The organism is Pseudobutyrivibrio ruminis DSM 9787, assembly GCF_900218035.1.
Lineage (GTDB): Bacteria > Bacillota > Clostridia > Lachnospirales > Lachnospiraceae > Pseudobutyrivibrio > Pseudobutyrivibrio ruminis.
Genome location: NZ_OBMR01000007.1, coordinates 1 through 115,343 on the forward strand (window position 1 = coordinate 1; position 115,343 = coordinate 115,343).

Annotated in this window: 102 protein-coding genes, 3 tRNA genes, 1 rRNA gene and 1 other RNA gene (1 of these 107 running past the window's edge); 5 read left to right on the forward strand and 102 right to left on the reverse strand. The window is 38.0% G+C overall.

The window, feature by feature from the left end; translation table 11 throughout:
• The 11 genes from CRN97_RS07530 to CRN97_RS07580 form a co-directional block, all read right to left on the reverse strand.
• A 16S ribosomal RNA gene (locus CRN97_RS07530) occupies window positions 1–293 on the reverse strand; the annotation flags it as partial.
• Between the two features lie 597 nt (window positions 294–890).
• Window positions 891–2,276 (reverse strand): DNA repair protein RadA, encoded by a 1,386-nt coding sequence (gene radA / locus CRN97_RS07535; RefSeq protein ID WP_097076447.1) that lies wholly within the window; start codon window positions 2,274–2,276, stop codon window positions 891–893.
• A 74-nt stretch (window positions 2,277–2,350) separates the two neighbouring features.
• Entirely contained in the window at window positions 2,351–2,764 is a 414-nt protein-coding gene (locus CRN97_RS07540; RefSeq protein WP_033154424.1) for a hypothetical protein, read from the reverse strand.
• Between the two features lie 96 nt (window positions 2,765–2,860).
• Window positions 2,861–5,302, reverse strand: a complete 2,442-nt coding sequence (locus tag CRN97_RS07545; RefSeq protein WP_044937996.1) for an ATP-dependent Clp protease ATP-binding subunit — start codon at window positions 5,300–5,302, stop codon at window positions 2,861–2,863.
• 13 nt (window positions 5,303–5,315) lie between these two features.
• Window positions 5,316–6,791 carry a hypothetical protein gene (locus tag CRN97_RS07550; protein WP_097076448.1) on the reverse strand — a complete coding sequence of 492 codons (1,476 nt, stop codon included), beginning with the start codon at window positions 6,789–6,791 and terminating at the stop codon, window positions 5,316–5,318.
• A gap of 116 nt (window positions 6,792–6,907) precedes the next feature.
• Complete coding sequence (locus tag CRN97_RS07555) at window positions 6,908–7,102, reverse strand: hypothetical protein (RefSeq protein WP_044938001.1); 195 nt, start codon at window positions 7,100–7,102, stop codon at window positions 6,908–6,910.
• A 68-nt stretch (window positions 7,103–7,170) separates the two neighbouring features.
• Entirely contained in the window at window positions 7,171–8,313 is a 1,143-nt protein-coding gene (locus CRN97_RS07560) for an aldo/keto reductase (protein WP_097076449.1), read from the reverse strand.
• A gap of 145 nt (window positions 8,314–8,458) precedes the next feature.
• Window positions 8,459–9,886: an NCS2 family permease gene (locus CRN97_RS07565; protein ID WP_074791371.1), complete on the reverse strand. Its 1,428-nt coding sequence runs from the start codon at window positions 9,884–9,886 to the stop codon at window positions 8,459–8,461.
• Between the two features lie 34 nt (window positions 9,887–9,920).
• Window positions 9,921–11,513 (reverse strand): CTP synthase, encoded by a 1,593-nt coding sequence (locus CRN97_RS07570; protein ID WP_097076450.1) that lies wholly within the window; start codon window positions 11,511–11,513, stop codon window positions 9,921–9,923.
• Window position 11,514: 1 nt separating this feature from the next.
• The gene (locus tag CRN97_RS07575) at window positions 11,515–12,087 is read right to left on the reverse strand and encodes an ANTAR domain-containing response regulator (protein WP_044938010.1); all 573 of its coding nucleotides are present in this window, start codon (window positions 12,085–12,087) and stop codon (window positions 11,515–11,517) included.
• Window positions 12,088–12,101: 14 nt separating this feature from the next.
• Window positions 12,102–13,349: a glutamine synthetase family protein gene (locus CRN97_RS07580; protein ID WP_097076451.1), complete on the reverse strand. Its 1,248-nt coding sequence runs from the start codon at window positions 13,347–13,349 to the stop codon at window positions 12,102–12,104.
• A 259-nt stretch (window positions 13,350–13,608) separates the two neighbouring features.
• On the opposite strand from CRN97_RS07580, the gene CRN97_RS07585 reads away from it, so the two are divergent.
• Window positions 13,609–17,862, forward strand: a complete 4,254-nt coding sequence (locus tag CRN97_RS07585) for a 2-hydroxyacyl-CoA dehydratase (RefSeq protein WP_097076452.1) — start codon at window positions 13,609–13,611, stop codon at window positions 17,860–17,862.
• A gap of 41 nt (window positions 17,863–17,903) precedes the next feature.
• Here CRN97_RS07585 and CRN97_RS07590 read toward each other — a convergent pair whose 3' ends face one another.
• From CRN97_RS07590 to CRN97_RS07965, 76 genes are all read right to left on the reverse strand, one after another.
• Window positions 17,904–19,538 carry an alpha-glucosidase gene (locus tag CRN97_RS07590; protein WP_097076453.1) on the reverse strand — a complete coding sequence of 545 codons (1,635 nt, stop codon included), beginning with the start codon at window positions 19,536–19,538 and terminating at the stop codon, window positions 17,904–17,906.
• A gap of 190 nt (window positions 19,539–19,728) precedes the next feature.
• A complete protein-coding gene (gene htpG / locus CRN97_RS07595; protein ID WP_097076454.1) occupies window positions 19,729–21,807 on the reverse strand; it encodes a molecular chaperone HtpG in 2,079 nt (692 codons plus the stop codon).
• Window positions 21,808–21,980: 173 nt separating this feature from the next.
• A complete protein-coding gene (gene cobA / locus CRN97_RS07600; protein WP_097076455.1) occupies window positions 21,981–23,516 on the reverse strand; it encodes a uroporphyrinogen-III C-methyltransferase in 1,536 nt (511 codons plus the stop codon).
• A gap of 1 nt (window position 23,517) precedes the next feature.
• Entirely contained in the window at window positions 23,518–24,423 is a 906-nt protein-coding gene (gene hemC, locus CRN97_RS07605) for a hydroxymethylbilane synthase (protein ID WP_097076456.1), read from the reverse strand.
• Between the two features lie 9 nt (window positions 24,424–24,432).
• Window positions 24,433–24,864: a M67 family metallopeptidase gene (locus CRN97_RS07610; protein WP_074791355.1), complete on the reverse strand. Its 432-nt coding sequence runs from the start codon at window positions 24,862–24,864 to the stop codon at window positions 24,433–24,435.
• The gene (gene thiF, locus CRN97_RS07615) at window positions 24,851–25,690 is read right to left on the reverse strand and encodes a thiazole biosynthesis adenylyltransferase ThiF (protein WP_074791353.1); all 840 of its coding nucleotides are present in this window, start codon (window positions 25,688–25,690) and stop codon (window positions 24,851–24,853) included. Before thiF (CRN97_RS07615) ends, CRN97_RS07610 begins: the two co-directional genes overlap by 14 nt.
• Window positions 25,690–25,896, reverse strand: coding sequence for a sulfur carrier protein ThiS (thiS, locus tag CRN97_RS07620; RefSeq protein ID WP_074791351.1), 207 nt, complete (start codon window positions 25,894–25,896; stop codon window positions 25,690–25,692). The genes thiF (CRN97_RS07615) and thiS (CRN97_RS07620) overlap by 1 nt, the downstream gene beginning before the upstream one ends.
• 19 nt (window positions 25,897–25,915) lie before the next feature.
• A complete protein-coding gene (locus tag CRN97_RS07625; RefSeq protein ID WP_074791349.1) occupies window positions 25,916–26,233 on the reverse strand; it encodes a thioredoxin family protein in 318 nt (105 codons plus the stop codon).
• A gap of 2 nt (window positions 26,234–26,235) precedes the next feature.
• On the reverse strand, window positions 26,236–26,484 hold the full coding sequence (locus CRN97_RS07630) for a sulfurtransferase TusA family protein (RefSeq protein WP_074791347.1): 249 nt from the start codon (window positions 26,482–26,484) through the stop codon (window positions 26,236–26,238).
• Between the two features lies 1 nt (window position 26,485).
• Window positions 26,486–27,361, reverse strand: coding sequence for a 4Fe-4S binding protein (locus CRN97_RS07635; protein ID WP_097076457.1), 876 nt, complete (start codon window positions 27,359–27,361; stop codon window positions 26,486–26,488).
• 11 nt (window positions 27,362–27,372) lie between these two features.
• Entirely contained in the window at window positions 27,373–28,590 is a 1,218-nt protein-coding gene (locus CRN97_RS07640) for an O-acetylhomoserine aminocarboxypropyltransferase/cysteine synthase family protein (protein ID WP_097076458.1), read from the reverse strand.
• Between the two features lie 141 nt (window positions 28,591–28,731).
• Complete coding sequence (locus CRN97_RS07645; protein WP_097076459.1) at window positions 28,732–29,571, reverse strand: carbohydrate ABC transporter permease; 840 nt, start codon at window positions 29,569–29,571, stop codon at window positions 28,732–28,734.
• On the reverse strand, window positions 29,572–30,246 hold the full coding sequence (locus CRN97_RS07650; RefSeq protein ID WP_207653201.1) for a carbohydrate ABC transporter permease: 675 nt from the start codon (window positions 30,244–30,246) through the stop codon (window positions 29,572–29,574).
• 216 nt (window positions 30,247–30,462) lie between these two features.
• Window positions 30,463–31,767 carry an ABC transporter substrate-binding protein gene (locus tag CRN97_RS07655; RefSeq protein WP_097076461.1) on the reverse strand — a complete coding sequence of 435 codons (1,305 nt, stop codon included), beginning with the start codon at window positions 31,765–31,767 and terminating at the stop codon, window positions 30,463–30,465.
• A gap of 75 nt (window positions 31,768–31,842) precedes the next feature.
• Window positions 31,843–32,778: a glycyl-radical enzyme activating protein gene (locus tag CRN97_RS07660; protein ID WP_097076462.1), complete on the reverse strand. Its 936-nt coding sequence runs from the start codon at window positions 32,776–32,778 to the stop codon at window positions 31,843–31,845.
• A gap of 2 nt (window positions 32,779–32,780) precedes the next feature.
• Window positions 32,781–35,252 carry a (2S)-3-sulfopropanediol dehydratase gene (gene hpsG, locus CRN97_RS07665; protein ID WP_097076463.1) on the reverse strand — a complete coding sequence of 824 codons (2,472 nt, stop codon included), beginning with the start codon at window positions 35,250–35,252 and terminating at the stop codon, window positions 32,781–32,783.
• Window positions 35,253–35,420: 168 nt separating this feature from the next.
• Window positions 35,421–36,587, reverse strand: coding sequence for an ATP-binding protein (locus CRN97_RS07670; RefSeq protein ID WP_097076464.1), 1,167 nt, complete (start codon window positions 36,585–36,587; stop codon window positions 35,421–35,423).
• A gap of 274 nt (window positions 36,588–36,861) precedes the next feature.
• On the reverse strand, window positions 36,862–38,499 hold the full coding sequence (locus CRN97_RS07675) for a sulfate adenylyltransferase subunit 1 (RefSeq protein ID WP_097076465.1): 1,638 nt from the start codon (window positions 38,497–38,499) through the stop codon (window positions 36,862–36,864).
• Window position 38,500: 1 nt separating this feature from the next.
• On the reverse strand, window positions 38,501–39,406 hold the full coding sequence (gene cysD, locus CRN97_RS07680; RefSeq protein WP_074791327.1) for a sulfate adenylyltransferase subunit CysD: 906 nt from the start codon (window positions 39,404–39,406) through the stop codon (window positions 38,501–38,503).
• A gap of 13 nt (window positions 39,407–39,419) precedes the next feature.
• The gene (locus tag CRN97_RS07685) at window positions 39,420–39,731 is read right to left on the reverse strand and encodes a 4Fe-4S dicluster domain-containing protein (protein WP_097076466.1); all 312 of its coding nucleotides are present in this window, start codon (window positions 39,729–39,731) and stop codon (window positions 39,420–39,422) included.
• Complete coding sequence (locus CRN97_RS07690; RefSeq protein WP_097076467.1) at window positions 39,731–41,458, reverse strand: adenylyl-sulfate reductase subunit alpha; 1,728 nt, start codon at window positions 41,456–41,458, stop codon at window positions 39,731–39,733. Before CRN97_RS07690 ends, CRN97_RS07685 begins: the two co-directional genes overlap by 1 nt.
• Window positions 41,459–41,469: 11 nt before the next feature.
• On the reverse strand, window positions 41,470–42,531 hold the full coding sequence (locus CRN97_RS07695; RefSeq protein ID WP_097076468.1) for an ABC transporter ATP-binding protein: 1,062 nt from the start codon (window positions 42,529–42,531) through the stop codon (window positions 41,470–41,472).
• A gap of 15 nt (window positions 42,532–42,546) precedes the next feature.
• Entirely contained in the window at window positions 42,547–43,377 is an 831-nt protein-coding gene (cysW, locus tag CRN97_RS07700) for a sulfate ABC transporter permease subunit CysW (RefSeq protein WP_097076469.1), read from the reverse strand.
• Between the two features lie 9 nt (window positions 43,378–43,386).
• Window positions 43,387–44,220 (reverse strand): sulfate ABC transporter permease subunit CysT, encoded by an 834-nt coding sequence (gene cysT, locus CRN97_RS07705; protein WP_330400104.1) that lies wholly within the window; start codon window positions 44,218–44,220, stop codon window positions 43,387–43,389.
• A gap of 56 nt (window positions 44,221–44,276) precedes the next feature.
• Window positions 44,277–45,380 (reverse strand): sulfate ABC transporter substrate-binding protein, encoded by a 1,104-nt coding sequence (locus tag CRN97_RS07710; protein WP_097076471.1) that lies wholly within the window; start codon window positions 45,378–45,380, stop codon window positions 44,277–44,279.
• 192 nt (window positions 45,381–45,572) lie between these two features.
• On the reverse strand, window positions 45,573–46,838 hold the full coding sequence (gene hemL, locus CRN97_RS07715; protein ID WP_097076472.1) for a glutamate-1-semialdehyde 2,1-aminomutase: 1,266 nt from the start codon (window positions 46,836–46,838) through the stop codon (window positions 45,573–45,575).
• A gap of 2 nt (window positions 46,839–46,840) precedes the next feature.
• Window positions 46,841–47,812: a porphobilinogen synthase gene (hemB, locus tag CRN97_RS07720; RefSeq protein ID WP_097076473.1), complete on the reverse strand. Its 972-nt coding sequence runs from the start codon at window positions 47,810–47,812 to the stop codon at window positions 46,841–46,843.
• The gene (gene hemA, locus CRN97_RS07725; RefSeq protein WP_097076474.1) at window positions 47,799–48,923 is read right to left on the reverse strand and encodes a glutamyl-tRNA reductase; all 1,125 of its coding nucleotides are present in this window, start codon (window positions 48,921–48,923) and stop codon (window positions 47,799–47,801) included. The genes hemB and hemA overlap by 14 nt, the downstream gene beginning before the upstream one ends.
• A gap of 95 nt (window positions 48,924–49,018) precedes the next feature.
• On the reverse strand, window positions 49,019–49,786 hold the full coding sequence (locus CRN97_RS07730; RefSeq protein ID WP_097076475.1) for an ABC transporter permease: 768 nt from the start codon (window positions 49,784–49,786) through the stop codon (window positions 49,019–49,021).
• 9 nt (window positions 49,787–49,795) lie between these two features.
• The gene (locus CRN97_RS07735) at window positions 49,796–50,866 is read right to left on the reverse strand and encodes a sulfate/molybdate ABC transporter ATP-binding protein (RefSeq protein ID WP_097076476.1); all 1,071 of its coding nucleotides are present in this window, start codon (window positions 50,864–50,866) and stop codon (window positions 49,796–49,798) included.
• Window positions 50,867–50,888: 22 nt separating this feature from the next.
• A complete protein-coding gene (locus CRN97_RS07740) occupies window positions 50,889–51,905 on the reverse strand; it encodes an ABC transporter substrate-binding protein (RefSeq protein ID WP_097076477.1) in 1,017 nt (338 codons plus the stop codon).
• A gap of 12 nt (window positions 51,906–51,917) precedes the next feature.
• Complete coding sequence (locus CRN97_RS07745; RefSeq protein ID WP_097076478.1) at window positions 51,918–53,411, reverse strand: aryl-sulfate sulfotransferase; 1,494 nt, start codon at window positions 53,409–53,411, stop codon at window positions 51,918–51,920.
• 127 nt (window positions 53,412–53,538) lie between these two features.
• Window positions 53,539–54,906, reverse strand: a complete 1,368-nt coding sequence (locus CRN97_RS07750) for an MATE family efflux transporter (protein WP_097076479.1) — start codon at window positions 54,904–54,906, stop codon at window positions 53,539–53,541.
• 7 nt (window positions 54,907–54,913) lie between these two features.
• A complete protein-coding gene (locus CRN97_RS07755; RefSeq protein ID WP_097076480.1) occupies window positions 54,914–55,345 on the reverse strand; it encodes a pyridoxamine 5'-phosphate oxidase family protein in 432 nt (143 codons plus the stop codon).
• A gap of 9 nt (window positions 55,346–55,354) precedes the next feature.
• On the reverse strand, window positions 55,355–56,266 hold the full coding sequence (locus CRN97_RS07760) for an ABC transporter ATP-binding protein (protein WP_097076481.1): 912 nt from the start codon (window positions 56,264–56,266) through the stop codon (window positions 55,355–55,357).
• 10 nt (window positions 56,267–56,276) lie between these two features.
• Window positions 56,277–57,038 (reverse strand): ABC transporter permease, encoded by a 762-nt coding sequence (locus CRN97_RS07765; protein WP_097076482.1) that lies wholly within the window; start codon window positions 57,036–57,038, stop codon window positions 56,277–56,279.
• Between the two features lie 10 nt (window positions 57,039–57,048).
• Window positions 57,049–58,146: an ABC transporter substrate-binding protein gene (locus CRN97_RS07770; RefSeq protein WP_097076483.1), complete on the reverse strand. Its 1,098-nt coding sequence runs from the start codon at window positions 58,144–58,146 to the stop codon at window positions 57,049–57,051.
• Between the two features lie 69 nt (window positions 58,147–58,215).
• A complete protein-coding gene (locus CRN97_RS07775) occupies window positions 58,216–59,484 on the reverse strand; it encodes a radical SAM protein (RefSeq protein WP_097076484.1) in 1,269 nt (422 codons plus the stop codon).
• A complete protein-coding gene (locus CRN97_RS07780) occupies window positions 59,391–60,836 on the reverse strand; it encodes a nitrogenase component 1 (RefSeq protein ID WP_097076485.1) in 1,446 nt (481 codons plus the stop codon). Before CRN97_RS07780 ends, CRN97_RS07775 begins: the two co-directional genes overlap by 94 nt.
• A gap of 2 nt (window positions 60,837–60,838) precedes the next feature.
• The gene (locus CRN97_RS07785) at window positions 60,839–62,236 is read right to left on the reverse strand and encodes a nitrogenase component 1 (protein WP_097076486.1); all 1,398 of its coding nucleotides are present in this window, start codon (window positions 62,234–62,236) and stop codon (window positions 60,839–60,841) included.
• A 23-nt stretch (window positions 62,237–62,259) separates the two neighbouring features.
• Complete coding sequence (locus tag CRN97_RS07790; RefSeq protein ID WP_074791288.1) at window positions 62,260–63,138, reverse strand: nucleotide-binding protein; 879 nt, start codon at window positions 63,136–63,138, stop codon at window positions 62,260–62,262.
• An 18-nt stretch (window positions 63,139–63,156) separates the two neighbouring features.
• Complete coding sequence (gene metK, locus CRN97_RS07795) at window positions 63,157–64,401, reverse strand: methionine adenosyltransferase (protein WP_097076487.1); 1,245 nt, start codon at window positions 64,399–64,401, stop codon at window positions 63,157–63,159.
• Between the two features lie 123 nt (window positions 64,402–64,524).
• Window positions 64,525–64,668 carry a YezD family protein gene (locus tag CRN97_RS07800; RefSeq protein WP_074791284.1) on the reverse strand — a complete coding sequence of 48 codons (144 nt, stop codon included), beginning with the start codon at window positions 64,666–64,668 and terminating at the stop codon, window positions 64,525–64,527.
• A 162-nt stretch (window positions 64,669–64,830) separates the two neighbouring features.
• The gene (locus CRN97_RS07805) at window positions 64,831–65,238 is read right to left on the reverse strand and encodes a PaaI family thioesterase (RefSeq protein WP_044938042.1); all 408 of its coding nucleotides are present in this window, start codon (window positions 65,236–65,238) and stop codon (window positions 64,831–64,833) included.
• 90 nt (window positions 65,239–65,328) lie between these two features.
• Entirely contained in the window at window positions 65,329–66,306 is a 978-nt protein-coding gene (locus tag CRN97_RS07810) for a LacI family DNA-binding transcriptional regulator (RefSeq protein ID WP_097076488.1), read from the reverse strand.
• A 46-nt stretch (window positions 66,307–66,352) separates the two neighbouring features.
• Window positions 66,353–67,207 (reverse strand): carbohydrate ABC transporter permease, encoded by an 855-nt coding sequence (locus CRN97_RS07815; RefSeq protein WP_097076489.1) that lies wholly within the window; start codon window positions 67,205–67,207, stop codon window positions 66,353–66,355.
• Complete coding sequence (locus tag CRN97_RS07820; protein WP_242962034.1) at window positions 67,207–68,070, reverse strand: carbohydrate ABC transporter permease; 864 nt, start codon at window positions 68,068–68,070, stop codon at window positions 67,207–67,209. The genes CRN97_RS07815 and CRN97_RS07820 overlap by 1 nt, the downstream gene beginning before the upstream one ends.
• Before the next feature lie 162 nt (window positions 68,071–68,232).
• The gene (locus CRN97_RS07825) at window positions 68,233–69,525 is read right to left on the reverse strand and encodes an ABC transporter substrate-binding protein (RefSeq protein ID WP_097076490.1); all 1,293 of its coding nucleotides are present in this window, start codon (window positions 69,523–69,525) and stop codon (window positions 68,233–68,235) included.
• 231 nt (window positions 69,526–69,756) lie between these two features.
• Window positions 69,757–70,974 (reverse strand): acyltransferase, encoded by a 1,218-nt coding sequence (locus tag CRN97_RS07830; protein ID WP_179670709.1) that lies wholly within the window; start codon window positions 70,972–70,974, stop codon window positions 69,757–69,759.
• 84 nt (window positions 70,975–71,058) lie between these two features.
• Window positions 71,059–71,505, reverse strand: coding sequence for a DUF6465 family protein (locus CRN97_RS07835; protein WP_097076492.1), 447 nt, complete (start codon window positions 71,503–71,505; stop codon window positions 71,059–71,061).
• Window positions 71,506–71,692: 187 nt separating this feature from the next.
• A complete protein-coding gene (locus tag CRN97_RS07840; protein ID WP_074791278.1) occupies window positions 71,693–72,679 on the reverse strand; it encodes a peptidylprolyl isomerase in 987 nt (328 codons plus the stop codon).
• A gap of 1 nt (window position 72,680) precedes the next feature.
• Window positions 72,681–72,935: a hypothetical protein gene (locus tag CRN97_RS07845; protein ID WP_044938055.1), complete on the reverse strand. Its 255-nt coding sequence runs from the start codon at window positions 72,933–72,935 to the stop codon at window positions 72,681–72,683.
• The gene (gene addA, locus CRN97_RS07850; RefSeq protein ID WP_097076493.1) at window positions 72,920–76,525 is read right to left on the reverse strand and encodes a helicase-exonuclease AddAB subunit AddA; all 3,606 of its coding nucleotides are present in this window, start codon (window positions 76,523–76,525) and stop codon (window positions 72,920–72,922) included. Before addA ends, CRN97_RS07845 begins: the two co-directional genes overlap by 16 nt.
• Window positions 76,512–79,973, reverse strand: coding sequence for a PD-(D/E)XK nuclease family protein (locus tag CRN97_RS07855; RefSeq protein WP_097076494.1), 3,462 nt, complete (start codon window positions 79,971–79,973; stop codon window positions 76,512–76,514). The genes addA and CRN97_RS07855 overlap by 14 nt, the downstream gene beginning before the upstream one ends.
• Window positions 79,974–79,988: 15 nt before the next feature.
• Window positions 79,989–81,536 (reverse strand): amidohydrolase, encoded by a 1,548-nt coding sequence (locus CRN97_RS07860; protein WP_097076495.1) that lies wholly within the window; start codon window positions 81,534–81,536, stop codon window positions 79,989–79,991.
• Window positions 81,537–81,561: 25 nt separating this feature from the next.
• On the reverse strand, window positions 81,562–82,800 hold the full coding sequence (locus CRN97_RS07865; protein WP_044938066.1) for a 6-phosphofructokinase: 1,239 nt from the start codon (window positions 82,798–82,800) through the stop codon (window positions 81,562–81,564).
• A 72-nt stretch (window positions 82,801–82,872) separates the two neighbouring features.
• A complete protein-coding gene (locus tag CRN97_RS07870; protein ID WP_033154449.1) occupies window positions 82,873–83,133 on the reverse strand; it encodes a hypothetical protein in 261 nt (86 codons plus the stop codon).
• Between the two features lie 32 nt (window positions 83,134–83,165).
• Entirely contained in the window at window positions 83,166–83,699 is a 534-nt protein-coding gene (locus tag CRN97_RS07875; protein ID WP_097076496.1) for a phosphatase PAP2 family protein, read from the reverse strand.
• Window positions 83,700–83,702: 3 nt separating this feature from the next.
• The gene (locus tag CRN97_RS07880) at window positions 83,703–84,236 is read right to left on the reverse strand and encodes a CarD family transcriptional regulator (RefSeq protein ID WP_044938072.1); all 534 of its coding nucleotides are present in this window, start codon (window positions 84,234–84,236) and stop codon (window positions 83,703–83,705) included.
• A 205-nt stretch (window positions 84,237–84,441) separates the two neighbouring features.
• Window positions 84,442–84,787: RNase P RNA component class A (gene rnpB, locus CRN97_RS07885), an RNA gene on the reverse strand.
• A 12-nt stretch (window positions 84,788–84,799) separates the two neighbouring features.
• The gene (locus CRN97_RS07890) at window positions 84,800–86,464 is read right to left on the reverse strand and encodes a nucleoside kinase (protein WP_097076497.1); all 1,665 of its coding nucleotides are present in this window, start codon (window positions 86,462–86,464) and stop codon (window positions 84,800–84,802) included.
• Complete coding sequence (locus CRN97_RS07895) at window positions 86,457–87,179, reverse strand: tRNA (adenine(22)-N(1))-methyltransferase (RefSeq protein WP_097076498.1); 723 nt, start codon at window positions 87,177–87,179, stop codon at window positions 86,457–86,459. The genes CRN97_RS07890 and CRN97_RS07895 overlap by 8 nt, the downstream gene beginning before the upstream one ends.
• A gap of 36 nt (window positions 87,180–87,215) precedes the next feature.
• Window positions 87,216–88,610 (reverse strand): RNA polymerase sigma factor RpoD, encoded by a 1,395-nt coding sequence (gene rpoD / locus CRN97_RS07900; protein WP_330388433.1) that lies wholly within the window; start codon window positions 88,608–88,610, stop codon window positions 87,216–87,218.
• Between the two features lie 12 nt (window positions 88,611–88,622).
• On the reverse strand, window positions 88,623–90,395 hold the full coding sequence (gene dnaG, locus CRN97_RS07905) for a DNA primase (RefSeq protein ID WP_097076499.1): 1,773 nt from the start codon (window positions 90,393–90,395) through the stop codon (window positions 88,623–88,625).
• Window positions 90,396–90,417: 22 nt separating this feature from the next.
• Window positions 90,418–91,434: a deoxyguanosinetriphosphate triphosphohydrolase gene (locus CRN97_RS07910; RefSeq protein WP_097076500.1), complete on the reverse strand. Its 1,017-nt coding sequence runs from the start codon at window positions 91,432–91,434 to the stop codon at window positions 90,418–90,420.
• 92 nt (window positions 91,435–91,526) lie between these two features.
• Entirely contained in the window at window positions 91,527–91,910 is a 384-nt protein-coding gene (locus tag CRN97_RS07915; RefSeq protein ID WP_097076501.1) for a VOC family protein, read from the reverse strand.
• 4 nt (window positions 91,911–91,914) lie between these two features.
• Window positions 91,915–92,607 carry a flavodoxin family protein gene (locus CRN97_RS07920; RefSeq protein ID WP_097076502.1) on the reverse strand — a complete coding sequence of 231 codons (693 nt, stop codon included), beginning with the start codon at window positions 92,605–92,607 and terminating at the stop codon, window positions 91,915–91,917.
• 636 nt (window positions 92,608–93,243) lie between these two features.
• Complete coding sequence (locus CRN97_RS07925) at window positions 93,244–94,566, reverse strand: hypothetical protein (protein ID WP_097076503.1); 1,323 nt, start codon at window positions 94,564–94,566, stop codon at window positions 93,244–93,246.
• Window positions 94,567–94,833: 267 nt separating this feature from the next.
• Window positions 94,834–95,088 carry a PF20097 family protein gene (locus tag CRN97_RS07930; protein WP_097076504.1) on the reverse strand — a complete coding sequence of 85 codons (255 nt, stop codon included), beginning with the start codon at window positions 95,086–95,088 and terminating at the stop codon, window positions 94,834–94,836.
• A 134-nt stretch (window positions 95,089–95,222) separates the two neighbouring features.
• Complete coding sequence (locus tag CRN97_RS07935; RefSeq protein WP_143483256.1) at window positions 95,223–95,711, reverse strand: DUF6756 family protein; 489 nt, start codon at window positions 95,709–95,711, stop codon at window positions 95,223–95,225.
• 8 nt (window positions 95,712–95,719) lie between these two features.
• Complete coding sequence (locus CRN97_RS07940; RefSeq protein ID WP_097076506.1) at window positions 95,720–96,115, reverse strand: hypothetical protein; 396 nt, start codon at window positions 96,113–96,115, stop codon at window positions 95,720–95,722.
• A 24-nt stretch (window positions 96,116–96,139) separates the two neighbouring features.
• Entirely contained in the window at window positions 96,140–96,760 is a 621-nt protein-coding gene (locus tag CRN97_RS07945) for a DUF4304 domain-containing protein (protein ID WP_097076507.1), read from the reverse strand.
• A 22-nt stretch (window positions 96,761–96,782) separates the two neighbouring features.
• Window positions 96,783–97,307 carry a GNAT family N-acetyltransferase gene (locus tag CRN97_RS07950; RefSeq protein ID WP_097076508.1) on the reverse strand — a complete coding sequence of 175 codons (525 nt, stop codon included), beginning with the start codon at window positions 97,305–97,307 and terminating at the stop codon, window positions 96,783–96,785.
• 58 nt (window positions 97,308–97,365) lie between these two features.
• Entirely contained in the window at window positions 97,366–98,070 is a 705-nt protein-coding gene (locus CRN97_RS07955; RefSeq protein WP_097076509.1) for a hypothetical protein, read from the reverse strand.
• Window positions 98,071–98,125: 55 nt separating this feature from the next.
• Window positions 98,126–98,548 (reverse strand): hypothetical protein, encoded by a 423-nt coding sequence (locus tag CRN97_RS07960; protein ID WP_097076510.1) that lies wholly within the window; start codon window positions 98,546–98,548, stop codon window positions 98,126–98,128.
• Window positions 98,549–98,938: 390 nt separating this feature from the next.
• Window positions 98,939–99,733: a hypothetical protein gene (locus tag CRN97_RS07965; RefSeq protein ID WP_097076511.1), complete on the reverse strand. Its 795-nt coding sequence runs from the start codon at window positions 99,731–99,733 to the stop codon at window positions 98,939–98,941.
• Window positions 99,734–99,874: 141 nt separating this feature from the next.
• On the opposite strand from CRN97_RS07965, the gene CRN97_RS14135 reads away from it, so the two are divergent.
• Window positions 99,875–100,033, forward strand: coding sequence for a hypothetical protein (locus CRN97_RS14135; protein WP_155952510.1), 159 nt, complete (start codon window positions 99,875–99,877; stop codon window positions 100,031–100,033).
• A 39-nt stretch (window positions 100,034–100,072) separates the two neighbouring features.
• Here the strand turns inward: CRN97_RS14135 and CRN97_RS07970 are convergent.
• The 4 genes from CRN97_RS07970 to CRN97_RS07985 form a co-directional block, all read right to left on the reverse strand.
• Window positions 100,073–100,157, reverse strand: a tRNA-Leu gene (locus tag CRN97_RS07970).
• Between the two features lie 131 nt (window positions 100,158–100,288).
• The gene (locus CRN97_RS07975; RefSeq protein ID WP_097076512.1) at window positions 100,289–101,134 is read right to left on the reverse strand and encodes a GDSL-type esterase/lipase family protein; all 846 of its coding nucleotides are present in this window, start codon (window positions 101,132–101,134) and stop codon (window positions 100,289–100,291) included.
• Window positions 101,135–101,142: 8 nt separating this feature from the next.
• Window positions 101,143–102,327, reverse strand: a complete 1,185-nt coding sequence (locus CRN97_RS07980) for an MBOAT family O-acyltransferase (RefSeq protein ID WP_330400107.1) — start codon at window positions 102,325–102,327, stop codon at window positions 101,143–101,145.
• 246 nt (window positions 102,328–102,573) lie between these two features.
• On the reverse strand, window positions 102,574–104,385 hold the full coding sequence (locus CRN97_RS07985; RefSeq protein ID WP_097076514.1) for a carboxylesterase/lipase family protein: 1,812 nt from the start codon (window positions 104,383–104,385) through the stop codon (window positions 102,574–102,576).
• A 132-nt stretch (window positions 104,386–104,517) separates the two neighbouring features.
• On the opposite strand from CRN97_RS07985, the gene CRN97_RS07990 reads away from it, so the two are divergent.
• A tRNA-Leu gene (locus CRN97_RS07990) sits at window positions 104,518–104,602 on the forward strand.
• A gap of 603 nt (window positions 104,603–105,205) precedes the next feature.
• Here the strand turns inward: CRN97_RS07990 and CRN97_RS07995 are convergent.
• The 4 genes from CRN97_RS07995 to CRN97_RS08010 all read right to left on the reverse strand — a co-directional run bounded on the left by CRN97_RS07995 (window position 105,206) and on the right by CRN97_RS08010 (window position 107,355).
• Window positions 105,206–105,289 (reverse strand) — tRNA-Leu (locus tag CRN97_RS07995).
• 70 nt (window positions 105,290–105,359) lie between these two features.
• Window positions 105,360–105,806, reverse strand: a complete 447-nt coding sequence (gene dtd, locus CRN97_RS08000) for a D-aminoacyl-tRNA deacylase (protein ID WP_044938101.1) — start codon at window positions 105,804–105,806, stop codon at window positions 105,360–105,362.
• An 18-nt stretch (window positions 105,807–105,824) separates the two neighbouring features.
• Window positions 105,825–106,520 (reverse strand): precorrin-2 C(20)-methyltransferase, encoded by a 696-nt coding sequence (cobI, locus tag CRN97_RS08005; RefSeq protein WP_074791234.1) that lies wholly within the window; start codon window positions 106,518–106,520, stop codon window positions 105,825–105,827.
• A gap of 22 nt (window positions 106,521–106,542) precedes the next feature.
• Window positions 106,543–107,355, reverse strand: coding sequence for a TrmH family RNA methyltransferase (locus tag CRN97_RS08010; protein WP_074791232.1), 813 nt, complete (start codon window positions 107,353–107,355; stop codon window positions 106,543–106,545).
• 124 nt (window positions 107,356–107,479) lie between these two features.
• Here CRN97_RS08010 and nudC point away from each other — a divergent pair, with 124 nt between their 5' ends.
• The gene (nudC, locus tag CRN97_RS08015; RefSeq protein ID WP_097076515.1) at window positions 107,480–108,325 is read left to right on the forward strand and encodes an NAD(+) diphosphatase; all 846 of its coding nucleotides are present in this window, start codon (window positions 107,480–107,482) and stop codon (window positions 108,323–108,325) included.
• On the opposite strand, the gene CRN97_RS08020 is transcribed toward nudC, so the two are convergent.
• The gene (locus tag CRN97_RS08020) at window positions 108,322–109,629 is read right to left on the reverse strand and encodes an ATP-binding protein (RefSeq protein WP_097076516.1); all 1,308 of its coding nucleotides are present in this window, start codon (window positions 109,627–109,629) and stop codon (window positions 108,322–108,324) included. The two genes, nudC and CRN97_RS08020, sit on opposite strands and share 4 nt — an antisense overlap.
• Before the next feature lie 70 nt (window positions 109,630–109,699).
• On the opposite strand from CRN97_RS08020, the gene CRN97_RS08025 reads away from it, so the two are divergent.
• The gene (locus CRN97_RS08025; protein WP_179670711.1) at window positions 109,700–110,473 is read left to right on the forward strand and encodes a histidinol-phosphatase; all 774 of its coding nucleotides are present in this window, start codon (window positions 109,700–109,702) and stop codon (window positions 110,471–110,473) included.
• 39 nt (window positions 110,474–110,512) lie between these two features.
• On the opposite strand, the gene thiC is transcribed toward CRN97_RS08025, so the two are convergent.
• The 6 genes in view from thiC to thiD are tightly spaced (at most 20 nt apart) and all read right to left on the reverse strand, a layout consistent with a single transcriptional unit that may run on beyond the window.
• Window positions 110,513–111,820, reverse strand: coding sequence for a phosphomethylpyrimidine synthase ThiC (gene thiC / locus CRN97_RS08030; protein WP_097076518.1), 1,308 nt, complete (start codon window positions 111,818–111,820; stop codon window positions 110,513–110,515).
• A 12-nt stretch (window positions 111,821–111,832) separates the two neighbouring features.
• Window positions 111,833–113,086 carry a 2-iminoacetate synthase ThiH gene (gene thiH, locus CRN97_RS08035; RefSeq protein WP_097076519.1) on the reverse strand — a complete coding sequence of 418 codons (1,254 nt, stop codon included), beginning with the start codon at window positions 113,084–113,086 and terminating at the stop codon, window positions 111,833–111,835.
• Window positions 113,087–113,094: 8 nt separating this feature from the next.
• The gene (locus CRN97_RS08040) at window positions 113,095–113,862 is read right to left on the reverse strand and encodes a thiazole synthase (RefSeq protein ID WP_044938489.1); all 768 of its coding nucleotides are present in this window, start codon (window positions 113,860–113,862) and stop codon (window positions 113,095–113,097) included.
• 20 nt (window positions 113,863–113,882) lie between these two features.
• Window positions 113,883–114,518 (reverse strand): sulfur carrier protein ThiS adenylyltransferase ThiF, encoded by a 636-nt coding sequence (thiF, locus tag CRN97_RS08045; RefSeq protein WP_097076520.1) that lies wholly within the window; start codon window positions 114,516–114,518, stop codon window positions 113,883–113,885.
• On the reverse strand, window positions 114,519–114,713 hold the full coding sequence (gene thiS / locus CRN97_RS08050; protein ID WP_044938118.1) for a sulfur carrier protein ThiS: 195 nt from the start codon (window positions 114,711–114,713) through the stop codon (window positions 114,519–114,521).
• A 16-nt stretch (window positions 114,714–114,729) separates the two neighbouring features.
• Window positions 114,730–115,343, reverse strand: the 3' portion of a protein-coding gene (gene thiD, locus CRN97_RS08055) for a bifunctional hydroxymethylpyrimidine kinase/phosphomethylpyrimidine kinase (RefSeq protein WP_097076521.1). The gene runs 166 nt beyond the window's last position; only the last 614 of its 780 coding nucleotides appear in the window; the start codon falls outside the window, past its right edge; it ends in the stop codon at window positions 114,730–114,732.

Sequence of the window (115,343 nt, forward strand, 5' to 3'; positions counted from 1 at the left end):
TCGCCTTGGTGGGCCGTTACCTCACCAACTAGCTAATCAGACGCGGGTCCATCTTGTACCGAAAAACTTTTCACACTGCTTCATGCGAAGCTGTGCGCTTATGCGGTATTAGCAGTCGTTTCCAACTGTTGTCCCCCTGTACAAGGTAGGTTACCCACGCGTTACTCACCCGTCCGCCACTCAGTCAACAAATCGTCACCCCGAAGGAATCGTGATAAGTTGCTTCGTTCGACTTGCATGTGTTAAGCACGCCGCCAGCGTTCATCCTGAGCCAGGATCAAACTCTCATGTTAAAAAGTTTAATTCCGAATCAGTATAAAACTGACTTGTTTACTGTAAATGTAAGAATCAAAGATTCTTACTAGAATATTAATTTCAAAATCAAGTTTTGAAATTAATATCCCCTTAATAAAGGTTTTTGTTTCGTCTTAGAAACTAAATGAATTTCAAGGATACATGTTTAAGTCACAATTTTCACGAAGTGAAAGTTGTGTAAGTAACAAGCTTGCTTGTTACCAAAAAAACTTGTATTAATTCAAGGTTTGTTTCACTGTTCAGTTATCAATCTTCGCTTTGTCGTTGCCTTCAGCAGCAACTCGTTTATATTATCACGATGTCCTCTACTTGTCAACAACTTTTTTATTTATTTTGTGAACTTTTCAGGAAATCAAAATTGTATATACAATTCTTTCAATTCCTTATTTCGTTCAGCACTTCGTTTCCCTCAGTGCTCGATTATAATATCACCTAAAATAGGGCGTGTCAACAGAATTTCTGTGTTTTTTTAAAGTAAATCTATTTAACTCTAACGCTCGCAATTGTGCGAATTGTACCAATTATTTTATCAATTCTATTTTGACGCCCATATATAGGTCATATAAGCATCTTCATTATCGAGATATAGCATCAACTGCTTCTTTTATATTTGATACGCCAACGACTATAATCCCATCAATATTTTTCACAGAAGGTATATTTGACATAGGCATTATTACCCTCTTAAATCCAAGCTTCTTAGCTTCGTTAACTCGCTGATTTGCCATTGACACAGATCTAACTTCGCCTGACAAACCTATCTCACCAAATACTATCGTTCCTTCGTCAACAGGTATATCCTTTTCACTAGAATATATAGCAAGTGCTATAGCTAAATCGATTGCAGGTTCATTAATTCTAATTCCACCAGCTATATTTACATAAACGTCAGATCTTCCTAAGAATATACCACATGATCTGTTAGCCTTAGCATCTCTCATTCTTTCAAGTACTGCAACCAACAGATTTACTCTATTGTAATCGCATCCTGTGGCCATTCTTCTAGGAATTTCAAAAGCAGTTTTGCTGACTAATGACTGTATTTCCACAAGAATTGGTCTTGTCCCCTCCATTGAGCATGTAACTATAGAACCAGTAGCATTTTCCGGTCTTCCATCTAGCATGACAGCAGAAGGATTCTTTACCTGTTCTAAGCCGGTGTCCCTCATTTCAAAAACGCCTATTTCATTGGTAGACCCAAATCTATTCTTAACTCCACGAAGTATTCTGTAAGATGCGTGTCTATCTCCTTCAAAATACAAAACAGTATCTACCATATGTTCAAGAACTCTAGGTCCTGCAACAGTACCCTCTTTTGTAACATGTCCGACTATGAAGACAGCTATTCCTTTTCCTTTGGCTATCTCCATTAAGACGCTAGTCGATTCTCTAACCTGTGAAACTGAGCCTGGAGCCGAACCCACTGCTTCGTTAAACATTGTTTGAATAGAATCTATGATAAGAACAGTTGGCATCTCTCTTTCCACTACAGCTTTTATAGTATCTAGATTTGTTTCGCATAATAAATCCAGCTTATCGTTAAACTTGCCAATTCTATCTGCCCTTATTTTTATTTGCTGCAATGATTCCTCACCAGAAACATACATGACATTTACACCAGACAAACAGAGCTTTTGACATGTCTGAAGCAAAAGTGTCGACTTTCCAATACCAGGATCGCCTCCAACTAAAACCATAGAACCAGGAACAATTCCACCGCCTAATACGCGGTTAAACTCCTCGATATTTGTAGATATTCTCTGCTCATTAGAGGCAGTAACATCGATAATCTTTGTAGGCTTAACATCCGATACTTTCGCTCTACTTTTAACAGATGTCTTATCTATGACCTCTTCCACTAATGAATTCCACGCACCACATGACGGGCATTTTCCAGCCCACTTTGATGTTTCATTCCCACATTCCTGGCAGAAGAATACTGAAACCTTTTTATTTGCCATAATATATCTCCTTCTATAAATAAAAAAATCTTCCCACATTTATTTGTGGGAAGATAATAGTTTAAATTACGGTATTAAACTCTACTAACCTGAACTGTTACTGCAACTCCTGGATCAAGCTCAACTGAAAGATTAAGCTTGCCGCCAAGATTGGTCTTCATCTGACCTGCACTTGCGCCATTAACAGTAATATCATAGCTAGTCTCTGGTTCAAGCTCTAAAGTAATCATTGCATCTTCTTTGCCCTCAACTGTAAACGAAACAGAATCAGAAGTACAATTGAACTTTTCTACAGCTGTACCAGGTACAGATTCATAAACAAACATCCCATTACGTTCTAACTTAGTGATATCTGAAAATGTCTTAACCTTGTACAAATCTCCGTCGTGCTTGTAGTCTTCGAGCTTCTTCTTATCAGCTAATGTATAATCCCCAAAGCTGATAGTTCCGTCTGCTTCACTGCGAATCAACTCACTAATCACAGCCATTTTTATTCCTCCTGTAGCCACTGCTTACCTGCAGATTGTCTTATTCTGATTATAACAAAGGAATATCATTTTAACAACAAGACCCACAAATTATTATTAGCATTTTTCAAAAACCACTACGTCTTTTTTAACCTTTGCTTTTACTGAATCAGATGGCTTTATTTTGCCTGCTAAAATATCCTCTGCCATTACATCTTCAAGAGCCGTCTGTATCTTTCTACGAATTGGACGAGCGCCATATTTAGGATCAAATGCTTTATCTACAATCCAGGTCTTAACTGACGCTGGAATTGTAACTGTAATATCCATCTGCTCTTTGCATCTAACAATAAATTGTTTAACCTGCAATCCAGCAATTTCTTTCATATCATCCTTTGTAAGGGCTCTAAATACAATCGTTTCATCAATACGATTTAAGAATTCTGGCTTAAAGATTCTCTTTACCTCTTCCATTACGCCATTCTTCATAAACTCGTAGTCTTTGCTAGCGTCCTCTTTTGATGCAAAACCAAGCTTTTTAGGCTCTATAATTGCCTGTGCGCCAGCATTACTTGTCATGATAATAATAGTATTCTTAAAGTCTACCTTTCGTCCCTGAGAATCTGTAACATGGCCATCATCCAAAATCTGTAAAAGAACATTGAATACATCAGGATGTGCCTTTTCAATCTCATCAAAAAGGATTACTGAATACGGATTGCGACGAACCTTTTCTGATAGCTGGCCGCCTTCCTCATAGCCAACATAGCCTGGAGGTGATCCAATCATCTTTGAGACTGAATGCTTCTCCATATATTCACTCATATCAACTCTGATCATAGATGATTCGTTGCCAAATACAGCCTCTGCCAAGGCTTTTGAAATTTCTGTTTTACCAACACCTGTTGGACCAAGGAATAAGAACGAACCAATTGGTCTGCCCTTTTCTTTAAGTCCCACTCTACCTCTACGAACTGCTCTAGCGACAGCAGAAACAGCCTCTTCTTGACCAACGACGCGCTTATGTAAAATGCTTTCGATTTTACGAAGTCGAACTGACTCCTGTTCTGTTAATTTAGAAACAGGAATCTTTGTCCATAATGCCACAACCTTTGCAACATCATTTTCTGTAAGAACAACAGGCTTTGACTTAGAGCGTCTGTTAAGCTTCTTTTGCTCCGCTTCCTTCTTTAAGATAAGCTCATCTTTTTCTTTTTTAATTGAACTAGCAAGAGCAATATCGCCATTAATAATAGCGTTCTCCATGTCTTCAGAAAGCTGTTCAATTTGTTTATCTAAACTGTCATCTTTTGTAATTTTCTTTACGTCATTAAGCTTAATAGCAGCAGCTGCTTCATCCATCAAATCAATTGCTTTATCTGGCAAGAATCTATCTGCTATATAGCGTTCTGAAAGGTGTACGCATGCCTCAACAGCTTCGTCCGGAATTGTAATCCCATGGTGCTCTTCATATAAGTGTCTTACACCTTTAAGAATGTCAATTGTTTCCTCTGTAGAAGGCTCTTCTACCATAACAGGTTGGAAACGTCTTTCTAATGCAGCATCTTTTTCTACGTATTTACGATATTCATTAATAGTAGTAGCTCCAAGAATTTGAATTTCACCACGAGCCATAGCTGGTTTTAAAATATTAGATGCATCAATAGCTCCTTCAGCTCCACCAGCCCCAATTAATGTATGAATCTCGTCTATGAATAAAAGGATATTGCCCTCTTCAATAACTTCCGCAATAACCTTTTTTATTCTTTCTTCGAATTCGCCACGGTATTTTGAACCAGCAACCATTCCTGACAAATCAAGGGAAAGTACCCTTAAATCCTTTACAGAATCAGGAACGTTACCGTCAACAATTCTTTCTGCCAAGCCCTCAACAATGGCAGTTTTACCAACGCCAGGCTCACCAATAAGACAAGGATTATTCTTTCCTCGCCTAGATAATATTTGAATTACACGTTGAATCTCTGAATCTCTACCGACAATAGGATCCAGTTCTCCTTCTTCAGCAAGCTCTGTTAAATCTCTAGAAAACTGATCTAAATAAGATGCTTCATTTTTGCGAGAACGGCCACTGTTAATAGCCTGCATCTCCTCCTTGTAAACAACTCCCTCTGCGCCCATACCAGCAACTAATTCAGAGAATAGTTTGTGTGGGTTGATATCCAGTGAATTGAGCAGACGTGCGCCAGAGCAATCTTGCATACGAATCATCGCTAATAAGAGATGCTCTGTTCCTATAGTCTTAGAGTTGCATTTAGCTGCTTCTTCACTAGCATGCTCTAATAATTGTTCCATTTTAGGTGTGTAACCATCTCTTTCCTGAATAGCTATCTCACCACCTGGAGAAATAAGCTCCTCCACAAGCTTAAGTAACGCAGCTTTATCTACACCATTAGAATTCAAAACCTTGGCAGCAAGTGAGTTCTCCTGCTCAATAATAGAAATAAGGAGATGCTCAGTACCAACATAGCTATGCTGCAATGACTTTGAAAGCTTTGATGCCCCTGTAATTGCACGTTTTGCTTGTCTTGAATATTCCATATTTTTGCTCCTTTTATAGGTCGTTTAAATCCATCATATTAAGACTAGATGCTCTTCGAGCTTCATATGATTCTGACTCGAATCTAGATTTAGAGAAATCTCTGTCATCATCCTCATCGTCTTCATCAAAATCATCGTACTCTTCGTCATCGTCGTCATAGTACTCTTCGTCGTCATCGTACTCATCATCATCATCTTCTTCGTCATCGCCATCGTCTTCGCCACGGTCTTTTCCGCCAAAAACTATAGAACGAGGCAATCTACGAGAAGATTTTGTAGGTGCCTTGGCAAATACATCACCGTTGAAATCATCGTCATCACCATGACCTCTAATAGCTTTGTTAATAATAATAAATAACAGTACAACGCAAAGAACTATAAGTCCCATAATGATTTTGCGATATAAGTTAAGTTTTTCTACATATAAATTATTGTCGGTAGATGTCTCTGTTTCCACTACCTCTTCTGTAGTATCTGTAGTAGATGATGCAGAAAGTGCTGATTCATCTACTCGCGAAACAGTCTTATAAGTGCTGTCGTATACAAACCAACCAGAAGCACCATCCTGGTTTGTACCGTAAACATAGAAAAACTCTGCTCCATCTATTGTATATGCAGTAGCTGTACCACCATTTACATCAAGTGTAGTAGCAGTAAATGCAGATGTAGGAGCTGAACCATTGTCGCTAACAATAACATAGCTATCTGCTGTTCCAAGCATTAAGAAAGGTGAAACAGTGCCTGCTTCTGCATTATAAAGATAGAAAACACCTGAACCTGAAGTGTTATCAGCTGGCTTTAAATAAAGTAATGTAAGGCTACCATTTGTTGGCTCGCTATATGTGCTTGAACCGATTGTGACAGTAGTTTTTGAAAAGCCTGCTGGCATATCAGAGTCAGAGAAACGTTCTGAAAGCACATAAGATACACCGTCAATATCAAAACCACCATCTGCGTTCAAAGTACCAACACCGCTGGCAGCTGTAGTTGTAGCCGGAGCTTCCTCTGTTGTTTCTTCTGCAGTATCAGCATTATCAGCAGTCTCTTCTACTGTCTCTTCCGGTGTAGCTGTTTCTTCTGTTTTGGTTTCAGTAGAAGCGCTAGCAGAAGAACTTGAAGAACCACCGATAGTAAGTGTTGTACTGCTACCTGAATTAGCTGATGAAGAAACTATGATAGAAGCTGTTCCTTCTGCGGCCGCTGAAAAAACAATATCTCCTTGCTTTCCAGAGAAAGAAACTGCATTGCCCTCTGATGTGTAACCTGAAACACTGCAACTAGAAAGAGAAAGCATGCTAGCTGTGTACTTAACAGTGATTGTGCCGCTTTCTGTGGCGGTTATAGAAACTGTAATAGAATCGCCAACTGATGCAGAACTTTTAGAAACATTAATAGTGGTAGTTCCCTGTGCCATTGCAACAATATTAAACGCAAAAACCATTACAGCTATAGCTGCAAAGCTAACTGCTCTTTTAAACAATTTATTCATAATCAATTACCTTCCTTAAAATCCCAGTGTACATCATATCGGTGAAAAAGCCTTTTTCGCTAATATAAATACACTATATATAGATACTTTAATTATAGGTAACCCCCAATACATAGTCAACAATTTCTGCAAAGTAAAAAGAGCCATATTGAGCTAGAAAGCCCTGAGAATGAGCCTATTACTCCACCTGCATTACTACTAGAAATGTGGATATCAAATATAAATAATAAGAAGAAAATAATGCCAACTGCAACAATAAACGAAATAGCTGCCAGTGATACAATTAATTCTTTATCAAGTTTCTTTTTCATAAAAAATACCTCCTGAATCATCTTATGTATAAGATAATATCAGAAGGTATGTACATATTTATGGACTTCTAATTTTCAAACATTTCAGCTACTAGTTCTAGATTCTTTCTTATAGGAAGATGCTGTGGGCAAATATGCTCACATTTACCACATTTGATGCAATCGCTAGCCTTACCAAAGTTGGCAGTAAGACGCTCATAGTATTCGCGTTGGATGGTGAAACCTTTATCCTTTGATTCCTGTTTTTCAGCATTATACAATGAGAAATACTTAGGAATAGGGATATTCATAGGGCAACCATCTACGCAATAGGCACAAGCTGTACATGGAATTGCAATAGCACCGTTAATAATATCTCTTGCCATAGCAACAAGCTTTTGTTCTTCCTCTGATAGAGGTTTGAAATCAGCCATATAGCCTGTGTTATCAAGAAGCATCTGCTCACTTCCCATTCCAGAAAGAACCATCTTTACATTTGGAAGAGACGCTGCAAAACGAATAGCCCATGATGGAATTGAAGCATTTGCATCGTAATTCTTAAACAAATCCGTTACTGCATCAGGTACATTTGCCAAAGTACCGCCTTTGACCGGCTCCATAACAACTACTGGCTTATTATGCTTTACACAAACCTCGTAGCATTTTCTTGATTGAATAGCTTCGCTTTCCCAATCAAGGTAGTTTATCTGAAGCTGGACAAATTCAACCTCTGGATGCTCTGTGAGAATTCTGTCCAAAAGCTCAGCTCTGTCATGATAAGAGAATCCCATATGCTTAACGAGGCCTGCTTCTTTTTTCTTAGCTAGCCATTCAAAACTGCCAAGCTCTGTGTATTTTTTATAATGTCCCTCTCCTACATCGTGGATAAGGTAATAATCAAAATATGAAACACCAGTCTTTTCCAATTGCTTGTTGAAAATTTCATCCATCTCTTCTGCCTTATTGAAGAATCCAGCATGAAGTTTGTCAGCAAGAGTAAATTTATCTCTAGGATATCTATCTACCAATGCTTCTTTTGTGGCATTTTCAGACTTAAATCCGCAATACATCCAAGCAGTATCAAAATATGTAAATCCTCTTTCAATAAAGGTATCAACCATCTTTTTAAGAGTCTCTACATCAATTGAATCCTCTTTATTTGGATCTAATCTTGGTAAACGCATTAAACCAAAACCGAGTTTCTTAGTATTATCCCCAAATATATTTGCCATTAGTCCTCTCCTTTCAATTGTGCAAAATCTATTTACATAATACTCCACACTCCCTATAGTTAGTCAATAGAAACTCAGATATTCACTTTCAATAAAAAAAGCTAGCTCTGTAATTAGAGCTAGCTTTTGAATGTCTATATTATTCTTATACTGCTAAGAAGAACTTGATAAGGAAAAGTACTGAGATTACATATGTAAGAGCAGATACTTCCTTTGCCTTGCCTGTGAATACCTTGATTACTGTGTAAGAAATCATTGCAAGACCAATGCCATGTCCAATTGAACCTGAAATAGGCATAGCAATAAGCATAATAGTAACTGGTACACATACTGAAAGGTCATCAAAGTTTACCTTCTTAAGACCTGTCATCATAAGAACACCAACATAGATGAGTGCTGCTGATGTTGCAGCTGCTGGAATGATTGCTGCGATTGGTGCAAGGAAAATGCAAAGAAGGAAAGCAATACCGCATGTAAGTGCTGTAAGACCTGTACGTCCTCCTGCCTCAACACCTGAAGCTGACTCGATAAATGTTGTAACTGTTGATGTACCTGTGCAAGCACCGAAAAGTGTTCCGATAGAATCTGAAAGAAGAGCTTCCTTCATGTTTGGCATATTGCCTTCTCTATCAACCATACCTGCACGAGAAGCTGTACCTACTAATGTTCCAATTGTATCGAACATATCAATGATACAGAATGTGATAACAAGTGTTACTGCTGTAAACCACCCCATCTGAGTTAGACCAGCAAAATTAAACTTAAAGAGTGTTGTTGTAGCCATATCACCAAATGCAGGAACAAATGATGCTGTTGCAAGTGATGCAAAAGGATTCTGGCCAAGTACGAAGAAATCGCCAATCCAGTAAATTACTGATGCAGCAAGCATACCAATAATAACTGAAGCCTTAACGCCCTTTGATGCAAGAACTACAATAATAAACAAACCAACAAACATTGTAATAACAGAAAGAACCATTACTGGATAAGCATCTGTCATTGTCTGCTTAGCGTATGAAGCTGTAAGAGCTCCGAAGAAATCTTTCATTGCAAAATACTGATTGAAGTTTGAATCTGCAATGTAAACATTTGAACCAAAACCAATGTTAAGAAGCATAAGTCCAATAGCTGGTGAAATACCAAGACGAATGCCAAGTGGAATTGCATCTACAATCTTTTCACGAATATTGAGAAGTGAAAGGATAAAGAATACAATACCTTCGATAAGAATGATGCAAAGCATTGCCTGGAATGACTCTACATATCCCATACCAGTCATAGCAACAAGGTTGCCGATTACAATAGCCATGAATGAGTTAAGTCCCATACCTGGAGCAAGACAGAAAGGCTTATTTGCAAGGAAAGCCATAACAAACATTGCAACAGCTGATGAAATACATGTGGCAAGGAATACACCATTCCAAAGTGCCTGACCGCCTTCACCGTAACCAGTAAGAAGGTTTGGATTCAAGGCAATGATATAAGCCATTGTCATGAATGTGGTGAGACCAGCGATGATTTCTGTCCTTACAGAAGTGTTGTTCTCTTTGAGTTTAAATCTTTTCTCTAACATTTTTTTCTCCTTTATATAAAAAATTTATAGGGAACTACTTCAAGCTTGCTTTTATAAACGCAGCAAACAATGGATGTGGCTTATTTGGACGGCTCTTAAACTCAGGATGGAATTGTACACCTACATGGAATTTGTTTGCTGAAACTTCAATTGCTTCAACAACTTCATCATTAGGTGAAGTACCTGAAATTGTGAGACCTTTTTCTATCATAAGCTCACGGTATTGATTATTAAACTCGAATCTATGTCTATGGCGCTCAGAAATATTTTCTGAACCATATGCTTCATATAATTTAGTATTTTTTTGAACTGCACAAGGATATGCTCCAAGGCGCATTGTTCCGCCCTTTCTAAGAACAGCCATCTGCTCTTCCATAAGGTCGATTACGCAATTCTTTCCTGTGCTATTAAACTCACGAGAATTGGCATCCTCAAGACCGCAAACATTTCTTGCAAACTCAATTGCAGCAACCTGCATACCTAAGCAAATGCCAAGATAAGGAATATCATTTTCACGTGCGAACTGGCAAGCAGCTATCTTTCCTTCTACTCCTCTATCGCCAAATCCTCCTGGTACAAGAATTCCATCAACACCACCTAAAACATCTTTTACATTGTCTTTTGTGATTGTTTCAGAATCAACCCATTCGATTTCAACGTGAGCACTGTTTGCATATCCGCCGTGGTATAATGCTTCGCGAACTGATAAATAAGCATCATGAAGTGCAACGTACTTACCAACAATAGCAATTTTTGTCACCTTCTTCAAGCCTTTTATATTATCTACCATTTTTTCCCATTCTTCAATCTCTGGAGAAGGATTTTCTAAACCAAGTTCACGACATACCACATCATCAAGGCCATACTTGTGCATCATAAGTGGTGCTTCATATAAGCAATCAAGGGTATCATTCTCAATTACACAGTCCTTCTTTACATTGCAGAATAGAGAAATCTTATCCTTAATAGACTGCTCAAGTGGATGATCAACACGGCAAACAATAATATTTGGCGAAATACCAAGAGACTGTAGTTCCTTAACTGAATGCTGTGTTGGCTTTGATTTATGTTCTTCTGAGCCTGAAAGCCATGGAACTAAAGTTACATGAATAAATAAGCAGTTTTCACGTCCTTTTTCAAGAGATACCTGGCGGATAGCCTCAAGGAAAGGCTGTGACTCTATATCGCCTGTTGTTCCACCGATTTCTGTAATCAAAACATCACAATCAGATGTTTCTGCACCCATGTAGATAAATCTCTTAATTTCCTCAGTAATGTGTGGAATAACCTGAACAGTCTGGCCTAAATACTCGCCTTTACGCTCGCGATTAAGGACATTCCAATATACTTTTCCTGAAGTAAGATTTGAATATTTGTTAAGGCTTTCATCAATAAAGCGCTCATAATGTCCAAGATCAAGATCTGTCTCCGCTCCATCATCTGTAACGAAAACCTCACCATGCTGATATGGGCTCATTGTGCCTGGATCAACATTCATATAAGGATCAAGTTTTTGTGAAGCAACCTTATAGCCTCTCATTTTTAATAAACGTCCTAATGACGCTGCTGTAATACCTTTTCCTAAACCTGATACTACACCACCTGTAACAAATACATGCTTTGTCATCTTAAACTCCTTCGTATTTCTTTATAATATCTTTAGCAATTTCGACACGAGATTTTCTCATGTCCATTGCCTGTTTCTCTATAATTTTATGGGCTTCCTCTTCAGAAACGTCACTATTAACAATCAGAAGCAGCTTTGCCCTAGATATGATTTTCATATCCTCTAACTTTTGTTCCAGTTTTGCACTTTCCTTATGAGCCATGCTAATACGTCTCTGCGCAACTCTGGCAAGTTTCAATGCCTGCCAAAATAATTGCTTATTTATAGGCTTTGAAACTGTTATAATTCCATAATCTTCAACGTGTTCTGCAACTTCGTCAATAAATTCTGCTTTAACAAACAATATAACCTGGCAATTATTTTTTTCAGCAATATCAATTGCTAAGTCTTCCCCAGAACTATTATCTATAGGACCATTGATAATACATATATCAAAATCGTAGTCCAAAATAGCCCTTTTTGCCCGAGGTCCATTGTCAGTTGCAACCACATCTACAATTCCATTCTCTTTAAGAAAGGATTTGTAAAACAGAGTTCCTTTTTCGTTGTTGCAGACAATCAATGCCCTTTCCATAAAACCTCTCCAAATTAAATATAAGATTTTATGATGTCAATATATCGCTGAGCGACATCGCTGAAAGATGACTTAGTGATAAACTCACTATTTTCAGCACACTCAATAGCTTCCTCAATGGAAAGTGGTAGCATTTCCAAATATGCGGATCTATCTTCTGTTAAAAATCTAGAATTGACTTCTAATGCAGGTGGAAGCTTTTCCTTATTTTTGATTCCTGCAAGACCGGCCTGTAAAATAATTGCACTTGCTAAATATGGATTGATACAAGAATCTGGAGAACGAAGTATAAAATGATCTCTCTTGCCATTAATTTCAGGAACTCTGAATAATCTAGAGTTGTTTTGCGAAGACCATGTAATATACTTAGGCGCCTCAGCCATTCCAAATCTGTTATAAGAATCTCTTCTACAATTAAGGAATAAAGTAATATCTCTCATTCTATTGAGAATTCCTGCCATAAAGCCTTCGGAGAAATCCTCATCAGCTGTTTGAAGATTTACATTACCTTTGTAGTTGGCCATTTTAATGTGAAGTCCATTTCCAGGAGCATCCGCTAGTGGAAGTGGATCAAATGATGCATAAACACCATTTCTGGCAGCTATGTTTTCAACTACATTTTTATAAGTCACAAGATTGTCAGCTGTTGTAAGCACATCAGCAGACATGAAATCTATCTCATTTTGACCTGGTCCTCTCTCGTGATGAGAAGTCTGTGGAATGATTCCCATTTCCTCAAGAGTAAGACATATTTCTCTACGAATGTTTTCACCTTTATCGCTTGGTGCAACATCAAGATATCCACCATTATCAAACGGTTCATTTGTAGGATTTCCATCTTCATCTGTCTTGAACAGGTAAAACTCGGATTTAAGGCCCATGCGTGTGCTAAAGCCTTCCTTCTCACATTCATTTAGGGTTTCTTTTAAGAAATTGCGATAATCGTAAGTAAATGGTGTGCCATCTGCAAGCACAACATCACAATACATTCGAACAACGCGTCCTGACTGTGGACGCCAAGGTAAGATATGAAGTGTATCAGGATCTGGTTTAAGGAATAAATCCTGACTATCTCCATCATGATAGCCTAAAATAAGAAAGGAGTCGAAATTCACGCCTTCTTCAAAGGCGTGTCTCAACTCCTGTGGCATTATTGATATGTTTTTTTGTGTACCGTATAGGTCACAAAAGGCTAGACGTATAAATTTTACGTCGTTTTCTTCAACGAAATCGATGATATCTTCTACTGATAGATTTGACATGCTCCCTCCAAAATAAAAAAAGCGTTTTTTTTTTGGAAAAAACTTTCCTAAAAAAAATACGCTCAATTACTCTGAAATATTACAACAGCATTATTCATTTGTAAAGAAAAATTTTTATAAATTTTTGATTGTATAAAATATAATTGTCTTTTAATCAAATAACATTTTTAAGATTTTGTTTATTGTATATTTGCTTATCTACATTTATAATACGTAATGTTGCAAAAATATTATATTAATAAGAAAGAATTATTATTATATGGAAAACAAATTATTCAAATTAGGCATCGATATAGGTTCCACAACAGTTAAAATTGCGGTGCTTGACGATGATAACAATCTTTTATTTTCTGATTATCAGAGACACTTTGCTAACATTCAGCAAACTCTCACTGATTTATTAACTCAAGCCAAGTCTAAGCTTGGTCAGATTCAAGTTCGTCCAATGATTACTGGCTCAGGCGGACTTACTCTTGCTAAGCACCTTGGTGTTGAATTTGTACAGGAAGTTATAGCTGTTTCTACTTCCCTCACTCACTATGCTCCACAGACAGATGTAGCAATCGAGCTTGGTGGCGAGGATGCTAAAATCATTTATTTTGAAAATGGTAATGTTGAGCAACGTATGAATGGTATCTGTGCTGGTGGTACAGGTTCTTTCATCGATCAGATGGCTTCTTTGCTTCAGACAGATGCTACAGGCCTTAATACATATGCTAAGGACTACAAAGCTATCTATCCAATCGCTGCACGTTGCGGCGTTTTTGCAAAAACAGATATTCAGCCACTTATTAATGAAGGTGCTTCAAAGGAAGACTTATCTGCTTCTATTTTCCAGGCAGTAGTTAATCAGACTATCTCAGGTCTTGCATGTGGTAAGCCAATTCGTGGTCACGTTGCATTCCTTGGTGGTCCTCTTCACTTCTTGGATCAACTTAGGGAAGCATTTATTCGTACACTTAAATTAGATGATGAGCATGCCATATTGCTTGATAACTCACATCTTTTTGCTGCTATTGGTTCTGCACTTAACTCAAAGGAAGATCAGAACGTACCTATGGACGAGCTTATCGATAAGCTTTCACAGGGAATAAAGATGGACTTTGAGGTTGCCAGACTAGAGCCTTTATTTGAGGGCGAGGACGATTTCAGAGCCTTCAAGGACAGACACGCTAAGGCTGAGGTTAAGAAGGGCGATTTAGCTAACTACCACGGAAATGTTTACCTTGGTATTGATGCTGGTTCAACAACTACAAAGCTTGCTGTTGTAGGTGATGACGGCACACTTCTTTACTCATTCTACTCAAGCAATAACGGTAGCCCACTTGCTACTTCACTTAAAGCCTTAAAAGAGATTTACTCTATCATGCCTGAGGATACACATATCGTACACTCATGCTCTACAGGTTATGGTGAAGCATTACTCAAGGCTGCTTTACAGCTTGATGATGGCGAAGTAGAGACAATTGCCCACTACTATGCTGCTGCCTTCTTCAATCCAGAGGTAGACTGCATCCTTGATATTGGTGGACAGGATATGAAATGCATCCGTATCAAGAATGGCGTAGTTGATAGCGTACAGCTTAACGAGGCATGTTCTTCTGGTTGTGGTTCTTTCATCGAGACTTTTGCAAAGTCACTTGATTTCACAGTTCAGGATTTTGCAGAGGAAGCTCTCTTTGCTCTCAACCCAATCGACCTTGGTACACGTTGTACCGTATTTATGAATTCAAAGGTAAAGCAGGCACAGAAGGAAGGAGCTTCGGTTGCAGATATTTCTTCAGGTCTTGCTTACTCAGTTATAAAGAACGCGCTCTTCAAGGTTATCAAGCTTTCTGATGCTTCAGAACTTGGTAAGAACATCGTTGTTCAGGGTGGTACATTCTACAATGATGCTGTTCTTCGTTCCCTTGAAAAGGTTGCAGGTGTAAATGTAGTTCGTCCTGATATTGCAGGTATCATGGGTGCCTTTGGTTGTGCCCTTATCGCCAAGGAACGTTACGAAGAAAATCCTACTACAACTACACTTGGCATTGATGAGATTAACAATCTTACATTTGATACAAAGCTTACTCGTTGCCAGGGTTGTGTGAACCACTGCTTACTTACAATCAATAGATTCTCAGGCGGACGTTCATTCATCACAGGTAACAGATGTGAAAAGGGTGCAGGCGGTGTTAAGAATAAAGAGAACATCCCTAACCTTTACGAATATAAATACAACAGATTATTTGATTACGAGCCACTTTCAGAGGAAGAGGCAACTCGAGGTACAGTTGGTATTCCACGTGTCCTTAACCTATATGAGAATTACCCATTCTGGGCTACATTCTTCAAGGCTCTGAAGTTCAGAGTAGTTCTCTCTCCTCGTTCAAACCGTAAGGTTTACGAAATGGGTATCGAGTCAATCCCATCAGAGTCAGAGTGCTACCCAGCAAAGATGGCACACGGTCATGTTCAATGGCTTATCAACGAAGGCAATGTGGACTTCATTTACTATCCTTGTATTCCATACGAGAGAAATGAGTTCCCTGATTCTAACAACCACTACAACTGCCCTATCGTTACATCTTATGCTGAAAATATTAAGAACAACGTGGATGAAATCACAACCGGAAAGGTTCGTTTCTTAAATCCATTTATGGCATTCTCTTCAGAAGAGATTCTTACAACTCAGCTTGAAAAGGTATTCAAGGAAGAGTTTGATATCTCAGCTAGCGAAGTAAAGGCCGCTGCACATGCTGCATGGCTTGAGCAGGAGCATTTCAGAAATGATATGTATGCAAAGGGACAGGAAGTTCTTAAGTATCTAGAAGAGACAGGAAAGCATGGTATCGTTCTTGCAGGACGTCCATACCACGTAGACCCAGAGATTAACCACGGTATTCCAGAGCTTATCAACAGCTATGGCATTGCAGTACTTACTGAGGATTCTATTTCAAACCTTGGTGAGGTTGAGCGTCCTCTTATCGTTATGGACCAGTGGATGTTCCACTCACGTATGTACTCAGCTGCGAACTTTGTAAAGAAGCATGATAATCTTGATTTAATCCAGCTCAACTCATTTGGTTGTGGTCTTGATGCCGTTACAACTGATCAGGTAGCTGATATTCTTACTCAGTCTGGCAAGATTTACACTTGCCTTAAGATTGATGAGGTTAACAACCTTGGTGCCGCACGTATCAGAGTTCGTTCTCTTCTCGCTGCACTTCGTGTAAAGAAAAAGAAAAAACAGGAACGTGAAATCGTACCTGCAAACTATAACCGTATCGTATTTACGGAGGAAATGAAGAAGAATTACACAATCCTCTGCCCACAGATGTCGCCAATCCATTTTGATTTGATTGAGCCTGCATTCAATGCAGCTGGATATAATCTTGTAATTCCAAACATCCCAACACGTACATGTGTTGATGTAGGTCTTAAATACGTAAACAACGATGCTTGCTATCCTTCACTTATGGTAATCGGTCAGCTTATGGCTGCTATTGATACAGGTGAGTTTGATATGAGCCGTACAGCTCTTCTCATCTCTCAGACAGGTGGTGGATGTCGTGCATCAAACTACATCGGATTTATCCGTAGAGCTCTTGCAAAGGCAGGATATCCTGATGTACCAGTTATTTCATTAAACCTTAACGGATTCGAGCCAAACCCTGGATTCAAGCTTACACCAAGCCTTATCCAGCACGGACTTTACGCTCTTACTTTTGGCGATATCCTACTTCGTTGTGTTTATAGAGTACGTCCTTATGAAGCAGTTCCTGGCTCAACAAACGAGCTTCACGATAAGTGGAGAAAGAAGGTTGTAGAGTTTGTATCTAACACAAAGATACTCTCTCATGGCAAGTTTAAGAGAATGTGTCGCGAAATGATTCGTGATTTCGATAATCTTCCTATCATCGAAGGTCTTAAGAAGCCACGTGTTGGTATCGTAGGAGAAATCCTTGTTAAGTTCCTTCCAGCAGCTAACAATCAGCTTGCTGAATTACTTGAGCAGGAAGGTGCCGAAGCTGTTGTTCCAGATCTTACAGACTTCCTTCTTTACAGTTTCTACAATGCAAACTTTAAGGAAGAAAACCTTGGTGCAAGCCGCAAGACTAAGTTCTATTGCAACATGGGAATCAAGTTCTTTGAGTGGCTCAGAAGTGCTGCCAGAGATGAATTTAACAAGTCTAAGAGATTTACTGCTCCAGCATACATTACTGATACTGCAGCAAACGCAAAGGAAATCGTATCAATCGGTAACCAGACTGGTGAAGGATGGTTCCTTACAGGTGAAATGCTTGAGCTTATTGAAACAGGCGCAAGCAACATCGTTTGTATCCAGCCTTTCGGATGCTTGCCAAACCACGTAGTTGGTAAGGGTGTAATTAAACGTATTCGTCACGAGCACCCAGAAGCAAATATCGTTGCTATCGACTACGATCCAGGTGCATCTGAGGTTAACCAGCTCAACCGTATTAAGCTTATGCTTTCTACAGCAAATAAAAACTTGGCTAAGGCTGAGTAATATAGCAAAAGCCAGCTCATATGAGCTGGCTTTTATTAATCTTATATATTCGAAACTACTACTCTAAATTCATATGGCTTTAAGAAGAAGTTTTCTCTCTCTGATTCTTCATAATTACTAAATGCTATATTATCCCCATAGAATTCTACAGCCTTGTTAAAGTTGGTAAGGTTGCAATAAATGTATAATCTTTCATGTGTAGATTCTCTAGTAAAAATGTACACATCACTTGGAGATGCTACTCTTCTATAATTCCCATCCTGGAGCGCTTCTGAATTCTTTCGGAATTCAATCATACTCTTATAGAAGTTTAAGATGCTATTATCATCTCTAAGCTCTGTCTCAACATTAATAAATGATTTATTAGCATTTATTTTTAGCCAAGGTGTGCCTGTGGTAAAGCCTGCATTATCGCTGGCATCCCACTGCACTGGTGTTCTAGCATTATCCCTAGTGGTTTGAAGAATCAATTTGCGGCGGATAGAATGCACCAACAACATCTTTTTCAATGACTGATTTATGTTGTAGGATTCTATATCTTTAAGCTCTCTGAGGCCTTTAAAATCACCATTTGTCATGCCGATTTCCTCACCCTCGTATATAAAAGGAACACCCCGCAAGCTAAGATTTAAACCACATAATAGTTTCGCACTTTTTTCCCAGTATTTACCCACGTTACCAAAATGATTAACAGAACGAATCTGATCATGGTTTTCCAAATAATTGGCTGGGACCTCCAATGCAGTCTGCCACTTATCCAAGATTTTAATAAGTCTGCTTGGTTTAAATCCCTTTTTAAACCATTTTATTCCGTAATTATCAACATCCATGTGTTCAAAGAAGAACACTGCATCAAGCTCTTTACGATTTTCATCACTTAAAAGCTTGGCATCATCAGGTGTTACAAAAACCGTTTCTCCTACGATAAAGGTCTTATATTTACTCCACACCTCATCGTTGAAACGCTTTAACAATTCATGGCATCCATCAGTGTTTAGATAGTGTTCCTTACCTGTTAAAGCAAAACGTTTTTTGCCATTCTCCAAAGATTCTTTATATATAATATTTATTACATCACATCTAAATCCAGCTACCCCTTTGTCTAGCCAAAAGCGCATAATATCTGTGATTTCATCAAATACTTCAGGATTTTGCCAATTCAAATCAGGTTGTTTTTTGCTAAAAAGATGTAAGTAATAATCACCCTTTTCAGTTTTTGACCATGCTCGACCACCAAAGAAAGAGCCCCAGTTGTTTGGATAGCCGCTTCCTACGCCCTCTCTAAAATAATAGTAGTTTCTATATTTATCATCTCCTGCCAAAGCCTTTTGAAACCATTCGTGCTCATCAGAAGTATGATTGATAACCAAATCCATTATTATCTTAATCCCTAGTCTCTTGGCGCGACTAATGAGCCTTTCCATATCTTCCATTGTGCCAAATTCGGGATTGATGTCCTTGTAATCTGAAATGTCATAACCATTGTCATAGCCTGGACTGCGATAAACTGGGCTAAGCCAAATGGCGTCTATACCCAATTCTTTTAGATAATGTAATTTAGAAATAATGCCCGGAATATCCCCAATACCATCGCCATTACTGTCACAAAATGAGCGTGGATATATCTGATAAACTATAGCATTTTTCCACCATTTTTTTGTACTAGTTGAAGCCATAACTATCCCCCATAGCATTGTGTGTGTTAGATTAATAATAACTAAGTTGACACATTTTTTCAATGATTTATTCACAATTTACACACAAATGCGGATAAGTTGCGTGATAATTTTAAATATATTTTACAATATTTAAAAAACGGCAGGCTTATACGCCTACCGTTATAAATCTATGCAAGTTTTGCATCTACTATTTTGTTAATAACATCATGATCTTATTGGATCTTGCAACAAACTCTGTCATAGCTTCTGGTGAAAGTGGTGCATTTGCAATCTTTGCTAAATCATAAAGCTGAGCTGCAAATGTAGGAACATTCTCAGAATCCTTGTTATTAAGAATGTACTTAACTAAATCATTGTTTGCATTAAGTACAAGTGTCTCAGAAGCTGAACCAAACATGCTCATATCCATGCCGCCCATAGCGTACATTTTCATCATATCCTGCATACGACGGCTCTCTTCTGATACTGTAATCATAGAAGAAAGATTCTTGTTCTTGAACTTTTCAACCTTTACTTCAAGGCCTTCGTTGCCTAAAGCTTTTCTAAATACATCTGTAAGTGTCTCTGTTTCAGACTTAAGCTCGTCCTCAGATGTTTCCTCAACCATAGAATCTGTAACATCAGCATCGATTCTGCAGAACTTGTAGTTCTCATTTCTCTGCTCAAGCTGAGTAATAAATGAAGTATCTATTGCATGATCAAGGATTACAGCATTCATACCCTGCTCTTTGAACATATTGATATACTGGCCCTGCTGTGCAACATCTGTTACATAGTAAACAGTCTTTCTTGTATCCTCTGGCTCTTTATTATCATCAGCATCCTTTGTTTCATCAACAACTTCTGCTTCTACCTTTTCGCCATTTTCATCAGTGGCTTTTTCCTCTTCCTTAACAAGTAGCTCTGGAAGAGTGATGTATTTATCATTGATATCCTTGAAGAGGATGTAGTCGTTCATCTTATCGCAGAACTTGTTGTCCTTTAAGCAGCCAAACTTGATGAATGGAGCAATATCATCCCAATATTTCTCATAAGATTCTTTTTCTGTTTTGCACATACCAGTAAGCTTGTCAGCAACCTTTTTAGTAATGTACTCAGAAATCTTTGTAACGAATCCATCATTCTGAAGTGCAGAACGTGATACGTTAAGTGGAAGGTCTGGACAATCAATAACACCCTTTAAAAGCATTAAGAACTCAGGAATAACTTCTTTGATGTTATCAGCGATGAATACCTGATTGTTGTAGAGCTTGATTGTACCTTCGATTGAATCATACTCAGTGTTAATCTTAGGGAAGTATAAAATACCCTTAAGGTTAAATGGATAATCCATGTTGAGGTGAATCCAGAAAAGTGGCTCCTTGTAGTCGTGGAATACATCACGATAGAATGCCTTATACTCTTCTTCTGTGCACTCTGATGGAGACTTGGTCCAAAGTGGCTGAGTCTCATTTAATGCTACTGGACGCTTAACAATCTTAAGCTTGTCCTTAGCAGGAGAAACCTCTACCTGCTCCTTGGTGCCGTCTTCCTTTTCCTTCTCTTCGAATTTAGCATCCTCATGGATTTCTTCAATAACTTTATCTGTATCGAGCTTGTCAGCTGCATCGATTGTCTCATACTCTTCTGGAGCATCCTTCTTTGAAAGGAAAATCTCTGTAGGCATGAATGAACAGTACTTTTCGATGACTTCACGAGCTCTGTATTCATTAGCAAACTCGAGGCAATCTTCGTTTAAGAATAATGTGATTTTAGTACCTACCTGGTCCCAATCACCATCGCCCATTTCGAATTCTGTGCCGCCATCGCATTCCCAATGAACTGCTGTAGCACCATCCTTGTATGAAAGTGTATCGATGTGTACTTCATCTGCTACCATAAATGCAGAATAGAATCCAAGACCAAAGTGACCAATAATCTGATCTGAATCAGCCTTGTCCTTATATTTCTCAAGGAAATCTGTAGCGCCAGAGAAAGCAATTTGATTGATATACTCATCTACTTCATCAGCTGTCATACCAAGACCATTATCAATGAATGTAAGTGTCTTGTCCTCAGGGCTTACGATAACCTGAATCTTTGCCTTATAATCAAGAGGAAGTGAGTACTCCCCCATCATATCAAGCTTTTTAAGCTTTGTGATAGCATCACATCCGTTTGAAATAAGCTCTCTATAAAAAATGTCGTGATCTGAGTATAGCCACTTTTTGATCACTGGAAAAATATTTTCACTTGTAATTGATAAACTACCTTTTTTGTTACCCATTTTAATCACTCCTTTGTTAACCTACGTGCAGTTACACTAACAAGCATAATGATTTCTACGCTCAGCAGAAGAATGCTTCGCTTAAGAAATATTATAGCTTGTTAGTTACTGCACTTATTCACTAATGAGTATGATAATACCACGAAAAATCAAAGTCAATAAAAAATTAGCACTCATATACAATGAGTGCTAATAGTATAATTTTTTATCAAATCAAGTAGTCCTTCATAGGAAGAAATCTCTGCTGCCGAGATGTTGTCATACCTGTCTGATATTGCTCTTTTACAAGCATTTCCGATGGCAAAAATCTGCGATGGCATTTTATCTCCTAAAATCTCAGCTCCAAACAATGCATTACTTGCACTTGTAAACACTGCACCATCATAGGATGATATTTCTTCTAAGTCGCTATCAGTAATAGAGACTTCAAGCTTTTCGTTTTTATATACAGGAATCTTGTTTAATGGAATTTTATTATCAAGATTTGTCTCGAAATCCTCTGACATGTTTGAAGCGCACAGCCAGTATACTTTGCCACCACTTACAATCTTTTCGCTAATTTTCAGAGCCAAATCTTTGCCATTTTGTGCTTCTGATATCACATCTACTCTCACCCCAAAAGATTCTAGAGCCGACGCAGTTTTTGCTCCTATGGCAGCTATCTTAACAGGACCAATACTTCTGATGTCTTTTTTGCAAACCTCATATAAATTATAAAAGAAAGCCTTTACACCATTTGCACTGGTAAACACAATGTAATCATTTGGCCGAGTTAATTCTAAGAAACCAAGATCAATTTCTAATGGGACAATCTTTCCACTATCAACAGTGTAAACTTCAGCGCCTAATTGTATCAGCTGCTCTTCCAACTTGTTAGTTTTCTCATACGAAAACTTCTCACCGAAACCGTAATTAAATCCTATAATCTTTGGGAGAAAATACCTTTTGCCAAATAATGGGCGCTTTTCAAATAAAGACAGTCTATCTGACATAGCAACCACATCTCCCACCACAATTATAGATGGGGAAACAAGATTAGCCTTTTCAACCAAATCCGATATATCAGCTAGCGTTCCAACACATTTCTTTTGCTTATTAGTGGTAGCATTAGAAATAACTGCCGCTGGAGTCTTTGGAGAACGGCCGGCTTTGATAAGCCCTCTTGCAATCTCTCCCACATGGGACAATCCCATTAGAAACACAAGGGTAACATCCTCCTCAAGGAGTTGACTGTAATCAATATCCGCAGCCTCATCTTTTCTACTGTGAGCCGTTATAACCTGAAAGCCTTTTGCCAATCCTCTATGTGTAATTGGAATGCCTGCTGCAGAAAGAGCTGCTATAGGTGACGTTACACCAGAAACCACCTCAACATCTACACCTCTCTCTAAAAGGTATAAAGCTTCTTCTCCTCCTCTTCCAAAAACATAACTGTCACCACCTTTTAGGCGAACAACAAGGTTATACTCTTTAGATTTCTCATATAAAAGCTCATTTATATTCTCCTGCTTCATTGTGTGATTATGATTTTCTTTTCCAACAAAAATCTTCTCACATCCATCAGGCGTCATTTCTAGGAACTTTTTATTTAAAAGTCTGTCGTAAATAACACAGTCTGCTCTTTTTAAGTATTCTGCTCCTTTTAAAGTGAGCAGGCCCCACTCACCTGGACCTGCTCCAACTAAAACTACTTTGTTTAGTTCTGACATTCTATTCCTCCAGCTGTCTTTTTATATCTCTTACAGCCTTATCAATCAATTCTTCTGTGGCTTTTTCTCCTGACACAAGTGTCGTTGCCATTTTGCTTCCATCCTCTGTTCCAAACAAAGCCCTAAGCTCATAGCCTGTGTCTGTAACACTAGCATATGCTCCAATTGGTAAATGGCAATCGCCACCTATTTTCTTTAGAAATCCTCGCTCCAAATATGTGATATTTCGTATTACTTCATCCGAGAAAGAGTTAACCATCTTTAAAAGCTCTTCATTATCTGCTTTTAGCTCAATAGCTAATGTGCCTTGTGCCGGAGCCGGAATCATATCTGAAATATTAATGTACTGAGATATTTCCGATTCCAAACCTAAACGTTTTAATCCTGCTGCCGCAAGCACAATTCCATCAAGCTTTGTTCCGTCAGGAAGTCCCTCTCTGAGCTTTCTAATTCTAGTGTCTATATTTCCTCTTATTGGGAAAATATTGATATCCGGCCTAAGTGCAAGAAGCTGATACGAGCGTCGCTTGCTACCTGTTGCAATATTGGCTCCTTTTGGTAGGTCCTCCAATGATTCTGCGTCATTGAGAACCAACACATCTCTAGCATCCTCCCTGTCCCAAGGGTCTGCAAAGATAAGACCATCCTTTAACGTATCTGGCATATCCTTCATAGAATGAACCGCAAGCTGAATCTCTCCAGATAAAAGTGCCTTTTCAATCTCATCAGTAAAAATTCCCTTGGAGCCCAATGCATCCAAGGGTCTATTTTGATCCAAATCTCCTGTTGTTTGGATTACTACTAATTCATAGTCATTTTCAGGAAATCTTTCTTTTAACTTTTCTAATACGTAATTCGCCTGGGCTAAAGCTAGCTTTGAGCCACGAGTTCCAATTCTAATTTTCATCAATTAATCCTAGTAATAGTATTCCTCTGAATAGATTCGCAAATCCTCTTTACTTACTTGCCCATCCTCAATATGAAAACTGTTCAAAACAGGATTGTTTGCCATTAAAGAAAGAATCATATAGCTAGCCTTTGAATCGTAGGCCAACTTTATATCTTCCAAAGAAGGTCTAGATGGCGATTCTGGATGAGAATGCCAATTGCCTAGAGGCTTTAATCCAAGTGTTCTCATATCCTTGATTGCAGTCATTTGATCCTTAGGATCAAGTGTAAAATGATCATTTGCGTGGTCAATGTTCTCTAAGTAGTATACCTTTTCTATAGTAAATCCGCCATCTGTTTCTTTACCTGCAATCAAACCACAAGCTTCCTCTGGCAAATGATTTTTTGCATATTCTACCAACTCATCGTAAATACGATAATTCAGTCTAATTATTTTCATTTTTAACCTCAAATCTACCAGCTGTTTCTTCGCATACTTCCTGCTCGTAATCAATAAGCTCTGTAATTGTTGGATTAGCACCACAAACAGGACATTTGCTTGTATCATGTGGAAGCTTAATCTTTCTGAAGTCCTGGTTTACAGCATCGTATGTTAGAAGCTTTCCTGTTAATAAATCACCAACGCCAACAATATATTTGATTGCTTCCATTGCCTGAAGCGAGCCAATCACGCCGCCCATTGCACCAATAACTCCTGCCTGTTTGCAGGTTGGTACTGCATCCTTTGGAGGTGGATTTTTAAAGACACATCTGTAGCAAGGACCTTCCCCTGGAACATAGGTCATAAGCTGCCCCTTAAAGCGAATGATGCCTGCATGACTAAATGGTTTCTTTTCCATGACACATGCATCATTTATAAGAAACTTTGCAGGGAAATTGTCTGTGCCATCAATAACAAAATCGTATTCACGAATTAGTTCTCGAATATTTGTTGAATCCACAAACTTATGATAAGTCTTCACTTCAACATCAGGATTCATAGCATTCATTGTTTCTTTTGCAGATTTTACCTTTGGCTTACCAATATCTGCAGTACTATGGATAATCTGACGCTGAAGATTTGATAAATCAACTTCATCCGCATCTACGATACCAATTTTACCTACACCTGCTGCTGCAAGATACATTGCTGCTGGTGCACCCAGACCACCTGCCCCGATAATTAGAACACTGGCATTTAAAAGTTTTTTCTGTCCCTTTGCACCTACTTCTTTAAGAATAATATGGCGGCTGTAGCGTTCAATCTGTTCATCTGTCATTGCCATTAACAGCCACCTCCCATGAAGTAAAGAAACTCAACTGAATCACCTTCTTTAAGAATAGTAGACTCTTTCTCTTCTGTTGGAACAAACTCATCATTGATTGAGACTGTAACATACTGTGGAGTTTCCACATCCTCAATTTCAATAAGCTCTGGTAATGTCAAACCATCCTTATATTCTTTCTTTTCGCCTGCAACTGTGATTGTCATTTCATTATCCTCCAATAAATTAAATATAGTCTTCTAACCATTCAACTAGCTCATCATACTCTCTTGGGCCTATCTGTTTTCCAACAGCCTTTCCCTCTTTAAAAAGAATAAGTGTAGGATTCGCCTTAATTTCATACTCTTCAACAAGCTTTGTATCATAGTTAGTATTGACCTTAAATACATTAAGCTTGCCCTCGTACTCCTCTTCAATATCACAAAGAGTTGGAGCCAACTTTTTGCATGTAATGCATGAATCAGAATAAAAATCCACTACAACTGGCACGTCACTTTCAAGTACCTTTGATTCAAAATCATCTGTATAAATTCTTGTAGCCATACTTACTCCTCCACTTTTCTTACAAACAATGTATATGTTCCATCCTCATTGTCATTAAGCTTTAAAATCTGATGACCATCCTCTTTAAATGAACGAGGTACGTTTTGTACTGGCTCGCCATCATTCATGCGGACAGCCAAAACCTGACCGTCATCAAGCTCTTCTATTGCTACCTTGGCAGTAACAAAAGTCAACGGACAAACCTTATCTGTGATATCTACCGCCTCATCATATTCTAATAATTCACTCATACTAAACCTCCTTACCATAATAAGCTTTATCCAACACCTCGCGTAAGCCTTCGTCGCCGAGGCGAGTGAGGGTTGCGCGGAAACGTTCTGATGGTTTTGCGTTAGCTTCGAAGTAGTCGATTGCAGCATCTGTTACACGGAAAAGTGTTTCCTTATCACGGATGATTGGAACCAACTCCTCTGCCTTATAAATCTTGTTACCAAATGTTCCACCGAAGGAAACAATATATCCAGGTGTGCCTACCCATGCATCTGTAGGACAACTCTTTACGCAACGCGCGCAGTGATTACACTTTGCATTGTCGATTTCAACCTTGCCGTCCTTCATAGTAAGTGCACCTTCTCGGCAAGCCTTTACGCAAACGCCACAGGAAATACAAGCATCTTCCTTGTATTCTACGGTCATGCCGCCCTTTACACCTACATCATTTTCCTCTGCCTTAAGACAGTTGTTTTGACATCCTGTAACACCAAACTTAAACTTGTGAGGTAACTCTCTACCAAAATATCTATCATTAAGCTCCTGGGCCAATGTATATGTATCTATACATCCACTTGGACAGATTTCAGAGCCCTGACACGCTGTGATAGTACGTACTCTCGGGCCACATACACCTGTGTATACACCGCCCTCTTGTAATTCTTCCTTTACTTTTTCCAAATCATTGACATGAATAAATGGAATCTCAATACCTTGACGACTTGTCATATGTACATATCCATGTCCATATTTTTCAGCTACTTCCGCAACTGTTTTGATTGCACTTGCATCAAGATTTCCACCAACAACAGCAAGTCTTAAAGAACCATATCCTTTTTGTTTTTGACTCATGAAGCCGCCAGCCTTCAAAGCCTTGTAATCAATTTTTTCTGCCATCTCTACTCCTTTTATATTGCATTTCTGAAGTCTTCAATAAGATCTTCAACATCCTCTATACCTACGCTTATACGAATTAAATCATCATATACACCAGCATCTTCCAATTCTTTTTCAGTGCTATGCAGTGAAATAGTTGATGCAGGATGAACAACCAGTGTTTTGGTATCTCCTATGTTTGACAATATATAAGGGATTGTCAGGTTGTTCATGATTTCAAAGGCTCTTTCCTTGCTGCCAACTCTAATAGTAAGAATTGCGCCGTAACCTTTATCTAATATCGTATTTGCGATATCGTTCCATTTACTAGATTTAAGCCCCGGATAATTAACAATCACATCTGGATATGTTTCTTCTATCCACTTTGCAAGTAAAAATGCATTGCTGCACTGCTTTTCCATTCTAAGCCCTAATGTCTCAAGACCGATTACATTTAAATATGCATTAAATGGAGAAAGACAGGTTCCTATATTTCTATATAGTCCGTTTCTTAATTTAGCAATATATGCCATTGGTCCGAATTTTAAATACTCTCCTAAAATAGAATATTTTTCCTTGTCCCATTTAAAATGTCCGCTATCTGTAAGCACACCGCTTATAGAATTGCTGCTTCCGTTTATGTATTTTGAAGATGAATTAACAACAATATCAGCCCCATGTTCTATCGCTCGAATCAAATATGGTGTTGCAGTAGTATTATCTACTATTAACGGTACTCCATGGGCATGTGCTATTTCAGCAAGTCTATCAATATTAGTTACGTCCAAACAGGGATTCCCGATGGTCTCTGCAAATACCACCTTGGTGCGGTCGCTAAAAGCCGCCTCTATTTCATCCCAATTATTGTTTTTAACATATTTGGTGTTGATACCAAATGCTTCTATATCTCTAAATAAATCTATTGTGCCTCCGTATAAGCTGGCACTGGATATCACTTCATCTCCTGATCTAAGGATATTAAGAAGTGCCATAGAAAGTGCCGCCATTCCTGAAGCACATGCAACAGAAGCCATTCCGCCTTCCAGCTTTGTTATTCGTTCCTCAAAAGCTGTGATTGTAGGATTTGCCACTCGAGTGTAACAATATCCCATCTTTTTGTTTTCAAAAATCCCTGCTAAATCCTCTGCTGATTCCTGTGCGAAAGCACTACTTTGAAATATAGGAGGAAATGTTGCTCCATTAGGCTGTTTTTTCACTCCCTCATGGAGAAGTCTAGTATTAAAATTCATGTAATCCCCCCTCTCATTATCTTATTACCTACTAGGTTGATAGGATAATAACAGATGCTGACATTCACTTCAATATAGCTAGTTCCTAAATAAAATTAGAACTAGCTATAAATGAAATTTATATCAATGCAAAATTGTGTATTATCCCTTTATTGCTCCTGATGTAAGACCCGAAATAATCCTCTTTTGGCATATAAGAACCACAATAATAATTGGAATTGTTGCAACGATTGATGCTGCTGACATATCCCCCCAAGGAACTGAGTATTCTCCTGGGAACATTGAGATTGCGATTGGAACAGTTCTCATTTCGTCTTTTGTAACAAGTACAAGTGCAAACATAAACTCATTCCAAGCAGATATAAATGCAATGATTGCTGTAGTAAATAATCCAGGAAATGATAGTGGCAATACTACTTTCAAGATTACATCTCTTCTTCTTGCTCCATCTATTTTGGCTGCTTCCTCAAGCTCAAATGGCAAAGTCTTTATAAAAGCTATTAAAGTCCATATTGCCATTGGCAATGTAAGTATTACGCTTGGAAGTATTAATCCAAGATATGTATTTAATAAATGTAACTGCCTAAAGATAATGAACATAGGCGTTACTATTGCTATCAAAGGAAACATATTTGCAAGAAGTATTATGTTTTGCCAGAATTTCTTAAATTTAAACTTGAATCTGACAAACGCATAAGCTGCCGGAAATGCAACAACAACTGTTAGAAGCATAGCTCCAACTGCTACTATAATGCTGTTTAGCAAGTACACCTGAAGATGATGATTTACAAAAACACTTTTATATAAATCTAATGAAAATCTACTTGGCCATAGCTCTGTAGGCATCTTAGTTATATCTGCAGGGTCCTTTATGGATGTTATTACCTGCCAGTAAAACGGAAATACGATAATTGCCATGAAAACCAGTAAACCAACTATATAAAATATTCTCTTTCCATATACTACCGATTTTGATTTCATCTAGTCCTCCGTTTTAAGTGTTCTAATATATACAAAGCTAAGTATCATTATCAATAATGTGATAATGGTAGACATTGCTGAACCAAGTCCAAAATTCATATCTCCGAAAATATACTTGTATGCCTTGTATAATAAAGTTGCTGTAGAATTTGCAGGTCCACCACCTGTAATTCCATAGATAATATCAAAGATTCTGATAGCTCCCATTGTTCTAAATAAAAGAACTATAAGAATAATCCCTTTCAAGTTTGGCAATGTTATTTTGAAAAATTGCTGTATTGTTCCAGCTCCATCCACACTTGCAGATTCGTATAGCTCCTTAGGGATAGTTTGAAGTCCCGCTAAAAGCATTAGCGCTATGTATGGGAACTGTTTCCATGTATCAGCAACTACAACTACAAACATTGCCCAATGCTTGTTTGCAAGAAATGTAATAGGATTGTCTATCAAGCCAAGACCTTCTAGAATTACATTTATTACACTAAGCTGATCATTAAACATAAATGAAAACATATAAGCAATGATAATTCCTGGAATCGCCCAAGGTATCAATATAATAGTTCTTATTATCCCCACATATCGTTTTGCACTATTCATAAATAATGCTGCTGTAAGACCAACGAACAATTCCACTGTCATAGATAAAATTGCAAACACTGCAGTGTTCTTAAACACCTCCCAGAAGGAGGGATCCGTCAAAAGCTTTATATAATTATCTAGTCCTACATAATGTATATTTAACGGATCCGTTAGAACCCTATATTGAAAACTGTATGTAAATGTAATCAGTATTGGTATAATTCCAACTCCTCCTATTAATAGAATTGCTGGGGCTATACTCAAATATCCAATTAAGTTTTCTTTTATAGTCTTAGTCATAAATCTATTTCCTTATTGCATTTCTGCTAATGCCTCATTTAGTTTTGTATCCAATGTTTCAAGCGCCTCTTCGTTGCTAAGCTCTCCTGTAAGTGCTTTGTGAATATACTCAGCAAAGAGAGTTGATACTGTAGAGTAATCTCTTACCTGTGGTCTTGGTTCAGCTGCATCTGCCGCATCCTTTACAGCTGCAATATATGGCTGCTCACTAAGAACCTCTTCGTCATCATAAACATCTGCAACTACTGGGAAAGTTCCTCTCTTGAGAGCTGAAATCTTCTGTGCCTCATAGCTAGACATGTATTCTGCAAATGCCTTTGCAGCCTCTGTCTGCTCTGAATATGCATTAACTGCAAATGCCCATCCACCAAGAGTTCCTGATGATGAAGAACCATTTGGTCCTGTAGGAAGTGCAGCTACACCTACCTTGCCAACTACCTGGCTGCCTTCCTCTGTCTGAGTAAGTGCATAAGCACTTGTCCAGTTACGCATGAATAATGCATTTCCTTCTTCAAAAATTGCTCTTGAATCTGCAGGCTTGTGAGTAAGAACACCTTCTGGTGAAACTCCTGAAGAGATAAGCTCTTCTACAAATTCAAGTGACTCTACTGAATTTGAGCTATTAAGCTTGAACTCTCCATTTACCAAGTCCTGTCCACCATTTTGTTTGATGAACTCAAGCATGTTGCAGCTTGTAGGCTCGCCCTGGAACATTTGGAATAAATATCCATATTCAATTCCGTCTTTGCCAACGTATTCGTTTGAAAGCTCCACCAACTCGTCCCATGTTGTTGGAGGTGTATCGATAATATCTGATCTGTAATAAAGCAATCCAACATCTGTGTAATCTGGATATGCATATGCTCGGTCGTTGTAGTAAACAGTTGAAAGTGGTCCACCTAAATACTGATCCGCAATTGGCTCAATATCTTCTGTCACATCTGCAATCCATCCAGCTGCTGCAAACTGTGAAACCCATATGATGTCACACTCAAATACATCTGGGCTTGAATCCCCGGCTGCAAGAGATGTCATAAGACTCTCTTTAATATCATCACTTGCTCCTGGAAGACTTTCATGATTTACAACAACGTTTGGATATACTTTATTAAATGATTCAATCATCTCATCTAAAGCACCTGTTTGGTCATTGGCACTTACAAAAGTGATTTCACCTGAGATATCCTCTGGGTTAGCAGCTTCATCTGTAGCAGATGCTGCGCTTGCACTTGTAGATGATGATTCATTGCCACAGCCTGCAAAGCTGGCTGCCACCACCGATGTTGCTAGTAAAAGTCCTAATAATTTTTTCTTCATATTCCTCACCTTTTCCCTTTCATTCTAGAATTGATTAAATTATTTAATTAAATAGGCCGAAAAAAAAGCAACCTATTAAATTCCAAGCCCTTTTTGCCATCCCTCATCCTCTAACTGTGAGCTTATATTGTTGAACTCAAACTGCTTCAATCTCCTAAATGTATCTTCAGACAGTTCTACATCTCCCATAGGATACATTCTATGTAAGGAAGCATACTTGCTCTCTCCTAGACGATGATATTTTAAAAGCTCATACCTGACGTTGTTCTTGCAACGGATAAAATCTGCAATACTTCCAATAGCCTCTTCTGTATCATTTACTCCCGGAATAACTGGTGTTCTAACCTGAATAGGCAAATCTGGATATGCTCTTGATATGGTATTAAAGTTATCCAGGATTACTTCGTTGCTAACACCTGTAACCTTTCTGTGCATATTGTCATCAAGCGTCTTAATATCCATCAATAAATAATCCAGTTTCCCTGCTATTTTTATGAAATCTGCAGTTGTCCCAAAACCAGTAGTTTCAATTGCTGTGTTAATTCCATTTTTCTTTGCTTCTCTAAGAAGCTGATATGTAAACTTAGGCTGCATCAAAGGTTCTCCGCCGCTGATTGTTAAACCGCCTTCCTCGTCACCATAAAAGATAGAATCACGATCAATCTGCTTTATCACCTCAGAAACAGTTGTCTCATAACCTATGACATGTAGCGCCTTCGATGGGCAGACTTTATCTATAGCAGCTGCATCCTCATCATCTAAATTATCCCAATATAGTTCATCCTCTGAAAAATATGGACTGCACTTTAAATTTGATCTACTGCACTCTCCACATCCTATGCACTTGTTTTTTGTCCATGCTAATTGAGGTGATGGAATTTGCGATTCAGGATTAGCACACCATTTACACCTTAAAGGACATCCCTTTTCAAAAACGACGGTCCTTATTCCTGGGCCGTCGTGAACTGAAAACCTTTGAATATTAAATATTAATCCCTTTGTTTCATTCATAACTATGCTATCTCATCATGTGCAGTTCTATTAACAACATCGTCCTGTAGATTTGGCGACAATTCAACAAAGTATGCGCTATAGCCTGCCACTCTAACCAGCAAGCTTCGATAGTTCTCTGGATGTGCCTTTGCGTCAAGCAATGTCTCTTTATTAATAATATTGAACTGTAAATGCCAAAGCTTTAAATCTCTCCAGCTCTTTATAAACTGAACGAGTTTCTTGGTTCCAATATCTCCTGCCACACTTGCTGGTGTCAGCTTAATATTTAGCAATCTGGCAGCTCGATTATTATAATTAGTGTTCTTTGTGCGATAGTTGGACAATAATACAGCTGTTGGTCCATGCTCATCTGCACCCTGGGAAGCTGACGAACCATCAGATAATGCAGTTCCAGCAAATCTACCATTTGGAGTTGCTCCAACAACAGTACCAAATGGTACATTAACTGACTGAGATACATATCTTAAGTCCATATAGATTCCTATATTTTTTGCATATTGATTTACAAAGCTTACCGCCTCTTTATCAATTCTTTTTGCAATGGAATCGACATATTTGTCATCGTTGCCATACTTAGGTGCATTCAATAAACGCTGTCTTATAGGCTCTGCCCCTTCAAAGTTGTCCTTGAGGGCCTGAAGTAAATCACTCCAGCTAATAGTTTCATCTTCGTAAACACACTTTTTTATAGCAGCCAATGAATCAGCAACGGTTCCAAATCCTATAAAATCAAAGAAGCCTGCATCAAATCCGCCATCGATCTTTTCACTATGCAAATCCTTGCCTGCTTTCATACAAAGCTTGTGAAGTGAAGATCCAAGTGGAGAAGCAAAATGCTTTGGACGTGTTCTGTTTGCCACAAATTGCTGTCTGAGAGCCTGCTTTAAAAGATATCTCTCCTGGGCAACAAATGCATTTTCCAAATCCTCATATGACTTAAATGTGGTTACATCACCTGTCTCTATTGTTAACAGCTCATCTCCATACTTTGCCATTCTTCCGTTGTACAATGTCAGCTCTAAAATAGCTGCCAAGTTGATGAATGGACATGGTGTTGTAAATGTATCAAGATTTGGCATTCTCACTTCTGTACAACCTGATACTGCATAATCGTTAGCTGATGCAAAATCCGCTCCCTTAGATACAAGGATAGGAATGATTTCCTCATCGTTAATAAGCTTTGGAAAACCTGAACCATCCTTTATGGTAATTGCGATTTCCTTAAGAAATCTCTCAGGTGAACCAGCATGCACACGAGCTGCTAAATCCGGGTAGTTTAATGGGAACTCTCTCTTATCCTCCAGTAAAAGATATGACAAATCATTTGTTGCATCATATCCATCTTCATCCACACCACCGATTGTCACTGCTTCCCAGTGGGCATATCCTTCATGGAATTTAACACCTGCAGGACTCACAAACAAATCCTGATACTGAGCCATAGCAAGCCATACGCATCTGAATAATTCCTTGGCTTTTTCAGGTGTAATTCTGCCTTCCTTTAAATCCTTTTCATAGTATGGATAGAGGTACTGGTCCATACGTCCATTGGAAATTGTTGCTCCTGTCTTTTGTTCAAGACGAGAGAACATCTGAATAAACCACTGTGCCTGCAATGCCTCATGGAATGTTTCTGCAGGTTTTGCTGGCACCTTGTAACAGATTCTTGCAATTTCCAAAAGCTCCTGCTTTCTTTTCTGACTTGATTCGATTTCAGCAAGTCTTTTAGCTTCATCACCATGTCGCTTTGCCCACAGAATAATGGCATCACTTACGATGATGATGCTTTCATAAAACTCAGCTTTATCAACTGTATCCTTTGGATCAAACTCATCTAAGTTCTCAAGTGCTGTCTTGGCTTCTGACTTAATGGCTTCAAATCCTAAGTCAATTCCTTTTTTATAATCGTGAACCCACTGTAATGCTGAACGCATTGACGAAGATTCATTTAAGATAAATCTTGAAGAGAACAAATCCTTTGGATCATATGTAATCTTAAGTACATCCTTTGGCATTGCATGTGCAAAATCCTCATAATAAGTTTTGCCTTCCCAATAAGGTGCAATTTCATTTTCAATTACTTTTATATCTTCTTCATCAATTTCGAATGGAGACTCCACTCTGCTACTTGCCTGCTTTACAAACTGTCTAAGGAAACAACCATCAAGCTCAGGATATATTATTCCGTATTTACCTGCTTTACCGCCTCGTCCTACTATTAGTTGATCGTCATCTATTACTACATCAATCTTTTCTGCTATGTTGTATAAAGCCTTGGCCCATCTTAAAGATAACGCCTGGCCTTCTGTTTCTTTAAAAGACTCTGTAAAATATTTAGCTCTTTGAACATCTACAACAGACTTTGAATTTTGAAAGCTATCGTATATACGTTGTTCACGACCAAATAATTTTACTTTCCCCTTATTTTTTCCAATCCTCTCCTCCTGAGGAGATAATAATACATTAGACATTTTATACATCCTCCTACATCTACCTACTCACTTAGTAGGTTGATAGGATAATAACAGATGCTGGATTCTACTTCAATATAGCTAGTTCCTAAATAAAATTAGAGCTAGCTATAAATCGTATTTATAGCTAGCTCTTTACTCTTAATACTACTGTATTTACGTACTATTTTATTTATCATAGTCATCTAGGAAGTGATGCTTTACTCCATCCTGCTTGTAAGCTATTACAGTAGCAAGATTTACATTCTCAACACTTCTGAAGATATTTGACTCTACGTAAGGATTAACCTTCTTTAGCTCTGCAATAAGATTTCTTGTTTCAAGACGTTTTGAAGCGCTTGTACCATCTACTGAACAGCTGTCACATGTCTCTGTGAAATGACATGCACACTGAAGGAAATGCAATCCATTGTATCTTTGCCATGCAATAATATCATCCTGTCTAACAAGATAAAGCGGGCGAATCAATTCCATGCCTTCAAAGTTTGTGGAATGAAGCTTTGGCATCATTGTCTGAATCTGAGCTCCGTAAAGCATTCCCATAAGGATTGTTTCGATAACATCGTCGTAGTGATGACCAAGGGCGATTTTGTTGCACCCTAATTCCTTTGCCTTTGAATATAAGTGACCTCGTCGCATTCTAGCACACAAGTAACATGGGTTCTTTTCAACAGTGTCTACCGCATCAAAAATATCGCTTTCGTAGATAACGATTGGTATTCCCATAAGCTTTGCGTTGCTCTCAATGAGGCGACGATTTACCTCACTGTATCCAGGATCCATAACAAGGAAGGTAAGCTCAAAATTAACCTTTTGATGCCTTTGAATTTCTTGGAAAAGCTTTGCCATCAGCATGGAATCCTTACCACCTGAAATACAAACAGCGATATGGTCTCCTTCTTTTATAAGCTCATACTCCTTGCAAGCTCTGGCAAATGGGGAGAATAAGCTCTTGTGGAACTTCTTTCTAATGCTTTTTTCGATTTCTGCTCTCTGCTCATTAAGCTCGTCGTCTGCCTCAGAGTTTTGCTTATCCATCATGTATGAAAGGTAGCTGTTATATCCACCCTTAAGGCTGACAGCATCAAAGCCCTGCTCCGCTAAAACTTCTGCATCCTCTATAGAAATCTGACCTCTTGTGCAATATAAAACAATCTGCTTTGATTTATCTAGCTTGGACATTACGCTATCTAAATCAACTTCAAATAATTCATGGGTGATACTGATAGCATCAGGAATCATACCATACTTAAGGCTTCCTTCATTTCTGGTATCAATCAGCATGTATTTATCTTTATCAAGCTTTGTAAGCTGTTCAAATGTGATTTCCTTCATAAAATACCTCATTAAACAACACAAAAGCAGATGTTATAACATCTGCTTTGAAGTTCTCCTATCAAATTGATAGGCTATACTATACTATTTTCTTTTCTTATATTTGTCAAATCGTATCAAAATATTTCATTGTGCGCAATACTATTTCAATCATCCTTTTTAGATTTATGATTATGTGATGCATAAATATTAGAGACAACAGCAATAATTACTATTATCAAAAATATAATCCAACTTTTGAAATCATCTATATTTCCCATAACATACCTCAATTTTAAATATAATCTCCGCCTACAGCTATATCACCATGAATTCCAGATGCTTTGTATATGAAATCAGACGCCTCTGAAATTGTAATATGATCTGCTTCAATCCAATCGCTATAATAGCCTCTGGTTTCTCTAAAAACGGTAGTGTCAATGTTTGAATTGGCTGCAAATAAAACTATGATACCAGCATCATTTAGGTGCTTAACTATACCTTTCGAACCATGTGTGTTGCTTGGAGCAAAAAGATATGTGTGTCTTCCTCTATTGCTTAGCTCTCGTTCTACTTTCTTTACAAAGTCCAAAGTGATACCAGCTTTACCAATTGGGAATTCAACGGTGATTGCACGCTGTCCCTTCCAATTACTTCTCGCTTCTCTATCGATTTCTGTACCTGCTTCAAATCCATCCTCTTTATAGATTTGAGTTACAACACCGCAGGCAGAAGTCATGTTTGTTACACGGTCAATAAGTATAAGCTCACCTAAAGTTTTATGATTCTCAAAGGTAGACAATACTATGTTATCTGCAAGCTTAAGCTCACATACGGCAATCTCGTTTTTCTTTAATGTGCTGGCTTCATGCTTTTCACCAGTGTTTACATCAATTGTATTTCTAATACTTTTAACAACACCTGGAATAAGCTTTGTACCAAGCTTTACAAAGAAGTTTTTGCCCTGCTCTAAGTTTTCATCATCCATCCAAAGAAGTGTTGCTTCCAGTGATGAGGATGTATTTAGCTCTATATCTTTGGCCAAGACGCAGCCTCTAGAAACATCAACCTCTCTATCTAGTTGAACTGTAACAGCCTGGCCAGCATTGATTTCATCCACTTCTCTATCTAAAACATGAAGGCTTTTAACCTTTGCCTTCTCATTGCTTGGCAGGATATTGATTTCTTCCCCCACCGCAAGCTTTCCTGATTCCACCTGTCCCTGGAAACCTCTGAAAGTATGATTTGGACGGCAGACTCTTTGAACAGGCAAATAGAAACCTTCTTCTTCATGCTCGCCCACATCTACCTGTTCAAGGTATTCTAAGAGTACTAGTCCTGTATACCAATCAATGTTTTCAGATTTGGTTGTAACATTATCTCCCTCTGTAGCTGACACAGGAATGATTACAACGTTTTCCAAATTTAATTCTGCTGCTAATTCATAAATCTGGTTTGTGATTTCATTGAAACGTTTTTCACTATAGGCAACCAAATCCATTTTATTTACCGCAAATACGAAGTAATTGATTCCCATTAAGGAACAGATTCTTGCGTGCCTTTTTGTCTGAACCAAAACCCCTTGTTTTGCATCAATAAGAATAATAGCCAAATCTGCAAATGATGCTCCTACAGCCATATTTCTAGTGTATTCCTCATGCCCCGGAGTATCAGCTACAATAAAGCTTCGATTGTCTGTAGTAAAATAACGGTATGCAACATCGATTGTGATTCCCTGCTCACGCTCCGCCATAAGACCATCTAATAATAAGGAATAATCAATAGCGCCACCTCGGCTACCGACTTTTGAATCCAGTTCCAGGGCCTTTTCCTGATCTGCATATAAAAGCTTTGCATCGTATAATATATGACCTATTAAGGTAGATTTTCCATCATCAACACTTCCACAAGTTATAAATTTAAGTAATTGCATATTAGAAGTACCCCTCTCTTTTACGTCTTTCCATTGAACCAGCAGCTTCATTATCGATAACACGGGTAGTGCGTTCGCTGGAAACAGCACTAAGTGTTTCTTCGATTATTTCGTCTAAAGTATCTGCATCTGACTCGACTCCACCTGTAAGCGGATAGCATCCAAGTGTTCTAAAACGCACTTTTTTGTTTACTATTTCTTCTCCTGGTAATAGACGATTTTTCAGTCTATCATCGTCCACCATGATGATATTTCCGTCTCGATAAATAACAGGTCTTTCCTTTGCAAAATATAGTGAAGGAATCTCAATATTTTCTCTTTTGATATACTGCCAAATATCTTTTTCAGTCCAGTTTGACAGAGGGAACACTCTTACCTCCTCACCTTTGAACAACTTTGTGTTGAATAGCTTCCACATCTCTGGACGTTGGTTCTTTGGATCCCATGCATGAGCTGAATTTCTAAATGAGAAGATACGCTCCTTAGCCCTGGATTTTTCCTCATCTCTTCTTCCACCACCGAAGGCTGCGGTAAATCCATATTTATCTAAGGCCTGCTTTAAAGCCTGTGTTTTCATGATATCTGTATAGGCGCTTCCATGGTCAAATGGATTGATTCCCTGGGCAACCCCATCCTCATTAATATATTCAAGCATTTCAAGGCCATACTTTTTAGCCACATTATCACGAAACTCTATCATCTCTCTAAATTTCCATGTGGTGTTTACATGTAAAAAAGGAAATGGTGGTTTTTCCGGATAAAAGGCTTTTAGGGCCAAATGTAACATTACAGAACTATCTTTACCAATGGAGTACAACATAACAGGCTTTTCACATTCTGCTGCAACTTCTCTGATAATGTATATTGCCTCTGCTTCTAGCTCATCAAGATGTGTAAACTTACTCATTATTCAACCTCGCTTAATATTTGTTTGATTCCTTCGTATTTACGGTAATAGTTTTTTTATTTCCATCAGGGCCAATTACAATCCATTCTCTTATATCCCCTTTTTCTGTCACTGATAGTGTTGAACCTTTCCCTCCAATATCTGCTCCTAAAAAGAAATCTATTGCTCCAACTTTGCACTCCTTAAGGCAGGAAGTGCACCCCCAACAGTCCTTTTCTCTTTTTATAACTGCTTTATTGTCCACTATCTTTATCAGATTCCCTGGGCAAGCTTCAACGCATCGTTTGCATCCCACGCAGGAAATAGAGTTTATTCTAATGCTCATTAAGCTTCACCTCCTGCATAAGATATACTGCCATCCTTCTGAAAATCGAAGATAAGATTTTTATAATCATCAACAACCAATGGCCTTTTGATTATTTTGATTTCACCATTTCTTTTTACTGAATTGATATAGGCCTCATAGCTTTTGTCCACTTCAGGATGGGTCATGTTTTCCCCAAAGCTGTGCCATCTAGTTTCTTTTCTGGCCTTCAAATGCTCTATAAGAGAAAGACAAACTGTTAGCCTTTCCTTAATCTCATATATGAGAAGAAGATCATCTGAATCATTAGCCCTTAGTGTTTCCAGAACCTCCTGCAAGCCTAATATCTTGTCTTTGGCAAGGGCTAAGCCAGTGTCGTTATACTTGTATCCTTTAGATATTCCACCAGCATATTCATCCATTATTTTTTGCATGGCCTCTTCAAGCTGAGAAATAGAAATATTAGTTTCGTTGTTATTTAGAAATGATTCATACTCATTAATGATCTCCTGCCAGCCATCTTCAGCAGAGTTAAAATCATTATTAGACAAATAATCTATTATTCCGGCAGCAGCTATCTTTCCTTCTGCTAATGCTCCGGTAACATATTTTTGAGGTGCTCCACCAGCCACATCACCGGCTGCATAAAGCCCCTGCACTGTTGTGGCTCTATTATTGTCTACCCAGTATCCGCTGGCTGTATGTCCTCCCACAATGTAAGGTTCAGTGCCTTCGATTTCTACATTCTGCTTTGATGGTCCCTGGCCTCCCTCCAGCCATTTAAGAGTCTGAGATGGTGCCATGTTTAGATATGCTTTATAAAGCTCTTCTTCTTGCTCATCTGTTATTTCATCTGTTTTTAAATAGCAAGGGCCTCTTCCCTGGCTATTTTCTTCTGTAGTTCCGTATACTCTCTCACAGGTGGCAACGCCATATTTCATCTCATATATTTCTCCCAGGCCATTCATTTGCTTTGCTCTTACACCCTGAGCAATTGTTCCTGTGGGAGCGATTGTATCCTTGCATCTAAGGGCAATAAATCGCATCTCAAATGTGGTCATTTCTGCACCTGCATTTATCCCCATTGCATATCCTGCCCCTGTATTAAATGGGGGATACCACATTTTATGTCTGGAAAAGCCTGGGTTGTTTGGCCTATAAAGACCAGCAGCTCCTCCTGTGGCCACCAGCACTGCCTTTGCAAAAAATACATAGGCCTTATCTTCATTAACATCAAATCCAACGGCTCCGTATATACGATTATTCTCCACCAGCAAATCTGTAATATTTACATGATTTATAATTGAAACTCCCTCTGATTCAGAGGCCATCTTTGCAAGAATTGGCTTGATATTCTCCCCATTGATTTTGATATTTCTATTTCCTCTAGTAACGTATTTACCATTCTCATCTTTTAAAATTACCAGGCCGTTTTCTTCTAATACCTGGGTAACCTCATTAAGATTTTCAGAAATAGATAAAAGTAAATCCTCCCTAACTATGCCTTTTGCATCTTGCTTACAATAATCGACATAATCCTGAGGTACTCTGCCCTCTGTAATATAAGCATTAATTGCATTAACGCCTGCAGCCAGGCATCCACTACGTTTTATATTGGCTTTTTCAACAACTACTATGTTGTACTGCCCATTCTGTCCCAAGGTATAAGCTCCATAGCATCCAGCAGTCCCCCCTCCAATAATCAAAATATCTGTATAAACTTTTTCTACCGCTATTTCTTTTTTCATAATATATTCCTTTAGATAACAACATCCTCGTCTGTAATAGAATCGTTGGTTGCAAGCACCACATTCTCTCCATCCACTACGTATAAACGATAGATAAAGACATCAACTAATTCCCCAACACGAATCTCAGGCTCATTAATACTACGTATAGCCGATATAAGATTGCCATGAATCCTTACTCTGATTTCGATGTTGCTACCTCTGAAAATTGTATCTTCCACTATTGCTTCTTCTGCTGAGTTTGCAAACTGTACGCTTTCTCCTTTTTTGAAGATACTTACAAACTCAGGTCTAAGATAAGCAATAGAATTTTCACCTTGCTTGTTAAAATGCTTGAATTTTTCATAGTTTCTAACTTCCACGGAATGGCCGATAAACTGAGCTACAAAAGGCGTTGCAGGATTTTTATATAGCTCCTGAGGAGTTCCTGACTGTTCTACCTTTCCAAGATTAGTAACAATGATTTCATCAGCCACCTCGATTGCCTCATCCTGATCGTGAGTTACAAAAATACTGGTAATATTTAGCTTTGTTATCATTTCTCTAAGCCATGTTCTAAGCTCCAGACGGACCTTTGCATCAATAGCAGCAAAAGGCTCATCCAAAAGCAAGATCTGTGGATTAGGAGCAAGTGCTCTAGCAAAGGCTACACGCTGTCTCTGACCACCTGAAAGCTGACTTGGGAATCGCTTTTCAAGGCCCTCACAATTGATTAATTCCAAAAGCTCCCTAACTCGGTCCCTTATCTCTTCCTCAGGAATCTTCTTGACTCTAAGGCCAAATGCAATGTTGTCATACACTGTCATGTATCTAAACAAGGCATAATTCTGAAATACAAAGCCTATCCCTCTTTCACTACCTGGAGTGTTATTTACAACCTTTCCATCAATCAAGATTTCTCCTGAATCTGGCTGTTCCAAACCCGCTATCATTCTAAGGATTGTGGTCTTTCCACTACCTGATGGTCCGAGAAGTGCCACCAGTTTTCCTTTTTCTATAGAGATATTAATATCCTTAGAAGCATGAAATTTCTTGAAATGTTTATTTATATCATGAAGTTCTACGTATCCCATAACAAAATGCCCTTTCTATTTATTTAAGTCCAAATCCTTTTGACCTCGTTTTTCTATAACAAGCCTTAGTATCAATACAACAATTGCCAGTACAACAAGAATTGATGATGCTGCGAAGGCTCCTGTAAAATCATATCCCTGATATAAAAGCTCTATATAAAGTGGAAGTGTATTTGTCTTTCCTCGTAAATGGCCAGACAAAACAGAAACTGCTCCAAACTCTCCCATTGCGCGGGCAGTACAAAGAACTATTCCATAAAGCAAGGCCCATTTTATATGTGGGAATGTAACCTTTTTGAAAATTGTAAAAGTACCTGCCCCCATAATTGCTGCCGCCTCTTCCTCGTCTGTTCCCTGAGCCGTCAGAACTGGTATTAACTCTCTTGAAATAAATGGGAATGTTACAAAAATTGTGGCAAGAACTATTCCTGGCACAGCAAATATGATTTGTATCCCATGGGAATCTAGAAATGGATAAATGCTACTTTGTCTACCGAATGTGAGAACATAAATAAGACCTGCAATAATAGGCGAAACCGTAACTGGTAAATCTATAAATGTTGATAGGATTTTCTTACCTTTGAAGGCATATTTAGTGATAAGCCAAGCTGCAGATATTCCAAAGATTGTGTTAATAATCACAGCCCAAACAGTAGCCTGGATTGTAAGAATAGCAGCTTTTATGGCGTACTCATCTGATACCGCATTTACGTATCCAGAAATGCCGTCTCTGAGAGCGGTAACGATTATATAAATCAGTGGCAATATCAAAAATATTCCCAAGAAGATAAAACTAATAGATATTAATATAATTTTCAGTACTTTGTTTTCTTTTCTTAATCCCATAGCTGCCTCCTATGCCAATCCATTAACTCTTTTAGAAACTCTGGCCTGAACGATTGCATTAACTGAAAGAATAACCACGGAAATGCCAAGCATTACAAGTGCTATTGATGTGGCCGCTGAATAATCATATTCCTGTAATTCTGACATAATAAGCAGTGGAGCGATTTCCGTTTCATAAGGAGTATTTCCGGCAATAAATACAACGCTTCCATATTCTCCTATGCTTCTTGCAAAAGCTAATGTGAAGCCTGATATTATAGCTGGCAGGATTTCTGGAAAGATAACCTTTCTAAATGTAGTTTTTGCATCGGCCCCAAGAATAAATGCTGCTTCCTCGTATTGTATGTCTATCTTTTCCAAAACCGGCTGTACAGAACGTACTACAAATGGAATGCCAATGAATATGAGAGCTACAGTGATTCCGATTCTTGTATAAGCAATCTGTATGCCAAACAGGTTATAGAAAATCTGACCCACCCAGCCGTTTGTTGTTGTCAGGTGTGTCAAAGAAATACCAGCAACAGCAGTTGGAAGAGCAAAAGGCAATTCAATAATTCCATCAATAAATCTTTTGCCTTTAAAATCGTATCTTACAAGTATCCATGCAAGTATGAGGCCCATTATCACATTTACGATTGATGCAATAAATGCCGTTGATATAGAAACAAAATATCCAGAAAGTACTCTTGGCCTTGTTACCGTATATACAAATTCTGAAAAACTCAGCTTGGCAGAAAAGACAACTAAAGAACAAAGCGGGATTAACACAACAATACTAAGTATTGTTATAGTTATTCCCATTGATATTCCAAATCCAGGTATTATACTTCTGCGTCTATTCATATCCATAATCCTCTCTGCAAAACTTTGGAATGGGTTGCCCCATTCCAAAATAGTTTTTATTGTTCGTAAATACTGTCAAAGTTTGCTCCATCTGCAAAATGAGTTGCACGAGCTTCAGCCCAACCGCCAAAGTGATTGATATCTGTAAGTGTGATATTGTCATTAATCCACTTACCATCTGCTGGAATCTCTGTAATAGTGTTTGAATCAGTTGATGTTACATACTTGTCATAAATTGACTTTGTGCTTGGACGATAGAAATTCTGAGCTTCAATCTCCTGAGCTTCGTCAGAATATAAGTAGCTTAAGTACTCTGTTGCAACATCTGTTGTGCCATGCTTCTCTGCAACTTCATCTACTACAGCAACTGTTGGCTGGCAAAGAATTGAAACTGAAGGAACTACGATTTCATACTCTCCTGGATATTCCTGAAGTGAAAGGAAGGCTTCATTTTCCCAAGCAATAAGAACGTCACCCTGTTTGTTTTCAACGAATGATGTTGTTGCACCTCTTGCACCAGAATCAAGTACTACTACATTGCTATAAAGCTGTCTGATTGACTCAAGGATTTCATCATCGCTCTGTCCTTGCTGCTCAAAGAAGTACCATGCTGCAAGATAGTTCCACATTGCACCACCTGATGTTTTAGGATTTGGTGTAATAACTCCTACATCCTCTCTAATCAAATCATCCCAATCAACAATGTTCTTTGGATTTCCAGAACGTACAAGAAATACAATTGTTGATGTGTATGGTGAGCTATCTACATCAAATTCTGATGTAAAGCCATCATCAATAAGTCCTGCGTCAGCAACTACCTGAACATCTCCTTCAAGTGCAAGTGTAACAACATCTGCCTCAAGACCATTTGCAACTTCAAGAGCCTGCTTACCAGAACCACCATGGGACTGAGTAACCTCAACTGTCTGTCCAAACTCTTCTTGATAGTGCTTTGCAAACAACTCATTGTATGCAGCGTATAACTCCCTTGTTGGATCGTAAGAAACATTTGTAAGCTCGATTGTCTCTCCTGCGCTTGCTGCATTTATCTCAACAGATCCCTCTTCCAAGGATGAGTTATCTGCACTACCGCCACAACCAATTAAAGACGCTCCAAGTGCTGCTACAACAACTAGTGATAATAATTGATTCTTTTTCATAGTTTTCCTCCTCTTTGTCTTTTAACTATTAAACTACTAGGTTGATAGGATATTAGCAGAACAGGTAGGTAATATTCAATACAAAACTCCCATTTGAGTATTAACAAAAAACTATGGCTGGTTATAGATAATTACTATAACCAGCCATAGTTTTATATTTCTTATTCAATTATTATTATTACTAAAAGTCTCTTAATTCTTTGAGATACTATTATTTATAGCATTAATAGTCTTTTCCAAATCCTCTGAAGTATGAGCATCTGAAATAAACATTGCTTCAAATTGGCTTGGTGCTACATATATTCCATTTGATAGCATATTTCTAAAATACTTTGCAAATTTATCTGTATCACATTTCAAAACATCATCATAGCTACTTACCTCTCCAGTGGTGAAAAATGGAGAAAGTAAAGAGCCTACTCTGTTTACTGGAACACCATTGTTTTTATAAGCATCCTCAAGCTTCTTTGCATAATCGTCTATACGTTTATAAATGTCCTTGTCTGCCTTTAATGCCTTGAGCTGCTCAATGCCTGCTGTAACAGCAATAGGATTGCCAGATAAAGTTCCAGCCTGATATACACTTCCAACTGGAGCAACCACATCCATTATTTCCTTTATACCTACATAGGCAGCCAGTGGCATTCCACCACCTACAATTTTGCCAAAGGTAATCATATCCGGCTCAATACCGAAGTACTCTGAGGCTCCGCCATAAGACAGTCTAAAACCAGTGATAACTTCATCAAATATAAGCAAAGCATCATTGACTTTTGTAATATCACGTAAAAACTCAAGGAACCCTTCCTTTGGAGGTACAACACCCATATTGGCACTAACAGGCTCCACTATGACTGCTGCAATCTCCCCTTTATTGGCATTGAATAAGGCTTCCACTGAATCCTTATCATTGTAATCAGCTAAAAGAGTTGTTGCTGTGTAGCCCTTTGGAACGCCTGCTGAATCTGGATTTGATTCTGTAAGAAGACCAGAGCCTGCTGTTACTAAAAGGCCATCGCTATGACCATGATAGTTACCTCTAAATTTGATTATTTTATCTTTACCTGTGTAGCCTCTTGCCACTCTAATGGCACTCATTACTGCTTCAGTACCGGAATTTACAAGACGAACCTTGTCCATAAATGGAACAGCTTCAAGAATAAGCTTTGCCAATACTGTTTCATTTTCAGTTGGCGCTCCATAAGAAAGGCCATTATCGCAAGCCTTCTTTACTGCCTCAATGACCGGTGCATATGCATGACCTAAAATCATTGGTCCCCAGGAGCATACATAATCTACGTATTCATTTCCATCTACATCAAATATATGACTTCCCTTTGCATTTCGAATAAAAAGGGGATCTCTGTTTACTGCTCTGAACGCTCTTACTGGTGAATTGACTCCGCCAGGTATTACCTCCCTGGCATCATTAAATAATCCTTCTGATTTTGTGCTCATGATTATGCGTCCTCTTCTTCTAAAAACTTAGCAACATCCAGTGCGTGATATGTGATAATTCTATCTGCTCCTGCTCTTTTCATGGCAATCATGTTTTCAAGAACAATCCTCTTTTCATCAATCCAACCATTTGCTGCAGCTGCTTTTACCATTGAGTATTCGCCGCTGACGTTGTAGGTGATAAATGGAACATCAAAGCACTCTCGTGCTTCCTTCATGATATCCAGGTAAGCCAAGGCAGGCTTTACGATAATCATATCTGCCCCTTCTTCTAAATCATCCTCTATTTCACGCATAGCCTCTCTGCCATTGGCAGGGTCCATCTGATATGATTTTCTATCTCCAAAATGTGGTGCTGATCCTGCAGCATCTCTAAATGGTCCATAGTATCCTGATGCAAACTTTGCACTATAGCTAAGAATCGGTGTATCGATAAAGCCTTCTTCATCAAGGGCCTCTCTAATAGCAGCGACCCTGCCATCCATCATGTCTGATGGGGCCACAATATCTGCTCCTGCTTTTGCCATAGAAACAGCCATTTTTGAAAGTAAAGGTAAAGTCTCGTCGTTTAAAATATGACCTTCACATACTAATCCACAGTGACCATGGGAAGTGTATTCACAAAGGCAAACATCCGCAATTACGATAATTGAAGGATATTTATCTTTGATATGTCTGATGCATCTTTGTGTGATGCCATTATCATCATATGCACCTGAACCTTTTTCATCCTTGTGCTCTGGAATTCCGAACAATAAAACTGCTGGTATTTTTGCAGCCTTTACTCTGTCCAATTCCTCATCAATTCTATCCAAAGAGTACTGATAAATGCCTGGCATTGAAGGAACCTCATTTTTAATATTATCTCCTTCTATTACAAACATTGGATATATTAAATCCTTCACACTTACTTCGTGCTCCCTAACGAAGCTTCTCATTTCTTTTGTCTGTCTTAATCTTCTAAATCGTCTCATTTTCCACTTCCTGCATCTTATTTAAAACATTTATAAAACTCTCAAATTCCTCTGATGTAGCCAAGTCCTTAAACTTGTATACAAAGTGCTCAAAGTCTTCTTTGCGAGATTTTTTCATATCTTCAAAGGCTTCTCTATTATCATGGAATGTAAGCTCCTTTATTAAGGAATCCATTTCATCCTCGATAATAGATTCTCCACTTTCCTTTTCCTTGGATTTGAGTTTATTATTTTCTTTTGCAATAGCTGTAAAATCATCTATGGTAATAAGCTTAGTACCTTTGATATTTACAATATCTTCATCCATATCCCTAGGAACTGCTAAATCTACAAACAAGCGCTCCTTATCATCAAGCTGAATATTTTTTAGCTGACCATAAGTAATTGTGTAATGTGGGCCTCTTGTTGCAGAAACAATTACATCCATATCCTTAATGTAATCATACCTGTCACTGTAAGGAATAGACATTGCATTTGGATTGCTAATATGATGAATATGTTTTGTAGCATAAATCTGGCAATCGCCGTAAGATAAAAGATTAAGCATTACTTTATTACCAGTGTCCCCTGTTGCCCCCATAATCATTACTTTTTTCATACCTGGCTTGTAGTGATGAATCTTGGTAGCTGCCAGAGATGCTATAGATACTGATGTCTTAGATAGTCTAGTTTTTGTCTTTATCTTTTTGGCACATTTAATAGCTGCTTGAAAAATGGTGTTTAATTGATAATCCGTATATCCGTTATCCTTAGAATATTTATAAGCAGTTTTTATTTGACGTAAGATTTCATCTTCTCCAAGAACCATAGAATCGAAACCTGCAGCTACATGAAACAAGTGTGATACCGCACCATTTCCATCAAAAAATAATAGCTGCTCTTTCAATTCATCAATATCTACGCCAGCCATTTCTGCTAGGACCGCTATAACCTTCGATGCTTTTCCCACCCCATATACTTCGCAACGATTACAGGTGCTTAAGTAAATGCACTCTTCAAATCCTATCTCTTTTAATTTTTTTAAAAAGACTAGCTTTTTTTCCTCATCAAAGGAAAGCTTTTCACGAAACTGAGCATTAGCTTTCTTATGATTTAGTGAAACTACAAACATAACATTACCCTCATACAAAAAAGCAAACTCTACCCTAGGATAAAGTTTGCTTTTACTATAATTATAATTGCCTATCTGGTCAATAGGACTTTTATCTATCTTACCCCAAATCTGTAAAGAAACTTCTTACCTAAAAATCTTAGTAATTTATCAGCAAGAAATCCAATCAAACCCAGTGTGAAAATGCCTGCAAATATCCAATCTGTTCTATAATAAAGTCTTGATGTATATATCAAATATCCTAGTCCCTCTGATGCAGCAAGCATTTCCGCTGCTACAATACAGATAATAGCACCACTAAGTCCAAGTCTTGCGCCAGTGAAAATGTTAGGAACTGCTGATGGCACTACGACAGTAAAAAATGTTCTTCTTTTACTTGCTCCCATGGATTCAGCTGCTTCTACCAATGAATAATCCACACTTCTTACTCCTGCTATCGTATTAACCATAACAGGGAATATTACTGCATAGAAAATCAATGCAACCTTTGATGTTTCACCTACTCCAAACCATAGAAGGAAAAGTGTAATAAAACCTATGGCTGGAACAAATCTGAAGAAATTTAAAAATGGTTCAAATACGTAGCTGATTACTTTAAAATTTCCAACGCACAAGCCAACTGGAATAGCAAATAAAAGTCCTAAACTCCATCCTTTTAATACTCTTCCCATACTAACAACAATATCTGTCCACAAGGTGCCACTTGTTATAAGAGTCTTTGCACCATCCAATGTAACAAGCGGGTTTGGAAGAAAATCATCTGTATAAAATAGCGCACCTACACCCCAAATAAATAAGAGGAGTACCCATGTAATTAATCCACTTTTCAGTATTCTGTTTATTATGCTATTACTTTTTTCCATGATATCCTCCTAAATATAGTACATCTCTGGATTGTCCTTAAGTATGTCGTTGATTAACGTATATGCGTTATCATCATCAAAGGCATATAGTCTTGTAACCTTGAAATATACCTCATCACCTTTTTTCACAGTGAAATCTTCTATTTGATGGGATGCTTTGATTTCTAAATTATCATAGGCAATTGTAAGTTCAACATTGCTTCCTCTAAATGCCGTATCTACAACTTTCCCCTTCATATTTGCTGTGGATTTTTCTGTATTGTTATCAAGTGGTAGGACTTGAACAAACTCTGGTCGAATGGCAGCTTTAGGCGCATTATCCCGTTTTGTAAACCCATTAAGTTTTTCATATTCATAGTTTTCCAGAATAACAGATTCACCTATAAATTGCGCCACGAAAGCTGTCTTCGGATTTCTATATATATCCACTGGGGTTCCAATCTGCTCAACCTTTCCTTGGTTGGTAATGATAAGCTCGTCAGCAACCTCCACAGCCTCATCCTGGTCATGGGTTACAAAAATACTGGTTATTCCAAGCTTATCAATTGTATCCTTCAGCCACCTTCTAAGTTCTTTTCTGACCTTCGCATCAATGGCAGCAAATGGCTCATCTAATAGCAATACCTGTGGCTCTGTGGCCAACGCTCTGGCAAAAGCTACTCGTTGTCTTTGTCCTCCAGATAATTGATCCGGATATCTTTTACCAAGCCCTTCAAGGCCAACTAGTTTAAGCAATTCATCTACTTTATTGCTTATTTCTTCTTTACTATTTTTTCGTACTTTCATGCCATAGGCTATATTATCGAAAACAGTAAGATAAGGAAACAGTGCATAGCTTTGAAACACAAATCCAATACCTCTGTCCTGAACTGAAATTCCATTAACTAGCTTTCCATCGATGTATATATCTCCATCATCCTGATGTTCAAGACCTGCAATCATTCGCAAGATTGTTGTTTTACCACTACCACTAGGTCCTAGCAATGCTATTAGCTTGCCTTTTTCGATTTCGAAGCTTACATTATCTGATGCTTTATAATTACCAAATGTTTTATTTACATTATCAAGTTTAATATACATAGCCTATGTCATCCTTCTCGATTTATTTAACAGTTACTGAATATGGATATACTACTTCAAGTGCAGATAAATCTGTATAGTCTAAAATGTTGTAATCCTCAAATCTTCCGCCTTCTACTGCCCAATCCTTGATTCCATTAAGATGTTCAAGGGTTTCTTCTGTGAAATCAGTAACCAGTTTTGTAGCTTCTAAATCAGAAAGGAACTGTTCTTTGCTTTCTCCAGTAACAGCTTCGAAATCCTCTGCTGCCTTATCTGGATTAGCTGTAATCCACTCTGCAATTTCTTCCTGAGCCTCAATCCATTTCTTTGCAACCTCTGGATTTGCTTCTAAATAATCAGATGTAGAAATATAATATGCATCTGTGTATAAACCTAAATCATCAAGTGTAAGGATTGTACTAAAGCCAGCTTCTTCAAGCTTTGTTCCATTTGTTCCTGATGCCCACTGAGCTTTGACTTCTCCTGTTGACTGAAGAGCAACTGCTGATGCACCACTATCGACCTCCACAACGTTTTGCTGGTCTTCTGGAATATTTGCATACTCATATGTTTTAGCAAGCCAATAATCCCAAACTGTTCCAGGCTGAGTTGCAAAAGGCTGGCCAGCCAAATCCTCAACAGATTTAATATCATCACTTACATATAATCCGCCATTACTAGAGCCCTCAGATGTGCTGAGTCTATCTACAATAACAAGATTTGTATCATCCTTTGTGTTACCGATTCTATTTACTGCAGCGTAGTCAGCAAGATTTCCAAAATCAGCTTGTCCTGTTACTACAGCATCCACAGTATTAATACCTGCTGCAAATTCAGATATTTCAACTTTTATACCATGCTTCTCAAATATACCTTCTTTATCACCTATTACTGCATACCAATGAGATGAGCCATTTGTCATAATAGCTACACGCACTGTTGTAAGCTCAGAATTATCATCGTTTGTTTTTGCAGAAGCTGATGAGCCCGATGCGCCGCATGCAACTGTTTGAAGTCCTAATGCCGCTACAACTAATAATGTAAATATCTTTTTCATAATAAAATCCTCCTAGTTAATGTTCTCTAAATCACTTTTCTTTACTGATGCCACGCAGAAGTTAATATCCTCATCCTCATCATCCTTATCCTCAAAGGTTCTTGGATTGTGATTTGGATCTATTCCCTCTACTACTGTTGTTTTGCCCTTGTCTTTTCCAATAGGTGAGCCTGGTACTCTAAAGGTTTCAACATCTATTGGCTCAATTGACTCTTCATTAGGTACTTCCAACTGTGGTACCCACTCATAAGGAACTCTGTAAGCTCTGTAAATCATATTGTTATAGAAGTTACCAGCTACATTTGAAAAATATGGATTGATATACTCCCAAACAATTTCATGCTCTGGTGTTACCTCTATCAAGTGTCCATCTGAGCCTTCAGTAATTAACGTATTTCCATTAGGTAAACGCTGTGCCGAGCTAATGTATGAGCTGTAAAACTTTGAAGCATCTGTAAATAGTAAGAAACCTGCCTCAAGTGGAGTGTACTGCCATACAATCTCAAGTGTTACCGGATTAAACTCCAGAACACGGCTGTAATCTCTCAGCGCGTTGTTGTTTCCTGTTGGCGATCCTGGATTTACTGCTCCATATCCACCATATCCTCCGTTATCAAATACCAGTAGATTTCCTTCACCAGGAAGTCCCTTTGGAATCATATGAAGATGATGTTGTCCAATGATCCACCCAAGCTTTCTAGTAGCTTCGCTTTCATTGAAATCAGGACCTAATCTCCATACAAGATTTCCTGTTTTCTTATCTATAATTCCAAGTATATTTGCGTTTCTTGCATCAAAGATAATGTTGTCTGGGTGGAATCTTTCATCTCCTTCATCGTACCAATGATTTGGCCCGAGAGTAGACATGCTGTTGATATGCATCCAGTCACCACCTGCTTCACCATGTACAGATGGATTTCTATATAAAACATTTTTTGCAGTCTCATCAAATCCTAATTCATCAAAATGATCTGATGCTCTCCAACTCCAAAGAATATTTCCTGCCCAATCTACTTCAATGATTTTGTCATCGATTAGAAGTTTATCTGTAATATCTCTATTTCTAACATTTTCATGTACAAGCAATAACGTATTTCCGTTATCTACTTTTGGCTCAGCCCCTGGTGCATAGTAACCTACACTTGAGCCCTCACGCTGATAATCATGATGCTGTCTTGCCTGCCATGTCTTTGTACGTCCGTCATCACAAATCTCTTCAGTGTGATCAAACTTCCATACGATGTTGCCATCCCAATCTACCTGGATTAAATCCAATTGATCCTGATATGCATACTTGCTTTTTCTTCTTCCAGAATTGCCAAGTACATATCCCCCTGGAAGGAGCTTGTTTGGGAATCCATCAAGTCCTGCCCATCTCTGTACCTCGTTGCCATTCATGTCAATAAGAAGAGCTCCTCTAGCAGAAGGAAAAAGAGTATAACCACTCCAGGCCTTCTCATTGTCATACTTTAATGTTCCTGTTGCGAAAATTGTTGGATAACCCATAACAATATCCTCCTTAATTTTTAATTGACTAGTTATCTAGTAGGTTGATAGGCATTATATGTTACAAGTCCTGTAAATTCAATACTTCTGGCTCCTAAAGAAAATGAGAGCCCGTTATAAATCTGTTTTATAACGAGCTCTCATTTCTAAAAGTATATAATGTTTCTTTTTGTAATACCTGTGATATCTTTTGATATCTATATGCTGTCATTATAGTTATAGCTCCTACAAGTACGCTAAGAGGATTTGCAATATAAACGGCCCATTTGCCTAGCGTAGGAAATGTTGCATATGCAAATGAAACTCTACTAATAATATTTAGGGTAAATGCTAAAAGTACAAATCGCATCTCCTTTTTTCCTGTAACTACTCCTATATAGCATCTAAAAAATATCATGAATACCAACATTACTAGTAGGGATATCATGTAATTCATTCCTTCATCTACAATGGCTTTATCATATTCACTCATGAAAAGCCCGATTACTGAACGTCCCTTAAAATATATGAAAAGCGATAATGCTACTACCATTAAACCACATAATCTGAGTGCTGCTTTCAAGCCTATCTCTACTCTTTCAGGCTTTCCTGCTCCGATGTTTTGCGCTGTAAATACAGCCAGTGCTTCTGCTATTGTGATTATAGGAAGAGATATTATTCCATCTATTTTTCCACCAATAGCTACTCCTGCAATCATTGCTGTTCCACATTGATTAATAAGTGCTGAAATCAAAACTATTCCCATTGATAAAATCCCCTGCTGTAAGATTGATGGTAGGGATACTCTAAGGATATCCTTAGCTTTTATTTCAGCAAGCTCGAAGCTAATACCAATTCTATTTCGTGGTACTTTCGTTATAAGATTCGTAAATACAATAATCATTGAAAGTGCCTGTGATATAACAGTTGCTATTGCTGCACCATTTACTCCTAATTTGAAATTACAAATTAATAGTAAATCAAGAATTATATTACTAATTGTACTAGTCAGTAATGCAATAAATGTGATGTTTGAATTGCCCCTTGATTGTGTAATGGCTATGGCATAATTAAAAAGAAAAACAAATGGATAGCCCATCAGAATAATCCTGAAATATACATATGCATCTTGAAATATCACATCAGGAACCTTTATAAAGGCCATTATATTTTTTGCTTCGGTAATGCCCAAAATGGTACATACCAATCCTGCCGTAACTATCAGTACAAAGCCTACTGTTCTGCTGGCATTAAAATCCTTTTCATCTTTACTGCCGTAACTTTCTGAACAGATTACTGAAACACCTGCTTTCAAACCCAGTACCACAGCATTTAAAATAAATATAAGGTTACTTACAGAACCAACAGCTGACAACGCTAGACTACCTACATATCTGCCTACTATATAGGTATCTACCAGATTGTACAGCTGTTGTAAAATATTGCCAAGAGTAAGTGGAACAATAAAATATAATAACGACACCACCACATTCCCAGTTGTCATATCTCGTTTCATATGAACACTACACCAACTGATTTGCTGATACTACAACCTGTTTTTCTTCTGCTGTAAAATCTAAAATCTTAACTGATTCTGTTTCCACCTTGAAGATAACATTTACCTGTGGATCATAGTTAAGCTGAGGTCTGCGCTCTTTGATAAGAGTCGCAGCCTTTTCAGCTTCACTAGCATCAAGCTTGTGTGCTCTACCGTAAACTGTAATATTCTTAGGAGCAGTTTGTCCCTCATGCTGAAACAGAAGTGCCACATTGTTGTTGTGAGCAATTTCTTTGGTTTTATCTGTGTTAATTGTTGTTTGAAAAACTATATCTTTTCCATCAACATTGTATCCTCCAATATGTCTGAGCTGAGGATTACCAGCCTCATCTACCGTCGATAAAACCAAGCTTTTATTGTCATATATATACTTTTTAATTTCCTTTAATTCTGCCATTGTCTCCTCCTATACCGCTACAGTATCGTAGTTTTCTTCTGAATCCAAAATCTTGCCTTCATCTGCTTCATTCACCTGCTCATGTGCAGCCTTTGAAGCACTGATTGCGTTTTCCAACTTCTCAGTTGTGTATTTTATAAACTCCCCGATTCTCTTATCATTTACATCCCTTGGATATAAATATGGGACATTAATGGTATCCACTATAGATGCATTTGGTGCCACAGAAAAAATGCTTATATTTTCTCCTAAATAGACTGCTTCTGAAATATCGTGGGTAACAAACAAGATGGTCTTGCCGGTCTTCTTCCAGATTCTAATTAATTCATCCTGAAGAGTTCGTCTTGTTTGAGCATCCAAAGCACCGAATGGCTCATCCATAATAAGAACCTCTGGATTAGCTGCAATGCTTCGTGCAATCTGGACTCTCTGCTTCATTCCTCCTGATAACTCATCAGGGTATTTATGTTCATGGCCTTTTAAACCAACAAGTTCAAGTGCATCGAGAGCGGTCTTTCTTCTTTCCTCTTTTTTTACCCCTCTCATCTTTAGACCGTACTCTACATTCTTTTGAACTGTGAGCCATGGAAAGATTGCTAAATCTGCATTCTGAAAAACTACTCCTCTTTCTGAGCTTGGACCAACTATTTCTTTATCATCAAGACTTATTGAACCTTCAGTCTTATTCAAAAAGCCTGCAACGATATTTAGCAAAGTTGTCTTGCCACATCCACTGGCTCCAAGAAAAATATGAAATTCTCCTTCATGAATCTCCAGATTTACATCCTTCAGAACATAATCAGATTCATGGCCTACAAAATTATCATGTGCACTGTTTCCCTTTGTGAAAAGAAGTGCTTTGTTTTCCACATCATATTTTTTTCCAATGTGATCAATTTTAATTTTTACATTATCTGACATATGCACCTCCTTATTCTGTAACTCCATAATGCTTTAATGATTTCTTTGCAACATACCTTAAAGACTTATCTGCAAAAAATCCAAGTATTCCAAGGGTTACAATACCGACAAAAATGTAGTCAGTTCGATAATAAAGTCTGGATGTATAAACTAAATATCCCAGTCCGCTGTTTGCTGCAAGCATTTCTGCACCAACAATTGATATGATTGCTGTACTGAGACCAAGACGAGCACCTGTTAAAATACTTGGCACTGAACCAGGAATAGTAACTGTAATAAATGACTGCAACCTATTGGCCCCAAGTGATTCAGCAGCCTGATACTTCACAGGATTGATAGTATTTACGCCTGCGATTGTGTTGATGATTATTGGAAAAATAGACGCATACGTTATCAGAATCAGCTTTGATTCTTCACCTACACCAAACCACATCAAAAACAGGGTTAGAAATCCTATTGCCGGAACAAATCTGAAGAAATTAATAAATGGTTCAATAAACCAATTTACAATTCTAAATCGACCAATTAATAGGCCTACAGGAATTCCTATCAAAAGTGCTCTACTCCAACCTAAGAGAACCCTCTGTACACTGATGCTAATATCCTCCCAAAGCTTTCCATTTAGGACTATTTCCTTGAAACCAACAAATGTTTCAAATGGACTTGGGAAAAAAGCTTCTGTGTAAAACAAAGAAATAACTCCCCATATAACAAACAACACTGCCCAGGAAATGATTCCACTTTTTATTATTCTTCTAGTTACGTTCTTCATAGGCCCCTCCTTACCTTGACCAGGTAACCGAATCTGGCTTATAAAGTGCCAAGGCATCTGTATTAATATAATCTGCAGGATCATATGCTGTAGGGAAATTTCCATTATTGAAGCACCACTCTTCAACCTTTACCAAATCTTCATATGCATCCTGGTCAAAACCATAATCGTGAGTTTTTTCATTCCATCCAGAGATTACCAAATCCTTCTTTAGTCCTAAATCTTCTTCTACCCAACCGGCAAATTCATCTAAGTTCTCTGTTATATATGCAAATCCTTCTTCACTTACAGCAAGGTATTTTGCTACTTCTGCCTGATGTTCCTCTAGATAAGAATTGTTTGCAACAAGGAAGCAGTACATAGGAGCATCAACCTCTGCTACAGTTACAAGTGGAACCCAACCAGCCTCTTCAAACTTTGGTTGAATTTGCGCGCCTGCCCAGTAAGCATCACCTGAGCCTGTAGTAGCAAGTGCCAGAGCTTCCTGTGCGCTTGACACATTTGTAAGCTCTATCTTTTCAGGATCAAGATTATATTTTTCTACAAGCTTTCCGTATTCATATTCAAATACAACACCTGCCTGGGACAGCAATATTGCCCCTTCTAAATCTTCCGGAGAACTAATATGCTCTGGATTAACATAAAGTGTTGTAGATGTATTAATCCATGTCTGTGTAAGGGCTCTAAGCTCAGTATCAGCTAAGGTATTTCCAATTCTATTAATACCTGCATAATCAGCAAAATTTCCAATATCAAGCTGATCAATAGTAATGGCATCGATTGTATTGATACCAGCTGCAAATTCTGTTGTTTCCAGATTAATTCCTCTATCCTTCAGGAAATTAGTATGGTCATCTAAAATCTTTAGATACTGGTTATCATCACCTGAGCATACACCTACTCTAATGGTGAATTCTCCTACATCATCGATATTAAAATCCTCAGCTGTAAGAGCAACATTTTCAACTCCATTATCCTCTACAGAGGCATTCGATTTTGTGCCATTTTCGTCATTGCCAGATGTAGTACCGCATGCCACTGCAGAAAATACTAAAGTAGCTGCTAAAGATAAAGTAATAAGTTTCTTATTGATATTTTTATTATGCATTTTTCTTCCTCCCGTAATATAAAAGAAGGCTCCCCAAATAGAATGGGAAGCCTCCAGTTTTCTGGTCAGCTAAGCTGTTTTTTCTACTACGTCAATCTTGCTATCATCTACAACACTATCTTCACCTACAAAGTGAACTCTGTCTGCTTCGTGCTTAGCAATATTAAGATGATCTCCATCCAAATCATAGAAATAATCAAAGATAGAATTTTCAACATTTGCCGATTTATAAAGATCCAAATGTGTAAGTCCATTTTTCTTCAAAAGTGTATATGTCTTGTGATATAAATCCATATACCATTCTGGTGTTGGAGCGCGATGCCCTTCCAGCTCTGAGCCAGGATTTGGTGTCCAGTGAAGTGGAATTGCAACAACACCAAGTTCAGTAAGATATTCGATACCTTCAAGCAATGTAGATTTAGGTTCAATACCAGCTACAAAGAAGGAACGAACATTGCCCTTACCAAATACTTCCACTTCTCGCTTAAGGGCGTTAATCCAATTCTGGCGGCCACCACAAATCTGATCTTTACCTGGACAAATTGTTTTGAAAATATTCTCATCCCAGATTTCAAGGTTAGTAGAAATTGCTCTGTAGCCTGCTTCCTTGTACTTTTCAATTACAGATAAATCTGCTGGAGCACCTACACAGGCAGTGCCTCCAAAATCTGCAAGTCCTGTTACATCCTGAATGGCTTCTGCAACATCAATGTAATATTCAACCTCTCGACGTTCTGGTACAAAACCTCCTGTAATAGTAATTGACTCATAGCCTTCTTCTCTGGCCTTTGCATAGGTTTCAGCTATCTGTCTTGGAGTCTTCCAGGCAATTCCCTGTAAATCTGCGAAACGGCTTTTTGTAGCATTAATATTACAGAATTTGCAGTCAAGTCCCTTGTCTTTCAGAGCGCATTCATTACTGTATGCTACAGACACTTTTGTCTTTCCGATTTCATTCGCGATAGTTTTCATGCTTATTCCATCTGATGTTTTCTCATTGTAAAAAGCAGGCTTTTCGACAAAAGAAACTTCGCTAATAAGATTCTTTCCCTCAAGCAAATAATACTTTCCATTTTCATGCTCTACAGAAAAAGGAGCATCATGCTTATATGTAAATCTCAATCTGTAGTTACTATCAAGTCTAAGTGCTGTTGGAAGCTTAGTCTTGGTATAAGTCTCATGATTCATATCAAAACAGGTACGCATCTGCTCTTGTACTTTATTATCAAAATCAAGTGTTTCTGCTACCTCTGGGCTGATATATACTCCCTCGTTGGTAATTCTGTTATCAAGTTCGATTGTCTTAAAAAGCTCTTCTTTTGTGATAGCTCGCGCCATGATTCTCCTCCTTTTACTTCTTTTAAAATAGATGATGCAAGTTCTTTTTTTCTTTCATCATATTGCTTTACAACTGTAATATAGTTTTCCAAAAGACTAATTGCGCCATTAACCCCCGCATCAGCCTTATTTAGAATTAACTTATCTGCAATTGGATATGAAATTTCAACAAGTGGTAGATTTAATTTCTCTGCTATTCTTTTTTCAAGAGAACTTCCGAAAATAACCTCCGCATTACTAGAACTAACTATTTCATCAATCTCTTTTTGATCAATTCCCTTATAAATGTTTTCAGATATAGTTCTAAGTTCTTCTTCATTATTTGTTTCATGTGCTTCATCCTTTTTCAAGGAATCAATTAGCACTACCGAAGAAATAACAACTCCAAGTCGATCTTTTAAAAAACCTCCAAGTCTAATTACCTGTTCTTCATCTCCTATAATTACAGCATTTTTAGATAGTCCAAGTTCAAAAATTTCATCCCTGACTCTCAGAAAAAGACTCTTTTCAGTATGCTCTTCTTTTTCCAAGAAATCTTTTACCAGTGATTCATCTAAGCTAATCACTTTATTAATAGCTTCCGCTAAATCCTGGACTTTATCTGTGCCAATTGGCAGTGATGATCTGTATATTACAGGGATATCAAACTTTTCCTTTAAGATTTTTGCTGGCAGTTCTCCCCACTGGGAAAATACGATAGATGCCGATGCATTTTTCGCATTTACGAAATCAGCAACACCACCTTCTGTTCCAAAAAACACATTGGATTTTATTCCTAAACCTGTAAGGATTCTTTGCAACTCATTTAGATTTCCCTGCCAATAAGGATCCTTTTGTGGAACAATTCCAAAAATGTTTACAAGATTTGATTCTCTTTTTAAACCACTTTTTTTGACTTCATAAATGGATTTGAAAATATCTCCCAAAACCTGCTCGTATCCATAGTGAGGCCCACCATTGAATCCAGCTACCAGTGTGTCAACAACTGGTTCTCCTTGCTCAACAATTTCTCTTGTCATTGCATCTACATCATCGCCCACCATTGCAGATTCACAGCTATTGAGAATTACATATAAATCTCCTTTTTGAACCTTAATAGTGTTTTTGATTTGCTCGCGAAGCCTCGATGCGCCTCCAAAAATTACATGTCTTTCTTGTGCTGCTGTACCTGGAATAGAAAAGCCTGAATAAGATGAGGCTCCTCCAGAAAACCTTTGATTAGCTAGATAATTAACTACACCACAACCAGCATTTGAATGTACAACCGGTACCGCTCCGTTAATCTCTTGAACTGTCTGCAAAGCTCCATGAAGTGCACATCCATTTCTAGGATTTTTGATTACATTCGACATAACTAGCTTACCTCCTGCTTCACATACCAGTTGCCACTTTTGCTTTTCCAACTAATCTTGTAGTTGCCTTTATCTAAACCATGCAACTTTCCCGAGAGTCGTATTGCTTTGACAAATGAGTCATACAATACATATACTCCATCAAATCCATATATAGATTTATTTCTGGTGGATACAACTGTAGCACCTTCATCAGAAGCAAATGAGCTTCCCTGAAATTCGCTAACGTATATATCAACTTCTCCCTTTGCTATTGCATTTGCCTTCTCAAAATACTGACCATTACCAATCACCGCTGTTATTCCTTTTGAAAGAAAACGTAATTTAGATAACTGATTTCTATTCTCTAAATCAACAAAAGGTGCTCCAAATCCAACCACTTCTCCACCAAGATTTGTAAACAATCTTGCGTATGCAGGAATTCTACTTAGTGATGCATCAATAAATATCTTTTTGCCATCTAAAAGATGCTTTGAAATGCTTCTTGTTAATTCCGCTTCTACTTCATCAACATATTTACTTGCTTTATCCTCAACCTTTAGATACGCAGCCAACTTTAGCAAAAATGCTTTTGTACCTCTAAATCCAACTGGTGCTTCAGTAACTATGTAAGGAACATCGTATACTTCCTCCAATTCTCTGGCTAAATATCCACCTTCTTCTGGATTTAGCACAACAGTTGCTTTAGCTTTAGATGCTCCTTTGATTTCATCTATGCTAGAAAACCTTGGCAAGACCTGATATTTAATATCCAATGCCTTAAGGCTTTTTGCTATTGCAGCAATATCTTCAATGCTCTCTGAAAATGAGATGACGTTAATGAATGGTTCCGTTTCCTCTGGATTTTTATCAATCAAATACTTTAATAAGCTATGTGTCACAATGTCGTAACCGGTTACTGGAGTTTTTGATTTAAATCCATCTGTATAGATGCTTATAATAGGAATCCCTATTTCATCTTCCAGCTCTAAAATAATGGAATTCACATCGTCATTATTAATAGCAACCACAGGTGTTCCTATAATAAAAACAGCTTTAGGATGTTGTTCCTCATAGGCTCTGATAACTGCTTCTCTAAGCTTATCTTCACCTCCTAAGATGGTGTCCCTTTCCACCAAATTTGTACTGTACCACCCAAAAGCTTCGTCAATCTGAGTAAGTCCAATATTTCCGCAGCCAATTGCACCATTCACAATTATTGCAGCATCCTCAATCTTAGATAACACATCAAATGCATATATAGTTTCATCCACATGGATTTGAGAATAAGTCCTTACTCGTTGTTTGATTTCAGTACCTGAGGTTTCATCAATAAGACCTTCAAGTGTTCCGTGAAAATGACTTAATGCACTTAATCTTTTTTCTCTGGTAAGGGCTTTTCTATCTTCCAAAAAACTCATAAAATCTCCTCCTTACCTAAATGCTAAATAGCCTCAGCCACTCCATTTACAACACCATTTTCAATATCGTATATACGGTCTCCCCAGGACCTAGCCCAATCTCTAAGCTCTGCTGAACCAAGAGGATTTGGTACTACCAGATCTTCATTTTCAGCAATATACTTTGCAAGATTTCTATAAATATCTGCCTGGGCACTGTTTGGTTTTGCCTCGATTACTGTCTTTCCATAAAGCTCAGATTGCTGAACATCAAGTGAACGATTTACATAGCCGGCAATGCTTGTGCCAGTCTTTGCCACAAAGTCATCAACTATCTCTCTGTGATAGCCTGGCTTCATGCTGTTTGCAATAACTCCACCAAGCTTTGCGCCACCTGTAGGAGCATATTTATTAATTGCCTTGAAAAGGTTATTTGCTGCATACAATGCCATAAAATCAGAAGAAGAAACAACATATGCTCTGTCAGTAATTCCATCTCTGATAGGAACTGCAAAACCACCGCAAACAACATCACCTAATACGTCGTATAAAACATAATCAGGCTTAAATTCCTCAAATAGATTTAGCTCCTGCAATAAATTTACAGCCGCATTGATACCACGCCCTGCGCAACCTACTCCTGGAACTGGTCCGCCTGATTCAATACAAAGCACTCCACCAAATCCTTTAACAGAAATATCATCAAGATGAATCTTATTTCCTTCTCTTAGACTATCCAGTACTGTTGGAAGATAGTTATTTCCTCTAAGTGTATTTGTAGAATCACTTTTCGGATCACATCCAATTTGGATTACTCTATAACCAGCTTCTGCAAGAGCTGCACTTATATTAGATGTAGTTGTTGATTTGCCAATTCCGCCTTTGCCATATATAGCTATATGCTTTCCTATTTTTCCAGCCATTATTTCATCTACCTTTCCTTAAATTGTTACAGCTTCCCTTGCTTCAGAAATATACTGAACAGCCAAGTCAACCTTTACGTCCTCTAAATACTGTCTAATCTCCTCCACTTTATCTAAATGCTCCCATGGAAGGTCCACATCGGTCCTGCCGAAATGTCCATAAGCAGCAGTCTGTTTGTAGATTGGCCTACGAAGATTAAGGGAGTCGATGATAGCTGCTGGTCTAAGATCGAAAACATTTTCAATAATTTCTGCAATTTTTTCATCACTGATTACCCCCGTATTAAAACTATCAACTGAAACTGATACAGGCTTTGCTACGCCAATAGCATAAGCAAGCTCAACCTCTACCTGCTTTGCAACACCTGCTGCCACAAGGTTTTTAGCCACCCATCTAGCTGCATATGCTGCGGAGCGGTCGACCTTAGTAGGATCTTTTCCTGAGAAAGCACCGCCACCATGTCGACCGGTGCCGCCGTATGTGTCAACAATAATCTTTCTGCCTGTAAGTCCTGCATCTCCCTGTGGTCCGCCGATTACAAATCGTCCTGTAGGATTTACATAATAAATTGTGTTCTCATCCAAAAGCTCCTCTGGAATAACTGGCTTAATAACATATTTAATTACATCTTCTCTAATCTTTTCTAAAGTTACATTTGCCGCGTGTTGAGTTGAAATTACAATAGTATGAATTCGTTTAACTGTTTTATTGTCATCATCGAATTCTACTGTCACCTGAGATTTTCCATCTGGTCTAAGGTATGGAAGTGTTCCATTCTTTCGAACCTTCGTAAGCTGACGTGTAAGGCGATGAGCAAACGAAATAGCAGGTGGTAAATATTCAGGTGTCTCATCTGTTGCGTATCCAAAAATGATTCCTTGATCTCCAGCTCCTGTTCCAAAATCTTCCTTTACTCCTTCCTGTTTTGATTCAAATGCCTTATCTACACCGAGTGCGATATCAGCTGACTGCTCATCGATTGATGTAAGAACTGCAATTGAATCTGCGTTGTACCCATCCACATTGTTTACATATCCGATTTCCCTGATTGTATCCTTTGCAATTTTTGCAATGTCCACATAAGCTTTTGTTGTAATCTCGCCTACAACAAGTGCCAGTCCTGTAGCAACTGTTGTTTCAGCGGCTACTCTTGAATATGGATCCTGAGCAAGTAGCCCGTCAAGGATTGCATCAGAAATTTGATCTGCAATTTTGTCTGGATGTCCTTCTGTTACTGATTCTGATGTGAATAACTTTCCCATATTTGTTTGTCTCCTTTTCTTAAAATATTTTTTTATATGAAAAAACAACTAGAGGCCAAAGCACAGCTAATGGAACCATGCTCTAAACCTCTAGTTGTCTAGTCAGTTTATTTAATATCTATATTAAATTCTTATTTTTTCACTTTTATCAATCTGTACTATTTTTCCATCCTGGATAATTATACTAACAGAACCAAATTTTATTGTTTCTATGAATTCTTTAATCTTTGCCAGTTCATCATTAGAAACACTCCTTACATTTGCCATATGCTTCTCTCCCTTTACAATTGCCTTCTGTTAAGTTGTTAGGAATTATATTAGAGAATCGTTGTAAATTCAATACTTCTAGCTCCTAAAGAAAATGAGAGCCCGTTATAAATCTGTTTTATAACGAGCTCTCATTTGGTATTTTTAGTACATATAAACCCATTACTGGTGATCTGCAACACAGTAATAATCGAAGGTTCCTTTGCTAACTAATTCTCCATTGTCATCTGTTACTTCTACATCAATAATGCAGAACTTGCGAGTACGCTTTACAACCTTTCCTTTGGCTGTAATACGTCCAGATTTGGCGCCTTTAAGGAAATAGTAGTTGGACTGCTGTGTAACGTACTGACGTCCATCTGCTCTTGCAGTGTAGCCAGCGCAGGTGTCTGCCAAAGTGAAATGTGCTCCGCCATGGGCAATTCCAAGAACATTAAGTGTTTCTGGAACAATATCAATATGTGCTGTAGCACCTGTTAACTCAATATCGTCCATAACGATATGATTATATTTTACAAATTCATTAGCATTAAGAGATTCTGCTAACATCTCCATTAATTCTTCACTCATAATATAACTTCCTTTCAATTAACTAGAGATATTATAGAATATTTAGAATAAAAAAACAGCCCACATCAAACCCTGATGTGAGCTGAAATATTATGTACTTTCTCTCTTTACAAGCGTAACTGGAAGTAATGTTCTCTTAGGAACTGTCTTGCCTTCAGACGCTGTAATTACCATATCAACAGCCGCCTCAGCCATTTCTTTTATAGGCTGATGAATGGTAGAGATTGGTGGATTTGTGATTTGTGAAATCATTACATCATCAAATCCAACTATTTTGATATCCTCTGGTACACGCTTGCCAAGCTTGGAACATACCTGCAAAATCTGAGAAGCAATCAAATCTGAACTGGCAAAGACTCCATCGATTTCTTCGTCGTATTCCAATGCACCTTCCAGCATATCATGATAATCAAGGCTGTTATATTGCCCCATATTAGTAGCAACAACCTTATAATATACTCCGTTCTTTTCACAGACTTCTATGAACCCTAGGGCTCTGTCATCAGCTGGCATGGAATTATTCAAAATACCACTGACGTGTAGAAGTCTCTTGCAACCACAGTCAATTAAGTGCTGTGCTGCAAGCTCTCCCCCTTGTTTATTGTCGCACTCTACAGCTGCTGTTCCATTTTCAACAAAACGCTCAACTGTAACAAGTGCTATATTGCTGTCAGTAAATTCCTGTACTGCCACACTTCCAGAGAAAAGAATGATTCCTGCAACCCTATTGCTCGTGCACATATCCAAATACTCTTTTTCCTTATTGTTTCTCCCCTTGGAGTTGCACAAAATAATCTTGTAACCATGCTTACTAGCAGCATTTTCGATGTTACTTATCATCTCTGCAAAGTATGGATGTCTAATATGAGGAACAATGACTCCGATAGTATTAGTTGTTTTTTTTGATAGAGATCTTGCTACCTCATTCGGTCTATAGTTAAGCTTAGCCATAGCTTCATAAACCTTTTTACGAGTTTCTTCGCTGATATAGCCTCTGTTATTTAATACTCTCGATACCGTGGTGACAGTCAGTCCGCATTCTGCTGCCACATCTTTTAATGTTGCCATTGTAACCCCCTTATACTTCTACAGGAAGACGTAGCATTATAATTGCCTATTTAACAGCCCCCGCTGTTATTCCCTCAACAATATATCTCTGTAAGAAAATATAAAGAATGAGGATAGGTAACATAGCAAGCAAAAGTGCTGCCATAATTAATCCTGTGTCTGTAGAAAACTGCCCATAGAATACCTTCGTAGCGATAGGAATAGTATATAATTCCTTTCTACCAAGTACAAGTGATGGAAGCAAATAATCGTTCCAAAATGCCATAGCATCAATGATTGCTACTGTAGCGATTGTTGGTTTTAATATCGGAAATACGATTTGTGAGAAAATCTGCCATTTGTTACATCCATCAATTGTAGCTGCTTCTTCCAACGAAATAGGTACATTGGTGTGAATACTTCCGTGGAACATAAATGTTGCCATAGAAAGTGAAAAACCAATATGCATAAATATTAATGTAACTCTATGATTTAAAATACCAAAAATTCCACCATATAGGGAAACAAGAGGTACCATGAGCACCTGGAAAGGAATAACCATTGATGCAATCATAAGTACAAATAAAATCTTGTTAGCATTCCAATTATTTCTAACAATAAGATAAGCAGTCATAGATGAAAGAATGATGGTTCCTATTGTAGAAAGAATTGTTACGAACAATGAGTTTCCAAATACTGTAAAGAAATTCATTTTCTTGATAGCATTTGGGAAGTTTTCAAGTGTAAATCCATGCTTACCTATAAGAGCAAGTGGACTTGCTGTAATATCAGCCTTAACCTTGAAAACGTTCAAGATAACCATTATGAAAGGGAATACGAATGCAATAAATAATAACGTAAGTACGATAATCATAATGGCATGTTTAATTTTTTTATTACGAGCTGCTACTTCATTTTCCATTATGCCTGCACCTCCCCTTTCTTACCAACGTATACTTGAATTCCACCGATTACTGCGCAAATAACAAACAAGATCAAAGCCTCAGCCTGGCCTGTACCATAGTTTTTGTTAACGAATGCCTGATTGTATACGTGCATAGCCGCAAGAGCTGAGCTACCGTATGGATCACCGTTTGTCAATGAAAGGTTTACATCATAAACCATGAAACATCTGGTGATTGTAAGGAACAGACACTGTACAAATGACGCTGTCATAAGTGGAATAGATATGTGAATGATTGACTGTGTTCCTGTACAGCCATCAATTTTAGCCGCCTCAATAACATCTTCTGAAACACTCATAAAACCTGCAACATAGATAAGCATCATATAGCCTGCATATTGCCATACAGAAACTATAATAAGTGCTGCTATCGCCCCATTTTCTGTTGCAAGGAGTGACTTAGCATTGCCTGATGAAATAAAGCTTCCCAATGCTACAAAAGCTTTATTGAAAACAAATTTCCAAACGTAACCAAGTACGATACCACCAATCAAGTTTGGTACGAAGAAACCTGCTCTGAAAAAATTCTGCCCTTTAATTCCGCTTGTTACCATATAGGCAATGATAAAAGCTACAGCATTTACAAGAATAACTGCAATTGCTGAATAAATAAATGTGCGTCCTAATGAAACCCAATAACCTGAATCCGCAAATGCGTTAACGTAATTTTGAATACCCACAAATGGTTTGTTACGAGAAACACCATCCCAGCTGGTAAGTGTTAAGTATAAACCATAAATGAAAGGTATGATTACCACGCAGGCAAATATAACTGTTGATATACCTGCAAAAAGCAAATACTGCTTTATTTTATAGCTCATTGTATTTGTTTTCATAATTCTATCCCTTTCAAAAGACATGGGGCCCGCTATAATGCTGGCCCCCTTTTAATAACTAGGAAGCTCGTCCATTTTTGATTGACTTCGTCAATAGGACTCGCTGTCATATGTTTTTCCTTCGCAAGCTAGGAAAAAAATATGATTTTAGTGTTCGATTGGTGTTGCTGTCTTGAAGTACTCTTCTACTGCTGTAACCAATTCGTCTCTTGTCATAGCCTCATCCAAATACTTCTGCATGATTTCCTGACCAACTACTGTCATGTGATCATCTGGTAAGTAGTTGTAGTTAGGAATAAGCTTTCCTGCATCTGCATAAGACTTAACTGATAATGAAAGTGGGTCAAGTGCTGAAGCATCGATGTTGTCGAATGCTGGAACAAGTGCACACTGCTCTGTAAGGAATGCATTTCCTTCAGGATCACTTACTAACCAGTTAAGGAAGTCAAGTGCTGCCTGTCTCTGCTCATCGCTTGTAGCATCTGAGCTATCTACGAAGAAGTACTTAGAACCGCCACCAACAAGCTTTGTGTTTGTGTCATCAGATGTGTTCTCAGGTACTGGCATGATTCCCATATTCTCTGTGTAATCGTACTGGTTGATTACTGACCAATCCCAGTTACCACCAAACATGAATGCGATGTCGCCCTGTGCAAGCATCATAGATGACTCTTCGCGGTCAGCGTTTGCTGCTGAACCCTTAGCATAGTTGTAAGCGATTAATGTATCGAATGTATCCATAAGCTCGTTGAACTTTTCGTTGCTTCCAAGATCAGCTTCGCCAGCTAATAATGAGTTAACGAATGCATCTGGATCTTCCTGCTGCTCATATACTTCTGCGAAGTAATGTGCACCAAGTGACCAGTACTCAGAAAGGACACCAACTGGAGTCTCCATTCCGCCAGCCTTAAGCTCATCTAAAAGAGCCTGGAAATCATCAAGTGTTGCAACTGATGATGGATCAAATGTCTCGCCTGTGATTGCCTCAATTGCATCTGCGTTGTAAATAACGCCTCTTGCCTCTACACAAACTGGAAAACCAGCAAGCTTGTCGTTTACTGTGATACCAAGTGTTGTGTGACTAGCCCAATCTTCATTTGAAAGATCATATGCATAATCATCAGCAAGTGAATAAATATCTTTTGCATCAACCATTGTAAGTGTGTATGGATCGTTTGATGCATACTTTGTTGCTACCTGAGATGCAACTGTTGTATCAGTATCAGCGTTGTATACCTCTACGTGTACGCCAGTAGCTTCCTCATAAGCTTCAGCCATTTCTTCGAACTGTGTCTGAATCTCAGTCTTTGAATTAAGTACTGTGATTGATACGCCTGAGCCTGAAGCACCATCAGATGAACCACCCTCTGAGCTACCACAAGCAACTAGTGAAGCTGACATTGCAGCTACCACCATAAGTGATAATAACCTCTTCTTCATTACAATTAACCCTCCTTCAAATAGGTTCGTGTGTTGTTTACAAATTGGATATTAGCATTCAACATATACTATGTCAATCGGTTGACATACGATTTAAGCCCTAAAGTGTTCATTTTGTAAAAATAGGTCAAATTATTAGAATTATTTTTGTGCACTATTCACTTAAATTAGGCATAAAAAAAGCTTTAACATATGTCAAACGTGTGATATATGTCAAAGCCATTATGTTAACTATTTTCTCTTTTTAATATCAAAAATTGCTGATATAGGTTTAACCGTAATGTTGTCTATGAAATAGGCAATTATAACAGAACCTATTAATGTAGCCAGCGAAAGGAACAAGAAGCCCATGCCCTTATGCATTAGTGAGCTTGTAAATGCATAACAATATTTTCTCACTGCAAAAACCAGCACCAACATGTGCCCTAAAATAATGCCATAGCTATACTGGCTAATCAATCTTATCAGATATACATTTTTTAGCTTATCCCCCAGTTTAAAGAAGATAGCCATTATACCAACAGATGCAACTATCATATATGGATAATGAGCCGCTAAATCATCTGACATTGGTGGGTTCAAATGAATCGCCACTTCAAATAATATAAGTGCAACCACACCAGCAATCATTGCAATGCTATCGTATTTACGTGACTCATCCAAGCTATACCAATACCCTATCAAGAAGATCAAAAGCCAGAATGTAAAATTCATAGGCATGGCATTTTCATTGATAATAACTTTTGTAAGAACAAAATATATGTATAAAACCATTATCAATGCTGTCAATTTTTTGTATGGCATCTCTTTAAGCATGTATCGTAAAAACGGTACCAACACATACAGCGAGATGATTACATATATAAGCCAAAAATGATGTACATTTGCCTTTGAATAATCAGCTGTTAAGATTTTATAAATGGCCGTTGTAAATGATGTATATCTCTGTGCATTGTATTCCCACAAATAATAAAAGTAATAAATTACAAGTGGCACTATTATCTTGGTAAATCTCCTTCCATAAAATGTAAGAAGATTTTCATCCTTAAACCTTAAAAGTAATGCACCTGATATCATTAAAAATAGGCAGTTGCCTCCTACCCCGGAAATACATCTAATTAGATTTAAAACCTCATATAAAGGTGTTCCTGCCATGCCTGATGCATATGGCCAATCCATAGCCAGCACATGAACAAACATAATAAATAAAACCGCAAGAGCACGAATGTAATCATACACCGGTTTATGATTGTTTTCTGGCAGTGCAAGGGTCTGTTTTATATAGCCTGTATCTTTAATAGATTTTACAATGCTAAAAACACTGCATAGCCCCACAATTAAAATGGCGATAAACCAATTAATAGGATGTGTAGTAAACACTCCTATAATGGCCAGAAAAAGGATATCTATTAATACCCAATAGGCCACTGCGAATAAACTTTTTTTCATCATTCCTCCACGTAGCATGACCATAAAAAAGCTGCATCGTATATACGATACAGCTTTGTGCTACGACATAAAAAATATTAAGGATTAAAGATCTACTGAACCAACGCGATCCTTGTTTGCTACATAATAAATCTTGCGCTCCTCTGGCTTGATGTAAATGTTGAGCTCTTCAAGAGTCTCTTTCTTGTAATCCTTCTTGAACTGAGCCTGTGCTTTCTTGATGCACTCAGCTTCTGTAAATTCACGATCCTGATACTGAACAACAGCTGTTGTTACTACTGCCTTCTTAGACTTAGCAGCTGCTTTCTTAACAGTCTTTGTAGCTGTCTTCTTAACTGCTGTAGCTTTCTTTGTTGCTGTTGCCTTAGCTTTTGTAGCTGTCTTCTTAGCTGCTGTAGCTTCCTTTTTAACTTCTGCAACTGCTTTCTTAGTTGCTTCACTAGCGCTTGCTGCTGCAGTCTTTACAGTTGTAGCAGCAGATGCAGCTGACTTCTTTACATCGTCAACTGTAACCTTTGCATTTGTTACCATTTTTTCACCCTCCTATATGAGCAAACAATTATTATTTTTTATATGCCCTATATTATAGTCATTTACTCACGCAATTGCTAGTACATTCAATTAATTTTCTACCAAATTACTAATAAAATATAAATTATCAATTCTTTTTAGTACAATTTGCAATTATATATAGAAAGTTGTTTATATTTTGAATTATCTAAAAATGGTCATTTAATGTTTTAAAAAAACTATCACTTGTTAATTCCGAAGAATCTTCTGGAAAATCTATAGACTCCCAAAGCTTTGTATTCATGTCAGAGAAATATCTATCTTCTAAATCAGAAACGATGTCTTCAAGCACTTGCTTACGGCGGTTCTCGATGATTACAGTTTTGTTTTCTTCTGATAACTCTTCGTTATACTTGTCCAAACACTGGAAGAAATAGTAACCACCATCAGCAGCAATTGCTGAAGAAACTTCATCTGTATCAAGATTGAAAACTACATCATCAACTTCCTCAGGATACTCTCCTCTTGCGAAGGTAACCTGATAAGAATCAAGCTCTGTGTATGTTGATGCAAGTCTCTCAAATGTGTAACCGTAATCTATCATTCCCTGGATAGTCTCTGCTGTAGATTCATCTGAAACATACAGTACAAAAGCTTCCATAACTCGGGCCTCATCTTCGGATACTTCCTCATCAACAGAGTTCATTAATTCTTCGTATACTTTAGAAGCTAAAGCATATCGCATATACATTTTTTCGATATCTTTTTTCTTTGCTTTTGTAAAACTTTTTTCTGTTGAATTTAATGATTTGTAGTACTCTTCTGCTGCGTCAGAGCAAGCCTTCTTTTCTGATTCTGTAAGCTCAATTTCCTGCTCACTTGCATATACATTTAGAATGTATACCCTTGTTAAATGCTCCATTGTTAAATCTTTTATTGAGCTTGTCATTGTATCAGTATCATAATCCTCTGACCAAAGATTTACCCCATCTACAGATCCGTAAATGTTTTTCTCGTTTAATAGATAAACAAGAGCTTCTTTTTTGGAGCATTTAAAATCTCCGATTTTAAATACAGTGTTGTATCCACTAGATGTGTCGAAATAAACTACTTTGTCTCCTACGGTACAACCAGTAAAATTAACCGCTAGACATATCGCAAAAGCGATAGGTAATAACTTCTTATAAAACTTCATATTAACCCTCTACAACAAGATATCTACCATCAGAAATAGAAAATACTTCTTCGGCTGATAAGATTTCTTCTTCACTCATGCCTGTGATATCCATTTCGTCTTCAAGATATTCAAGTACCTCTTTTTTATTCTTGCAGACTGTGGCACATACGTCCTCTAAAAACTCTACTGCCTCATCGTAAGACTCAGCTACCTTTTCAGGAAACAACTGTAACTGTTTCTCCAAAAATGTTTCAACTACTAATTTGTCGTACATATATTAATACTCCTTTCAAGTGCAAATGAATAAATGAGCACTTCCTTAACAGGAACATCGTAAGCATGCTCTATTGCATCTTTGTATAGCTTTAATTGCTTTTCATATCTTAGCACTAAGTCCTTGTCTTCGTCCACCTTATCAGTCTTATAGTCCATAAGAATTATTCCATCATCCTCTTCAAAGAAGACATCAATAATTCCCTGTACTAAAATCATCTCATCTGTAACATCTTCATCATCAAACAATTCTTTTGCATCGCTTCCAAAAACAAAAGGCTTTTCTTTGTAAAGCTTTCCATTCATAGCTGCCTTTGACATACGATTAGACAAGTCGTCGTTTAAGAATACCTGAAGCTTTCTATGATTGATTCTTGCAAATTCATCATCTGATAAGCTCTTAGTGGCCTCCATATATTTCAGTTGCTCATCAAAGCTTGACTGGTAATCATCTCTGGCAAAATCAAAGCATTCCATAAATCTATGCATGGCAGTTCCATATAAAGCGCCTGAAGGAACCTTGCTTTCTTTGTCATTTCCTTCCGTAGCCGTACGCATGAACTGAGGTATGTAGCTTTCCTCTTCATTTTGAATAAATGCAGGTGCTGCATCTTCATTGAACTTGAACGTATTTTCCATTGCCTGATGTTTGATTTCAGAAACAGAATACTTGCTTTTATATTTGCTATCTGCAAGGCCATTGTATTTAAATGATAACGTATTTGCGATAGTGTTATCCGCAGTACTACCTGACTGGACAATGCTTTCAATAGCTTTCTTTACCTGTTCCTTTACAATTCCCTTTTCAACCTGATCAATGAACAATTCCTGACAATCTATAATACGTCTGTTGTAATCTCTTCCCGATGCATTCAAAGCACGAATAATCAGTTCTATACTTGTGGATGCTCCTATCTTAGTAGGGAAGCTGAGCTTACTTCCATCCCCACTAAACTCTTCTAACTTATCAACAACGCTTTTATCTTTTGATGGTTTTATTGCACCAGTAATAATCAGTTTATCAACAGCTCTAGTAAGTGCTACGTAGAGAATTCGTAAGTATTCTCCTCTTTCCTCAGCTGCAGCTTTTGCATGAATCAGATTAAAAAATGGTGTCTTGTAGGTAATCCTTGTTTCAGGATTTCGATAATTCAATGCCACACCAAGTGTTGCATCATATGAATAATTGCTTGTGTCACTTCTAAATCCACGGCCACATCCACAAACAAATACTACAGGGAATTCCAAACCCTTACTTTTGTGAATAGTCATTATTTTGACAGCCTCATCATTTTCACCAACTGTCTTAGCAAGTCCTAAATCCTCATCATATGTTCTAAGGCTTTCAATATAGCTTACAAATCGAGACAATCCTTTGAAGCTAGTACTCTCAAAATTGACAGCCTCATCCACTAGTTTATCCAGGTTTGCAGAAGCCATCTTGCCGTTAGGAAGTGCCTTGCAGTACATTCCATATTTGGTATATTCCAGGATGTTTTCTATTATTTCATGTATAGGTGTATCTATAGCCTGCTCTCTGAAATAGTTTAATGTATCAAGGAACTCAGAAACATCCTTTGTGGACTTTGTCTTGTTCCACTCAAGGAGGCATCCATATAAAGATTCCTCAGTGTTAATTGTTCTAATTTGGGCAAGTCTTTCAGAAGAAAAACCAAACATCTGAGAATGTAATACTGCCGCAAGGGGAATATCGTTAAAAGGATTATCAATAATAGTAAGCATTGATAATACTGTCTCAATTTCCTCTCTATCAAAAAATCCAGTCTCCTCAGCAACATATGCTGGTATGCCATAATCTTTTAATGTGGAAATGTATTTGTCAGCATGGCCTTTTGTACCTCTCATGAGAATAACAACATCTGATAAACGCATATCTCTAAGATATCGTCCATCATCGTTTTTCCCACTGACCTGAAAGCCTGATGCCATCAACTCTTTAATGCGCTTTGCTACAACAAGTGCCTCAAGCTCATCTCCATTTTCGATATTGAGCTCTTGCATTGAATCAGAATTCTGAGTTGCAATTATAATCTCTGATTCATAATCCTTTCCTTCACCAGGAAAGCTTTTATCTCCAAGCTTTAAAGCCGCCTTCTCATCATAGGCAACCCCGCCAACGTCCATCTGCATAAGAGGCTCAAATACCTGATTACAAAAATCAAGAACTTGCCATCTACTTCTAAAGTTGTTATCCAAATCAATTCGGATATCATTGCCCGTATCATCAGTTGGATAAGTGTAAAGCTTATCAATAAACAACTGTGGGCTAGCTTGTCTAAAAGCATAGATAGACTGCTTAACATCACCTACTGTGAAATAGTTGCTTCCATTGCTGATAGCAGTAAGAATCTGTTCCTGTAACTCATTGGAATCCTGATACTCATCTACCATGACCTCTTTGAAATGCTGTGACAGCTCAACTGCTACAGGTCTTTTTTCATGTTCTTTAGAGTCCTTATTTCTAAGGATTTCAAGAGCCATGTGTTCAATATCATTAAAGTCGTATATATTTTTCTTTGCTTTTATTTTGTTTAAGCTTTTCGTGTATTCTTTTGTAAATCTGATTAATGCTGATGCCTGTTTTTTCACATACATCAAATCCGAAAACATATCTTCCAAGCTGGATGAATAGTATGATTCCTTTAATTTGCCTACCACATCTTTGTATTTTGCTCTAAGCGCTTTCGCTCTAGCTAAATCATCCTCATTTAAAGATGTGCCTTTGCTTCCAAATCTTTCTGAAAAATCAGCACCCATAACAGCACTATATTTGTCTTTGAAAGTGGAAGCTTCAGCTATACCTCTAAGCTGAGCCAACTCATTTGAAAAGATGTGTTTATCCTTAGAATCACAATCGGAATCATATAAATCCAGAAGCTTTGCAACTGAATCTATTAGTCCACTTACATACAAATCCGTATATGCGATAATCTGTTGTACCAACTGGGAATTTTCTAATTCTTCTACGCTACCAATATTGTAAAGATTTAACGCATTGTCGTACCATTCGTCTATCCAGGCAAAACTAGTAGCTTTATCATGTATTGCAAAGACCATTTCCTTTAGAGTGTCTGTTCTTCTGCCCGAAATATAAGCATCTGCCAAAAGTTTAAAATCTTCATCATCCGCTTCCAAATACTTTGACAAAAGATCACTGAACACCTCATCGCAAAGCATTTTGAGCTCTCCCGATGTTCCTATTCTAAAGGCTGGATCCATATCGATTTCATAGAAATAGTTTTTTACAACCCAGCTACAGAAGCTGTCTATGGTTCTAATATGGGCGTTATGTATAAGAGTGGCCTGTGCCCTGATTCTAGTATCCGCCCCATTATCTGCAATGGCTTTATCAATGGCACGTCGGATTCTATCTTTCATTTCCGCAGCAGCTGCAGTAGTGAATGTAACAACCAGAATTTCATCCACATCTATTCCATTTTTTTCATCAAGAATTTCAGATATTATTCGTTCAACTAATACGAAGGTTTTTCCACTACCTGCGGCAGCGCTAACAAGCATGTTCTTGCCTCTCGTATCCTTCACTAATAGCTGTTCTTTAGTTAGTGCCACTATCCTTGTCTCCTAATTCTTCCTTCATTAACTCCAATACATCAGACTTGCTTTTTCGCTTTTCCAAATTTCTAGCCTGATATCCTGGCTCGTTTTCATCAAAATGACAAACACTCTTGAAGCCACAGTATCTACAAGCATCTATCTGTGTTCCAAGCTTTGCAGGTGATGGTTCAAACTGGCCATTGATTATACCCTCAGCAGTCTTTGCTGCCGATAAAGCTGCATAATCTATAACTGTTTTCATATCATCTCGGCTGATTGCATTAGCAGAAGCTAAAAGCTCACCGTCCTTTTTTACGCCGAATGGAACAATAGATGATTCTTTTGTCTGCCAATCCTCTATTCCAACTGTGCTATCATTTGCAGCCAAATCCTCTGGCTCGGATGAAAGGATGCCTTCCATTCTGCTAAGCTTTAACTGTTTTTCCTTAAAGTTTTCTCCACTACTGCTAAGCTCCAGGAATTTATTAGCCATTTCATAATAGAGCATAGCTGATGGATGCATAGTAGAATTTGGATATTTGTCCTTAAGCTTATCTAAAACAACTCCCATATAAATAGGCAGCTGCATTGATAGGCCATAATAGCACTCATCCAAATCAAGCTTATGACCGCTTGATTTATAATCGATAATTCTTACCGCTCTGTCGTCACCATCCGTCATATCGATTCTGTCGACCTTACCATTTAAGTTTGCAACAACTTCGCCACTGACAGGATTGATTATTTCAGATTGAATCTTTTCCTCGAAAAGCTCAGGCTCAAATTCTCCTCTTGATACCTGTGTTGTAATTATCTCTACCACGTGTCTTAGAGTCGCTTTCATGGATTCTACTATGTATCTTTGAGTAGAATCCTCCAGAGTTGCAACCTTTGCCATAGACTGGAAGGTTTGTGAGATAGCTGTCTCAATATATGCTTCTCGCTCTTCCTCTGTTACTCCCTTAAAGGTTTTATTATCTGCCTTTAAGCTATCAGAATATCTTTGAATCGCTTCATGATAAAAGTTCCCCATATCGATGCTGGATAATTCAAACTTCTCTCTCTCCTGAAGCTTCATAATGTATGTCAGGAAATATTTATAACTGCATTCATTGTATAACTCAAATCTGGATACTGAACCTTTAATGGTCTCATCTGCATTTAAAGCCTCATTAACAGCTAGCATAATATCATCGGAAAAGTCTTCTCGCTTATGCTGGAAAAAGGCTCCGTTTAAGAGAATTTCCAGATCATCTGAACTATCTTCCTTTGCCCAGTTTAAAAGCTCTTCTAATACAGCTTTTTCCTGATTAGACAGCACCTCTAAACCAAAGGTAGCAGCTTTATTTACAAGCTCAATCATGTACTCCAATGAGCTTTTCTTTGACAACAGTCTATCCTCTATGTCAAAGCTCTCTATCTCCTTTAAGGACAAATCTTCGAACATATTTCTTAATAAATCCATTAGATAAGATGGATTTACAGCTTTACCAGCAGAATCTACTCTTGGCATTGTAATATAAAGCTTCTCATTTGGCTTTGTAAGCATCAGATATAGATAGAATCGCTGTCTAAAGGACTTTTGCCTATCTGATGGAGCCAGCTCAAAACCTTGGGCTAGAAGCTGTTCTCTTTCCAGCTGAGAAAGAATACCTCCATTCTCCACCTTCTTTGGAATAGCATCATCAGATGCTCCAATACAAAACAACACCTTGATATTTGACAAACGTGTACGCTCAATATCTCCTAAAATCACGCTATCATTGGCAGGAGGGATTACACCAATTGAGGCTGCCGATAGACCCGCTTCAAAAATATCATGGAATTCTTCCAAATCCATTTCTTCATCCCCAAGAATTCCCACCAACTTATCAAGGATATCCATTATAACCGGATAAATCTGGCTATACTCTTTCGCCTTAACTGGCTGATTGCCATCTTCGTATAATTTTTCTCTTGTTTTAATTTGTCCTTCAAAATCGAAGTAGCAAATAATCTCATATAAAGCAGTAGCAATTGTTCTTACTGAACATTTTTTGGAAATTTGATTATCAAATGCCTTGAAAGGGGCAATAAACTTTTCTCTAATTTCATTTACCCTAAGTAAATCCTCATCCTTGGAATATGAATTAGAACGAATTGCAAAAGGATGAAAATACTTTTTCTTGCCACGGATTCCTGTAGAAATAAGATAGTTCTCCAGGTAATCCATTTCCTCGAATGTTAAGTCTGTAAGATTGGTTCTTAAGAATCTAAATACATCTTCTCTTCTGAAGTCATTATCGAAAATATCAAACAAAGCATCTATTGCTTCTGTCATCGGATGGAATAAGATTTCTGTTTTGGCATCAACAAAGTAAGGGATATCATAATCGTTCCATATCCCCGAAACTAAATATCTATATTCCTCCAGGTTAGGTGCAACAACGGCAATATCCTTGTAATGCATTCCCTCTCTGATTAGTTTATTAATTTCTATAGCAACATACTGTAGTTCATCACGCTGACTTCTGAGACTAGTCAGTACTATATTACTGTTTGGCTGTTCCTTACCTGCGTATTTCTGTGGCTTCGCCCTGAAAATATTCTTTTCAAGATGGCTGAGTATCTCATTGCCTGAAAGCCAGCCATTTTTCCTGGAAATATAGGTAGGTTTATTTATTGTTACGCCAGCTCTCTTGGCGATTTTGTTCATTCTTATTGCAAATTCAGATGACATTGAAAACAACTCATCATCTGCAAGGTTTTCTAAAAGAGGTGTATCTTCGTCTGCTGTAATTGTAACTGCTACCTCATCGCATATTGCAAGCATATGTTCCACAAGCTGATACTGGATCGGGGTGAAGCCCGTAAATCCATCTAATACAACTGTTGAACCGTTTACTATTTCTGAGCTATCCAACATATCATTTAACGTAGATAAAATAGACTCAGTGGTAACGTATTTACCATTTATAAAATCTAAAAAAGCCTCGTACAATACTAACAAATCCGAGGCTTTTCTTTTGAAGCTTTCTGACATTGCAGGTGTATCAATCATCTCCTTAAGCTTATCTGGAGTGATATTGTACTGAGTAAGCTCTGAAATCAAAGACTTTACCTGAGTAATATAGCTAATTCTTGTTATATTATTCCTTAAAGTCTTTATGTCATTGATATTTGAGTTTATCAGCTTGCGAATTACAAGAGATTTTCCTGTATCATCCAAAACAGCGTTTACGCCAGCCCCTAGCTCTTCAAACACTCTGTATGCCAATCGATTAAAGGATAAAACATCGATGTTCATAATGCACTTGTTAGGGTGCATAGAAACAAGAAGTCTTTGGGTGGACATAGTATACTGCTCTGGAACTATAACAAGAAAATTCTTGTCTTTATTTGCCATAGCTTCTTTTATTATTCTTTTATAAAGGGTAGTGGATTTACCACTACCCGAGTTACCAATTATTAATGATAATGACATTATTACTCCTAGTGATTATTGAGGGAACATACCACGTAGCATGGTTGCCATAGATCCCATTCTAGATCTCTGGTATGGCTTTCCCTTCAAATATAATTCTGCAACACTAATATTCTTTAATTCTTCCACTGGAACCTCGTATGGATTTGAATCAAGAATAACTATATCACAGCTTTTGCCCATCTCCAATGACCCTCTCTCTTTCTCGTCAAATAAAGAGTAGGCTCCATTATATGTAGCCATTCTAAGGGCATCAAAAACAGACACAGACTCTTCTGGATTTCTGTTGTTACAAGCATCGTGAATCCACATAATTGGATTTGGATCAGATGCTGGTGCGTCTGAATTGAAGCACACCTTTATTCCCAAATCATTGATTGTCTTAAGCGGATTAATTCTTGAAAATCTCTCATCCGACAGCATCTCTTTAACAAATTCATCAACTCCAGAGATATGCGACAACATAGAAGGCCTAGCTGAAATCATAATGTTGTATCTCTTGCAGGTCTTTAGGGCGCGCTCTGTTGGAAGTGAACCATGTAAAATGATGTGTCTGTGGTCGTATCGTGGATAATCCTCCAGTGCCAATGCAATGGCATTTACCGCCTGCTCAAAGGCAGCATCACCAACTGCATGTAAAGCTATTTGGTAGCCTGCTCTGTTGGCATTAATACAGAATTTTTGAACATCCACATCGTCATAATATGAAACGCCTTTATTTTTTACAGTAGCATAGTCATCAATTAAGGCTGCATCTAGATTAGCGAAAGTACCATCCAAATCTGCAAATACTACACGATTCACATCTTTTTTAGTAATCTTATCCACATTTGAACACTGATGTGCAACGCGCAATTGCATACCATTATCAAGGCCCTTTGCTACTGAACGCTCCATATCAAAATCATAGTCACGAATAAATCCTAATCCACTAGCTGAGCAAATCAATCCAACGCCTCTGCTTGCAAGGAAATCTGCTGTCTCCATCATAGAATCAATGACTTTTTTGGTAGATAGGCCATGAGTTATAAATTCGCAGGCGGCAGCAAAAGCTTCCTGTTTCAATTCTCCTGTAACAGGATTGAATCCTCTAAGATTTTCTGCCTTAGATCTAACAGCCTCAATAAAAAGACTATTAGCAACGCCTGAATGAGCATCATGTTTAATTATAAACGCTGCCTTTTCAGGACAAGCTGTATCCATCTGTTCTCTAAGAATTAAATATCCTTCTGAAACAGAAAACTCTGTTGCACCAAAACCTACGATAATACTTTCTCTTGATTCTTTTGCATATTTCTCCAACTGCTCCAATATCTTCGCATTGGAATCAGTATCGTTTATTGGAAACATCTTATGCAATACAGAAAAGCCGGAATAATGTGTATGGGTATCCACAAATGCAGGCAAAGCAACATTTTTGCCTAACTCGATAGGAGGAACCACCTCATACTGAGTTGGTAATGTATTGCCAATATATGCAATACGTCCTTCCCTTTCAACCAAGTAATTAGCAATTGTATTGTTTTCATCACAAGTGATTATAGTTCCATGAAATACCTGCATTTTTCTCCTCCATACCCCTCATTAACTATTTTTTAACCGGTCTGTAAATATGTCTTGGAATACCATCTACCATGATAGGTGATACATCCCCTTGTATCAGTGGTCTAACATATGTAATAAAGGCTTCTGTTACATATGTGCCATCATGTGTAATCCAATTTCTAGGTACAAGCTTTTCGTCATTAGCAATCTTGTGAACATCCTTAACCTCTGTACCACACTGATAAGGATCATCTGAATGACGTGTAAGTGTAACCATCTTGCCTGTGTCCCCCTCATCTGCAGCAAGAACGGCAGCACCACCAACCTGATATGCTTCAAGAATATCTACACGTGAAGCTAAATGTGAGCCAGCTCTCTGAAGTGTAGAAAGCTCAATAGCTCTAGTCTTGCAGCCAAGCTCCCTTCCAATAAAATTGCAAAGATAAGCAGCTGTTCCTGTAAGCTGTTTGTGATTAAATGCATCTACGAATTCAACATTATCACCTAGCTCACATACATATTTTCCTTCTTTTGTATGAATACCTTCTGAAATACATACAACAACTGATGACTGTGTTTTAAGAAGTTTTACAACTCTTTCTTTAAACTTATTAAGGTCAAAAGGTACTTCTGGTAAATAAATTAAATCTGGTCCCTCGCAATCCTCTCCTTTTGCAAGAATAGATGCGCCTGTAAGCCAACCAGCATTACGTCCCATGATTTCCACGATTGTAACAAGACCCTTGTCATATTCAAGGCAGTGGCCATCGCGGATAATCTCTTTAACTGATGTACCAATATATTTAGCAGCACTACCAAATCCAGGTGTATGGTCTGTAAGTGCTAAATCATTATCGATAGTCTTAGGACATCCTATAAATCTAATTTCGGAACCTGTAAGAATGGCGTAATCAGAGAGCTTCTTGATGGTATCCATAGAATCATTACCACCAATGTAAATTAACGCCTCAATTTCGAGCTTGTTAAGAATTGAAAATATTTTTTCATAGGTTGCCATGTCTTTGTGAATTTCAGGAAGTTTGAAGCGACATGAACCAAGATACGCAGCTGGAGTTCGCTTTAAAAGCTCAACATCCAAGTCGTTTTTGATGAAATCAGAAAGATCGATATAATCCTCTTCCATCAGACCTTTGATTCCGTGGAGCATGCCGTATACTTTGCCAGCACCACGGTCTTTTGCTGTTCTGAACACTCCTGCTAATGAAGAGTTGATTGCGGCGGTCGGTCCGCCTGATTGTCCCACAATTACGTTTCCAGTCATTACATTTTACCCCCAATCATTTAAGTTTCATGATTTATTATCAACAGCTAGCGCTGCAATAATCCCCAAAAATCAATCATCTCTAGGATCGTCCCTAAAATGCCCTGCAATAATATCACATACACACCAAATACCTCCTCCAATGGTGGATGCAATAAATATCTTGATAACGTTTATTATTAAATTGCCGGCTGTAAGGGTACCACCAGTAAAACCTGTAACTAGCCAATAAACTGGCCGAACAAATAGCCAATAGCCTCCAATATATAAGCCGAGGACTGTGCCAAGAACGCTAAATAGCACAGCTAAGGCTTTCTTTGCACTTTTTTTCATATAATATAATTGCTCCTACAATATAATCCTAATTAAAATGGTAGCATAATGAGGCCAAAAACGCCACATAAAATACCATAACAACTAACTGCAATTATGAGAGCAATCGCAAAACCTGCAATTACATCCTTGATGAAATGCACACCGCCAATAACTCTTATTACAGCAAGCGCTCCCCCAAGGATAATCACAAACACTGCTAATGCCACCGATGACTGCATGATTGTAAAAGCTACCATAAAAATAGAGAATACATGTCTACTTGGAAAGCTCTTTCCCTTTGTGTCTTTATTTAAGGCTGGGACAAAATCATATACTTCATATGGTCTTGGGGCACTAATGATTTTTCTAAAGAGAGAAACGATAACAAAAGAAACCCCAGGAATTAGAATACTTCTGTACAAAATATTGTAATCTCCTGAAGGTTCAAAGAACGCCCCGTAAACAAGATATCCTGCATACAGCAAGACTGTAATATAAGTAATGGCCTTGTCCAGCACATTAAGAGCTGTAACAAGACCATTATTATTTTTAATATGTTCTGTAATTGCTTTGTAAGCTATCATATATTATGCACCTATTAATACAGAATTTGCGGTGTGTGTTTTGACAGCTTCCTCAAAAAGATTCTGAGCAAATGTAATATCCTTGCCCATTGAAAAAGCCATTTCCTCGTAGAGCTTGCGACCTGCGACTGAAAGTGTCTTTTCATCAAGGGCCATTACCTTTTTGCCAGCAGCAATTCTCTGCCACTTTCTGATAAGTACTGTCTTTACAACCTGAGCCAAAGACTCTGGTGTAAACTCACCCATTACTTCTTTAAATTTTTCCTGAAGAGCTCTTTCGTTTGGCTCCTCAATGCACTCAATGTTGTCAATGTTTTCAAGAATTCTAGTAAAAGTCTCCTGCTTTGCTACTGGACGTAACCTAACTGTTGAGCCACTAATTGGAGTAAATACCTTTGCCCCTGCCTTAAATACAGGCGACATGCAGTAATAAGTTTTGCGAGAACCTTTGCCCATAAGTTCCATGTCATCAATATCTTCAATCTGACAAACACCACTGCCCTCATGAACTAAATAATCGCCTACTTGATATTCCATTTTACACCATCCTTCTAAACCATTACAACAAGTACCTCCATAACTCCTATTCCCCTAAGATATAGTTTCGATAGGTTTATTATAGCACGATTTGCCTTGTCTAGACACAAAAAATTCACATTCGTTAATTATTCCCACGAATATTTAAAATTGAAAGATGGATTTTGTAAAAAATGACAACATTCTGACAAATTAAAAGAAAAAAGAAAAGGGTTAGACTGTGAGCCGGGTTATGTCTTTTAAAGTAGTCATCTATCTAGGATTACTGTCGCCAATAACCTCAAGCGTTCAACCTAGTGCTGGCGGGCCGCGTACGCACTTTTTAGAACTTGCTTCGGATGGGGTTTACATGGCTTTCGTTGTTACCAACGAAACGGTGGTCTCTTACACCGCCTTTCCACCCTTACCCATAATAATATGGGCGGTTTATTTCTGTTGCACTATCCTTGGAGTTACCTCCACCAGCCGTTAGCTGGCATCCTTGCCCTGTGAAGCCCGGACTTTCCTCTCTCCTATCATTACAATAGAACAGCGACTACTCATCTAGCCCTTTATAAACATTATTAAAGAATACAACTTCCTCCAATAAACTCGCGAACCAGTGAATTGTTAGGAATAACATCTGGTGCCATTGGAAGGAAATAATCTAAAAGCTTTATGAGGCGCTTTGCCTCTGGATACATTGGATGGTCTGCCGGAATTGCGTATAGCTGTGGATCAACGTATAGCTTAAGCACTGCCATCTCGTATATTAAAGCTGTATTGAAAACATGATCTGCCTGCTCCTGGAATGGGAAAATGTATTTTTCCTCTCCTCTTCGAACAGAATCCCACATTGCTATGGTCTCTGCAGCAGATGTAGCTCTCGTTCTTGAATCTCGCACAATTCTGCGAATCAATCTACCATCAGCAGTAGAAAGTGGATTGTGTTCATCAATAGAAAGCTGAGTTAATGCAGAAAGATAAATCTTGTATTTGCTTTCAGCAGGAAGTGATGAACTCATTCGATCGTTAAGTCCATGAATTCCTTCGATAACAAGTATATCATTTTTTCCTAACTGCATATAGTGATCATTATACTCTCTTTTTCCAATTTTGAAATTAAAATTTGGAAGAAGAACTCTTTCGCCCTTCAAGAGCTTAACCATGCACTCGTTAAAATATGGGATATCAAGGCCTTCTATTGACTCAAAGTCCTTTTCTCCATATTCATCTATAGGCATTTGATCACGGTTTAAATAGAAATCGTCAAGTGGTACTGGATGAGGCACGCAGCCTAAAGCTCTAAGCTGTGCAGAAAGCTTGTGTGAAAATGTGGTCTTTCCTGATGATGAAGGACCAGCCATCATAACAAACTTAACATCATTATTTGAAGCAATTGTACGAGCAAGCTCGCCAATATTACGTTCCATGATAGCCTCTTGAGATAAGACAATATCTTTTATTCTGCCACTTGCTATAGCATCATTTAATGCACCAACAGTAGGAACTCCCATTGTTCGTCCAAACTCAGATGATGCCTGCTGAACTGAAAATAGCTTTATTGGACTAGTAAACTCTGCAACAGTCCTTGAGTCTCCCTTAAGCTTGTTTGCATTAGGGAATAATAACATAAAGCCATGCTCAAATTTCATCAAATCAAAATACTGCAGATACTTGGTAGATGGTACCATGTATCCGTAGAAATAATCAATACATCCATCCAAATCATACACATTTATATTGGAACTTGTACGATATTTAAGCAACTGCTCCTTATCCTTCATATTGAAGCTATGGAACAATTCCTTTGCCTGGCTAGTTTTAATTGAATATTTCTTAAGAGGAATATCCTGCTGAACTAAATCCAGCATAACTTTTTTAAGCTCTTCAAGCTTTTCCTCTGTAATTTCGCCAACACCATCAATAGTGCAGAAATCTCCCTGTCCCAGGGAATGCTCCACCCTAAGGTATGGATTTGCTGGCAATGGATATACATCCATAAGAGCGCGCTGAAGTAAAAATACTACACTTCTACGGTATGCTCTACGGCCGTCCTTATCTGCTGTAGTTAAGAATTCTAGCTCTGCGACACCAGATACAGCCATGTGTAGCTCGGTAAGACTGCCTTTGTACTTAGCAAGAACAATATCGTCCTTATAATCAGCCTGATGAGCTTCTGCAATGTCTAATAACTTTGTACCGTCTTCGTAAGTCTCTTCCTTACCGTTAATAATTACTTTAGCCATGACTCTTCCTCCGTTTCAGCTCTACTTGCTTTATAAGCTCAAGCTCATTTAGCAGTATCGCTTTTCTATGTTGTATTGGGTCAGTGACTTCTTCACCTTGAAGTGATTCAAGCTTATTGAGGATTGATGTATACTCCCTTTTATTCTTTTCTAAAAGAGTCTGTAGCAAATCCGGAGATTTTTCAATAATGATAGGACCATATTCAAGCTCAGCATCTGAAAGCTCAGTGTGCTCACCAGAAAATGCGACTTTCATTATTGGATAAATCTTACCTTCTTCTGTACATAAACTTTCATCGAGAAATTGAAAGCCGTTATCCACAAGATACTCACGAAGAGCTTTGTATTCCGACTGTGGTTCCAAAATAAGTGCCTTGGCACTTTTTGCAACCATGAGCCTAGCATCCAAAATCCTCTTTATTAAAGCACCACCCATACCACAAATACATATGACATCTGCCTCGGCCTCATCAAGCTTGGCCAATCCATCTGACAATCTGAATGAGACCTGGCCTAAAAGATTAGCCTGCCCAACATTAACCTTCGCTGATTCAAGTGGCCCTTTATTAACGTCCATAGCTATTGCTTTGTTTACGATATTATTCTCTAGAAGAGAAATTGTAAGATAGCCATGGTCACAACCAACATCGGCAACAGTTCCACAATTAGGCACCATGTCATATATAATTTGTAATCTTGGAGATAATTTTATCATTTATTTATGTATAAACCTTGTAATTAAATCATGATTTTACTGATCAAGGTAATCCTTAAGCTTTCTGCTTCGGCTTGGGTGACGAAGCTTTCTAAGGGCCTTTGCCTCAATCTGTCTAATACGCTCACGAGTAACGTTGAATTCCTTACCTACTTCCTCAAGTGTGCGAGCCTTTCCATCCTCAAGACCAAATCTAAGGATAAGAACTCTCTGCTCACGCTCTGTAAGCGTATCAAGAACTTCGTGAAGCTGTTCCTTTAAAAGAGTGAATGTTGCAGCCTCAGCAGGTACCGGAACATTTTCATCTGGAAGGAAATCACCAAGGTGGCTATCTTCCTCCTCACCGATAGGAGTCTCAAGTGAAACTGGCTCCTGAGAAATCTTTAAGATTTCGTGTACTCTATCTACTGTAATGCCCATTGCTGCTGCAATTTCCTCTGGAGTTGGTTCGCGGCCGTACTCCTGAAGTAACTGTCTAGAAACTCTGATGAGTTTGTTGATTGTTTCAACCATATGTACAGGGATACGGATTGTACGAGCCTGGTCTGCAATAGCACGAGTGATAGCCTGTCTAATCCACCATGTAGCATATGTAGAGAACTTGTAACCCTTGTGATAATCGAACTTTTCAACAGCCTTCATAAGACCAAGGTTACCCTCCTGAATAAGATCAAGGAAAAGCATTCCACGACCTACGTAACGCTTTGCAATAGAAACAACAAGACGAAGGTTTGCCTCAGCAAGCTTGTTCTTTGCTTCCTGATCTCCATCTTCCATTCTCTGAGCAAGCTCAACCTCTTCCTCTGCAGAAAGAAGTGGTACCTTACCGATTTCCTTAAGGTACATACGAACTGGATCTTCGATGCTTACTGAATCAGGAACAGACATATCGATATCTTCGATATCCTCATCATCACTAGCAAGAAGAAGTGCATCAGATGGACCTGAAGAGAAGTTTACATCGATACCTCTCTTATCAAGGTATGTAAGGATACGCTCCATCTGCTTTGCATCGATTTTGTAATCCTTTAAGAACTCTGAAATTTCATAGTCCTCGATAATGCTCTTCTGAGACTTTGCAATCTTTACAAGCTCAGTAACCTTTGCATCTAATTCATCGCTTCCGAATGAATCAAGATCATCATCGTCGTCATCATCGTCATCATCTCTATCAACTGATGTCTTTGCTCCTACAGATGCAAGGAACTCATCAACGTCCTCATCATCAGCTGTCTCGTCAATGTTGTCGAAATCATGCTCGTTAAATTCAAGATCCTCTGCTGAAATCTCTTCTAAGTCTGCGAAGTTTACATCTTTGTCATCAGACTCTGACTCTTCTGTTTCAGCTTCGTCTGCTTCTGCTAAAAATGCATCTGCAGCTGCTTCTAAATCCTGGTTTTCGATTAGTTCTTCAACTTTCTTTTTTGCCATTTTTATTCCTTTCTATAGTGAGAATTCTAAACGCTCAAGTCGTTGTAGCTTCTTCTTTCCTTCCACCAAGCTCTTTAAATCTGCTCCATTTTTCTGCGCAAGCTCCAGTGAATGCTTTTTTATTCTAAGCAAAGTTTCTTTTAGTGCTTTGCTAAGATCCATATTGTCTGTAAGTTCTCCAACAGTTGTATTGAAGAGAGCGGCAACTACTCGCCTGTCCTCGTCTTCCATAAATAAATCAACTATTCGAGCGGTATCAACAGCGCTTCCATCTGAAAGATATTTGAATACCTCTGTTGCTACCTGTTTGTATACACCTTCCTCGAAATCGTCAGGTGTTACATACTCCTGTATCTTTCCATAAATGCTTGTATCTTCTACAAGCCAGGTAAGAAGCAGGCGCTGGGACATCTTCATGCCGTCATCCTTTGGCTTTGGAGTGCTACGGCGTTCGGAATCACGGTTTTGATTTTGATTCTTTGATGTAATTCCAGATTGTCCAAGCTCGATAATATATTTGCCAAGAGCTTCGCGAGGTATGTTAAAACGAGCCGCCACTGATTCAGTGTAGTTCTCTCTTTCAAGCTGAGTCGGAAACTCTGTAACAATCATTCTTGCAACTTCTTTTTGGAAGTCGGACTTTTTCTCAGGATCGGTCAGATCGTAATTCTTTTCAAGCATTCTCACCTGATACATAAAGCTATTTTCCGCATTCTGAATACGTTTTTCGTATTCCTCTGCTCCTAAGGCTTTAATGAATTCATCAGGATCCTTGTAAGGTGACATATTTATGACCCTACATGAAATGCCTGCATTTTTGAGAATTGGGATTGCTCGAAGTGCAGCCTTCTGACCTGCCCCATCAGAATCATAGCTGAGATAAACGTCTTTGACGTATCGCTTCAGCATGCCGGCATGGCCTTCTGTAAGAGCCGTACCAAGTGAGGCAACTGCATTATCGAATCCTGCCTGATGCAAAGATATAACATCCATATAGCCTTCACACAGAATAAACTGCTGGCGCCTTGTCTTTCTGGCAAAATATAAACCAAACAAGGTCTTGGACTTATTGAATATCTCTGTCTCAGGAGAGTTAAGATATTTTGGCTCGCCGTCTCCCATAACTCGTCCACCAAAGGCAACAACCTTGCCGTTGGCATCGAAAATAGGAAACATAGCACGATTCCAAAATTTATCGTGACCACCGCGTTTTTCATCGATGGTTATAAGACCACAATCCTTTAAAATCTCATCCTCGTATCCCTTACCTCTAAGGTATTTATATAAGGAATCTGAATACTTGCTGGTGCACCCTAAACCAAATTTGTGAAGTGTATCAGCTGTAAGCTCTCTCTTGGTGAAGTAGGCCATGGCCTGCTCGCCTTCTTTGGAGCGAAGCATCTTGTAGTAATAGCCAGCAGCTTCTTTATTTATTTCAAATAAACGGCTGCGTCTATCCGCTCTCTGCCTCTCCTGGTATGTCATTTCCCTCTGCGGAAGGGTAACGCCACACTTAGGAGCAAGTTCTTCGATAGCTTCTTTGAAGGTCATATTTTCGTAATTCATAAGGAAGCTGAAAACATTTCCTCCGGCTCCACATCCAAAGCAATAATACATCTGCTTTTGTGGGCTTACCGAGAATGAGCCTGTTTTTTCATTATGAAAGGGACAAAGCCCAAAATACTGGCTGCCCTTTTTTTGAAGGTTGACATATTGAGAAATAACATCGACTATGTCAGTTCTGGTTCTGACTTCCTCGACGACTTCATCTGAATAATAAGGCATGTATTCTCCCTAAAATATAGTATTAGAATCCGTCAACGACCCATGCTTTTGGCATGAAGTATTCATTAAACTTTGTAATGCAATACTGATCGGTCATTCCGGAGATATAATCGCAAATAATTCTTTCCTGGCTTTCACCCTCATCCTCCATGGCGCGATAGCGAGTAGGCAATTCTTCGAAATGCTCTGTGTAATACTCATACAACTCACGAATCATTCGCTTTGCCTTAACTTCTTCTGTCTTTGCCACAGAATCCTTGTAAACATTTGCAAACATGAATTTACGAAGCTCTGCCATAGCCTGCTCGATTTCAGGAGACATCTTTATAACAGGACTGTCAGTGCTTTCGATAATAACGTCGTGAATAAGAGTATCCAATCTGACTGCTGAAGTCATACCAAGAGTCTTGCGAATCTCCATTGGAATACTTTCTTCTGTGAGGATATGTGCACGAATGGCATCATCTATATCGCTGTTTACATATGCAATCTTGTCTGAAAGGCGAACGATTTGGCCTTCAGGTGTAGCTGGATGTCCGCTGGTCTGATGATTGCGGATTCCGTCTCTGACTTCCCAGGTAAGGTTAAGTCCCTGACCGCCTTTTTCAAGCTTTTCAACAATGCGCACGCTCTGCTCTGAGTGCACAAAACCAGTAGAACACATTTCATTTAGCTGAGCCTCGCCAGCATGTCCAAATGGTGTGTGTCCTAAATCATGCCCTAACGCAATAGCTTCAACCAAATCCTCATTGAGACGTAAAGCCTTTGCAATAGTTCTGGCATTCTGTGAAACTTCTAGAGTGTGAGATAATCTTGTTCTGTAGTGATCACCCTGAGGAGTAAGAAAGACCTGTGTCTTATTCTTCAAACGGCGAAATGCCTTGCTGTGAAGAATTCGGTCTCTATCCCTCTGAAACAGAGGTCTGATATCACACTGTGGCTCGTCTTTTTCTCGGCCACGTGAATTTTCATTGAGTGTGGCATAAGGGCTAAGAGTTTCCCTCTCCATCTGCTCAATCATCTCTCGAATTGTGCCCATTTTGTCCCCCTTTTTATGCATAAAACGACACCTCTAAAATACATATTACACGCAAAAAAAGGATATCCTTTTTTTATTTTTACAAAATGGGATTATATCGTTATTTCTATCTGATTTCCTTCTATAGCAATAATGCAGCTTTCATAATAGCCATCTCCAGTTGTTCTTGGTCCGCTTACAACCTCATATCCATCAGCACTAAGGCTATGTGTCAGTTCATCAACTCGTTCTTTACTTCCCACAGAGAAGGCTATATGGATAAGTCCTGTACGATTCAGAGCTTTCTCGTCATCGACCATATCCGGTTTGTTCATTATTTCCAATCTTGCCCCATCATCGAAAGAAATAAAGTAAGAACGGAAATCCGTTTTTACATTGTGATAGCCATCATTAGATTTTCCATCAAGATATTTAACAAAGAAATCTCTGGCCTTCTCCATATCATTAACATATATTGCTACATGTTCAATTTTCATACATTTACCCCTTCCAAGGACGATTGCCTTCTGTCCAACCCTTTTGTTTCCAATAATCCATATCCTTAGGATTGTATCCATTCTTTTGAATCATTCGGCACAACATAAACCAGCCTTTTAATTTTATTCCTGGTTTCACTTTGCCATGATTGCTTTTTATATCTTCTGCAAGCCTATCCATATCCTTATGAATCTTGGCCAATTTCTTTTCAGAAATCTCAGCCCAACTTGTAGCAGCTACAGCCATCCCATATTTATATATCTTTGGAATTCCCCAATTGAAAAGACTGTCTGCCATATCCTTGTTGGTAGACTTCATCCCTGCTCCTGCTGCAGTACTTATGCAAATACCTTGCTTTTTAAACATCTTTTCCTCTGGTCTATGTACCATCCAGCGATAACCAAGGTGATCCAAGAAAGCTTTCATAGCCCCGGTTGTATGCATAACGTACACAGGACTTGTGAGAATGACAACATCAGCCTCATCAAGAGCCTCCACGATAGGCTTTAGCTTTTCATAATGCAAACAGTTCTCTTCGCCTTTCACAAAGCAATTTGTACATCCTAGGCAAAATTCCCCAAAATCTCTAGGCAGAAAAAACTCCTTTGTTTCACCGCCAATTTTGTCTGCCAACTCTTTGCCAATATGGTACGTCGAACCAAGATGATTCTGACCATTAATTATTAAAATTTTCATATCTCATACCTCCCAATCCTCTTTCTTGACTCGTCTTAATAATAAACGCTTTGTCTTAATCATTTGTTGCACCTATGAGCTAGAATATATCGATTTCTCCTCAGTAATTAGCCAAACATGCATCCCCAATAATATAACATCAGCATAAGGATGCAGCCCGTTTTCTATAAAAACTTAAATATATATAGGTATGCAGCCCATAGGATAAATAACAATATTCGGGATGCATGGCACGAAATACTTTTTCATCCCAAATACCAAAATCTTACCTACGGGATGCATTACTTTGAGATTGACTCAAAACCTATACATCCCAAAATCTCAAAAATCACCTATTGGATGCATCTCCGTATAATCTTCTCTAAAGCTATGCATCCCAAAATCAAAAAAAATAAGCTTGAGTTGCATAGGTTCAATATAGCCTTCATTAGCATTCGTCCTATATCTTTAAAATTCCTATCTAGGATGCATTTTTAGGAGTTCGAATGTTATTTGGAGTTTTCCAGAGTTCAACAGAATATAGGTTACTACAAAGCATACTATATTATCCCCAATATTCCAAATATGACTTGTATTTTTCAAGTCAAAAAATAGCAGCAGGACACATTAAGTGTCACTGCTGCAATCACCTGCAATTTATAACAGCTCTGCCTCTTTTTCTAATTCTGCTTTAGCTCGCTCTTCCTTAGCCGCCTCGGTTTCCTCTTTGACGCGTTCTACCATATCATCAATATCAGCATCAACTCTCGCCAAGAGTTTTTCCCATTCTTCATCAGTCATTTTGCGCCAGTCGCCATCTTCATCATCCTTCTCATGGATTTTCTTATAGCTCTCCATGAGCATTTCCAAAATATCTTTTGAACCAAGGATTTCCCCTGTTGATTCACGCTTATAATAGATATCCGATTCCGAAATTGCTTCAACCCAATTGAATTTTTTCGTAGCTGCCTGCTCAACAGAATCAAACTCAAACACTCCGCTTGGGTCCATATATCTATTCACTGTGTTCCAGCTTGGGAAATTACTCTTTGCTATGCCTTTTCCAATAGAATCTGCGTACTGGCAATATGCAAACATTTCAATAGCCGTTGCATTTCTTGGATCTACTTCTGAGATATTAACATCAAAAGTCTCGCCTCCACTTGCTTCCGACATCTTTACTCTAACAATAACATCATCTGAATCTGGATTAATTATTTGAGTTGCAGTCATGCCAAAAGCAGACCCTGGTGACAATACAAAGCCAAATCCTAAATCCTTTGTCTGAAGCTCAGCTGGTTCGTCCTCAATAGTTTCAAGACTTACGTTGAACTTCTCCATGGTTACGCCCATAAGTGTTTCCATCAACTTATTTATATGCGGCATGAAGTTTTCTAAGGAAAGATTTCCCATTCCAGCTTTTTCATACTTTCCCATTTCACTAGAGAAAACAGTAAGATAATCCATACTCTCGAAAATATCATTTACCTCAAAATCTCCCACAAACTTCATTGTCTCATCAGCAAGATTCTCAGTTTCACAAATATATGAGCATAAGGCTGCAAATTCAGTAAAATCTGCATCTGTTGGGTCAACATTATAAGGATCTATCTCTTTTTCAAATGGTTTTCCATCCTTATCTGTACCGATGGCTGTGTACTTTCTATCATCACCATTAACATCTATTCTGATTTCAAACTGTTGCATCACGCCCTGGTAAGAAAATGCTGTAATGCCACCTTCACCTGTAGTTGTTCGCAACTCACTATTCATCACTGTTGCAGATACAATGCGAGTGTAGCTATTTCCCTTATTTTTTCCTCCATCTGTTAGTTCCTGGGTATTCAATTGTTCATCTGACGTTGTTTTCAAAGCATTTTCGAAGCTTGTATCTTTATTTGCAAAATTAGAAAAATAAAGATAACTACTTGAAATGCTACTCTGAAATAGATAATTGTTTTCTGCTAAATATTCTGCCATAAAACTCCTTTCTGCAGCTCATCTGTCAGTCAAAGCTGCTCCGCTCTCCAGAAAGGTCCGAGCGGGTTGTAGATAACTAAAAAAAAGCGCCTATCTCAACTTCATTCCGTTGAAACAAGCGCTTCCCTAGCCTAGTAAAAATTCTTACACTTAGATATCGAGACTAATATCTTAATTATTAATGGACATATTTAACAAATATGTAGGATATTTATTCAATATAATGCTATAAATGTCTTGATTTCTAAGTTGTCTTTATTATTAATTCTAATACTCCTTATCAAATATCTTGTAAAATAAACGATCAAAATTTCCGTATTCTTTTTTCTGAAAACTTGCAAACGCAGTCATACACTCATCACAATAGTAACCTTCCGCCTGTAAAGAAAGAGCTACTGGTTCCTCATTAATAATCGATTTATTTTTATAATTCTCAGGATACCAAAAAACTTTATTATCTCGTAGTGGATTTGCCTTGACAATTCCCGGTCTCATTTCTTTACCACAATTAGGACAATTCATAACAATTCTTCCTCCGCTCTTTTATTTTGGAATACTCAGTAAACAGATTTTTAATAACTAAAAATCATCTGAACATTTTACTTCTAACATTACCATCACCAATAAACTAGATTTTTATAGAGGTTTGAAACAATCTAATTATAAAGTACATACCCACGTGCATCACTAGAATAAACATATAAATAATCAAAATCATATGTAAAAATATAGAAGGCTTCTATAAATCCATCTATTTCACGCAGAACATTATTTACTTCTTCTATGTATCCCTCATAAAGCCAGCCATCTTCTAATAACAAGAAGCATTTTGCATCACAGCGCAATGCTAAGCTTCTTCTCATTGTATCGAGCATATCGTACCACCCAATATCTTCTGATATAAAATCTGCCTTACTAAGGCTATGTCTTATATTATTCCATGCACCTTGAACTTTCACAGTAGAAGTAGAATTATAATTTACGAATGCATAATAGAAACGATTGATTATTGCTTGATACTCCGTTTTTGAATATTCTGCAAATCTAGCTCTATCTATGTGGTTTTCCTTTATTATTTCTTCAATTTCGACTCTACTCCAGGTTCGAGTCGGTCTTTTCTTAAGATTTTTTCTCCAGTCTTCCATATGCATCCTCAAAAAGCGGAATTTGTAAACTCCTCCAGATCCTTGCTGAATAAGTCGAAATCAAATTGTCCTTTTCCTTTTATCTTTTTTACAGATTTAAGAATCATATCTATATACATTAATTGTCTTTCAATAACATCAGCTTTTAGGTATTGCTCCAAATTCATTCTGATAAAAATAGTGGCAATGCTATTCGCTGAAATATAGGAAACTTGTTCTTTATATTCTCCATTTTTATATGACTCTTCTGGAGCTAGAATTGGAATGATTCCAATTGTTTTCAAAAGATTACTGTATTCTTTTGGCTTAAAGTATTGATATACATCTTGACAAAAACTATAGATGTCATCATCAATCCCATACTGATCTTTATAGTAAACTGGTGAATTAATATTTAAATCCAAAATGTCTCCTCTATAAACTGTGATTTATCTAATTAATTTCTTTGGTAGCTTAAAAGTATCTATATTGGCTGCAACTAGTTCATTATTCCAAGTATTATTTTCGATTATATTTAGCCAATATGTTTGACTATCAGACAATCGGCCACCATAATTCTCACGCTTTTTCTTTTCAGAAAGCAGCATTTCTTTAATAGCGTCTGCGTTGTCTTTTTCAGCGAACCAAGGTAATAAAAAACTATCTATAGCTTCGATGATATTATTGAAACTCTCTTCAGCAGCTAGTTCATTAGAGTAATCCCACCATATATCTTTACCACAAATAAGATTTCCTAATCTTTCACTTATATCAAAAGAGAAAAACGAGTGCGGTACATATAAAGATGTCAGAGCATAATTTACGGTAAAAGTTTTGGAACCATATCGTTCCTTTTGTATGTCAATATATTCTAGAACCTCTAGTTGATTTCTTCGTAAAAAAGAATTAGATTTAAACTTAACAAATCCTTTTTGTTTTAAGAACTCTGCAAAAGCCTTTATTTGAACTTTGAATGCGGTATCTGCAATATCTTTATCAATTAGGGCGAGTTCTTCATCTGAACGGATAGCGCTAGCCACGTTTCCTTTTAAGGTAAATTCTTTTGTCATAACAATCCATACAAACTCCGATTTATAGTTTTCTTCCCATTTCTATTCTCATATCATGATTTTCCGGATCATGGTTAGAATAAGCATATCGATCAAATCCGATTATCTCAAATCCATGTTTCTTATAAAATGTAATCGCTTTAGAATTGTAGCTTTGAGTCTCCAACACTACCATTCTAGCTCTACTTTTTATTGCCTCATCAATAATTACATCTAAAAGCTTACCGCCAATACCTTTTTCCCTCGCATCTAAGTCGAAAACGCAGATGTTAGTAATGCGATATCGATTATTCCATTTTTCTAAAAAGCCCTCAACAAAACCAATGAGTTTGCCATTTGAATCAAAAGCTCCATATGCCACTGGATTATCCAGCCATTCCGATAACATATCATCTTCTAACTCTTTAACAAGAGGTTCTTTTACCTTTATCCATTTAATGTCAAAGCTGTCGCCTTCAGGCTCTATAGTCAAATACTCATTAGATAGTATCTTGGCTTTGTACTTCTTGCCCTTACAATCATTGTATTCTAGTTGCTTTATTATCATCGATTCACCCCTAAATTTGAAGTTGTGCGATTAACTTCAGATAGAACTGACTATCGCATCATCCCAACAAACTTGAATTATCAACATGTTTTCTTATTATTTCTGTAATCTCCTTGGATAGCATAATTGTCTCTTCCTCAACGTCCTCTTTTACCGGAATAAAGTAATTACTATCTGGAATAACAAAATCAAATGCCTCCAAGAAATCTTCAGATGGAAGCTTGCCAGTAATTGTCTTTGTAAGGACAATTGAAACAAGGTAGTCGCCAACAGCTGAAGCATGTTCTCCGTCTCTAAAGTACAGATCTGATTCAAGGCATGCAAGGTCCTTCATAGTTTCACTCCACACTTCTCCGATTGGAGCAAGCAACACGTCCTGACTTTTTGCAAGATTCTGATATCTGCGGTTCATTTCAACTTGATTCTCTGGTTTTTTCTTCTCTGCCCAAGTTTCGAAGATGACTGGTTTAGTGCGTGCAATTTTACACAATTCTATGATCTTACTGGCGTTTGTTATAGTATCCTGCTCATCTCCCATTGGATGAGCCTGTTCCTGAATTACGCAATAGTCGTAACCGCCATGCAGTATATTAAATCGCTCAGAGAAGTACTCTTCTTCCATATGCCATTTTAGGGATCTCCCAGAATACGCCAACATAGTGACCAGGCAAGGCTGACCAGTGGCACTCTCAATCATCCGTCTTGTGAGCTCCGGCATGTCATTCATATATGTGTGGCTGTTTCCGATAAAAAGTACCTTCATTGTCTCCTCCAGTAAATTATTCTGTAATATTATTTGCATCTATAAATTTGAATTGTTAGACTCGATATATCATATCACCCGTATTCCATATTCTCATAATTCCAAATAATGGATTATTTTCTCCCTGCCATATCCACCCCTGAAATACCGTATCATATCCACTATATCCTTCTGTAACAATTTCGAACTCAGCATTCGGATATTGTGCACTAAACTCTTCAATAGACAATGATTTTCCAGAAAAAGATTTCTCTCCATCGTATCCATAAGGAGTGTTAAACACCATTATGTCACACTCATCTATAGCAACTCTTGTAAATTCAATTATTCCTTGATACCATTTTTCTTCATCTTCAGCATATTGATATATTCGATCTAACTTCAAAGACAAATTGTCTTTGCTTATTTCCATATTTAATATCCTGCAATCATGCAAACTAAGTGCAACATTACTTTTTCTGTCTCTAACATACTCCATGTTCGAACCCCACAAACTGCCGATTTGTTAATTTCACTGCCTTTAATTATACAGAATCCTTAGTCTTCACGAAATGTCAAATCTATATTAGTCCCGCAATTCTCTGTTTCAAACCCCAGGCCAAATCTTCCTTATCTTTATCACCCAACTGATCAAAGAGACGATATAACGAAATATACCTATTAAATAGAATCTGTTCTCCAGACTGCTCTACGTATTCAACCGGAAGAAATCCTCCGGTTTTGAAAAAATCGCCTTAATATTCATGTCCTATTTTTTTAAAAATAAAAGCCCTACTTCCTCTCGCATTTTATTACTGTAAAACTGTTCAAATCAAAACCCGCTTAAAATACGTAACGTAATTTATGGTTAGAGATAAAAGTGTATACCTCATCTGTATAATTGATTTACTCTAAAAAGATTACAATATTCCATCTGCCAATCATAAAACTCATGCTTTTCGTCAATAGGCCATTGTGCTTTTACTTCGTCATTTATCGTTTCATCTGCTTGTATTAATTCAGGATATGTTTCTGCATAAAATAGCGCTCGTTGTTCCCAAACATCACAAATGGAAGAAGGATATTTGAAATCATTACCGTTACCCTTAAAAAGTTTAGAAACATTAGATATACTCTCTTTTTTGAACCCTTCATTGAGCAAACGATTCATCTGTGGATATAAATGGCCAAATCCACAGACAACCAAGACTTTTTTATTATTGTAAGATTCCAGTTTTTCCATTATTTTTTGATGTATATGATCATCCCTATCGTCACTGGTTGTATTTCGCTTATAATTTTCATTATCAACTTTCCAATAATCGACCATTTCTACCGGGATACCATTATCCTGACAATAACAATATGTGATACACATATCAACCGGTCCATCCACAACCCCATAATTTTTATAGCTTTCTTCTCTTGCCTCTATGAAAATTACATCTGGATCTATGTTTTTTATCGCATTAAGCATTTCTTCAAAAGAATAATTTGACAAAGAATCAAAGTGATCAGTATGAAAAGTCCCCATCAAATAGACATCCTGTCCTGCAGTTGTTACTATTTTCTTAACTGTAAAACTTTTAAGATTAATATAACAAACTGTTACCAATGCAAATACAATGCAAAGTACTGTCACAGCGCCCGCAAGCACCTTTTTCCATTTTGAATGTTTTTTCATCCTTTTGCTCCTATTTCTAGCCCTATAAACTGCCGATTTGTTGTATTCTTTATAGAAAAGAATACAATATTATCCTCAAAAAACCAAACATGACTTATAATTATTTATTTTTCTTTTGCAGCTTACGGAAGGCGGGGTGAGGTGGAAAAAGAAAAAGATCCGGTGGATCTTTTTCCCACCGAACCGACCGACGAAGGCACTCGTGCCGAGGAGACCTTGAACCCCGGGTTCAAGGAACTCATCGGCACATTTAGAAAGAGTAACCAGTTGATTGGTTATATATGTATTAGAGAAGAATAAAAAAAGAGCAACCAATCAATTGGTTACTCTTTCTAAACATGCGGAAGGCGGGACTTGAACCCGCACGCTCGCAATGAGCACAAGATCCTTAGTCTTGCTCGTCTGCCAGTTCCGACACTTCCGCGCATCAGTACTTGTTCCTGACGACTTGATTATAATAGCATCGCATCCCTAAATAGTCAACGCTTTTTTGCAAATTAAAGTGTCTAACTTTAACATGCTAAATCTGAAAATTCTGCACATTTATTTTGTGTATTATTCCACACCGTGAGAAAGTAAATATTCATGCCATGGTTCGTAGCACGCTCCCTTTAAATGAACTCCATCAGATGTAGTTTCAGCATCAAGGTTTCCTTCCTCGTCATCTACTGCTTCATTGATATTTAGATAGAAAATGTTTTGCTTATCTTCCAATGTTTTAATAGCATCATTTCTGATATTGATATTGGTGTTGTTGTACAGCTCATCTGTTTCGTTTTTTTCTCCAGAAACATGCATGATACTGTTAATAAATATATAAGCATCTGGCTCAGCTGCCTGTATCTGATTAATTACATCCTGGTAGGCTTCTCTGAAGTCCACTTCATCTCCTCTTCCAAGCTCATTTATGCCAACCATAATATATATTTTTGAAAAATGATTAGTCTCTAAAGCCTCAGCTAAACTGATTTCCTCACCATCCTCAGTTTCTATCCATTTATCATCTCTTATGTTGTATATGGAGAGGGATTTCTTTGCATAGAAGGTAGCTCTGGCATCAATATCCTGGCAATACTGAGAAAGTCCTACCATTCTTGAATCGCCAATAAATAAAGCATCGTCAAAATAACTGTTATCTACAGAGACATATTTCTTTATTTTATTAATCTTTTTATTTGTTTTCTTAGTAACTGTGACTGTCTTCTTTTCTTCTACTTCTATTTTAGACCATGGGAAAATGTTATCTGACGCTGCTTGAAAAACAGCTCCAATAGAAGTAGTTTTATAAGGATTTGTATAGTACTTCGTATATACGGTAGTTCTAAAAACAATCCCAACTACCGTAATAGCAATAGCACTTATAATTGTAAGCAGTAACAATAAAATACTGTTTATTTTCATATCATCACCTAGAATCTTAAATACATAAATGGATTTCCCGCCGAATTAGCCAAACTAAAAATGCTTATCCAAAACATTGCAAAAATAACAAATATCGTAAATACGTTATTCTTATGCTTCTTATAGAAACCTGTTAATGCTGGAATAGTAAAAACAATTGCCATCACCAAATATAACCAGTAATCCTGAAGCATATATAGATAATCATTTTTATTTACTGCAACTGAAATATCTATCACAGGGAAAAGTCTTAACATATATACTCTGAGGGCCTTCATGGAATGAATAGCAAATACAACCCATGTAATAGGAATAATCACCATAACGTTAATACGCCCTACCACCATAAATAGCTTTTCAAATCTGCTCAGAATAAACTTCTCTATTGTAATAATCAAAAATATTGCTCCTGCCCATATCCAGAAATTAAATGTTTGACCATGCCAAAGGCCAGTCAAAGTCCAAACTACAAATAGATTGAAAACAGTTCGTAGCTTTCCCTTACGATTTCCTCCCAGAGGGAAATATACGTAATCTCTGAACCACGAGCCTAGTGTGCTATGCCAATTTCTATAAAACTCAGAGATAGACTTTGAAAAATATGGCTGGTCAAAGTTTCTAATAAAAGGGAATCCTAGCATCACACCTAGGCCTGCCGCCATCAGCGAATATCCCCAAAAATCAAAATATAATTCAAACGAATAGCTGTATGCTCCAAGCCAAGCCAAAGGAGTGGAAATACTTTCATAGCCAATGGTTTTGATATCATTCCAAAGTACTGAAAGATGATCAGCAATCATCACCTTCATAAACAACCCCATGGCAAAATACTTAAGCCCATCTTCCATTTGTAAAAGGATAGCACAAAAATTTTCTTTTTTAGACTTTTCATTCTTTGTCCAGGAAACATTGCTTTCTACGTAGTCGTATCGAGCAATCGGGCCTGAAATAATCTGTGGAAACATAAAGAAATAGTTAGCCATGTTTATTAGCTCAACTTTTTGAATCTTACCTTTATATAAATCAGCCAGGTAAGATATCATTTTGAAAATGTAATAGCTAACTCCAAGAGGAATAACTATATTTAAACCAAATGAAGATGCTCCTTTGAAAAAGCACAGACATGAACAGTTTATAATAACGCCGATTGCAAGTATAACCTTTGATTTTTTCTTGGATAGAAATTTAGCCAAAATATAATTAATCAGTGTAGCCGCTGAAATTACAGCAATATACACCGGCTCATTAATATAGTAAAATCCTATACTTGCAACCAATAAAAGCCATGCACGACAATTGCATGGCAAAATATAATATATAATCAAAAAGATTGGTACCAATCTAAAAATAAAAATCAAATCAAAAAAGGTCATTGTATTCTCCCAAAGTTTCCTTCGTATTTAGTATACAATAACCCTTTTATTATTTCTTCTATAAATTTAATTAAATGTTGCTTGATATTTATCGATTATTTTATATAGTTCGCTGTTAGGATCTTCTATCATCTTAATATCAGTATCAAGCTGTAGTAACTTTGTCTGATTCTCATCTCTCATCTCCCATGTAGGAAGTCCATCGCCATTAGGATTTCCGGTCTTGGCAAAATTCACCCAATACTGTTGCATGGTATCCGACAGAGCGTAATCCTCATCAGAATACAACCCTGGATGTCTCCAAAGATTGCCATAAGCATAAGGCAACTCGCCTGCATGATAATTAGATAAAGAATCATTTGTCTTTGTAAAGTAATACTCATAGGTAGGAACACCCTGCTCTACCAAATAGTTATTCCAAAGATAATGAGAGTAACTAAACCATATTGCAGAATAACTAATGTTTAATGCGCCTTTCGCATCTCCCATAGCATCAACAATAAAATGCTGATCTCGCTGCGGCGAATCTGCCGGAACGACCTTTGCCATATCTCCAGCATAAGAATACAAATCCTCTGCTAGCAACTTTTCGTAGTTTTCCTTGGTTGCCTTAGTAGTTAATAAGAATGCATCCGACTCTTTGGCATTAAAGCCATTCAATAATGCCTTTTCATGGTTTAGCCCCTTTTCATATGTAAGGTAAGGCTGCTCTGTAATAGCATAACCATCAACAGTCATAGCGGATTGATTCGATGCTGTTTTCACCAATTCCTCTGCTGGAATGTCCCTAAGCTCATCTGAAGAAATTACTCCAAATTCTTTTCGAACTGTATCTCCTTCTTTTACTGCCTCACTATAATCTCTGAATGTATGGAATGGCTTTCTTGCAAGAATACCGCTAGACTCTGCAATAGCATAATTAAACAATCCATCTGTCAAAGGTGATACGCACATTGCATTTACGCTAGATGAGCCTGCTGATTCTCCAGCAATTGTGATTTGATTTGGATCTCCACCAAAGGCTTCGATATTATCATAAACCCACTGAAGTGCAGCTATCTGATCCAACAATCCATAATTACCTGTAGTCCCGTTTACAGATTCATCTTTCAAATCATCAGCTGCATAGTATCCGAAAACATTTAATCTATAGGCAAAGTTTACAACTATAACACCTCTCTTCGCCAAGTCTTCGCCTCTATATTCTGTATAAGAAGACTGTCCTGTAGAGAGGCTTCCTCCGTGAACATAAAAGATGACAGGCAGTGGCTCATCTGATGCCTCCTCTGGTGCAAAGACATTAAGATACAAGCAATCTTCACTCATGGCCTCAAGATACTCATCTCCAAAAGTCACTCTATAATCATGCCATCCAAGGATATGAGACAAGCTGTCATAAAAAGGATTGGTACGGGCTTGCATGGCCATTGGGCCAAACTCATCGCACTCTCTTACTCCATCCCAGCTTTCTGCCGGCTGTGGTTCCTTGAAACGAAGCTCACCCACAGGTGCTTTCGCATAAGGAATACCAGCGTATACCTTTACGGAGTGGTCCTCATTATATACACCAGTTAAATCACCCTGCTCAACAGATACAACATCTGTTACGTCAGGATTTTTATTTGCTACAGCGGGAACATTTTTGTAAGGTGGTGCAGTTAGCACATAATTACATGCCAATATGGCCACAAATATAATCCACATAATGATTGTTGACTTAACATTATATGAATCTCTTTTTATAAGCATTGTCCTTGCTACTAACATTGCAATAGCTGCAAGTATGCCAATCGCCCAACCTAATATTATATTTTTAGACAGTTCCAAAACTGCAATATAAAGAACTGTCAGTATGATTACAATAATCGAAAATACCATTGTTGCCTCTCCTTAATTTTACCCAATTCAATTTATTCCAATTCATTATACTAGCTCTAAAAAAATCTTACAAGAAAAATGTGATTTTTTTGTTGACATGTTGGCCAGACTCTGATAGTATATCTCTTGTTCGCGGAAGTGTCGGAACTGGCAGACGAGCAAGACTAAGGATCTTGTGCTCATTGCGAGCGTGCGGGTTCAAGTCCCGCCTTCCGCATATTAATTAAGAACTAGGATGCATTCCTAGTTCTTTTTTTATAGAAAAATGTATAATGCATCCTTGTTCTTAATTAACAGGCCGATGAGATCCTTGAATCCGGGATTCAAGGTCTCCTCGCCCTGAATGGCTTCGTCGGTCGGTTCCGTGGGAAAAAGGTCCACTGGACCTTTTTCTTTTCCACTCCACCCCGCCTTCCGGGTTTTAACTTAGATTTCAAGATGTAATTTTTTTACAAATTCATAATCTTTTAATGTTTATTTCTGACAAATATATTATTAATTTGTATATTGTCTTGCAATTCATCCATCAGGATGTATAATAGAATTATCAAATAACAGAGAGAAAAAAGCAGAAAGGGAGGTATAGTCCACCAGAGAATTAATTTAGTAACTACAAAATCTAGTGATTGGAGGTATGGTCCACCAGAGAATTAATTTTTTAACCACGCGACATTTTTTACTTTTAAAATATATTAGATAGAGAGGTATAGTCCATTGGGATCGATGTTAAGGGGCGGCACCAGTTAGGAATCGGTTGATTTCGAATTGGTGTCGCTCGTTTTTTGTATTAAAAAAGCCTCAGTAAAAACTGAGGCTAAGCTGCAGGAAATGGGACTTGAACCCACACGATATTGCTACCACAGGCACCTGAAGCCTGCGCGTCTGCCAATTCCGCCATTCCTGCGAACATTTAGTATTCTATAGAATTTCAGATAGCAAGTCAAGGCCTTCTAGGCCTATAAATTACTAAAAATTTAGCAGATTTCTGCTGAATCTAAAATGATTGTAAATGGTCCATCATTTTGCAAAGACACCTTCATATCCGCGCCGAATTCTCCCGTCTCAACATGGAACTGTTCCTTGCATTTTTCAATAATATATTCATACATTTCGTTTGCCATATCTGGTGCGCCAGCATCTGTAAATGATGGGCGATACCCCTTCTTACAATTAGCATAGAGGGTAAACTGAGAAATTAAAAGAAGCTCTCCTCCTACATCTGAAAGAGAAAGATTAATCTTGTCATTTTCATCATCAAATATACGAAGCCCCAAAAGCTTCTTTACCATTTTGTCTGCAATTTCTTTTGTATCAGAATCTGCTACACCAATAAGAACTAAAAAGCCCTTTCCGATTTGTCCTATTACATTTCCATCTACTTTTACAGATGCTTCATTAACTCTTTGAACTACAAATTTCATCTTATTCTCCTACCCACCTTACTTTTCTTTTACTATAATTGTCATCATATATCTAGAATCATCTGGAATAGTCATGGCGCTGGTAAAGATTTGCTCTGTTTCCATACCACAATCTATTACCGCATATACGTTAACACTTCCGGCATTTTCCATCTCTACAAGTCTTTCCTTTATGGCTGCCACATTCTTTCCACTTTTCATTATTATTTTTGTGCCAGACATTTTCAGCTCATCCTCAAGATTGCCTTGGCCCGATAGGATATGCACATTTTCATCTGCCTCGCTTATAAGTATCCCTGCTGCAGCTGCTGTACCACAAAAAGAAGTGATGCCATTAACTATTTCTACTTCTATTCCATCCTTTTTAGCAAGCTTCATAATATAGCCAAAGGTTGAGTATATTGTAGGGTCACCTATGGTCAAAAAAGCCAGGCTATACCCCTCAAATAAAAGCTCCTTATACTTTCTATAAAAGCTTTCGTGCATTTCCTTAAGCTTAGCCTCATCCTTTGTCATTTCAAAATCAAGGCTAATAACTTTTTTATACGCCAGCTCTGGAACCACTGGAAGAGCGATTTGATATGCTCTGCATTTATCCTTTTCTGCCCTTGGCAAACAGATGACATCTGCATCCTTGATTGCCTTTACGGCCTTTATTGTAAGCAGTTCTGGATCACCAGGACCAACTCCTATTCCATATAAAACTCCAGCCATATCTCAAGTCTCCTGTAATCTATTAATCTCTTTTACATAACTCCCAAAATGTAACCGCACTAGCTGCTGCAACATTAAGTGAATCCACGCCATGATACATAGGAATAATTGTAACGAAATCTGATGCATCAATCGTTTCCTGCTTGATTCCGGTACTCTCCGTACCAAATACGATTGCAAGCTTCTCCTGCTCCTTCAGCACTGGCTCTGCAAGTGATATTGCATTATCCTTTAATGCCATCGATACGACTGAATAGCCCTCACCTTTAAGAGCTGATACATAATCGGAGCCCTTGTCAAAATATGTCCATGGTACCTGAAACACTGTTCCCATAGCAACGCGGGCCGCTCTTCTGTAAAATGGGTCTGCGCTGTCATGTGTCAGTATGATTCCATCAACCCCTAATGCGGCAGCTGATCTGAAAATAGCACCAACGTTTGTAGGATTCATAACATCCTCAAGGATTGCCACTCGCTTTGATGACTGAAGAATTTCGAAAACACTAGGCAAATCAGGCCTTTTGCAGGCTGCAAGGACGCCACGTGTAAGGTTAAATCCAGTGATTTTGTTGATGGCATTCAGCTCTGCCACAAACACATCCACATCCTCATCAAGGTCTGCTAAAAGCTCCTGCACAACCTGTGACTCATATGCCTTTTCCTCAACTAAAAAAGCAATAGGCTCCGCGCCTCTAGCCAGCGCCCTCTTTATTACCTCTGGAGTTTCTGCTATAAATACGCCTCCATTAGGCTCATAATAATGATATAGCTGAGCTTCATTGTACTTCGTAAATATATCTACTCTGCTATCATCTATACTTTCAATTTTTATCATATTTTTCACCGTTTATTCCAAATTTATAATATTCTACCATAACCACAGTGATACTAAAATAACATTGACATTTTCAAGTTTAAGCACATAATAAATTGTACAAAATCAATTTTCGGAGGTACATATGATTCAAGATATATTCCCAAGCAAACTTAACAATAGCTATAGACCTGACGCTATTCCTAAGTCAGATGATTTAATTATTCTTCATAGCGACGGAAAAATCCTGTTGAAAGTGGATGAGGATAGCAAAACTATTTCTTTCCCGCGTCTGAAAGACTTTTCAATAGATTTAAAGCCTTTATACTTCTTTGAAATTGATGGAGAAAATTTCTTTTACAATACAGATACAAACACTAATACTGCTCTTCCTGACGGTTTTCAGTTCTATACAATGAGACAAATCAGAAATGAGTATCTCTATCCAAAGCACTATGTTTTTGCTGCATACACTGCTATCCATTTGATTGACTGGTATGAAGCAAACAGATTCTGTGGAAAATGCGGTACAAAGAATGAGCATTCAAAATCCGAGCGCGCTTTAGTCTGCCCTAACTGCGGCCGCACACGATATCCTAGAATCAATCCTGCTGTAATAGTTGGTGTAAAAAATGGCGATAAGCTTTTGCTTACAAAGTATAAAACCGGATTTGCTCACAATGCCCTAGTTGCCGGCTTTACAGAAATCGGCGAAACTATGGAAGAAACTGTTGAACGTGAAGTAATGGAAGAAACAGGACTAAAAGTTAAAAATATCCGCTACTACAAATCTCAGCCTTGGGGAATTGCCAGCGATATTCTGCTTGGATATTACTGCGATGTGGATGGTGACGATACCATCACAATGGATGAATCAGAATTGAAATATGCTCAGTGGGTGAGCCGAGAGGACATTGAGTTACAGCCCCTCGACTACAGCCTCACAAATGAGATGATGAAAATGTTCAAAGAAAACAAGCTGGCAGATTAATTCTGCTGGCCTAATATGTGATATATAAACTGCTGGGCTGTTCTTCCTGAAAGACCACCCTGCTCCATTTCCCATACCTTTGCTTTCGCAATAAGCTCCTCCTGAGGCATGGTGATGCCTGCTCTTGAAGCCAATCCAAGAACAATATCTATATATTCTCTCTGCATTGGCTTTGAGTAGCTGATGGTTACGCCAAAGCGATGAACAAGTGAAAGCTTTTCCTCAACTGTATCTGAATGATGTCTGTCGTCCGTGTTGGTCTGATCATTTCTATCATTCCATGTTTCCTTTATTAAATGTCTACGGTTTGAAGTAGCATAAATCAAAATGTTATCTGGCTTTGTCTCAACGCCACCTTCAATAACAGCCTTTAAGAACTTGTACTCTATTTCATGCTCTTCAAATGACAAATCATCCATATAGATAATGTATTTGTAATTACGATTCTTAATGCTGGCTATAATCTTTGATAGATATCTAAACTGATGCTTATATATCTCAATCATACGAAGGCCATCATCATAGTACTGATTAACAATAGCCTTAATGCTTGTGGATTTTCCTGTACCACTATCACCAAACAAAAGCACATTATTCGCCTTTTTGCCTGCAACAAAGCTTTCTGTATTATCAATAAGCTGCTGCTTTTGATACTCGTATCCAATCAAATCATCAAGCACAACCTCATCCATATTGTTGATAGGAACAAACTTGATGTCGTTTAAGCCTATCTCCTCTATTCTGAAGGCCTTATTCAGGCCGAACATGCCTACACCGTAGGCTTTATAGAAATTCGTAATTACGTTAAAGAATTCCTTTTCATCCCCCGCTGCCTCTAGCTCCTTTGATAGCTTTCTAACCTTTTCGCTCACATTACGATTATACATCTGCTCATTTTTTCTAACAGAATTGTAGTTCGTAAATACGGAGAATGACTCAATGCCCAGCTCTTTTTCCAAAGATGAAAAATCGTAATCAAAAAGCTCTTTTAATATTCTAAAATCATTTTCTACCAAATGGTTAACAGAACCAGGTTTAACATCGGTCTTTTCTGTAACTAAAGAAAATGGATTTTCATTCATGATAATGTAGAAGGTTAAATAATTATGCCAAAGATTATCGTCAAACCCATAATCTGTTGCAAGCATAAGAAGTCTCTTTGAAATTGCGTTAATCTGGCGGGTAGCTTCCCTCTTGTTATAATCACCAGACTCCACCATATCGATAGCTTTTCCAAGTTGATAAAGAATTGTATCCTCTGTTAAATCCCCAAACATGAGTAATCGTGATATCTTGTCGTACATAATTTTATCCTCCTTAATTATCATATTTTATTATTTTGTGTTATTATGTTCAATTGTCGGAGGAACTTTTATGTTAGCAAATTATCATTCACATACACCAAGATGTAATCATGCCACTGGCAGTGAAAGAGAATATATTGAATCTGCCATCGCAAATGGCTTCAAAATTCTTGGCTTTTCAGATCACACACCACAGCCATATCCATCCAGTTATAAGTCACACATCAGAATGGGTATGGAGGAATTAGAAAACTATGTTGATACACTTGTAAAGCTTAGAGAAGAATACAAGGACGATATCACTATTTACATAGGATTCGAGGTAGAATACTTTAGAAAATACTTTGATGCTCTGATTAAAGAGCTCAGAAACTATCCCGTTGATTATATTATTCAGGGGCAGCATTTCATTCCTGACGAGATTGATGGATTCTATGCTGGAGCTCCTACCACTGATGATCAACACTTGATTGATTACGTAGATACTGCAATCGAGGGAATGCAAACAGGTATGTTTACATATTTGGCACATCCTGACTTGATTTACTACAATGGCGATGATAACACCTACAAAAAGCACATGGAACGCCTTGTTGCTGCATCCATTGATTTAAATATACCACTTGAAGTAAATCTTCTTGGCTTCACAGGAAAACGCAACTATCCTTGTGACAAGTTCTTTAACTTAGCCACAGAGATGGGGGCCAATTTTGTAATTGGCTGTGACGCTCACGATCCACAGTCAGTTTGTCAGCCAGAGCTTAACCCTGAGTTCATGGCGTTCTTGAATAAGCACAACATTACAATCGGGGACAATATTTGTACTCTTCGTTCTATTAAATAACAAAAACCATCAGGCCATTTGACCTGATGGTTCTTTTTATTAACCAAGAATATCTATGTACTCTCCTGCCAAAGCTTTATTCATGCTTCTAACGGCACAGAATTTACCGCACATAGAACATGTGTCATCAAATTCTGGTGAACGGTCAGCACGGATAGCCTGGGCAGTCTCTGGGTCAATTGAACATTCCCATTGCTTGTCCCAATCAAAGCACTGTCTGGCATCTGCCATGGCATTATCTCTATCCATTGCATGTGGTACATGCTTAGCAATATCTGCTGCATGTGCTGCAATCTTTGATGCAATGATTCCCTGTTTAACATCCTCAAGATTAGGCAAAGCCAAGTGTTCCGCAGGTGTAACATAACAAAGAAATGCTGCACCGTTTTGAGCCGCTATCGCCCCTCCGATTGCTGATGTGATATGGTCATATCCTGGAGCAATATCAGTAACAAGAGGTCCAAGTACGTAGAATGGGGCGCCCATACAAACCTTCTGCTGAATCTTCATATTCGCAGCAATTTCGTCCATTGGCATATGGCCTGGACCTTCCACCATAACCTGCACATCCTTGGCCCATGCACGCTTTGTTAGCTCTCCTAAGCGTACCAATTCTTCTATCTGACACACATCACTGGCATCAGCAAGACAGCCAGGTCTGCATGCATCACCAAGGGATATTGTCACATCATACTGGCGACAGATATCCAAAATCTCATCATAGTATTCATAAAATGGGTTCTCCTCCCCTGTCATAGACATCCAGGCAAATACAAGCGAACCACCTCTTGATACAATGTTCATCTTTCTTTTATGAAGCTTTATCTGATCGATTGTCTTACGTGTAATTCCGCAGTGAAGTGTAACAAAGTCTACTCCATTTTCAGCGTGAAGGCGAACAACATCTATAAAGTCCTTTGCTGTCAATGTAGCCAAATCTCTCTGATAATGGATTACGCTGTCGTAAATAGGCACTGTGCCTATCATTGCTGGACATTCATCTACCAGCTTCTTTCTAAATGGCTCTGTGTTTCCATGGCTGGATAAATCCATAATGGCCTCGGCCCCCATATCCACTGCAGCCATAACCTTTTGCATTTCGATATCGTAATCCTTACAGTCACGGGATACACCAAGATTGACATTTATTTTTGTACGAAGCATACTGCCTACACCTTCTGGATTAAGACACTTATGGTTTACATTTGCTGGAATAGCAACCTGTCCCTTGGCAACAAGCTCCATGATTTCCTCAGGTGTGCGATATTCCTTCAGCGCCACCTGCTTCATTTCTAGAGTAATAATCCCCTGTCTTGCTGCGTCCATCTGTGTTGTGTATTTTCTCATTATTCTTCTCCTTTAAACATATATGTAATCGTTGAAAACTGGTTGTAAACCTTCATCAGAAATGTCTACATACATTGTGCCTAAGCTTCTGCCATCAGATATTTCAAACTGCTCATCACCTGAAGGGTCCTGTGACTCCTCACCTGTATATTTCTCCTCATGGTCGCCAATACCTGTAGACACTCCTGCAGAAACCTTTGTCGCAGCTATCTTTACAATTCCATTTCTAAAAGCTGCAGTCTCTCTAGAAGAAACTGTAATGCCACAGAAAGGTAAAAATATACGATAAGCACAAATAATCTGGCACAACTGCTTTTCCCCTACATCAAGTGGATTGATTGTGTCATTATTGATAATTGGTCGAAGTCTAGGACATGATAATGACATCTCTGCATAAGGGTATTTGCGCTGTAAATAGTAGACATGCAAGGCTGATGCCAGGGCATCCTTTCTGAAATCTGAAAGCCCCAAAAGTGCAGAAAAAGCAACTCCACGCATTCCACCCATAAGTGCCCTTTCCTGAGCATCAAATCTGTATGGCCAGATTCTCTTGTTGCCCATCAAATGCAGTGTCTCATACTTATCAGAATCGTATGTTTCCTGAAAAACAGTAACATAATCAGCTCCACACTCATGCAAATATTTGTAATCCTTTACGTTTACCGGATATATTTCGATTCCAACCATTTTGAAATATTTTCTGGCAATCTTACATGCCTCGCCTATATATTCAACGTCTGATTTTGCAGGACTTTCTCCGGTAAGAATCAGTATTTCCTCCATTCCACTATCTGCAATAACCTGCATTTCATGCTCTATTTGCTCATATGAAAGCTTTAATCTTTTGATTTTGTTGTAACAGTTAAATCCGCAGTATACGCAGTAATTCTCGCAGTAGTTGGCTATATAGATTGGTGTGAAAAGATATACCGTATTTCCGAAGTGCTTACTTGTTTCCTGCTGTGCCTTCTTTGCCATCTGTTCCAAAAAAGGTTCCGCAGCTGGAGAAAGAAGTGCCTTAAAATCCTCTATTGTGCATTTATCGTTGGCTAGTGCTCTTCTGACATCTGCAGCTGTATATTTGTTGTAATCGTAGGAATCAAAATGTTCCATTACGTTTTTACGTACATCCGACTCAATAATATCCATACCTGGCAAGTATTCCATGTGATTGATTCTAGATGAAGGGTCAGTCTCAATCTGATGCTTGCGCTCTAGCCCTGTTGCAGATAATTCCTTTGAGTCAAATAAAAATGTGTTTTCCATGATGCCTCCTAATGTAAGAAACCTGTAAGTGGATCTGATGCTGCTGCGCCACGAGTAAGCACTCTTCCAAGGCCTGCCAAGTATGCTTTTCTTCCTGCTTCAATAGCATCCTTGAATGCTGAAGCCATAAGTGTCAAATCTCCTGCTGTTGCAAGCGCAGTATTTGCCATTATTGCCGCAGCCCCCATTTCCATTGCTTCACATGCCTGTGATGGCTTTCCAATTCCAGCATCTACTATAATAGGCAAATCTATTTCATCAATAAGAATCTGTATAAACTCTTTTGTAGCCAAGCCCTTATTTGAACCTATAGGTGATGCAAGTGGCATGATGGATGCAGCTCCAACATTTTGCAATTCTCTTGCAACATTCAAATCTGGATACATATAAGGCATAACTACAAAGCCTTCTTTTGCAAGGATTTCTGTTGCTTTTATTGTTTCGTAATTATCAGGAAGTAAATACTTTGTATCCCTCATAATCTCGATTTTTACGAAATCACCACAACCAAGCTCCCTTGCAAGCCTAGCTATTCTCACTGCTTCCTTTGCATCTCTTGCGCCACTCGTATTTGGAAGTAAAGTTACATTCTTTGGAATATAATCCAAAATATTTTCTTCATCCTTGGTATTCGTTCTTCGAACCGCAAGAGTGATTATTTCTGCTCCAGCATCTTTGGTTGCTGCCTCAATAAGCTTCATTGAATATTTTCCTGATCCCAAAATAAAACGAGAATCAAATTCTTTTCCACCGATTACCAGTTTGTCATTTTCCATTCCATTTTCCTCTTTCATTTTTATGCTTCTAATTCTCCAATGAGAATTTTAAGTACCATATGTGCTTCCTGGGCTCCGCAGACCATCACTCTAGATGAAACCAATCCAATACCAGCATTAACATCGCTAACACCATCGCCGGAAAGGTAGAATCTCTTTGATACTCTTCTAGTCTTTATATCATTTGCACTGCCAAATCCCGCCATTCCCGAGCTAGATAGAATATATTTATCTGACATTTGCTCTAGTACCAGATTAACAAGCATAGCCTTACTTTCAGGTGAGTCAAAAGCCTCACAGACAATATCTGCCTTTTCTATCAATGGCTTTGTGTTAGCCTCTGTCAGCTTTATGTTATGAGTCTCAATCTTTATGTATGGATTTATTTCATGTAGATTAGCCGCCATTGCATCAGTTTTTTTCATACCAACCTGATTGATTTTGTAATGCTGTCTATGGAGATTGCTTACATCTACAAAATCATAGTCAATCAAAATCAAGTGGCCTATGCCCGCCCTTGCAAGACATGTTGCTATATTGGATCCCAAGCCACCAAGCCCACATATTGCAACCACAGCCTCATCGAATTTTTTTTGATTTTCTGCACCATGTCTATCTACAAGTGCTTTATAGAACTCATCTTTTGTCGGTATCAATCAGCCGCCTCCTACAAAACTTACTACCTCAACAACATCCCCATCCTTTAAGATGGTCTCATTAAATGTTGTCTTAGAGATGATTTCTTCGTTAATCTCCACAGCAATAGTTCTGACGTCAAATTTAAAATCATCCAGTACAGTAGCAAGCGTCTTGTTTGCTAACTCATACTCTTTTCCATTTAAGAAAACCATTACTTCTCCTTTCCTTCTAGCTGGCCACACAATGATTAAGTGGCCCACTTCCTTTTCCCAAATCCAGATTTGCACCGATAGCTTTTTCAATATATGACTTCGCATTTACGATAGAATCTTTTAAGTCATACCCCAGCGCCAAATTCGATGCAATGGCACTTGATAATGTGCAGCCTGTTCCATGGGTGTTAGTGCTATGAATTCTTTCCCCTTCAAACCATGTAACACATCCATTGTCAAAAAGAACATCGCTAGCATCCTCCACGCAGTGACCGCCTTTTACAAGAACTCCACATCCATATTTTTCACCAAGCTTTTTGGCTGCCTGCTCCATATCTATCTTGTCTTCTATCTGCATCCCCGTTAGCACTTCGGCTTCAGGTATATTAGGTGTAATAACTCTAGCCAGAGGAAACAACATTTTTGCCATCACTTCTGGGGTGGAATTTTCCATCAATCTACTTCCGCTTGTAGCCACCATAACCGGATCCACCACAATATTCCTTGCACCAAACTCCTTAAGCTTTCTAGCTACCACTCGTACTTGCTCCACTGATGGAAGCATTCCAATTTTTACTGCATCTGCTGGTATATCAGAAAGACAAGCATCGATTTGCTCTTCCAAAAAAT

Bases quoted from the DNA above. Each gene is read 5' to 3' on its own strand.
- CRN97_RS07755 (WP_097076480.1), bottom strand. From the start codon at position 55,345: ATGGCAGAATTAAAGGAAATTAAAAAGTATATATATGACAATAAAAGC.
- CRN97_RS07945 (WP_097076507.1), bottom strand. From the start codon at position 96,760: ATGACAAAAGAATTTACCTTAAAAGGAAACGTGGCTAGCGCTATCCGT.
- nudC (WP_097076515.1), top strand. From the start codon at position 107,480: ATGATTCAAGATATATTCCCAAGCAAACTTAACAATAGCTATAGACCT.
- CRN97_RS07975 (WP_097076512.1), bottom strand. From the start codon at position 101,134: ATGAAAATAAACAGTATTTTATTGTTACTGCTTACAATTATAAGTGCT.
- CRN97_RS07760 (WP_097076481.1), bottom strand. From the start codon at position 56,266: ATGTCAGATAATGTAAAAATTAAAATTGATCACATTGGAAAAAAATAT.
- htpG (WP_097076454.1), bottom strand. From the start codon at position 21,807: ATGGGTAACAAAAAAGGTAGTTTATCAATTACAAGTGAAAATATTTTT.
- CRN97_RS07740 (WP_097076477.1), bottom strand. From the start codon at position 51,905: ATGAAAAAGATATTTACATTATTAGTTGTAGCGGCATTAGGACTTCAA.
- thiF (WP_074791353.1), bottom strand. From the start codon at position 25,690: ATGGCAATGACAGATGAACAGATTGAACGCTACAGCCGCCATATTATT.
- CRN97_RS08010 (WP_074791232.1), bottom strand. From the start codon at position 107,355: ATGATAAAAATTGAAAGTATAGATGATAGCAGAGTAGATATATTTACG.
- CRN97_RS07825 (WP_097076490.1), bottom strand. From the start codon at position 69,525: ATGAAGAAGAGGTTATTATCACTTATGGTGGTAGCTGCAATGTCAGCT.
- cobI (WP_074791234.1), bottom strand. From the start codon at position 106,520: ATGGCTGGAGTTTTATATGGAATAGGAGTTGGTCCTGGTGATCCAGAA.
- hpsG (WP_097076463.1), bottom strand. From the start codon at position 35,252: ATGTCTAATGTATTATTATCTCCTCAGGAGGAGAGGATTGGAAAAAAT.
- CRN97_RS07580 (WP_097076451.1), bottom strand. From the start codon at position 13,349: ATGTCAAATCTATCAGTAGAAGATATCATCGATTTCGTTGAAGAAAAC.
- CRN97_RS07745 (WP_097076478.1), bottom strand. From the start codon at position 53,411: ATGGGTTATCCAACAATTTTCGCAACAGGAACATTAAAGTATGACAAT.
- CRN97_RS07575 (WP_044938010.1), bottom strand. From the start codon at position 12,087: ATGGAAAGGGCATTGATTGTCTGCAACAACGAAAAAGGAACTCTGTTT.
- CRN97_RS07870 (WP_033154449.1), bottom strand. From the start codon at position 83,133: ATGAAAAAAAGTGCAAAGAAAGCCTTAGCTGTGCTATTTAGCGTTCTT.
- radA (WP_097076447.1), bottom strand. From the start codon at position 2,276: ATGGCAAATAAAAAGGTTTCAGTATTCTTCTGCCAGGAATGTGGGAAT.
- CRN97_RS07830 (WP_179670709.1), bottom strand. From the start codon at position 70,974: ATGAAAAAAAGTTTATTCGCAGTGGCCTATTGGGTATTAATAGATATC.
- CRN97_RS07775 (WP_097076484.1), bottom strand. From the start codon at position 59,484: ATGGCGCGAGCTATCACAAAAGAAGAGCTTTTTAAGACAATCGAACTT.
- cysD (WP_074791327.1), bottom strand. From the start codon at position 39,406: ATGAGTAAGTTTACACATCTTGATGAGCTAGAAGCAGAGGCAATATAC.
- CRN97_RS07785 (WP_097076486.1), bottom strand. From the start codon at position 62,236: ATGAGTTTTTTGGAAGATAGAAAAGCCCTTACCAGAGAAAAAAGATTA.
- cobA (WP_097076455.1), bottom strand. From the start codon at position 23,516: ATGTCAGAACTAAACAAAGTAGTTTTAGTTGGAGCAGGTCCAGGTGAG.
- CRN97_RS07695 (WP_097076468.1), bottom strand. From the start codon at position 42,531: ATGGGATACGTAGAACTTCATGATATAAATAAACATTTCAAGAAATTT.
- CRN97_RS07670 (WP_097076464.1), bottom strand. From the start codon at position 36,587: ATGAAGGAAATCACATTTGAACAGCTTACAAAGCTTGATAAAGATAAA.
- cysW (WP_097076469.1), bottom strand. From the start codon at position 43,377: ATGGGATTAAGAAAAGAAAACAAAGTACTGAAAATTATATTAATATCT.
- CRN97_RS07570 (WP_097076450.1), bottom strand. From the start codon at position 11,513: ATGACAAAGCATGTATTTGTTACAGGTGGTGTAGTATCAGGTTTAGGA.
- CRN97_RS07545 (WP_044937996.1), bottom strand. From the start codon at position 5,302: ATGGAATATTCAAGACAAGCAAAACGTGCAATTACAGGGGCATCAAAG.
- CRN97_RS07790 (WP_074791288.1), bottom strand. From the start codon at position 63,138: ATGGCTGGAAAAATAGGAAAGCATATAGCTATATATGGCAAAGGCGGA.
- cysT (WP_330400104.1), bottom strand. From the start codon at position 44,220: ATGAATAGACGCAGAAGTATAATACCTGGATTTGGAATATCAATGGGA.
- CRN97_RS07920 (WP_097076502.1), bottom strand. From the start codon at position 92,607: ATGAAAATTTTAATAATTAATGGTCAGAATCATCTTGGTTCGACGTAC.
- CRN97_RS07640 (WP_097076458.1), bottom strand. From the start codon at position 28,590: ATGAATTTTAATACTAGACTTCTCCATGAGGGAGTGAAAAAACAGCCT.
- CRN97_RS08020 (WP_097076516.1), bottom strand. From the start codon at position 109,629: ATGTACGACAAGATATCACGATTACTCATGTTTGGGGATTTAACAGAG.
- CRN97_RS07845 (WP_044938055.1), bottom strand. From the start codon at position 72,935: ATGTACGACAAATTAGTAGTTGAAACATTTTTGGAGAAACAGTTACAG.
- CRN97_RS07875 (WP_097076496.1), bottom strand. From the start codon at position 83,699: ATGATAGCTTACAAAGCAATTACAGAACATATTAAAAATAATAATGGT.
- CRN97_RS07955 (WP_097076509.1), bottom strand. From the start codon at position 98,070: ATGAAGGTACTTTTTATCGGAAACAGCCACACATATATGAATGACATG.
- CRN97_RS07930 (WP_097076504.1), bottom strand. From the start codon at position 95,088: ATGAATTGTCCTAATTGTGGTAAAGAAATGAGACCGGGAATTGTCAAG.
- CRN97_RS07730 (WP_097076475.1), bottom strand. From the start codon at position 49,786: ATGGAAAAAAGTAATAGCATAATAAACAGAATACTGAAAAGTGGATTA.
- dnaG (WP_097076499.1), bottom strand. From the start codon at position 90,395: ATGCCTTATTATTCAGATGAAGTCGTCGAGGAAGTCAGAACCAGAACT.
- hemA (WP_097076474.1), bottom strand. From the start codon at position 48,923: ATGTTTGTAGTTTCACTAAATCATAAGAAAGCTAATGCTCAGTTTCGT.
- CRN97_RS07960 (WP_097076510.1), bottom strand. From the start codon at position 98,548: ATGGAGTATGTTAGAGACAGAAAAAGTAATGTTGCACTTAGTTTGCAT.
- CRN97_RS07855 (WP_097076494.1), bottom strand. From the start codon at position 79,973: ATGTCATTATCATTAATAATTGGTAACTCGGGTAGTGGTAAATCCACT.
- CRN97_RS07685 (WP_097076466.1), bottom strand. From the start codon at position 39,731: ATGAGCATTAGAATAAACTCTATTTCCTGCGTGGGATGCAAACGATGC.
- CRN97_RS07865 (WP_044938066.1), bottom strand. From the start codon at position 82,800: ATGACTGGAAACGTAATTGTGGGACAATCAGGCGGACCGACCGCCGCA.
- CRN97_RS07915 (WP_097076501.1), bottom strand. From the start codon at position 91,910: ATGAAAATTGAACATGTAGCAATATATGTTAATGATATGGAGAAGGCC.
- thiS (WP_074791351.1), bottom strand. From the start codon at position 25,896: ATGACAATCACAGTTGCAGGCGAAAAGAAAGAATATAAGGATGGTTTG.
- CRN97_RS07590 (WP_097076453.1), bottom strand. From the start codon at position 19,538: ATGGCTTCAACTAGTACAAAAAAATGGTGGAAAAATGCTATAGTTTAT.
- hemL (WP_097076472.1), bottom strand. From the start codon at position 46,838: ATGAGCACAAAATCAGAAGGATTATTTAATGATGCCAGGGAGGTAATA.
- CRN97_RS07690 (WP_097076467.1), bottom strand. From the start codon at position 41,458: ATGAAAAAAGAAATAGCGGTAGAAAAAGTTTATACAGATATTTTGATT.
- CRN97_RS07985 (WP_097076514.1), bottom strand. From the start codon at position 104,385: ATGGTATTTTCGATTATTGTAATCATACTGACAGTTCTTTATATTGCA.
- CRN97_RS07835 (WP_097076492.1), bottom strand. From the start codon at position 71,505: ATGGTAACAAATGCAAAGGTTACAGTTGACGATGTAAAGAAGTCAGCT.
- metK (WP_097076487.1), bottom strand. From the start codon at position 64,401: ATGGGAAAGTTATTCACATCAGAATCAGTAACAGAAGGACATCCAGAC.
- CRN97_RS07585 (WP_097076452.1), top strand. From the start codon at position 13,609: ATGGAAAACAAATTATTCAAATTAGGCATCGATATAGGTTCCACAACA.
- CRN97_RS07890 (WP_097076497.1), bottom strand. From the start codon at position 86,464: ATGGCTAAAGTAATTATTAACGGTAAGGAAGAGACTTACGAAGACGGT.
- CRN97_RS07895 (WP_097076498.1), bottom strand. From the start codon at position 87,179: ATGATAAAATTATCTCCAAGATTACAAATTATATATGACATGGTGCCT.
- CRN97_RS07935 (WP_143483256.1), bottom strand. From the start codon at position 95,711: ATGGAAGACTGGAGAAAAAATCTTAAGAAAAGACCGACTCGAACCTGG.
- CRN97_RS07780 (WP_097076485.1), bottom strand. From the start codon at position 60,836: ATGTCGAATGTAATCAAAAATCCTAGAAATGGATGTGCACTTCATGGA.
- CRN97_RS07565 (WP_074791371.1), bottom strand. From the start codon at position 9,886: ATGTTAGAGAAAAGATTTAAACTCAAAGAGAACAACACTTCTGTAAGG.
- CRN97_RS07645 (WP_097076459.1), bottom strand. From the start codon at position 29,571: ATGAAATCAAAATCGGTAGTATATGGAAAGAGAATATTTTATATAGTT.
- CRN97_RS07630 (WP_074791347.1), bottom strand. From the start codon at position 26,484: ATGAGTGAATTATTAGAATATGATGAGGCGGTAGATATCACAGATAAG.
- CRN97_RS07655 (WP_097076461.1), bottom strand. From the start codon at position 31,767: ATGAAGAAAAAATTATTAGGACTTTTACTAGCAACATCGGTGGTGGCA.
- CRN97_RS07635 (WP_097076457.1), bottom strand. From the start codon at position 27,361: ATGGCAGAAAAAATTGATTACAAGGCTTTGAAGGCTGGCGGCTTCATG.
- CRN97_RS07925 (WP_097076503.1), bottom strand. From the start codon at position 94,566: ATGGCAGAATATTTAGCAGAAAACAATTATCTATTTCAGAGTAGCATT.
- thiC (WP_097076518.1), bottom strand. From the start codon at position 111,820: ATGAGAAAATACACAACACAGATGGACGCAGCAAGACAGGGGATTATT.
- CRN97_RS07965 (WP_097076511.1), bottom strand. From the start codon at position 99,733: ATGAAAAAACATTCAAAATGGAAAAAGGTGCTTGCGGGCGCTGTGACA.
- CRN97_RS07880 (WP_044938072.1), bottom strand. From the start codon at position 84,236: ATGGAATATCAAGTAGGCGATTATTTAGTTCATGAGGGCAGTGGTGTT.
- hemC (WP_097076456.1), bottom strand. From the start codon at position 24,423: ATGAAAATTAGAATTGGAACTCGTGGCTCAAAGCTAGCTTTAGCCCAG.
- CRN97_RS07840 (WP_074791278.1), bottom strand. From the start codon at position 72,679: ATGAAGTTTTATAAGAAGTTATTACCTATCGCTTTTGCGATATGTCTA.
- CRN97_RS08025 (WP_179670711.1), top strand. From the start codon at position 109,700: ATGTTAGCAAATTATCATTCACATACACCAAGATGTAATCATGCCACT.
- CRN97_RS07540 (WP_033154424.1), bottom strand. From the start codon at position 2,764: ATGGCTGTGATTAGTGAGTTGATTCGCAGTGAAGCAGACGGAACTATC.
- CRN97_RS07560 (WP_097076449.1), bottom strand. From the start codon at position 8,313: ATGGCAAATATATTTGGGGATAATACTAAGAAACTCGGTTTTGGTTTA.
- CRN97_RS07770 (WP_097076483.1), bottom strand. From the start codon at position 58,146: ATGCATAATAAAAATATCAATAAGAAACTTATTACTTTATCTTTAGCA.
- CRN97_RS07660 (WP_097076462.1), bottom strand. From the start codon at position 32,778: ATGAATGAAACAAAGGGATTAATATTTAATATTCAAAGGTTTTCAGTT.
- CRN97_RS07735 (WP_097076476.1), bottom strand. From the start codon at position 50,866: ATGTATATTAAACTTGATAATGTAAATAAAACATTTGGTAATTATAAA.
- CRN97_RS07610 (WP_074791355.1), bottom strand. From the start codon at position 24,864: ATGAAAATAATTAGACTGAATTATCGTATTTACGATGAGTTGGTAGAA.
- CRN97_RS07815 (WP_097076489.1), bottom strand. From the start codon at position 67,207: ATGGAAAATGAAGTAGCAGCTCGTAATAAAAAAATTAAACATGCCATT.
- CRN97_RS07950 (WP_097076508.1), bottom strand. From the start codon at position 97,307: ATGATAATAAAGCAACTAGAATACAATGATTGTAAGGGCAAGAAGTAC.
- CRN97_RS07550 (WP_097076448.1), bottom strand. From the start codon at position 6,791: ATGAATAAATTGTTTAAAAGAGCAGTTAGCTTTGCAGCTATAGCTGTA.
- CRN97_RS07555 (WP_044938001.1), bottom strand. From the start codon at position 7,102: ATGAAAAAGAAACTTGATAAAGAATTAATTGTATCACTGGCAGCTATT.
- CRN97_RS07810 (WP_097076488.1), bottom strand. From the start codon at position 66,306: ATGGCAACATTAAAAGATGTGGCAGCAGAATGCGGACTGACTGTCACC.
- CRN97_RS07765 (WP_097076482.1), bottom strand. From the start codon at position 57,038: ATGAAGAACGTAACTAGAAGAATAATAAAAAGTGGAATCATTTCCTGG.
- CRN97_RS07805 (WP_044938042.1), bottom strand. From the start codon at position 65,238: ATGAGTGAAGAATTAATGGAGATGTTAGCAGAATCTCTTAATGCTAAT.
- CRN97_RS07800 (WP_074791284.1), bottom strand. From the start codon at position 64,668: ATGGCAAATGTAAGGAGTGTTTCTAATGATGAACTGGCAAAGATTAAA.
- CRN97_RS07910 (WP_097076500.1), bottom strand. From the start codon at position 91,434: ATGGGCACAATTCGAGAGATGATTGAGCAGATGGAGAGGGAAACTCTT.
- CRN97_RS07860 (WP_097076495.1), bottom strand. From the start codon at position 81,536: ATGCAGGTATTTCATGGAACTATAATCACTTGTGATGAAAACAATACA.
- hemB (WP_097076473.1), bottom strand. From the start codon at position 47,812: ATGAGACGATTTAGAAGATTAAGACAGACAAAAGAAATGAGAAGCTTC.
- dtd (WP_044938101.1), bottom strand. From the start codon at position 105,806: ATGAAATTTGTAGTTCAAAGAGTTAATGAAGCATCTGTAAAAGTAGAT.
- CRN97_RS07750 (WP_097076479.1), bottom strand. From the start codon at position 54,906: ATGAAACGAGATATGACAACTGGGAATGTGGTGGTGTCGTTATTATAT.
- CRN97_RS07710 (WP_097076471.1), bottom strand. From the start codon at position 45,380: ATGAAAAAGAATCAATTATTATCACTAGTTGTTGTAGCAGCACTTGGA.
- CRN97_RS07820 (WP_242962034.1), bottom strand. From the start codon at position 68,070: ATGAGCTATAAAATAAAGCAGTATTTGCTTTTTGCAGGTATATCAACA.
- CRN97_RS08040 (WP_044938489.1), bottom strand. From the start codon at position 113,862: ATGGAAAATGACAAACTGGTAATCGGTGGAAAAGAATTTGATTCTCGT.
- rpoD (WP_330388433.1), bottom strand. From the start codon at position 88,610: ATGGCAAAAAAGAAAGTTGAAGAACTAATCGAAAACCAGGATTTAGAA.
- CRN97_RS07625 (WP_074791349.1), bottom strand. From the start codon at position 26,233: ATGGCTACAAGAATTTATACAGATGATTTTGAATCAAAGGTACTTGAA.
- thiS (WP_044938118.1), bottom strand. From the start codon at position 114,713: ATGGTTTTCTTAAATGGAAAAGAGTATGAGTTAGCAAACAAGACGCTT.
- CRN97_RS07675 (WP_097076465.1), bottom strand. From the start codon at position 38,499: ATGCAATTACTTAAATTTATAACTTGTGGAAGTGTTGATGATGGAAAA.
- thiH (WP_097076519.1), bottom strand. From the start codon at position 113,086: ATGGAAAACACATTTTTATTTGACTCAAAGGAATTATCTGCAACAGGG.